The 115343-nt window shown below is 60.8% G+C and carries 103 protein-coding genes and 1 pseudogene (2 of these 104 running past the window's edge); 53 read left to right on the top strand and 51 right to left on the bottom strand.

From position 1 onward, the window contains the following. On the bottom strand, window positions 1-172 hold the 5' portion of the coding sequence (locus GNF76_RS07195; RefSeq protein ID WP_155582470.1) for a LysR substrate-binding domain-containing protein. 749 nt of this gene lie to the left of the window's left edge; 172 of the gene's 921 nt are visible here — the first part of the coding sequence; the start codon lies at window positions 170-172; its stop codon lies off the left edge, out of view. 152 nt (window positions 173-324) lie between these two features. On the opposite strand from GNF76_RS07195, the gene GNF76_RS07190 reads away from it, so the two are divergent. Continuing rightward, window positions 325-1737 (top strand): NorM family multidrug efflux MATE transporter, encoded by a 1413-nt coding sequence (locus tag GNF76_RS07190; protein ID WP_155582469.1) that lies wholly within the window; start codon window positions 325-327, stop codon window positions 1735-1737. 200 nt (window positions 1738-1937) lie between these two features. Here the strand turns inward: GNF76_RS07190 and GNF76_RS07185 are convergent, their stop codons facing one another. Further along, on the bottom strand, window positions 1938-3602 hold the full coding sequence (locus tag GNF76_RS07185; protein WP_155582468.1) for a putative bifunctional diguanylate cyclase/phosphodiesterase: 1665 nt from the start codon (window positions 3600-3602) through the stop codon (window positions 1938-1940). A gap of 267 nt (window positions 3603-3869) precedes the next feature. Between GNF76_RS07185 and rep the strand changes: the two genes are divergently transcribed. After that, window positions 3870-5879 (top strand): DNA helicase Rep, encoded by a 2010-nt coding sequence (gene rep, locus GNF76_RS07180; RefSeq protein WP_155582467.1) that lies wholly within the window; start codon window positions 3870-3872, stop codon window positions 5877-5879. Between the two features lie 57 nt (window positions 5880-5936). Continuing rightward, entirely contained in the window at window positions 5937-6509 is a 573-nt protein-coding gene (locus GNF76_RS07175) for a xanthine phosphoribosyltransferase (RefSeq protein ID WP_169356975.1), read from the top strand. 146 nt (window positions 6510-6655) lie between these two features. Here the strand turns inward: GNF76_RS07175 and GNF76_RS07170 are convergent, their stop codons facing one another. The 6 genes from GNF76_RS07170 to dadA all read right to left on the bottom strand — a co-directional run bounded on the left by GNF76_RS07170 (window position 6656) and on the right by dadA (window position 12755). Next, on the bottom strand, window positions 6656-8578 hold the full coding sequence (locus GNF76_RS07170; RefSeq protein WP_155582466.1) for an acetyl-CoA hydrolase/transferase C-terminal domain-containing protein: 1923 nt from the start codon (window positions 8576-8578) through the stop codon (window positions 6656-6658). Between the two features lie 134 nt (window positions 8579-8712). After that, on the bottom strand, window positions 8713-9129 hold the full coding sequence (locus GNF76_RS07165) for a c-type cytochrome (RefSeq protein WP_155582537.1): 417 nt from the start codon (window positions 9127-9129) through the stop codon (window positions 8713-8715). Between the two features lie 182 nt (window positions 9130-9311). Beyond that, window positions 9312-9860 carry a cupin domain-containing protein gene (locus tag GNF76_RS07160; protein ID WP_155582465.1) on the bottom strand — a complete coding sequence of 183 codons (549 nt, stop codon included), beginning with the start codon at window positions 9858-9860 and terminating at the stop codon, window positions 9312-9314. 116 nt (window positions 9861-9976) lie between these two features. Then, the gene (gene alr, locus GNF76_RS07155; protein ID WP_155582464.1) at window positions 9977-11050 is read right to left on the bottom strand and encodes an alanine racemase; all 1074 of its coding nucleotides are present in this window, start codon (window positions 11048-11050) and stop codon (window positions 9977-9979) included. A 78-nt stretch (window positions 11051-11128) separates the two neighbouring features. Beyond that, on the bottom strand, window positions 11129-11482 hold the full coding sequence (locus GNF76_RS07150; protein ID WP_155582463.1) for a RidA family protein: 354 nt from the start codon (window positions 11480-11482) through the stop codon (window positions 11129-11131). After that, window positions 11454-12755 carry a D-amino acid dehydrogenase gene (dadA, locus tag GNF76_RS07145; protein WP_155582462.1) on the bottom strand — a complete coding sequence of 434 codons (1302 nt, stop codon included), beginning with the start codon at window positions 12753-12755 and terminating at the stop codon, window positions 11454-11456. Before dadA ends, GNF76_RS07150 begins: the two co-directional genes overlap by 29 nt. A gap of 155 nt (window positions 12756-12910) precedes the next feature. Between dadA and GNF76_RS07140 the strand changes: the two genes are divergently transcribed. Continuing rightward, a complete protein-coding gene (locus tag GNF76_RS07140) occupies window positions 12911-13399 on the top strand; it encodes an Lrp/AsnC ligand binding domain-containing protein (RefSeq protein WP_003206849.1) in 489 nt (162 codons plus the stop codon). 101 nt (window positions 13400-13500) lie between these two features. Here GNF76_RS07140 and GNF76_RS07135 read toward each other — a convergent pair whose 3' ends face one another. Continuing rightward, window positions 13501-13854 (bottom strand): YkgJ family cysteine cluster protein, encoded by a 354-nt coding sequence (locus GNF76_RS07135; RefSeq protein WP_155582461.1) that lies wholly within the window; start codon window positions 13852-13854, stop codon window positions 13501-13503. A 115-nt stretch (window positions 13855-13969) separates the two neighbouring features. Here GNF76_RS07135 and GNF76_RS07130 point away from each other — a divergent pair, with 115 nt between their 5' ends. Continuing rightward, window positions 13970-15262, top strand: a complete 1293-nt coding sequence (locus GNF76_RS07130) for an NAD(P)/FAD-dependent oxidoreductase (protein WP_155582460.1) — start codon at window positions 13970-13972, stop codon at window positions 15260-15262. A gap of 1 nt (window position 15263) precedes the next feature. On the opposite strand, the gene GNF76_RS07125 is transcribed toward GNF76_RS07130, so the two are convergent. Then, a complete protein-coding gene (locus tag GNF76_RS07125; protein WP_155582459.1) occupies window positions 15264-15500 on the bottom strand; it encodes a DUF1127 domain-containing protein in 237 nt (78 codons plus the stop codon). A gap of 166 nt (window positions 15501-15666) precedes the next feature. Here GNF76_RS07125 and GNF76_RS07120 point away from each other — a divergent pair, with 166 nt between their 5' ends. Further along, window positions 15667-17100 (top strand): aminotransferase-like domain-containing protein, encoded by a 1434-nt coding sequence (locus GNF76_RS07120; protein WP_155582458.1) that lies wholly within the window; start codon window positions 15667-15669, stop codon window positions 17098-17100. A gap of 62 nt (window positions 17101-17162) precedes the next feature. Next, the gene (locus tag GNF76_RS07115) at window positions 17163-18728 is read left to right on the top strand and encodes a phospholipase D family protein (protein WP_155582457.1); all 1566 of its coding nucleotides are present in this window, start codon (window positions 17163-17165) and stop codon (window positions 18726-18728) included. On the opposite strand, the gene GNF76_RS07110 is transcribed toward GNF76_RS07115, so the two are convergent. Both GNF76_RS07110 and GNF76_RS07105 read right to left on the bottom strand, forming a co-directional pair. Next, complete coding sequence (locus GNF76_RS07110; RefSeq protein WP_155582456.1) at window positions 18725-19867, bottom strand: MFS transporter; 1143 nt, start codon at window positions 19865-19867, stop codon at window positions 18725-18727. The two genes, GNF76_RS07115 and GNF76_RS07110, sit on opposite strands and share 4 nt — an antisense overlap. A gap of 150 nt (window positions 19868-20017) precedes the next feature. Continuing rightward, window positions 20018-21511: an aldehyde dehydrogenase gene (locus GNF76_RS07105; RefSeq protein ID WP_155582455.1), complete on the bottom strand. Its 1494-nt coding sequence runs from the start codon at window positions 21509-21511 to the stop codon at window positions 20018-20020. Window positions 21512-21740: 229 nt separating this feature from the next. Here GNF76_RS07105 and GNF76_RS07100 point away from each other — a divergent pair, with 229 nt between their 5' ends. Then, window positions 21741-22103: a cupin domain-containing protein gene (locus GNF76_RS07100; RefSeq protein ID WP_155582454.1), complete on the top strand. Its 363-nt coding sequence runs from the start codon at window positions 21741-21743 to the stop codon at window positions 22101-22103. Window positions 22104-22197: 94 nt separating this feature from the next. Then, entirely contained in the window at window positions 22198-22404 is a 207-nt protein-coding gene (locus GNF76_RS07095) for a hypothetical protein (protein ID WP_155582453.1), read from the top strand. A 70-nt stretch (window positions 22405-22474) separates the two neighbouring features. Here the strand turns inward: GNF76_RS07095 and rpmG are convergent, their stop codons facing one another. Both rpmG and rpmB read right to left on the bottom strand, forming a co-directional pair. After that, a complete protein-coding gene (rpmG, locus tag GNF76_RS07090) occupies window positions 22475-22630 on the bottom strand; it encodes a 50S ribosomal protein L33 (protein WP_003176906.1) in 156 nt (51 codons plus the stop codon). 11 nt (window positions 22631-22641) lie between these two features. After that, window positions 22642-22875 carry a 50S ribosomal protein L28 gene (gene rpmB / locus GNF76_RS07085; protein ID WP_154741347.1) on the bottom strand — a complete coding sequence of 78 codons (234 nt, stop codon included), beginning with the start codon at window positions 22873-22875 and terminating at the stop codon, window positions 22642-22644. 458 nt (window positions 22876-23333) lie between these two features. Here rpmB and GNF76_RS07080 point away from each other — a divergent pair, with 458 nt between their 5' ends. Next, entirely contained in the window at window positions 23334-24926 is a 1593-nt protein-coding gene (locus GNF76_RS07080) for an ABC transporter substrate-binding protein (protein WP_155582452.1), read from the top strand. Window positions 24927-24954: 28 nt separating this feature from the next. Here GNF76_RS07080 and radC read toward each other — a convergent pair whose 3' ends face one another. Next, complete coding sequence (gene radC / locus GNF76_RS07075; protein ID WP_155582451.1) at window positions 24955-25629, bottom strand: RadC family protein; 675 nt, start codon at window positions 25627-25629, stop codon at window positions 24955-24957. A gap of 130 nt (window positions 25630-25759) precedes the next feature. On the opposite strand from radC, the gene coaBC reads away from it, so the two are divergent. The 4 genes and pseudogenes from coaBC to argB all read left to right on the top strand — a co-directional run bounded on the left by coaBC (window position 25760) and on the right by argB (window position 30013). Next, window positions 25760-26968 (top strand): bifunctional phosphopantothenoylcysteine decarboxylase/phosphopantothenate--cysteine ligase CoaBC, encoded by a 1209-nt coding sequence (coaBC, locus tag GNF76_RS07070; RefSeq protein ID WP_016970585.1) that lies wholly within the window; start codon window positions 25760-25762, stop codon window positions 26966-26968. Between the two features lie 5 nt (window positions 26969-26973). Then, the gene (gene dut / locus GNF76_RS07065; protein ID WP_155582450.1) at window positions 26974-27429 is read left to right on the top strand and encodes a dUTP diphosphatase; all 456 of its coding nucleotides are present in this window, start codon (window positions 26974-26976) and stop codon (window positions 27427-27429) included. Between the two features lie 250 nt (window positions 27430-27679). After that, window positions 27680-29086: pseudogene (locus GNF76_RS07060) on the top strand (phosphomannomutase/phosphoglucomutase); the annotation flags it as partial. A 21-nt stretch (window positions 29087-29107) separates the two neighbouring features. After that, window positions 29108-30013, top strand: coding sequence for an acetylglutamate kinase (gene argB / locus GNF76_RS07055; RefSeq protein ID WP_003213275.1), 906 nt, complete (start codon window positions 29108-29110; stop codon window positions 30011-30013). A 166-nt stretch (window positions 30014-30179) separates the two neighbouring features. Here argB and pyrE read toward each other — a convergent pair whose 3' ends face one another. Then, window positions 30180-30824: an orotate phosphoribosyltransferase gene (gene pyrE, locus GNF76_RS07050; protein ID WP_155582448.1), complete on the bottom strand. Its 645-nt coding sequence runs from the start codon at window positions 30822-30824 to the stop codon at window positions 30180-30182. 82 nt (window positions 30825-30906) lie between these two features. Here pyrE and GNF76_RS07045 point away from each other — a divergent pair, with 82 nt between their 5' ends. Then, on the top strand, window positions 30907-31686 hold the full coding sequence (locus GNF76_RS07045) for an exodeoxyribonuclease III (RefSeq protein ID WP_003176915.1): 780 nt from the start codon (window positions 30907-30909) through the stop codon (window positions 31684-31686). A gap of 64 nt (window positions 31687-31750) precedes the next feature. On the opposite strand, the gene GNF76_RS07040 is transcribed toward GNF76_RS07045, so the two are convergent. Next, window positions 31751-32119: a DUF4870 domain-containing protein gene (locus tag GNF76_RS07040; protein ID WP_155582447.1), complete on the bottom strand. Its 369-nt coding sequence runs from the start codon at window positions 32117-32119 to the stop codon at window positions 31751-31753. A gap of 22 nt (window positions 32120-32141) precedes the next feature. Beyond that, window positions 32142-32864 carry a ribonuclease PH gene (rph, locus tag GNF76_RS07035; RefSeq protein WP_155582446.1) on the bottom strand — a complete coding sequence of 241 codons (723 nt, stop codon included), beginning with the start codon at window positions 32862-32864 and terminating at the stop codon, window positions 32142-32144. Window positions 32865-33106: 242 nt separating this feature from the next. Between rph and GNF76_RS07030 the strand changes: the two genes are divergently transcribed. The 7 genes from GNF76_RS07030 to GNF76_RS07000 all read left to right on the top strand — a co-directional run bounded on the left by GNF76_RS07030 (window position 33107) and on the right by GNF76_RS07000 (window position 39219). Then, window positions 33107-33970, top strand: a complete 864-nt coding sequence (locus GNF76_RS07030; protein ID WP_155582445.1) for a YicC/YloC family endoribonuclease — start codon at window positions 33107-33109, stop codon at window positions 33968-33970. 10 nt (window positions 33971-33980) lie between these two features. After that, window positions 33981-34601, top strand: coding sequence for a guanylate kinase (gene gmk / locus GNF76_RS07025; protein WP_155582444.1), 621 nt, complete (start codon window positions 33981-33983; stop codon window positions 34599-34601). A 167-nt stretch (window positions 34602-34768) separates the two neighbouring features. Then, window positions 34769-35032 carry a DNA-directed RNA polymerase subunit omega gene (rpoZ, locus tag GNF76_RS07020; protein WP_003176920.1) on the top strand — a complete coding sequence of 88 codons (264 nt, stop codon included), beginning with the start codon at window positions 34769-34771 and terminating at the stop codon, window positions 35030-35032. A gap of 60 nt (window positions 35033-35092) precedes the next feature. Further along, window positions 35093-37198, top strand: coding sequence for a bifunctional GTP diphosphokinase/guanosine-3',5'-bis pyrophosphate 3'-pyrophosphohydrolase (gene spoT, locus GNF76_RS07015; protein ID WP_155582443.1), 2106 nt, complete (start codon window positions 35093-35095; stop codon window positions 37196-37198). Window positions 37199-37222: 24 nt separating this feature from the next. Beyond that, complete coding sequence (locus GNF76_RS07010) at window positions 37223-37603, top strand: RidA family protein (RefSeq protein WP_007921133.1); 381 nt, start codon at window positions 37223-37225, stop codon at window positions 37601-37603. A 61-nt stretch (window positions 37604-37664) separates the two neighbouring features. Next, a complete protein-coding gene (locus GNF76_RS07005) occupies window positions 37665-38408 on the top strand; it encodes a hypothetical protein (RefSeq protein WP_155582442.1) in 744 nt (247 codons plus the stop codon). A gap of 76 nt (window positions 38409-38484) precedes the next feature. Beyond that, complete coding sequence (locus GNF76_RS07000) at window positions 38485-39219, top strand: hypothetical protein (RefSeq protein ID WP_155582536.1); 735 nt, start codon at window positions 38485-38487, stop codon at window positions 39217-39219. Window positions 39220-39428: 209 nt separating this feature from the next. Here GNF76_RS07000 and GNF76_RS06995 read toward each other — a convergent pair whose 3' ends face one another. Next, on the bottom strand, window positions 39429-40280 hold the full coding sequence (locus GNF76_RS06995; protein WP_155582441.1) for an SDR family oxidoreductase: 852 nt from the start codon (window positions 40278-40280) through the stop codon (window positions 39429-39431). Window positions 40281-40468: 188 nt separating this feature from the next. Here GNF76_RS06995 and exbB point away from each other — a divergent pair, with 188 nt between their 5' ends. From exbB to GNF76_RS06950, 9 genes are all read left to right on the top strand, one after another. Then, window positions 40469-41455 carry a tonB-system energizer ExbB gene (exbB, locus tag GNF76_RS06990; protein WP_155582440.1) on the top strand — a complete coding sequence of 329 codons (987 nt, stop codon included), beginning with the start codon at window positions 40469-40471 and terminating at the stop codon, window positions 41453-41455. 6 nt (window positions 41456-41461) lie between these two features. Then, window positions 41462-41887, top strand: coding sequence for a TonB system transport protein ExbD (gene exbD / locus GNF76_RS06985; RefSeq protein WP_155582439.1), 426 nt, complete (start codon window positions 41462-41464; stop codon window positions 41885-41887). Next, entirely contained in the window at window positions 41884-42630 is a 747-nt protein-coding gene (locus GNF76_RS06980) for an energy transducer TonB family protein (protein ID WP_155582438.1), read from the top strand. Before exbD ends, GNF76_RS06980 begins: the two co-directional genes overlap by 4 nt. Window positions 42631-42797: 167 nt before the next feature. Beyond that, a complete protein-coding gene (locus tag GNF76_RS06975; protein ID WP_155582437.1) occupies window positions 42798-43133 on the top strand; it encodes a cupredoxin domain-containing protein in 336 nt (111 codons plus the stop codon). Between the two features lie 3 nt (window positions 43134-43136). Beyond that, window positions 43137-43955 (top strand): FTR1 family iron permease, encoded by an 819-nt coding sequence (locus GNF76_RS06970; protein ID WP_155582436.1) that lies wholly within the window; start codon window positions 43137-43139, stop codon window positions 43953-43955. Window positions 43956-43975: 20 nt separating this feature from the next. After that, a complete protein-coding gene (locus GNF76_RS06965) occupies window positions 43976-44494 on the top strand; it encodes an iron transporter (RefSeq protein ID WP_155582435.1) in 519 nt (172 codons plus the stop codon). A gap of 114 nt (window positions 44495-44608) precedes the next feature. After that, on the top strand, window positions 44609-45529 hold the full coding sequence (locus GNF76_RS06960; protein WP_155582434.1) for a hydrogen peroxide-inducible genes activator: 921 nt from the start codon (window positions 44609-44611) through the stop codon (window positions 45527-45529). 8 nt (window positions 45530-45537) lie between these two features. Then, window positions 45538-47613 carry an ATP-dependent DNA helicase RecG gene (gene recG / locus GNF76_RS06955; RefSeq protein WP_155582433.1) on the top strand — a complete coding sequence of 692 codons (2076 nt, stop codon included), beginning with the start codon at window positions 45538-45540 and terminating at the stop codon, window positions 47611-47613. A 200-nt stretch (window positions 47614-47813) separates the two neighbouring features. Then, window positions 47814-49214, top strand: a complete 1401-nt coding sequence (locus GNF76_RS06950; protein ID WP_155582432.1) for an aminoacyl-tRNA deacylase and HDOD domain-containing protein — start codon at window positions 47814-47816, stop codon at window positions 49212-49214. Between the two features lie 57 nt (window positions 49215-49271). Here GNF76_RS06950 and GNF76_RS06945 read toward each other — a convergent pair whose 3' ends face one another. From GNF76_RS06945 to tagH, 13 genes are all read right to left on the bottom strand, one after another. Continuing rightward, entirely contained in the window at window positions 49272-49652 is a 381-nt protein-coding gene (locus GNF76_RS06945) for a helicase (protein WP_155582431.1), read from the bottom strand. Between the two features lie 126 nt (window positions 49653-49778). Continuing rightward, complete coding sequence (tagQ, locus tag GNF76_RS06940) at window positions 49779-50711, bottom strand: type VI secretion system-associated lipoprotein TagQ (protein WP_155582430.1); 933 nt, start codon at window positions 50709-50711, stop codon at window positions 49779-49781. 84 nt (window positions 50712-50795) lie between these two features. Then, a complete protein-coding gene (locus GNF76_RS06935; protein ID WP_155582429.1) occupies window positions 50796-52508 on the bottom strand; it encodes a formylglycine-generating enzyme family protein in 1713 nt (570 codons plus the stop codon). Continuing rightward, window positions 52501-53700 (bottom strand): ABC transporter permease family protein, encoded by a 1200-nt coding sequence (locus GNF76_RS06930; RefSeq protein WP_155582428.1) that lies wholly within the window; start codon window positions 53698-53700, stop codon window positions 52501-52503. The genes GNF76_RS06935 and GNF76_RS06930 overlap by 8 nt, the downstream gene beginning before the upstream one ends. Beyond that, window positions 53700-54404, bottom strand: a complete 705-nt coding sequence (locus GNF76_RS06925) for an ABC transporter ATP-binding protein (protein WP_155582427.1) — start codon at window positions 54402-54404, stop codon at window positions 53700-53702. Before GNF76_RS06925 ends, GNF76_RS06930 begins: the two co-directional genes overlap by 1 nt. Next, entirely contained in the window at window positions 54404-57433 is a 3030-nt protein-coding gene (locus GNF76_RS06920) for a serine/threonine-protein kinase (RefSeq protein ID WP_155582426.1), read from the bottom strand. Before GNF76_RS06920 ends, GNF76_RS06925 begins: the two co-directional genes overlap by 1 nt. Then, a complete protein-coding gene (locus GNF76_RS06915; protein ID WP_155582425.1) occupies window positions 57430-58161 on the bottom strand; it encodes a PP2C family protein-serine/threonine phosphatase in 732 nt (243 codons plus the stop codon). Before GNF76_RS06915 ends, GNF76_RS06920 begins: the two co-directional genes overlap by 4 nt. Beyond that, a complete protein-coding gene (tagF, locus tag GNF76_RS06910) occupies window positions 58162-58815 on the bottom strand; it encodes a type VI secretion system-associated protein TagF (RefSeq protein ID WP_155582424.1) in 654 nt (217 codons plus the stop codon). Then, window positions 58812-62315 (bottom strand): type VI secretion system membrane subunit TssM, encoded by a 3504-nt coding sequence (gene tssM / locus GNF76_RS06905; protein WP_178123213.1) that lies wholly within the window; start codon window positions 62313-62315, stop codon window positions 58812-58814. The genes tagF and tssM overlap by 4 nt, the downstream gene beginning before the upstream one ends. Continuing rightward, window positions 62312-63610: a DotU family type VI secretion system protein gene (locus tag GNF76_RS06900; RefSeq protein ID WP_155582423.1), complete on the bottom strand. Its 1299-nt coding sequence runs from the start codon at window positions 63608-63610 to the stop codon at window positions 62312-62314. Before GNF76_RS06900 ends, tssM begins: the two co-directional genes overlap by 4 nt. A gap of 6 nt (window positions 63611-63616) precedes the next feature. After that, window positions 63617-64951: a type VI secretion system baseplate subunit TssK gene (gene tssK, locus GNF76_RS06895; RefSeq protein ID WP_155582422.1), complete on the bottom strand. Its 1335-nt coding sequence runs from the start codon at window positions 64949-64951 to the stop codon at window positions 63617-63619. Between the two features lie 15 nt (window positions 64952-64966). Beyond that, a complete protein-coding gene (tssJ, locus tag GNF76_RS06890) occupies window positions 64967-65473 on the bottom strand; it encodes a type VI secretion system lipoprotein TssJ (RefSeq protein WP_155582421.1) in 507 nt (168 codons plus the stop codon). 63 nt (window positions 65474-65536) lie between these two features. Beyond that, a complete protein-coding gene (gene tagH / locus GNF76_RS06885) occupies window positions 65537-66925 on the bottom strand; it encodes a type VI secretion system-associated FHA domain protein TagH (protein WP_155582420.1) in 1389 nt (462 codons plus the stop codon). 403 nt (window positions 66926-67328) lie between these two features. Here tagH and tssA point away from each other — a divergent pair, with 403 nt between their 5' ends. The 14 genes from tssA (at window position 67329) to GNF76_RS06815 (ending at window position 89384) form a co-directional block, all read left to right on the top strand. After that, the gene (gene tssA / locus GNF76_RS06880) at window positions 67329-68348 is read left to right on the top strand and encodes a type VI secretion system protein TssA (RefSeq protein ID WP_178123212.1); all 1020 of its coding nucleotides are present in this window, start codon (window positions 67329-67331) and stop codon (window positions 68346-68348) included. Between the two features lie 54 nt (window positions 68349-68402). After that, window positions 68403-68912 (top strand): type VI secretion system contractile sheath small subunit, encoded by a 510-nt coding sequence (gene tssB, locus GNF76_RS06875; RefSeq protein ID WP_169357017.1) that lies wholly within the window; start codon window positions 68403-68405, stop codon window positions 68910-68912. Between the two features lie 15 nt (window positions 68913-68927). Beyond that, entirely contained in the window at window positions 68928-70421 is a 1494-nt protein-coding gene (tssC, locus tag GNF76_RS06870) for a type VI secretion system contractile sheath large subunit (RefSeq protein ID WP_155582418.1), read from the top strand. Window positions 70422-70574: 153 nt separating this feature from the next. Further along, complete coding sequence (locus GNF76_RS06865; RefSeq protein WP_155582417.1) at window positions 70575-71063, top strand: Hcp family type VI secretion system effector; 489 nt, start codon at window positions 70575-70577, stop codon at window positions 71061-71063. A 147-nt stretch (window positions 71064-71210) separates the two neighbouring features. Continuing rightward, window positions 71211-71726 carry a type VI secretion system baseplate subunit TssE gene (tssE, locus tag GNF76_RS06860; RefSeq protein ID WP_178123211.1) on the top strand — a complete coding sequence of 172 codons (516 nt, stop codon included), beginning with the start codon at window positions 71211-71213 and terminating at the stop codon, window positions 71724-71726. Next, window positions 71723-73582 carry a type VI secretion system baseplate subunit TssF gene (gene tssF / locus GNF76_RS06855; RefSeq protein WP_155582415.1) on the top strand — a complete coding sequence of 620 codons (1860 nt, stop codon included), beginning with the start codon at window positions 71723-71725 and terminating at the stop codon, window positions 73580-73582. The genes tssE and tssF overlap by 4 nt, the downstream gene beginning before the upstream one ends. Continuing rightward, the gene (gene tssG, locus GNF76_RS06850) at window positions 73546-74589 is read left to right on the top strand and encodes a type VI secretion system baseplate subunit TssG (protein ID WP_155582414.1); all 1044 of its coding nucleotides are present in this window, start codon (window positions 73546-73548) and stop codon (window positions 74587-74589) included. Before tssF ends, tssG begins: the two co-directional genes overlap by 37 nt. Further along, window positions 74582-77260 carry a type VI secretion system ATPase TssH gene (tssH, locus tag GNF76_RS06845; protein WP_155582413.1) on the top strand — a complete coding sequence of 893 codons (2679 nt, stop codon included), beginning with the start codon at window positions 74582-74584 and terminating at the stop codon, window positions 77258-77260. Before tssG ends, tssH begins: the two co-directional genes overlap by 8 nt. Before the next feature lie 158 nt (window positions 77261-77418). Next, the gene (locus GNF76_RS06840; protein WP_155582412.1) at window positions 77419-79359 is read left to right on the top strand and encodes a type VI secretion system Vgr family protein; all 1941 of its coding nucleotides are present in this window, start codon (window positions 77419-77421) and stop codon (window positions 79357-79359) included. A 15-nt stretch (window positions 79360-79374) separates the two neighbouring features. Then, window positions 79375-79809: a DcrB-related protein gene (locus tag GNF76_RS06835; protein ID WP_155582411.1), complete on the top strand. Its 435-nt coding sequence runs from the start codon at window positions 79375-79377 to the stop codon at window positions 79807-79809. Between the two features lie 12 nt (window positions 79810-79821). After that, a complete protein-coding gene (locus GNF76_RS06830; protein ID WP_155582410.1) occupies window positions 79822-84246 on the top strand; it encodes an RHS repeat-associated core domain-containing protein in 4425 nt (1474 codons plus the stop codon). A 2-nt stretch (window positions 84247-84248) separates the two neighbouring features. Then, window positions 84249-84530: a hypothetical protein gene (locus GNF76_RS06825; RefSeq protein ID WP_155582409.1), complete on the top strand. Its 282-nt coding sequence runs from the start codon at window positions 84249-84251 to the stop codon at window positions 84528-84530. 56 nt (window positions 84531-84586) lie between these two features. Beyond that, the gene (locus GNF76_RS06820) at window positions 84587-88921 is read left to right on the top strand and encodes an RHS repeat-associated core domain-containing protein (RefSeq protein WP_155582408.1); all 4335 of its coding nucleotides are present in this window, start codon (window positions 84587-84589) and stop codon (window positions 88919-88921) included. Next, a complete protein-coding gene (locus GNF76_RS06815; RefSeq protein WP_155582407.1) occupies window positions 88908-89384 on the top strand; it encodes a hypothetical protein in 477 nt (158 codons plus the stop codon). Before GNF76_RS06820 ends, GNF76_RS06815 begins: the two co-directional genes overlap by 14 nt. Before the next feature lie 120 nt (window positions 89385-89504). Here GNF76_RS06815 and GNF76_RS06810 read toward each other — a convergent pair whose 3' ends face one another. The 3 genes from GNF76_RS06810 to GNF76_RS06800 all read right to left on the bottom strand — a co-directional run bounded on the left by GNF76_RS06810 (window position 89505) and on the right by GNF76_RS06800 (window position 91338). Continuing rightward, entirely contained in the window at window positions 89505-89780 is a 276-nt protein-coding gene (locus GNF76_RS06810; protein WP_003213368.1) for an HU family DNA-binding protein, read from the bottom strand. 190 nt (window positions 89781-89970) lie between these two features. Next, complete coding sequence (locus GNF76_RS06805) at window positions 89971-91119, bottom strand: NAD(P)/FAD-dependent oxidoreductase (RefSeq protein ID WP_155582406.1); 1149 nt, start codon at window positions 91117-91119, stop codon at window positions 89971-89973. Window positions 91120-91170: 51 nt separating this feature from the next. Then, entirely contained in the window at window positions 91171-91338 is a 168-nt protein-coding gene (locus GNF76_RS06800) for a rubredoxin (protein ID WP_003213373.1), read from the bottom strand. A gap of 197 nt (window positions 91339-91535) precedes the next feature. Here GNF76_RS06800 and GNF76_RS06795 point away from each other — a divergent pair, with 197 nt between their 5' ends. Continuing rightward, a complete protein-coding gene (locus GNF76_RS06795) occupies window positions 91536-92099 on the top strand; it encodes a chorismate lyase (RefSeq protein WP_178123210.1) in 564 nt (187 codons plus the stop codon). Beyond that, window positions 92099-92989, top strand: coding sequence for a 4-hydroxybenzoate octaprenyltransferase (gene ubiA, locus GNF76_RS06790; protein ID WP_155582405.1), 891 nt, complete (start codon window positions 92099-92101; stop codon window positions 92987-92989). The genes GNF76_RS06795 and ubiA overlap by 1 nt, the downstream gene beginning before the upstream one ends. A gap of 46 nt (window positions 92990-93035) precedes the next feature. Here the strand turns inward: ubiA and GNF76_RS06785 are convergent, their stop codons facing one another. Then, a complete protein-coding gene (locus GNF76_RS06785) occupies window positions 93036-93416 on the bottom strand; it encodes a COG4315 family predicted lipoprotein (RefSeq protein ID WP_155582404.1) in 381 nt (126 codons plus the stop codon). 152 nt (window positions 93417-93568) lie between these two features. Here GNF76_RS06785 and phoB point away from each other — a divergent pair, with 152 nt between their 5' ends. The 3 genes from phoB to GNF76_RS06770 all read left to right on the top strand — a co-directional run bounded on the left by phoB (window position 93569) and on the right by GNF76_RS06770 (window position 97166). Continuing rightward, on the top strand, window positions 93569-94258 hold the full coding sequence (gene phoB, locus GNF76_RS06780; protein ID WP_155582403.1) for a phosphate regulon transcriptional regulator PhoB: 690 nt from the start codon (window positions 93569-93571) through the stop codon (window positions 94256-94258). A gap of 45 nt (window positions 94259-94303) precedes the next feature. Beyond that, window positions 94304-95626 (top strand): phosphate regulon sensor histidine kinase PhoR, encoded by a 1323-nt coding sequence (gene phoR, locus GNF76_RS06775; protein ID WP_178123209.1) that lies wholly within the window; start codon window positions 94304-94306, stop codon window positions 95624-95626. A 199-nt stretch (window positions 95627-95825) separates the two neighbouring features. Further along, on the top strand, window positions 95826-97166 hold the full coding sequence (locus tag GNF76_RS06770) for a hemolysin family protein (protein WP_155582402.1): 1341 nt from the start codon (window positions 95826-95828) through the stop codon (window positions 97164-97166). A 4-nt stretch (window positions 97167-97170) separates the two neighbouring features. On the opposite strand, the gene GNF76_RS06765 is transcribed toward GNF76_RS06770, so the two are convergent. The 10 genes from GNF76_RS06765 to GNF76_RS06720 form a co-directional block, all read right to left on the bottom strand. Next, a complete protein-coding gene (locus tag GNF76_RS06765; RefSeq protein WP_155582401.1) occupies window positions 97171-97851 on the bottom strand; it encodes a M23 family metallopeptidase in 681 nt (226 codons plus the stop codon). Window positions 97852-97918: 67 nt separating this feature from the next. Continuing rightward, entirely contained in the window at window positions 97919-98218 is a 300-nt protein-coding gene (locus tag GNF76_RS06760) for a helix-turn-helix domain-containing protein (protein WP_155582400.1), read from the bottom strand. Between the two features lie 4 nt (window positions 98219-98222). Continuing rightward, entirely contained in the window at window positions 98223-98546 is a 324-nt protein-coding gene (locus GNF76_RS06755; protein WP_155582399.1) for a type II toxin-antitoxin system RelE/ParE family toxin, read from the bottom strand. Window positions 98547-98736: 190 nt separating this feature from the next. Continuing rightward, window positions 98737-99636 (bottom strand): response regulator, encoded by a 900-nt coding sequence (locus tag GNF76_RS06750; protein WP_155582398.1) that lies wholly within the window; start codon window positions 99634-99636, stop codon window positions 98737-98739. A gap of 167 nt (window positions 99637-99803) precedes the next feature. Then, window positions 99804-100565 (bottom strand): phosphate signaling complex protein PhoU, encoded by a 762-nt coding sequence (phoU, locus tag GNF76_RS06745; RefSeq protein WP_155582397.1) that lies wholly within the window; start codon window positions 100563-100565, stop codon window positions 99804-99806. A 68-nt stretch (window positions 100566-100633) separates the two neighbouring features. Beyond that, window positions 100634-101467 carry a phosphate ABC transporter ATP-binding protein PstB gene (gene pstB, locus GNF76_RS06740; protein ID WP_155582396.1) on the bottom strand — a complete coding sequence of 278 codons (834 nt, stop codon included), beginning with the start codon at window positions 101465-101467 and terminating at the stop codon, window positions 100634-100636. A 189-nt stretch (window positions 101468-101656) separates the two neighbouring features. Next, entirely contained in the window at window positions 101657-103327 is a 1671-nt protein-coding gene (gene pstA, locus GNF76_RS06735) for a phosphate ABC transporter permease PstA (RefSeq protein WP_178123208.1), read from the bottom strand. A 15-nt stretch (window positions 103328-103342) separates the two neighbouring features. Next, window positions 103343-105376: an ABC transporter permease subunit gene (locus GNF76_RS06730; RefSeq protein ID WP_178123220.1), complete on the bottom strand. Its 2034-nt coding sequence runs from the start codon at window positions 105374-105376 to the stop codon at window positions 103343-103345. A 430-nt stretch (window positions 105377-105806) separates the two neighbouring features. Continuing rightward, the gene (locus tag GNF76_RS06725; protein ID WP_155582394.1) at window positions 105807-106796 is read right to left on the bottom strand and encodes a phosphate ABC transporter substrate-binding protein PstS; all 990 of its coding nucleotides are present in this window, start codon (window positions 106794-106796) and stop codon (window positions 105807-105809) included. Between the two features lie 246 nt (window positions 106797-107042). Continuing rightward, complete coding sequence (locus GNF76_RS06720) at window positions 107043-108332, bottom strand: MFS transporter (RefSeq protein ID WP_155582393.1); 1290 nt, start codon at window positions 108330-108332, stop codon at window positions 107043-107045. Window positions 108333-108803: 471 nt separating this feature from the next. Here GNF76_RS06720 and GNF76_RS06715 point away from each other — a divergent pair, with 471 nt between their 5' ends. Both GNF76_RS06715 and GNF76_RS06710 read left to right on the top strand, forming a co-directional pair. After that, window positions 108804-109208: an acyl-CoA thioesterase gene (locus GNF76_RS06715; RefSeq protein ID WP_003176975.1), complete on the top strand. Its 405-nt coding sequence runs from the start codon at window positions 108804-108806 to the stop codon at window positions 109206-109208. Window positions 109209-109264: 56 nt separating this feature from the next. Beyond that, window positions 109265-110164, top strand: coding sequence for a D-hexose-6-phosphate mutarotase (locus tag GNF76_RS06710; protein ID WP_155582392.1), 900 nt, complete (start codon window positions 109265-109267; stop codon window positions 110162-110164). Window positions 110165-110281: 117 nt separating this feature from the next. On the opposite strand, the gene GNF76_RS06705 is transcribed toward GNF76_RS06710, so the two are convergent. From GNF76_RS06705 to GNF76_RS06685, 5 genes are all read right to left on the bottom strand, one after another. Next, on the bottom strand, window positions 110282-110818 hold the full coding sequence (locus GNF76_RS06705; protein ID WP_155582391.1) for a DUF3299 domain-containing protein: 537 nt from the start codon (window positions 110816-110818) through the stop codon (window positions 110282-110284). 77 nt (window positions 110819-110895) lie between these two features. Further along, complete coding sequence (locus GNF76_RS06700) at window positions 110896-111141, bottom strand: GlsB/YeaQ/YmgE family stress response membrane protein (RefSeq protein WP_003213408.1); 246 nt, start codon at window positions 111139-111141, stop codon at window positions 110896-110898. 99 nt (window positions 111142-111240) lie between these two features. Then, a complete protein-coding gene (locus tag GNF76_RS06695) occupies window positions 111241-112326 on the bottom strand; it encodes a 5-(carboxyamino)imidazole ribonucleotide synthase (RefSeq protein WP_155582390.1) in 1086 nt (361 codons plus the stop codon). Between the two features lie 12 nt (window positions 112327-112338). Further along, window positions 112339-112830, bottom strand: coding sequence for a 5-(carboxyamino)imidazole ribonucleotide mutase (gene purE, locus GNF76_RS06690; protein WP_003195648.1), 492 nt, complete (start codon window positions 112828-112830; stop codon window positions 112339-112341). Window positions 112831-113178: 348 nt separating this feature from the next. After that, complete coding sequence (locus GNF76_RS06685) at window positions 113179-114087, bottom strand: LysR substrate-binding domain-containing protein (RefSeq protein WP_155582389.1); 909 nt, start codon at window positions 114085-114087, stop codon at window positions 113179-113181. Window positions 114088-114268: 181 nt separating this feature from the next. Here GNF76_RS06685 and aspA point away from each other — a divergent pair, with 181 nt between their 5' ends. After that, window positions 114269-115343, top strand: partial view of an aspartate ammonia-lyase gene (gene aspA, locus GNF76_RS06680; protein WP_155582388.1) — the 5' portion only. 350 nt of this gene lie beyond the right edge of the window; the window shows 1075 of its 1425 coding nt (coding positions 1-1075); it begins with the start codon at window positions 114269-114271; its stop codon lies off the right edge, out of view.

Raw genomic sequence — 115343 nt, 5'->3', positions numbered from 1 at the left:
GACCGCTGCGCTGGAACAGGCGACACGCAAAATGCTCTTCGAGGGTGCGAATGTGCCGGCTGACCGCACTTTGGGTGATCGACAACTCCTCCGCCGCCCGCGTGAAAGAGTTATGCCTGGAAGCCGCTTCAAACGCCCGCAAGGCGTAAAGCGGAGGAAGACGACGAGACATAAGGAAAGCTCCAACGACGTAATATCGAAACCCTACCAGAATCATTAAGGCATGAGTTTTAATCATGCAAACGATCGCTTTTATCCCTTTGTGTAAAGCACCCAGAGCGCCGAGAATCAACCCTTTCCCCACTCCCTGACTTTTTGAGCGTGATGATCATGCAGCATCCGGTACGTAGCGAACTCTGGGCCATTCTGCGGCTGGCAGGGCCGTTGATTGCCTCACAGTTGGCCCACATGCTGATGGTGCTGACTGACACCCTGATGATGGCCCGCCTGAGCCCCGAAGCCCTGGCCGGCGGTGGCCTGGGAGCGGCGAGCTATTCGTTCGTGTCGATTTTCTGCATCGGCGTGATTGCTGCCGTGGGCACGCTGGTCGCCATCCGCCAGGGTGCCGGCGACATCGAAGGCGCCACCCGGCTGACCCAGGCCGGACTGTGGCTGGCCTGGCTCATGGCGCTGGTAGCCGGCTTGCTGCTGTGGAACCTCAAACCGATACTGCTGATGTTCGGCCAGACCGAAACCAACGTGCATTCGGCCGGCCAGTTCCTGACGATCCTGCCGTTCGCCCTGCCCGGTTACCTGACGTTCATGGCCCTGCGCGGTTTCACCAGCGCCATCGGCAAGGCAACGCCAGTGATGGTCATCAGCCTGGGCGGCACCGTGCTCAATTACCTGCTCAACCACGCCTTGATCGAAGGCATGTTCGGCCTGCCGAAACTGGGGCTGATGGGCATTGGCCTGGTGACCGCCATTGTCGCCAACGGCATGGCCCTGGCGCTGATGTGGTACATCCGCCACAACCGCGCGTATGACGCTTACCCACTGCGCAAAGGCCTGTCGCGCCCCAACCGCCAGTACCTGCGGGAGCTGTGGCGCCTGGGCCTGCCGATCGGCGGCACCTACGCGGTGGAGGTCGGGCTGTTTGCCTTTGCCGCGCTGTGCATGGGCACCATGGGCAGCACGCAGTTGGCTGCGCACCAGATCGCCCTGCAAATCGTCTCGGTAGCGTTCATGGTGCCTGCAGGATTGTCGTATGCGATCACCATGCGGATCGGCCAGCATTACGGTGCCGGGCAATTGCTCGATGCGCGCATGGCCGGGCGGGTCGGGATTGTCTTTGGCGCGGTGGTAATGCTGGGATTTGCCATGGTGTTCTGGCTGCTGTCCAACGAATTGATCGGGCTGTTCCTCGACCATAACGACCCGGCCTTTCGCGACGTCATCAGCTTGGCAGTCAGTCTGCTGGCGGTGGCGGCCTGGTTCGAACTGTTCGACGGCGTGCAAACCATCGCCATGGGCTGTATCCGTGGGCTCAAGGACGCCAAGACCACGTTCCTGGTGGGATTGGGTTGCTATTGGTTGATCGGTGCGCCGTCGGCCTGGTTGATGGCTTTCACCTTGGGCGGGGGGCCGACCGGCGTGTGGTGGGGCCTGGCCCTGGGCCTGGCGTGCGCGGCGGTGAGCCTGACCTGGGCATTTGAAGTGAAGATGAAGCGGATGATTCGGCGCGAAGGTGTTGAGACTGACGCACAAGGCTCATTCCAGGCGGCACAGCCGGACTAGAACCCGACTGCCGCTGCCGAGGCACGAGGCTGCGATGCGGGGCGCAGGACCGCCCTAGGGGCCGCTACGCAGCCCATCGCAGCCTCGTACCTCGGCAGCGGCTACAGGGTTTTTGCAGGATTCAAAAGATGCGTAGATACCTATGGCTATCGCAGGCAAGCCAGCTCCCACATTTGATTGGGTTCACAAGGCCAAATCATTTAACCCAACAAGGCTTCCTGGCTACTGCCAAACGTCAGGTACTCCACCAGCTCCGCCAACGGCAACGGCTTGCTGATCAAGTACCCCTGGGCCTGATCGCAGCCGAACAACCTCAGCAGCGCCAACTGCTCAGGCGTTTCCACCCCCTCAGCCACCACCTCCAGGTTGAGGTTGTGGGCCAGGTTGATCATGGCGTGCACCAGCTTGCGGTTCTCTTCGCGCTCTTCCATGCCACCGACAAAGCTCTTGTCGATCTTCAGCAAGGCAATCGGCAGGCTGTTGAGGTGCACGAACGACGAAAATCCGGTGCCGAAGTCATCCAGGGAGAAGCGCACACCGAGGCGGCCTAGAGCGTCCATGGTCTGCTTGACCAAGTCGCTGCGGCGCATCACGGCGGTTTCTGTCAGTTCAAACTCCAGCCATTGCGCTTCCACACCGCGCTCGGCAATCAGCCGGCTGAGGGTGGTGAGCAACTGGCTGTCCTGGAACTGGCGGAACGACAGGTTGACCGCCATGTGCAGCGGTGCAAGCCCGCGTTCGCGCAAGGCTTGCATGTCCCGGAGCGCCCGGGAAATCACCCAGTAGCCCAGCGGCACGATCAAGCCACTCTGCTCAGCCAACGGCACGAACTCACTGGGCGGCAGCAACCCGCGCTCACCGTGACGCCAGCGCACCAAGGCTTCCAGGCCGACGATATGGCCGTCGTCCAGGTCCAGCCGTGGTTGGTAATGCAGTTCCAGCTCGTCGCGGCGCAACGCCCGGCGCAGCTCGCTTTCCAGGTCGGCGAGGCTACGGGCGTTGCGGTTGATGCGTTCGTTGAAGATGTGAAAGGTGCAGCCCTGGGTGCTTTTGGCTTGCTGCATGGCGATATGGGCGTGCCACATCAACGGGTCGGGACCCGCCTTGGCCCGGGCATGAGCCACGCCGAGGCTGCAACCGATCAGCAGGCTTTCACCGTCGACCCAATAAGGCTCGGCCATGGCCTCGGTGATGCGCTCGGCCATCCATTCGGCGCGCTGGGGTGCTCGGCGGGTGTCGATCAACAAGGCGAACTCGTCACTGCCCAGGCGCGCCAGTTGATCCCCTGCCTCAAGCTGGCTTTTAAGCCGCGAGACCACTTGCAGGATCAGCCGGTCGCCGGCCTGGTGACCGAGGGCGTCGTTGGCATGGCGGAAATTGTCCAGGTCCAGATGCCCGAGAGCCAGGCCCCGGCCCTCATTTTCAGCCAGGCGCGCGGCCAGCAAGGTCTGGAAACCCTGGCGATTGGCGATCCCGGTCAACGGGTCTTGTTCAGCCAGGCGCTGCAAGGTGTTTTCCAGCAACCCACGCTCGCGGACATGGCGCAAGCAGCGGCGCAATGTATCGATATCCAATGCATTGAAGATCAGCCAGTCGCTGACCCCCAGCGGTGACACCAGCGGTTCCTGTTCCAGCAGCAAGACAGTCGGCAGGCTGCAACGGCCGGGGCCGGGTTGAAGGCTGGGAATGGTCAACAACACCGCGCTGTGGTCGTCATCGAACAGACTGCTCACAGACTCCCAGTTTGGCGCACTGATCAGGACAGCAGCATCCCCCATCGGCACCAGGCACTCGCGCAATAACGCTGCCCACGTAGGCGTATCGGCCAGTAGCAGCAAACGCAAGGGTTCGACAGGCGTAGACAAGCTAGCTCCCTAGACTCTGCAAAATTTCGTTGGCGGCGGGCATTATGACGTGCGGCCTGACAATGACCAATGATATTGATTATCAGGTACGTGCAGTGCGGCTCTAGATCGAACAATAGACCCAAATACTGCGCACATCCTGCGGCAAAGTAACAAAACCGGCAAATTTAGATCGAGTGGTACGTCACACTGTCGTTCAGAGGCAGCAGAATCTTTCCAGCCTGTTAAAATGCCCGCCCTTTTGATCAATGACTCCCGAAATTTCGTATGTCCCGACTCAATCCCCGGCAGCAAGAAGCCGTGAACTACGTCGGCGGCCCTCTATTGGTGCTCGCCGGTGCTGGTTCCGGCAAGACCAGCGTGATCACCCGCAAGATCGCGCACCTGATCCAGAGCTGCGGCATCCGCGCCCAGTACATCGTCGCCATGACCTTTACCAACAAGGCGGCGCGGGAAATGAAAGAGCGCGTCGGCACCCTGCTCAAGGGTGGCGAAGGCCGCGGCCTCACTGTGTGTACCTTCCACAACCTGGGCCTGAACATCATCCGCAAGGAGCATGTGCGGCTGGGCTACAAGCCGGGCTTCTCGATCTTCGACGAGACCGACGTCAAGGCCTTGATGACCGACATCATGCAGAAGGAATACGCGGGCGACGACGGCGTCGATGAGATCAAGAACATGATCGGCGCCTGGAAAAACGACCTGATCCTGCCGCCCGAAGCCCTGGAAAACGCGCGCAACCCCAAGGAACAGACCGCCGCCATCGTCTACACCCACTATCAGCGCACGCTGAAAGCGTTCAACGCCGTGGACTTCGACGACCTGATCCTACTGCCGGTAAAACTGTTCCAGGAACACGCCGACATCCTCGAAAAGTGGCAGAACAAAGTCCGCTACCTGCTGGTGGACGAATACCAGGACACCAACGCCAGCCAGTATTTGCTGGTGAAGCTGCTGATCGGCACCCGCAACCAGTTCACCGTGGTAGGCGACGATGACCAGTCGATCTACGCCTGGCGCGGCGCCCGCCCGGAAAACCTGATGCTGCTCAAGGACGATTACCCGTCCCTGAAAGTGGTAATGCTGGAGCAGAACTACCGCTCCACCAGCCGTATCCTGCGTTGCGCCAACGTGCTGATCTCCAACAACCCCCATGAGTTTGAAAAACAACTGTGGAGCGAGATGGGCCACGGTGACGAGATCCGCGTGATCCGCTGCCGCAACGAAGACGCGGAAGCCGAGCGTGTAGCCGTCGAATTGCTGACGTTGCACCTGCGCACCGACCGGCCCTACAGCGACTTTGCGATCCTGTATCGCGGTAACTATCAGGCCAAGCTGATCGAGCTGAAGCTGCAACACCACCAGATTCCCTATCGTCTGTCGGGCGGCAACAGCTTTTTCGGACGCCAGGAAGTGAAAGACCTGATGGCCTACTTCCGGCTGATCGTGAACCCCGATGACGACAACGCCTTCCTGCGGGTGATCAACGTCCCACGCCGTGAAATCGGCTCGACGACCCTGGAAAAACTCGGTAACTACGCCACCGAACGCAAAATCTCGATGTACGCCGCCACCGATGAAATTGGCCTGGGCGAGCACCTGGACACCCGCTTCACCGATCGCCTGGCGCGCTTCAAGCGCTTCATGGACAAGGTGCGCGAACAGTGTTCCGGCGAAGACCCGATCAGCGCCCTGCGCAGCATGGTCATGGACATCGACTACGAGAACTGGCTACGCACCAACAGCTCCAGTGATAAAGCCGCCGATTACCGCATGGGCAACGTGTGGTTTCTGATCGAGGCGTTGAAAAACACCCTGGAGAAGGACGAAGAAGGCGAGATGACCGTCGAGGACGCCATCGGCAAGCTGGTCCTGCGGGACATGCTCGAACGCCAGCAGGAAGAGGAAGACGGCGCCGAAGGTGTGCAGATGATGACCTTGCACGCCTCCAAGGGCCTGGAATTTCCCTACGTGTTCATCATGGGCATGGAAGAGGAAATCCTCCCGCACCGCTCCAGCATCGAAGCCGATACCATCGAAGAAGAACGGCGCCTGGCCTACGTGGGCATTACCCGCGCACGTCAGACCCTGGCCTTCACCTTTGCCGCCAAGCGCAAGCAGTACGGCGAGATCATCGATTGTGCGCCCAGCCGGTTCCTCGATGAACTGCCGCCGGACGACCTGGCCTGGGAAGGCAACGACGACACACCGACCGAAGTCAAAGCCGTTCGCGGCAACACCGCTTTAGCGGATATACGCGCGATGTTAAAGCGCTAGAATCGACTACTTTTTAATCTACTTTCGGCGCCCGGGGCGCCAACAGAGGAAGCTTTCGTGGAAGCACTGCACAAGAAAATTCGCGAAGAAGGCATCGTGCTTTCCGATCACGTACTCAAGGTCGACGCCTTTCTGAACCACCAGATCGACCCGGCCCTGATGAAGCTGATAGGCGACGAATTCGCCGCGCTGTTCAAGGATTCGGGCATCACCAAGATCGTCACCATCGAAGCCTCGGGCATTGCGCCGGCGATCATGACCGGCCTGAACCTGGGCGTGCCGGTGATCTTCGCCCGCAAGCACCAGTCGCTGACCCTGACCGAAAACCTGCTGTCGGCGACGGTGTACTCCTTCACCAAGCAAACGGAAAGCACCGTGGCGATTTCCCCGCGCCACCTGACCAGCAGCGACCGCGTACTGATCATCGATGACTTCCTGGCCAACGGTAAGGCGTCCCAGGCACTGATCTCGATCATCAAGCAGGCTGGTGCAACCGTGGCCGGGCTGGGGATCGTGATCGAGAAGTCGTTCCAGGGTGGGCGTGCGGAGTTGGATTCCCAGGGTTATCGGGTTGAATCCCTGGCTCGGGTGAAGTCGTTGGCGGGTGGTGTTGTGACCTTTATCGAGTAATCGATCACCCCAGCAATCTTGAGCGGCCACGGTTAAAAATGTGGGAGCGGGCTTGCTCGCGAAAGCGGTGTATCAGTCACACATATATTGGCTGGTACTCCGCTTTCGCGAGCAAGCCCGCTCCCACATTTGATCTCCGGTGTTTGTTAGTGCGCGGTGGCCTGTAGGCCGGCGAGCAACAGCCGCTGATACAAATCCTCTTTCAACCCCTCCGGCTTCGCCAACCCCATCCGCTGTAAATGCTCGGGAAACGCCGCAGGCTCCGGTGCATCCAGCGCCGCCTTGCCCAGCTCGAAAATCTCCGTCAGCTTGAATTTGCTTTTGAGCCAGTTCAACGCCCGCAACAAATCCCGCTCTTCATCGGTGAAATCACAGCCCAGTGGATACTCCGGGAACAACCGTGGATGCCGCGCCTGGATCGCTTGCAAACGCTCCGGGGTATTGTCGGCAAAACGCGGACTCAGCCGGAAATCCTTCGGCAACTTGCCGGCTTTTTGCGCCTGCTCGATCAGATCACCCTGGAACCGTGAGTCGGTGATGTTCAGCAGCGCCTCGATGACCTTGGCATCAGTCTGCCCACGCAAATCGGCAATGCCATATTCCGTGATGACAATGTCTCGCAGATGCCGGGGAATGGTGCAGTGGCCGTACTCCCAGACGATGTTGGAGCTGACCTCCCCGGCCGACTCACGCCAACTGCGCAGGATCAGAATCGAGCGTGCACCCTCCAGGGCATGACCCTGGGCGACAAAATTGTATTGCCCACCTACACCGCTCAGCACCCGACCGTCTTCCAACTGGTCTGCTACGCCCGCGCCCAGCAGCGTCACGGTAAAGGCACTGTTGATAAAGCGTGCATCCAGGCGCTGCAGACGCTTGAGCTCTTCTTGCCCATACAGCTCATTGATGTAGCTGATGCGGGTCATGTTGAACTCAAGGAGCTTGCTCTGCGGCAAGTCCCGTAACCGCTCATAAAAGCTGCGCGGCCCCAGGAAAAAGCCACCATGTATCGAGATCCCATCAGGTTGTGCAGCTTCATCCAGGGTGCCGGCGTTGGCCCGCTTCTGGGTCGCGGCATCCGGATAAACCTTGCGCCGGACAATCCCCGCATCCGCCAGCACCAGCAAGCCGTTGACGAACATTTCGCTGCAGCCGTAAAGACCACGAACGAAAGGATCGACCCCACCCTCCCGGCTGATCAACGGCGCCCACTGGTACACATCCAGATCGCTGAGCAACTGGCGATACGCCTCGTTGTCGGCCTGACGCGCCAGCAATGCCGCAGTCAGCGCATCGCCCATCGAGCCGATACCGATCTGCAAGGTGCCGCCATCGCGCACCAGGGTGCTGGCGTGCAGGCCGATAAAGTGATCCTGGCATCCCACCGGCATGTTCGGCGTGGAAAACAGCGTGGTGTTGTCTTTCTCATCAATCAGGAAGTCGAACTCATTCATCCCCAGTTCGGCGTCACCGGGCATGTAGGGCAAATCGCCGTGGACCTGGCCCACCACCAAGATGGTTTCCCCGGCTTCGCGACGCTTGGCGATCATCGGCAACATGTCGAGGGTGATGTCGGGGTTGCAGCTCAGGCTCAGGCGGTCCGGGTGTTCGCTGCTGCTGGCTACCAATTGCGCCACCAGGTTCAAACCGGCGGCGTTGATATCCCGCGCCGCATGGCTGTAGTTGCTGCTGACATAGTCCTGCTGCGCCGGGGCGCTATTGAGCAGGCTGCCAGGCTGCATGAAAAACTGCTCGATACGAATGTTGGCCGGCAGGCTGTCCTTGTGCAGGTCGGCAAGAAAATCCAGCTCCGGATAGTCGCCGAAAACCCGTTCGATAAAGGGGCCGAGGAAGCGTTTCTGCAAACCGTCGCCCATGGTCGGACGGCCCAGGCTCAAGGCGGTATAGATCGTCAGCGCCCGGTCCGGAAGTTTGGCGATGCGCCGGTACAACGCATTGGCGAACAGGTTGGGCTTGCCCAGGCCCAGCGGCATGCCCATGTGAATATGCGCAGGCAACCGCGCCAGTACCTCATCGACCGCTTGCTCGATTGAACACAACTGCACCATCCGACCCTCCCGAACATTCCATGAATTGGGGTTGGACCGAGCTTGCCGGGTCTTGGCTGCAAAGAACAGCCTCCAGCGATAAATCGCGGGCACAAAAAAGCCGCTGGTCAGCGGCTTTTTTAGCGAAGATCGGCTTATTTCAAACCCGACATCTTCTCGATAGCGCCCTTGAGCTCGTCATCCGAGCAATCGGCACAGGTGCCTTTTGGCGGCATGGCGTTCAGGCCGGTGATGGCCTTGGCCAGCAGGCCGTCGAGGCCGCCCTGGTGGTCGGCGCGGTCTTTCCAGGCGGCGCTGTCACCAATTTTCGGTGCGCCCAACAGGCCGGTACCGTGGCAAGCGTTGCAGTGTTTGGCAATCACATCATCCGGCGTTTTCGCGCCGCCACCGCCGCCTGCGGCTACAGCGACTTCCATCCCCTTGCACTCTTCGCCCTGGACACAGACTTGGCCAACAGGCTCCAGGCGCTTGGCAATTTCATCATTGGTCGCAGCTTGAGCGCTGACAGCCCATAGGGCCAGTACGGTTGCTGGTGCAGCCAGCATTTTCATAATTAGGTTCACGCGTTCACCCTCAATGGTGGCTATTCACGCCTGCGGCCACGGTTTCGCAGGCGGCGAAAGTATAACGGTTAGCCCGCCCCGCTGAAACAACCCTATTGTCCAAGGGGAGATTCATCGCGGCGGAGTACTGCGTCGGGCACCTCTGCCATGCAGGCAGGACGCCTCTGTTCTTAAAAGTTCGCGGGTGTGGCTGCGCTGATTAGTCGCGCCGGCACGTCGAACGGATTGCGAAAACGGTGCGGCTTGGTGCTTTCAAAGTAGTAGCTATCGCCAGCTTCGAGCACAAAAATTTCAAGACCAACCACCAGCTCCAGTCGGCCTTCCACCAGGATCCCGGTCTCCTCACCTTCGTGGGTGAGCATTTCTTCACCGGTATCGGCGCCTGGTGGGTAGATCTCGTTGAGAAACGCAATCGCCCGGCTCGGATGCGCCCGACCCACCAGTTTCATGGTGACGGCGCCGTCGGAGATGTCGATCAGCTCATTGGCTTTATAGACGATCTGGGTCGGTTTTTCCTGGAGGATCTCCTCGGAAAAGAATTCGACCATGGACATGGGAATGCCGCCCAGCACCTTGCGCAAGGAGCTGATAGAGGGGCTGACGCTGTTTTTCTCGATCATCGAGATGGTGCTGTTGGTGACACCCGCACGCTTGGCAAGCTCGCGCTGGGAAAGACCTTTCAGTTTACGGATGGATTGCAGTCGTTCGCCGACGTCCAATGCAGGAGCCTCCTAGGATTCAGGTCGTAAAGAAATTGAGCGTTATCATGGCGACAGCGTTCAGTATTTACAACACTTGGACCTAAATCCTGAGCTGCTCTGTTCGTAACCGGCGGTTAAGCGCCGGAATAGAGCCGTGGCACCCGCCGCAGGTTGCAGAAAATCTGATAGGGAATGGTCTCGGCAGCGGTGGCAACATCACTGGCGAGGATGTTTTTGCCCCACAACTCGACGGTGGAACCAAGCCCGGCCTGAGGCAGGTCCGTCAGGTCGACACACAGCATGTCCATCGACACGCGCCCGAGCAATTGGCTGCGCTGCCCCTCCACCCGCACTGGCGTGCCGGTCGGCGCATGGCGCGGGTAGCCGTCGGCGTAACCCATGGCCACCACCCCGATGCGCATCGGTTTCGGCGTGACAAACCTGGCGCCGTAACCCACAGGCTCGCCCGCCGGCAGCTCGCGTACGCAGATGACTTTCGACTCCAGGGTCATCACCGGCTGCAAACGTGCGGCGATCGCCTGGTCTTCACCAAAAGGCGTGGCGCCGTACAGCATGATGCCCGGGCGAACCCAGTCGCTGGAGACATTCGGCCAGCCCATCACCGACGGCGAGTTGCGCAGGCTGACCTCGGCCGACAGGCCCTGACGGGCCGCTTCAAATACCGCCACTTGTTCATTGCTGCGAACACAATCGAGCTCGTCAGCGCGCGCGAAGTGGCTCATCAAGACAATCTTGGCCACTTTGCCGCTGGCCAGCAGGCGCTGGTAAGCCTCCTGGAAATCCTTGGGGTGCAGGCCGACCCGGTGCATGCCCGAGTCCAGCTTGAGCCAGACGGTCAGCGGTTTGCTCAGGCGGGCCTGTTCAATCGCCTCCAATTGCCACAGCGAATGCACCACACACCAGAAGTCATGTTCGATGATCAGCGGCAGCTCGTCGGCTTCGAAAAAACCTTCCAGCAACAGCACCGGCGCACGAATCCCGGCGGCCCGCAGCTCCAGCGCTTCCTCGATACAGGCCACGGCAAACCCATTGGCCTCGGCTTCCAGCGCCTGGGCAACACGCACAGCGCCATGGCCGTAGGCATCAGCCTTGATCACCGCGAGGGCCTTGGCCCCCGTGATTTCACGGGCCAGTTGGTAGTTGTGGCGCAGGGCTTGAAGGTCAATCAGGGCACGGGCAGGACGCATGGCGGCAGGCTTCTAGGCGGCAAGAGGAAGAAAAACCGGTACCGACCGACAGCGCCGGCACCGGGAGAGGGATGTGACTTAAGGCAGAGCGGCCACGACTGACAGTTCAACCAGGATTTCCGGTTCGCAGAGCTTCGCTTCAACCGTGGCACGGGCCGGGGCGACGCCTTTCGGCAGCCACTTGTCCCACACCGCGTTCATGCCGGCGAAATCGGCGTCGATGTCTTTCAGGTAGATCGTCACCGACAGCAGCTTGCTCTTGTCGGTACCGGCCAGATCCAGCAAACGCTCGATATTGCCGAGGGTTTCACGGGTCTGCTGTTCAATCCCGGCGCTCATGTCGTCGCCGACCTGCCCTGCCAAATACACGGTACCGCTGTGGACAACGATCTGGCTCATGCGCTCATTGGTGAGCTGGCGCTGGATTGACATGTTTTGCAGACTCCTGGTGGTTGCCATAACGGGAAATATCGAGGCCTTCGGCACTGATTTGCGGCGTTTTTTTCGCCATCAAGTCCGCCAGCAAGCGACCAGAACCACAGGCCATGGTCCAGCCGAGGGTGCCGTGGCCAGTGTTCAAGAACAGGTTTTTGAACGGGGTGGCACCCACAATCGGCGTGCCATCGGGCGTGGTAGGACGCAGGCCGGTCCAGAAACTGGCTTGGCTCAGGTCACCGCCCTGAGGATAAAGGTCGTTGACGATCATCTCCAGGGTTTCACGCCGACGTGGGTTCAGCGACAGGTCAAAACCGGCTATTTCAGCCATGCCGCCAACACGAATACGGTTGTCGAAACGGGTGATCGCCACCTTGTAGGTTTCGTCGAGAATGGTCGAAGTCGGGGCCATCGCCGGATTGGTGATCGGCACCGTCATCGAGTAACCCTTGAGCGGGTACACCGGTGCCTTGATCCCCAGCGGCTTGAGCAACTGCGGCGAGTAACTGCCCAGTGCCAGCACGTAGCGGTCGGCGGTTTCCAGCTTGCCGTCGACCCACACGCCGTTGATGCGATCACCGACGTAGTCCAGGCGCTGGATGTCCTGCTCGAAGCGGAATTCAACACCCAGTTGCCTGCACATTTCGGCAAGACGGGTGGTGAACATCTGACAGTCGCCGGTCTGGTCGTTCGGCAGGCGCAAAGCACCGGCGAGGATATCGGTAACGCTGGCCAGGGCCGGTTCGACACGGGCAATGCCGGCACGGTCCAGCAGTTCGAACGGCACGCCGGACTCTTTCAGTACTGCAATGTCCTTGGCCGCGCCGTCGAGCTGGGCCTGGGTACGAAACAGTTGAGTAGTCCCCAGGCTACGGCCTTCGTAGGCAATGCCGGTTTCGGCGCGTAATTCGTCGAGGCAGTCACGGCTGTACTCGGACAGGCGGACCATGCGCTCCTTGTTCACCGCGTAACGGTTGGCGGTGCAGTTACGCAACATCTGCGCCATCCACAGGTATTGGTCGATATCGGCAGTTGCCTTGATCGCCAGGGGCGCATGGCGCTGCAGCAGCCATTTGATGGCTTTGAGCGGAACGCCCGGCGCAGCCCATGGCGAGGCGTAACCGGGCGAGATTTGCCCGGCGTTGGCGAAGCTGGTCTCCATGGCGGCTGCCGGCTGACGGTCGACCACGACCACCTCGAAACCAGCTCGTGCCAAATAGTAGGCACTGGCCACGCCAATGACACCGCTACCCAAGACCAGAACGCGCATTTTATATCCTCATCACGGCTTGGCCGCTGACGTTTGTTGTTCAGTACACAGATACGCGCAGTATAAAAAGCAATCACCAGTGCATTTCACTATATAACTGCCTATATTTGGCGAGAATTCTCGGCAAAAACCCTTTTCACGGAGGCGCATCCCCTATGCGTACCAACACCCAGACCAAGCGGGAGCTGGACAAGATCGACCGCAACATCCTGCGCATCCTGCAAGCAGACGGGCGAATTTCCTTCACCGAGCTGGGGGAAAAGGTCGGGCTGTCGACCACACCATGCACCGAGCGGGTCCGGCGCCTGGAACGCGAAGGGATCATCATGGGCTACAACGCCCGGCTCAATCCACAGCACTTGAAGGGCAGCCTGCTGGTGTTTGTCGAGATCAGCCTCGATTACAAGTCCGGCGACACCTTTGAAGAGTTCCGACGGGCCGTGCTGAAACTGCCCCATGTGCTGGAGTGTCACTTGGTATCGGGGGATTTCGACTACCTCGTGAAGGCGCGGATTTCCGAGATGGCCTCATACCGCAAACTGCTGGGCGATATCCTGCTCAAACTGCCCCATGTGCGGGAGTCCAAGAGCTATATCGTGATGGAGGAGGTGAAGGAGAGCTTGAACCTGCCCATCCCGGATTAAGCCGCTGCCGAGGTACGAGGCTGCGATACGTGTCCGCAGGACCGCCCTCCAGGGTCGCTTCGCAACCCATCGCAGCCTCGGCTACAACGCGGGGGTGAGCTTCAGACCAGCACTTGGCGCGTGCTCGCCATGTACTCATGAATCTGTTTCTCGACCCGTGGGTGGATCAACTCCACCGGGCGGCGGCCGTTGGGGCATGGCAAGGTTGCAGTGGTACCGAACAGCCGGCAAATCAGCGGCCGCTCGTCATAGACAGTGCAACCGTTGGGCCCCAGGTGTACGCAGTTGAGTTCGTCCATGGCCGCTTCCTGCTCGGCAGCGGTCTTACGGGGCAGACGCGACATCTCCTCGGTTGAGGTAGTTACCGGCCCACAGCAGTCATGGCAACCGGGGACGCACTCAAACGAAGGAATCTGGCGGCGCAGCGCGTTGACTTTCTGACTGTTGCAACTCATCGAAACATATACCAAACCGCGAATAGGCGTGGATTCTGCCCTAAAAGCCCCCGCCGAGACAGCTCCGCCCGACCGCTGTATCCTGCGTCAAATTTTCCAAACACGGATGCTCTCCATGACCGCCAGCGCCCGGCACACCACCTCCTACTACGCTGCCAGCAGCCTGCCCCAGCCCGATTATCCGGTGCTGACAGGCGAAGTGATGGCCGATGTGTGCGTGGTCGGTGGCGGTTTTTCCGGGCTCAACACTGCACTGGAACTGGCCGAGCGCGGTTTCAGCGTCGTGCTGCTGGAAGCACGCAAGATCGGTTGGGGCGCCAGCGGGCGCAACGGCGGTCAGTTAATTCGCGGTGTCGGCCATGGTCTTGATCAGTTTGCCAATGTCATCGGCACCGACGGCGTACGGCAGATGAAACTGATGGGGCTTGAAGCGGTGGAGATCGTGCGCCAGCGAGTCGACCGCTCGCAGATCGCCTGCGACCTGACTTGGGGCTACTGCGACCTGGCGAACAAACCCCGTGACCTCGAAGGCCTCACCGCCGACGCCGAAGAGCTGCGCAGCCTGGGCTATCGCCATGAGCTGCGTCTGCTGGAAGCCTCGGACATGCGCAGCGTGATCGGTTCCGACCGGTACGTGGGCGGCATGATCGACATGGGCTCGGGGCACCTGCACCCGCTGAACCTGGCCCTGGGTGAAGCCGCCGCCGCCCAACAGTTGGGCGTCAAGCTGTTCGAGCACTCCGAAGTGCTGCGCATTGACTACGGGCCGGAGGTCAAAGTCCACACCGCCCAAGGCAGCGTGCGCGCCAAAACCCTGGTACTGGGTTGCAACGCGTACTTGAACGACCTCAACCCGCACCTGAGCGGCAAAGTGCTGCCCGCTGGCAGTTACATCATCGCCACCGAACCCTTGAGCGAAGCACAGGCCGCGGACCTGTTGCCGCAGAACATGGCGGTGTGTGATCAGCGGGTCACGGTGGATTACTTCCGGCTTTCAGCCGACCGGCGCCTACTGTTCGGCGGCGCCTGTCATTATTCCGGACGGGATCCTAAGGACATCGGCGCATACATGCGCCCAAAGATGCTGCAGGTATTCCCGCAATTGGCTGATGCGAAAATCGACTATCAATGGGGCGGGATGATCGGTATCGGTGCCAACCGCTTGCCCCAGATCGGCAGGCTGGCGGATCAACCGAATGTGTATTTCGCCCAGGCCTATGCCGGGCACGGGCTCAATGCGACCCACTTGGCGGGCAAGCTGCTGGCCGAAGCCATCAGCGGCCAGCAGGCCGGTCGCTTCGACCTGTTTGCCAAGGTGCCGCACATCACCTTCCCCGGCGGTAAGCATTTGCGCTCGCCGCTGTTGGCGTTGGGGATGCTCTGGCACCGGTTGAAAGAACTGATCTGAATCAGCCGCGCCAAAAGGGTTTCAGTCCTTCCTGGCGCGCCTGCTCGACACTCAGACCGATATCGCGCAACTGCTCCGGCGTCAGTTCCAGCAAAGCTTCGCGCGTGTGCCGGCGGTGCCAGAACAGGGCCCATCGGCTGAGTCCGGAAGGCGTATTACGCGCCGACATCAACCGCTCCTGCCCTGCCTCCAGTTCCTGACTGTGTAACGCCAGCCGCACATCGCTCAAACCGCTCATTGTCCTGCCCCTCATTTGCTTTTTGCCATGAGTGAACAGGATGAGCCAGTCGCAAAAACCATGACAGATTCAGCAGTCCTGTATTAAATCCATACAGATACTGCCTATCTGCCACTGAATCCTGTATTTTCAGTCTATCTGTACTGGTTCCTCGGGAGCGACCACCATGACTCTTTATGTAAACCTCGCCGAACTGTTGGGCACCCGCATCGAACAAGGCTTCTATCGCCCCGGCGACCGACTGCCTTCGGTGCGGGCCTTGAGTGTTGAACATGGAGTCAGCTTGAGCACCGTGCAACAGGCGTATCGCCTGCTGGAAGACAACGGCCTGGCAATGCCCAAGTCCAAGTCCGGCTACTTTGTGCCGGTAGGCCGCGAGTTGCCGGCACTGCCTGCGGTAGGCCGCCCAGCCCAGCGGCCGGTGGAAATTTCCCAGTGGGACCAGGTGCTGGAACTGATCCGCGCGGTGCCACGCAAAGACGTCATACAGTTGGGCCGGGGCATGCCGGATGTATTGTCACCGACCATGAAACCCCTGCTCCGCAGCCTGGCCCGGATCAGCCGACGCCAGGACATGCCGGGCCTGTATTACGACACCATCCTCGGCAGCCTCGAGTTGCGCGAACAGATTGCCCGCTTGATGCTGGACTCAGGCTGCCAGTTGGGCCCTCAGGAGCTGGTGATCACTACCGGCTGCCATGAAGCGCTGTCTGCCAGCATCCGCGCCATTTGCGAACCCGGCGACATCGTCGCCGTGGACTCGCCGAGCTTTCACGGCGCCATGCAGACCCTCAAGGGCCTGGGCATGAAAGCCCTGGAAATCCCCACCGACCCGTTGACCGGTATCAGCCTCGAAGCCCTTGAGCTGGCCCTGGAGCAGTGGCCGATCAAGGTCATCCAGTTGACCCCCAACTGCAACAACCCCTTGGGCTACATCATGCCGGAGTCGCGCAAACGTGCGCTGCTGACCCTGGCCCAGCGCTTTGACGTAGCGATCATCGAAGACGATGTGTATGGCGAACTGGCCTACAGCTACCCGCGACCTCGCACCCTCAAGTCCTTCGATGAAGATGGCCGCGTCCTGCTCTGCAGTTCGTTTTCGAAAACCCTGGCACCCGGCCTGCGGATCGGCTGGGTGGCCCCCGGCCGTTATCTAGAGCGGGTGCTGCACATGAAATACATCAGCACCGGCGCCACCGCCACCCAACCGCAGATCGCCATTGCCGAGTTTCTCAAGAGCGGGCACTTTGAACCCCATTTGCGGCGAATGCGTACTCAATACCAGCGCAATCGCGACTTGATGCTCGACTGGGTCAGCCGCTATTTCCCGGCTGGCACCCGGGCCAGCCGCCCTCAAGGCAGTTTCATGCTGTGGGTAGAGCTGCCGGAAAGCTTCGACACCCTGAAGCTCAACCGAGTACTGATCGACCAAGGCGTACAGATTGCCGTGGGCAGTATTTTCTCCGCCTCCGGCAAGTACCGTAACTGCTTGCGGATGAACTACGCTGCCAAGCCGACGCCACAGGTTGAGGAGGCCGTGCGCAAGGTCGGCGCAGCAGCCATCAAGCTGCTGGCCGAAACCGAACAGGGCCTTAACTGACCTTACGCAAGAAATACCCGTCATATGCCGACAACCGCCCAGCTTGGGAACCGACATCCTTGATGACCCAACGGCTTTTACCGCTTTTTCTGCTGGGCGTCTTGGGTCTGGGCGGCTGCGCCACCGTGGATGCACCGCGCACCCCAAGCGATGCCATTCCCGCCACGCAATCCGCCTTCGGCCGCTCGATTCAGGCCCAGGCCGCGCCTTATCAAGGGCGCTCCGGCTTTCGCCTGCTCCCCAACAGCAGCGAAGCCTTCATGGCCCGCGCCGAACTGATCCGCAACGCCCAGAGCAGCCTCGACTTGCAGTACTACATCGTCCATGACGGCATCAGCACGCGGATGCTCGTGGATGAACTGCTCAAGGCCGCCGACCGGGGCGTGCGCGTGCGCATCCTGCTGGACGACACGGCCAGCGACGGCCTGGACCAAATCATTGCCACCCTCGCCGCCCATCCGCAGATCCAGATTCGCCTGTTCAACCCTCTGCACCTGGGCCGCAGCACCGGGGTGACGCGCGCCATGGGTCGGCTGTTCAACCTGTCGCTGCAACACCGGCGCATGCATAACAAATTGTGGCTGGCGGACAACAGCGTGGCCATCGTCGGTGGGCGTAACCTGGGGGATGAGTATTTCGATGCCGAACCCAACCTGAACTTCACCGACATCGACATGCTCAGCGTCGGTCCGGTGGCCGAGCAGTTGGGGCATAGCTTCGATCAGTACTGGAACAGCGCCCTGAGCAAACCCATTGGCGACTTCATCTCCAACGCACCGTCGACAGCAGACTTGGCCACCGCCCGCCTGCGCCTGGCGGACTCTCTCGCCGAGTCCCGCCAGCAAAACCATGCCCTGTACAACCGCTTGAGGACCTACAAGACCCAGCCGCGCATGGACATCTGGCGCCGCGAGTTGATCTGGGCCTGGAACCAGGCACTGTGGGACGCGCCGAGCAAAGTCCTGGCCAAGGCCGATCCTGATCCACAGTTGCTGCTGACCACGCAGTTGGCGCCGGAACTGCAGGGCGTCGATCATGAACTGATGATGATTTCGGCCTACTTTGTGCCTGGGCAACCCGGCCTGGTGTACCTGACCGGTCGTGCCGACGCCGGGGTGTCGGTGAGCCTGCTGACCAACTCGCTGGAAGCCACTGACGTGCCGGCGGTCCATGGTGGTTACGCGCCCTATCGCAAGGCCCTGCTGGAACACGGGGTGAAGCTTTATGAATTGCGCCGCCAACCGGGAAAGGGCGGCGGCAGTGGCCCCCATCTGTTTCGCAGCGGCTTGTTGCATGGCTCCGATTCCAGCCTGCACAGCAAGGCGATGATTTTTGATCGTGAAAAATCGTTTATCGGCTCGTTCAACTTCGACCCCCGCTCAGTACTCTGGAACACCGAGGTCGGGGTGCTGGTGGACAGTCCGGAACTGGCCAAGCACGTACGCAACCTGGCGCTGGAAGGTATGGCACCAGAGTTGAGCTATCAGGCGAAACTGCAGGATGGCCAAGTGGCGTGGGTGACTGAAGATAACGGCCAGTTGCACACCCTGACCCGGGAACCGGGAACGTGGTGGCGCCGGTTCAATGCCTGGTTCGCCACCACCGTAGGCCTGGAACGCATGCTTTAGGCCGGTTGGGTTGCGCCAAATGCACCCTGGCGCAGCAACAGCACCACCAACCCCAACGCGCCCGCCGCCATCAATAACGGCAAGGCATGCCCGCTGATCCACTGGCTGCCCGCGCCGGCCGCCAGTGGTCCGATCAAGCAGCCAATTCCCCACAGTTGCGCAATATGGGCGTTGGCGCGCACCAGCGCATCGTCACGATAGCGCTCGCCGATCAGAATCAACGACAAGGTGAACAAGCCACCGGCACTGGCGCCGAACAGCACCCACACTGGCCAGATCAGCAGCGTATCCATCAGTACCGGAATCGCCAGGCTCGACGCCAGCAACAGCAGCGCACAGCCGAGAAACAGGGTGCGCCGGGGCAGGTAATCCGCCAGTGCACCGATAGGCAATTGCAACAGCGCATCACCCACCACCACGGTACTGACCATGGCGAGGGCAATCTCGGCGGTAAAGCCTTGCTGCAAGCAGTACACCGGCAGCAGCGTAAGAATCATCGCTTCGAAGGCCGCGAACAAGGCGACAGCCCAGGCAATCGCCGGCAAGCCTCGACAAAAATTCAGCAAGTCGCCAAAGGTTACGCTGAAGGATTCTGCGGTCGGCGCCCCTGAACGGCCCAGCAGCAAGATCGGCGAAAGGGTCAACAATCCCACACCGACCCAGATGCCCGCATCGTTATCAGTCCCCAGGACGCCCAACAGCAACGGCCCCGACAGTTGGCTCAAGGCATAACTGCTGCCGTACAGTGCCACCAGCCGACCGCGCCACCGCTCGATGACTAGCTGGTTGATCCAGCTCTCACCGAGGATAAACACGATGGTGAGAACCACGCCGATCAGCAACCGCAGCAACAGCCACAGCGGATAGCTAGGTAGTACCGCGAGCAAACCGATAGAGATCGCTCCGGCCCACAGGCACAAGCGCATCAGGTTCGCCGTGCCCAAGCGTGAAGCCAACCGGCTGGAGACCTTGGCGCCCAGCAATACGCCGAAGGCTGGCATGGCCGCCATTACGCCAATGGCAAAGCTGCCATAGCCCCAACTTTCCAGGCGCAGGGACACCAGCGGCATGCTCACGCCCAAGGCGAGGCCGACGCTCAGTACCGAGGCCAGGACGGCGAAGTAAGTCGCCCAACGCATTTCCACGCTCCTGTGGAGGATTATTTTGTAGACACCAGAAAACACTGTGGGAGCCGGGCTTGCCCGCGATGCAGGCACCTCGGTGTGTCAGTCACACCAAGGTGATGCTATCGCGGGCAAGCCCGCTCCCACAGGGATCGTGAGTGCTACTTACAACTTGATCCAGGTCGCCTTCAGCTCGGTGTACTTGTCGAACGCGTGCAGCGACTTGTCGCGACCGTTACCCGACTGCTTGAAACCGCCGAACGGCGCGGTCATGTCGCCGCCATCGTATTGGTTGACCCACACGCTACCAGCGCGCAGCGCCTTGGCGGTCAGGTGAGCCTTGGAGATATTCGATGTCCACACCGCAGCGGCAAGGCCGTATTGGGTGTCGTTGGCAATCTCGATGGCTTCTTCCACGCTGTCGAAGGCAATCACCGACAGTACTGGACCGAAGATTTCTTCCTGGGCGATCCGCATGGCGTTCGTCACACCGTCGAAAATCGTTGGCTCGACGTAGGTACCGCCCGTTTCCTGCAATATGCGTTTGCCACCGGCCACCAGCTTGGCGCCATCGCCATGCCCGGCTTCGATGTACGAGAGCACGGTGTTCATCTGCTGGGTATCCACCAAGGCGCCGACCGTAGTGGCCGGGTCCAGCGGGTTGCCTGGCTTCCAGCCCTTGAGAGCCTCGATCACCAGGGGCAGGAATTTGTCCTTGATCGAACGCTCCACCAGCAGGCGCGAGCCGGCGGTACAGACTTCGCCCTGGTTGAAGGCGATGGCGCCGGCGGCGGACTCGGCAGCCGCTTGCAGGTCCGGCGCATCGGCAAACACGATGTTCGGGCTCTTGCCGCCAGCTTCCAGCCAGACACGCTTCATGTTCGATTCGCCGGAACGGATCAGCAGTTGCTTGGCGATCTTGGTGGAGCCGGTGAACACCAGCGTATCGACGTCCATATGCACCGCCAAGGCGTTACCCACGGTGTGGCCGTAGCCCGGCAGCACGTTGAGTACACCTTTTGGAATACCGGCTTCAACCGCCAGGGCGGCGATACGGATGGCGGTCAGCGGCGATTTTTCAGACGGCTTGAGGATCACCGAGTTACCAGTGGACAGCGCCGGCCCGAGTTTCCAGCAGGCCATCATCAGCGGGAAGTTCCACGGCACGATGGCGCCGACCACGCCAACCGGCTCACGGGTCACCAGACCCAATTGGTCATGGGGGGTGGCGGCGACTTCGTCGTAGATCTTGTCGATGGCCTCGCCGCTCCAGCTCAGGGCTTGCGCCGCGCCGGGGATGTCGATGTTCAGGGAGTCACTGATGGGCTTGCCCATGTCCAGGGTTTCCAGCAACGCCAGCTCTTCGGCATTGGCCTTGAGCAGTGCGGCGAAACGGATCATGGTGGATTTGCGTTTGCTCGGCGCCAGGCGCGACCAGACGCCGGAATTAAAGGTGGCGCGAGCATTTTCAACGGCGCGCTGGGCGTCGGCGACGTCACAGCTGGCAACGGTGGTCAGCAGCCGGCCATCGACCGGGCTGACACATTCGAATGTCTCGCCGGAAACGGCAGCGGTGTATTCGCCATTGATGTAGGCGCGACCTTCGATCTTCAGATCCTTGGCGCGTTGTTCCCAGTCGGCACGGGTCAGGGTGGTCATGCGAGTGTCCTCCTCTTATTGAATACAAAGGGCCTGGTGAGTATCAGGTACCTTCACAGAATGCTTGCCCGGCCAGCCATCTGTTCGGCTCAAGGCACCCGCCACCCTAAACCAGCGGCCGGGGATGTTTCAATATATTTGACATAACTGTCGTAAACACCCTTGCGATGTTCATTTTAATAAACATAGACTTTGGCCATTCCAACCGCAGGCCAGACGGGACACGCTCATGAACATTCAGAATATCGTCGACTTCAGCCAGGCCAAGACCGAGCCTGATCGCTACCGTCCGGCCGCGGAAAAAATCCTCAAGGGCGACCCCGAACAAACCATTTACAACCACTACAACAGTCCATGTGGCCAGATGAGCGCCGGGGTCTGGGAAGGTGAGGTCGGGCAGTGGAAGGTCAACTACAGCGAGCATGAGTACTGTGAGATCGTCCAGGGCGTTTCGGTACTGCGCGATGCCGACGGCAATGCCAAGACGTTGCGCGCGGGTGATCGCTTCGTGATTCCAGCGGGCTTTACCGGCACCTGGGAGGTATTGGAGACGTGCCGCAAGATCTACGTAGTGTTTGAAGAGAAGGCCTGATTTATCTACCTCCCCGGCCCATCGACCCTGCGCGACTCTGTTGCGCTGCCTTGAGCCCAAGGCAGCGCAACAGATCAACACAGCAGGAGGCAGCATGACCCGGCTTACCGATGAACAGGTAATCGACGATTTTCAGCACATCATCGGCCAAACATACTCACAGGCCATACTTCACGAGGTGCAGCAGGAAAGTGGTCGCCCAGTGCGGGCTGGCCACTACGGCACCACCGACTATTGCCCGGAGCGGATCAACCTGGAAATGGATGATCAGGACGCCATAACAGGCATCACCTTTGGCTGACAGCCTTTACACCAGACAAAAAAAAGCCCGCATCGTGAGATACGGGCTTTTTTACAAGAAAGAAAACCAATTACTTGATTTTGCCTTCTTTGTAGATCACGTGCTTGCGAACGCGCGGGTCGAACATTTTCTTTTCGAGCTTGTCCGGGGTAGTACGCTTGTTCTTGTCGGTAGTGTAGAAGTGACCAGTACCGGCGCTAGAGATCATTCGAATCAATTCACGCATGATATAGCTCCTTAGATTGTGCCGGCGCGGCGCATTTCTGCGAGCACGACAGTGATGCCACGCTTGTCGATGATGCGCATGCCTTTGGCAGATACGCGCAGACGGACAAAACGTTTCTCTTCTTCAACCCAAAAGCGATGATGCTGCAGGTTCGGCAGGAAACGACGACGGGTTTTGTTGTTTGCGTGGGAAATGTTATTCCCAGTCACCGGACCCTTACCGGTAACTTGACAGACTCTCGACATGCCTCAGCCCTCTAAAACCACATGCCCAACCCGGCATGGGTTGGCCGCTTAATCTCTCAGTCATTTGGCGCCAGGCGCCGCGTTTCTTTAGGGTCTTACCGGCTACACCTACAAGCGAAGGAACCGGGCCCCTAGAAAAGAGCGCTGCTTTATACCAGAAAGACCCCACTGCAACAACAGGCCGTGTGTTTTTACCCACCTAAATCTTACCCATGAACGCCTGAGCCGTTGCCAGGATGGGCTGCTGTAGAAGCTGACCGCTCGTCGCACAGAATGATTTACAGCGCCTGCGCGTACCGCAAGGCGTCGGGCAAAACGACCTGAAGCGCCATCAAAACAGCATTTGAGCCAAAAGCACAGGCAAAAATGGGGTAGTCATTTATCAATCAGCCTACTACGGTAGGCGTTTTCCAGACTGCACTCGCAGATGGGCCTTCGATCTGCAAAGGAAACCGAATATGCGCCTCGCTGCCCTACCGCTATTGCTAGCCCCTCTTTTTATTGCCTCCCAGGCCCTGGCGGCCACCACTCTGAGTGTCTGCACCGAGGCCAGCCCCGAAGGGTTCGATGTGGTGCAATACAACTCGCTGACCACCACCAACGCCTCAGCGGACGTGCTGATGAACCGCCTGGTGGACTTTGATGCCGCCAGCGGCAAAGTGGTCCCGAGCCTGGCGGACAGTTGGGAAGTATCGCCCGACGGCCTGGCGTACACCTTCAAGCTGCACCCGGACGTGAAATTCCATCGCACCGAGTATTTCAGCCCAAGCCGCTCGCTGACCGCCGAAGACGTGCGTTTCAGCTTCGAGCGCATGCTGGACCCGGCCAACCCATGGCACCAGGTCGCCCAGAGCGGCTTCCCCCACGCACAATCCCTGCAATTGCCTGCTCTGATCAAGAAGATCGACGCGCTGGACCCACTGACCGTGCGCTTCACCCTGGATCATGCCGACTCCACCTTCCTGGCCACGCTGAGCATGGGTTTTGCCTCGATCTATCCGGCGGAATACGCCGATAAACTGCTCAAGGCCGGCACCCCGGAAAAACTCAACAGCCAACCCATCGGCACCGGGCCGTTCATCTTCGGGCGCTTCCAGAAAGACGCATCCATTCGCTACAAGGCCAACCCGGACTATTTCGCCGGCAAACCTGCTGTGGATAACTTGATCTTTGCGATTACCCCGGACGCCAACGTGCGACTGCAGAAGTTGCGCCGTGACGAATGCCAGATCGCCCTGTCACCCAAGCCGCTGGACATCAGGGCGGCCCAGCAGGACTCCACGCTCAAAGTGGAAAAAACGCCCGCCTTCATGACTGCATTTGTCGCCATCAACAGCCAGCATCCGCCGCTGGACAAGCCACAGGTGCGCCAGGCGATCAACCTGGTCTTCGACAAGGCCAGCTATGTCAAAGCCGTATTTGAAGACACCGCCGAACCCGCCAATGGCCCTTACCCGCCTAACACGTGGAGTTACGCCAAGGACTTGCCGGGTTACCCCCACGACGTCGCCAAGGCCAAGGCATTACTGGCGCAGGCCGGGCTCAAGGACGGTTTCAAGACCACTATCTGGACTCGCCCGTCGGGCAGCCTGCTGAACCCCAACCCCAGCCTGGGTGCGCAGTTGTTGCAGGCAGACCTCGCGCAAGTCGGCATCCAGGCGGAAATTCGCGTGATCGAATGGGGCGAACTGATCCGTCGCGCCAAGGCGGGCGAGCACGACTTGTTGTTCATGGGCTGGGCCGGCGACAACGGCGACCCGGATAACTTCCTGACCCCGCAGTTCTCCTGTGCAGCAGTGAAATCGGGCACCAACTTCGCCCGCTATTGCGACCCGGGCCTGGACAAGTTGATCAGTGCCGGCAAGACCACCAGCGAACAGGGTGTGCGCAGCAAGCTCTACCAGCAGGCCCAGACGCAAATCCAGCAACAGGCGCTGTGGCTGCCACTGGCACACCCGACGGCCTTTGCCCTGACGCGCAAGAATGTCGAGGGGTATCAGGTCAGCCCGTTTGGACGCCAGGATTACGCGAAGGTCAGTGTCAAGCCGTGACACCCCTTTGGGGCCGGTCCGCCGGCCCCTATATCCATCCGTACTCTGCCATCGATAACGGATCACCGTCCCCCACGATAATGTGATCCAACACCCGCACATCCACCACTTCCAGGGCTTTTTGCAGCAGCTTGGTCAATTTTCGATCAGCCATGCTCGGCTCGGCGCTGCCGGAGGGATGGTTGTGGCACAGAATCAGCGCGGCGGCGTTGTAGGCCAGTGCACGCTTGACCACTTGCCTGGGGTAGACCGTGGCGTTGTCGATAGTCCCTTGAAACAACGCCTCGAAACCCAGCACCCGATGCCTTGAGTCGAGGAACAGGCAGCCGAAGATCTCGTGGGGCTCATGGCGTAATAGCGCCTTGAGGTAATCACGCACGGCGACCGGGTTCTCCAGTACCGAGTCACTGCGCAGGCGCTCGGCCAAATGGCGCCGGCCCATTTCCAGTACCGCCTGGAGCTGGGCGAATTTTGCCGGGCCTAAACCCAGATGCTGACTGAAAACCACCTGCTTGGCCTCCAGCAGCGAGCGCAAGCTGCCAAATTGCGCCAGCAGGTGCCGCGCCAGGTCCACCGCACTTTTCCCGGACACCCCGGTCCGCAAGAAAATCGCCAACAGTTCGGCATCGGAAAGACTTGCCGCACCCAGCTCCAAAAGCTTCTCCCGTGGACGCTCCGCCACAGGCCAATCACGAATACTCATAGCACCTCCGTGTGCACGCGCACCGCTGTTGCGGCGCGGACGCTGTGTTATCTTAGGCCATCTTTTTGCGTGCGATTTCACCTGGGGAGGGGGCATCGCAACGCCATCACTGAACTGGAAAGGCAAGCCAATGCAGCGTCTGTATCGGAAACGCATCGTTCTCGGCGTCGGCGGCGGTATTGCCGCCTACAAGAGCGCAGAGCTGGTTCGCCGGCTCCTGGACCAAGGCGCGGAAGTGCGCGTGGTCATGACCCGTGGCGGCAGCGAGTTCATTACCCCGCTGACCATGCAAGCGCTGTCCGGCCACCCGGTTCACCTGGACCTGCTGGACCCGGCGGCCGAAGCTGCCATGGGCCATATCGAACTGGCCAAATGGGCCGACCTCGTCCTCATCGCCCCGGCCACCGCCGACCTGATCGCCCGCCTGGCACAGGGCATTGCCGACGACCTGCTGACCACCCTCGTGCTGGCCACTGACGCCACCGTCGCCATTGCCCCGGCCATGAACCAGGCCATGTGGCGCGATCCGGCCACCCAAGCCAACACTCAACTGCTGCAAAGCCGTGGCCTCAAGGTCTTCGGCCCGGCCTCCGGCAGCCAAGCCTGTGGCGATGTGGGCATGGGCCGCATGCTCGAAGCTACCGACCTCGCACTGTGTGCCGCCGAGTGCTTCCAGCACCTGGCCCTGACCGGCAAGCACGTATTGATCACCGCCGGCCCGACCCAGGAAAATATCGACCCGGTGCGCTACATCACCAACCATAGCTCAGGAAAAATGGGCTTTGCCCTGGCCGAAGCAGCGGTGGAGGCAGGCGCCCGTGTAACCCTGATCACCGGCCCGGTGCACCTGCCGACACCGGATCGAGTCACCCGCATCGACGTAGTCAGCGCCCGCGACATGCTCGCGGCCTGCGAAGCGGCGATTCCCTGCGACCTGTTTATCGCCTCGGCAGCGGTAGCGGACTACCGCCCGGAAGTCGTTGCACCACAGAAGCTCAAGAAAGACCCTACAAGCGGCGACGGCCTGCTCCTGCAAATGGTCCGCAACCCGGACATTCTGGCGACGATTGCCACGCGACCGGATCGTCCGTTCAGCGTCGGCTTCGCCGCAGAAACCGAGCACCTGCTGGACTACGCCGCGCGCAAATTGAAAGACAAAAACCTCGACTTGATCGTTGCCAATGATGTCGCCAACCCGAGCATCGGCTTCAACAGCGAGGAAAACGCCTGCAGCGTGATCGACCGCGACCTGCACGCCACCCTTTTCGCCCAGACCAGCAAGGGCAAGATTGCCCGCCAACTGATCTCTTTTATCGCCCAACGGCTGAACCAGGTTTAATTTCCATGCACGCTTTGCAAGCCAAGATCCTCGACCCTCGCATCGGCAACGAATTCCCGCTGCCGGCCTACGCCACGACAGGCTCCGCCGGCCTCGACCTGCGCGCCATGCTCAAGCAGGACACCGTTCTGGAGCCCGGCCAGACCTTGCTGATCCCTACCGGCCTGTCGATCTACATCGGTGATCCAGGCCTCGCCGCGCTGATCCTGCCACGCTCCGGCCTGGGTCATAAACACGGCATCGTCCTGGGCAACCTCGTTGGCCTGATCGACTCCGACTACCAAGGCGAGCTGATGGTCTCCTGCTGGAACCGTGGCCAGACCGCGTTCAACATCGCCGTCGGCGAGCGCATTGCTCAGTTGGTGCTGGTACCCGTAGTGCAGGCGCACTTCGAACTGGTCGAAGAGTTCGACGAAACCCAGCGCGGTGCTGGCGGTTTCGGACATTCCGGCAGCCACTGACTAAGCTGAATCAGGCTGGGTGCCTTGTCCGGCCTGACGCCACCGCATGGCGTTTCAGGAGGAAGAATACGCGGAACCGATCAGGAAAATTTCTCCAGCGAAATCAAGGTATTAAGCGGAAGACAGCATAGAGTTCAGGCGCCGATGGCACTTTTGCACCACGAACTCTATGCCAGAAACGCCGTCTTACCCTTCAGTTTGAGCCTGCCGGTCACCACTAAGGCCAGCCCTGCCCCTTATCAATGGAGTTTCCCCCGCCATGAGCAACGCAGCCAAAGTCGCACCGACATTTCCCGACAGCATTTTCCGCGCCTATGACATCCGTGGTGTCGTCCCCAAGACCCTGACTGCCGAAACCGCCTACTGGATCGGCCGCGCCATTGGCTCCCAGAGCCTGGCCCAGGGCGAGCCCAATGTTTCCGTTGGCCGCGATGGCCGCTTGTCGGGCCCCGAGCTGGTTGAGCGACTGATCCAGGGCCTGGCAGACAGTGGCTGCCACGTCAGCGACGTCGGCCTGGTGCCAACGCCTGCCCTGTACTACGCCGCCAATGTACTGGCCGGCAAGTCGGGCGTGATGCTCACCGGCAGCCACAACCCGTCGGACTACAACGGTTTCAAGATCGTCATCGCTGGCGACACCCTGGCCAACGAACAGATCCAGGCCTTGCACACTCGCCTGAAGACCAACGACCTGACCAGCGGCGCAGGCACCGTTACCAAAGTCGACATTCTTCAGCGCTACTCAGACAAGATTACCAGCGACATCAAACTCGCCCGCCGCCTGAAAGTGGTGGTGGACTGCGGCAACGGCGCGGCCGGGGTGATCGCCCCGCAGCTGCTCGAAGCCTTGAACTGTGAAGTGATCCCACTGTTCTGCGACGTCGACGGCCACTTCCCGAACCACCACCCGGACCCGGGCAAGCCCGAGAACCTGGTAGACCTGATCGCCAAGGTCGAGGAAGTCGGCGCCGATCTCGGCCTGGCCTTCGACGGCGACGGCGACCGTGTCGGCGTGGTGACCAATACCGGCAATATCGTGTTTCCGGACCGCCTGCTGATGCTGTTCGCCCGTGACGTAGTCGCCCGCAACCCTGGCGCCGAGATCATCTTCGACGTCAAATGCACCCGTCGCCTGACACCGCTGATCAAGGAATACGGCGGTCGTCCGCTAATGTGGAAGACCGGTCATTCGTTGATCAAAAAGAAAATGAAGGAAACCGGTGCCCTGTTGGCCGGCGAAATGAGCGGTCACGTGTTCTTCAAGGAGCGCTGGTACGGTTTTGACGACGGCATTTACAGCGCCGCCCGCCTGCTGGAGATCCTCAGCAAGGAAAAATCCACCGCCGAAGACCTGTTTGCCACCTTCCCGGATGATATTTCTACGCCAGAGATCAATATCCATGTGACCGAGGAGAGCAAATTCAGCATCATTGACGCCCTGCACGATGCGCAATGGGGCGAAGGCGCCAACCTGACCACCATTGATGGTGTGCGAGTCGATTACGCCAAAGGCTGGGGCCTGGTTCGCGCGTCCAACACCACACCGGTGCTGGTACTGCGTTTCGAGGCGGATACCGAGGCTGAGTTGCAGCGCATCAAGGACGTGTTCCACGCCCAGTTGAAACGTGTTGCCCCTGATCTCCAATTACCGTTCTGATTTTTTGCACCGGAGCCCTGAATGACCCTCGAACGCGAAGCCGCTGCCAATACTGCCAAGGTCCTTTCCGAAGCGTTGCCTTACATTCGACGCTACGTCGGCAAGACGCTGGTGATCAAGTACGGCGGCAATGCCATGGAAAGCGACGAGCTGAAAACCGGCTTTGCTCGCGATATCGTGTTGATGAAAGCCGTCGGGATCAACCCGGTGGTGGTGCACGGTGGCGGCCCGCAAATCGGTGACCTGCTCAAACGCCTGTCCATCGAGAGTCACTTCATCGACGGCATGCGCGTCACCGACGCGCAGACCATGGACGTGGTGGAAATGGTCCTCGGCGGCCAGGTGAACAAAGACATCGTCAACCTGATCAACCGTCACGGCGGGAGCGCCATCGGCCTGACCGGCAAAGATGCCGAACTGATCCGGGCGAAGAAGCTCACCGTGACCCGCAAGACCCCGGAGATGACCCAACCGGAAATCATCGACATCGGCCAGGTGGGCGAAGTGATCGGCATTAACACCGACTTGCTGAACCTGCTGGTCAAGGGTGATTTCATTCCGGTGATCGCGCCTATCGGTGTGGGCGCCAATGGCGAGTCCTATAACATCAACGCCGACCTGGTGGCCGGTAAGGTAGCCGAGGCGCTGAAGGCCGAAAAACTGATGCTGCTGACCAACATCGCCGGCTTGATGGACAAGGAAGGCAAGGTCCTGACCGGCCTGACCACCCAACAGGTCGACGACCTGATCGCCGACGGCACCATCTACGGCGGCATGCTGCCGAAGATCCGTTGTGCACTGGAAGCGGTGCAAGGCGGCGTCGGCAGTTCGCTGATCCTGGATGGTCGCGTGCCGAATGCGATCCTGCTGGAAATCTTCACTGATACGGGCGTGGGTACGCTGATCAGCAATCGCAAGCGTCCTTAAAGCGCTGAAAAACAAAAGGCCCCGCTCAATCAGATTGAGCGGGGCCTTTTGTTTGCACACGATCCAAATGTGGGAGCTGGCTTGCCTGCGATGACGGCAGCACATCCAACAAATATGTCGCCTGACCCACCGCTATCGCGGGCAAGCCCGCTCCCACATGAGTTTTCTAGACGCCGAATTGCTCGCGATATGCACGAACAGCTGGCAAATGCTGCTTGAGCTGCGGATCATCTTCCAGGAACTGCAACACCTGGTTCAGCGACACGATGCTCACCACCGGAATCCCGAAGTCACGCTCCACTTCCTGGATTGCCGACAACTCACCGTTGCCGCGCTCCTGGCGGTTCAACGCGATGAGCACGCCGGCAGCCTTGGCGCCGTCCTGGGAGGCGATGATCTGCATCACCTCGCGAATCGCCGTACCGGCGGTGATCACGTCGTCGATGATCAGCACATTGCCCTTGAGCGGGGCACCCACCAGGCTACCGCCTTCGCCATGGGCCTTGGCTTCCTTACGGTTGAAGCACCATGGCAGATCCTGACCATGATGCTCAGCCAGCGCTACGGCAGTCGCGGCGGCCAAAGGAATACCTTTGTAGGCCGGGCCAAACAGCACGTCGAAGGAAATACCGCTTTCAACGATGGCCGCTGCGTAGAAACGACCCAGTTGCGCCAAGGCAGAACCCGAGTTGAACAGGCCGGCGTTGAAGAAGTACGGGCTGGTGCGCCCCGACTTGAGAGTGAACTCACCGAAGCGCAAAACCCCGCGATCGATGGCAAAACGAATGAAATCGCGTTGATACGCCTGCATGAAAAAAGCCTCAGATACCACGGATTTAGCTAATTAGGTAGACGGCGTGTATCATACACGCACGCGATTTTTGGGGCCATTTATGCGGATCATCAGTGTGAACGTCAATGGTATTCAGGCGGCAGTCGAGCGTGGTTTGCTCAGTTGGCTGCAAGCACAGAATGCCGACGTCATCTGCCTGCAGGACACCCGCGCCTCCGCCTTTGAACTGGACGACCCAGCCTTCCAACTGGATGGCTACTTCCTTTATGCCTGTGATGCCGAAGTCCCTGCCCAAGGTGGCGTGGCTTTGTATTCGCGGTTGCAACCCAAGGCGGTCATCAGCGGCCTCGGCTTCGAGACAGCCGACCGCTACGGGCGCTACCTGCAAGCCGATTTCGACAAGGTCAGCATCGCGACCTTGCTGCTTCCATCAGGGCAGAACGGCGATGAAGACTTGAACCAGAAGTTCAAGCTAATGGACGATTTCGCCCGTTATCTGGATAAACAGCGACGCAAACGTCGCGAGTACATTTACTGTGGCTCGCTGTACGTGGCGCAACAGAAGCTGGATATCAAGAACTGGCGCGACAGCCAGCAATCCCCGGGCTTCCTGGCGCCAGAACGCGCCTGGATGGACGAGATTGTCGGCAACATGGGCTATGTAGATGCCCTGCGCGAAGTCAGCCGCGAAGGCGACCAGTACAGCTGGTGGCCAGACAACGAACAGGCTGAGATGCTCAACCTGGGTTGGCGTTTCGACTACCAGTTGCTGACCCCAGGCCTACGCCGGTTCGTGCGCAGTGCACGCCTGCCGCGCCAGCCGCGCTTCTCGCAACACGCGCCACTGATCGTGGACTACGACTGGACCTTGACCATCTAAGGTCGATTCCAGGATGCAAAAAAGCCGACATCGCTGTCGGCTTTTTTGTGGGTGCCTGCTGGAGCTATTTGACCAGCCGCCAGGTAAACGGGTACCGATAAGGTATGCCCTGATTGGCCTTGAGCCCACCGATAATGGTCAGCACCAAGGCTGCGATCAACACAAACGCCAGCAGCGCAAAGCCAATCAATACAAACATCAGCAGGTAGCAAATCGCCGATGCGATGGCCACGGTGATCTGGAAGTTCAGCGCTTCCTTGCCCTGATCGTCGATGAACGGGTCCATCTCACGCTTGACCTGCCACAGGATCAACGGCCCCAGCAGGTTGCCGAACGGAAACCACATCCCCAGAAACGCCGCGAAGTGACAGAGCATCGCCCACTGGCGAACTTCCTGGCTCGGCGTTGGCAATGGAAGTTGACTGTCACTCATGACGCTTCTCCTTGAGGCCGGCTTAGTCAGCCAGTGCAGCGGTCTGCAGTTCGAACAGTTCGGTCATGCCTTTCTGGGCCAAGGCCAGCATGGCGTTCAGCTCGTGCGGCTGGAACGGCGCGCCTTCGGCAGTGCCCTGGACTTCGATGAAACCACCGGAACTGGTCATGACCACGTTCAGGTCGGTCTCGGCGGCCGAGTCTTCAAGATAGTCCAGATCCAGCACTGGCTCACCCTGATACATACCCACCGAAACAGCAGCGATCATCTGCTTGAGTGGATCACCGGCTTTCAGGCCACCACGCTTCTTGATGACTTTCAAGGCATCGGCCAGAGCAACCATGGCACCGGTGATGGACGCGGTACGGGTGCCGCCGTCGGCCTGGATCACGTCGCAGTCAACGTACAGGGTCACGTCACCCAGCTTGGACATGTCCAGCGCTGCGCGCAGGGAACGACCGATCAGGCGCTGGATTTCCAGGGTACGGCCGCCTTGCTTGCCGCGGCTGGCTTCGCGCTGGTTACGCTCGCCGGTGGCGCGGGGCAGCATGCCGTATTCGGCGGTCAACCAACCTTGGCCCTGACCCTTGAGGAAACGCGGCACGCCATTTTCGACGCTGACGGTGCAGATAACCTTGGTATCGCCAAACTCGACCAGTACAGACCCCTCGGCGTGTTTGGTGTAGTTGCGGGTGATGCGGATCGAGCGGAGCTGATCGGCAGCGCGACCACTTGGACGTTTCATAGGGAACACCTGTACTGAGGACGAAAAACTGCCGAGCATTATAGAGCTGCCAGCCGCGCGTGGGCACTTCTAAAAAATCCAGTTACGAAGCAGCGCTCTGAACCGAACCTGCCACCCTTTGTCACGCCCACTGTTTGGGGGCGTACGCCTCGTTGCGCTACAATCCTGCGCCTTCGCAGCCTGTCGGCTTCAATCTATCCATCAGCCCGCCTGTTTGCGGGACTGCATCGCGAGGTACCTCCATGGTGCACAGCATGACCGCCTTCGCCCGCGTCGAAAAAGCAGGCGTCCAAGGCACCCTGAGCTGGGAGTTGCGCTCGGTCAACAGCCGCTATCTGGAACCCCACTTGCGCCTGCCGGAGTCCTTTCGCGATCTCGAAGGCGCGGTCCGTGAAGCGTTGCGCCAGGGCCTGTCCCGCGGCAAGCTGGAATGCACCCTGCGTTTTACCGAGGAAACCACCGGCAAGCCGTTGCAGGTTGACCGCGACCGCGCCGCGCAACTGGTGGCTGCTGCCGAAACCATCGCCAGCCTGATCAAGCAGCCTGCTGCGTTGAACCCCCTCGAAGTCCTGGCCTGGCCTGGCGTGCTGGTGGCCGATGCCACTGACCCGCAAGCCCTGAATGCCGAAGCCCTGGCGCTGTTCAATCAAGGTTTGAAGGAACTCAAGGCTGGCCGCGAGCGTGAAGGCGCCGAGCTGGCCCGCCTGATCAACGAACGCCTGACGTCCATCGAAGAAGATGTTGTCACCCTGCGCGAGCTGGTGCCGCAGATGCTGGCCACCCAGCGCCAGAAGGTCCTCGACCGCTTCGCCGACATGCAGGCCGAGCTGGATCCGGTGCGCCTGGAGCAGGAAATGGTCCTGCTGGCGCAAAAGAGCGACGTCGCCGAAGAGCTTGACCGCCTGAGCACCCACATCCTGGAAGTACGCCGCGTGCTCAAGTCCGCCGGTGCCGCCGGTCGGCGCCTCGATTTCCTGATGCAGGAACTCAACCGCGAAGCCAATACACTGGGCTCCAAGGCTTTCGACCCGCGCAGTACCACGGCGGCGGTCAACCTCAAAGTGTTGATCGAGCAGATGCGCGAACAAGTACAGAATATTGAGTAAGGCAACCCCCATGACCCACAGCACTGGCACCCTGTACATCATTTCCGCCCCCTCGGGCGCGGGCAAGAGCAGCCTGGTCAAGGCCCTGACCGACGCCGATCAGGAGATCCGCGTCTCGGTCTCCCACACCACCCGCGCCATGCGCCCCGGTGAAGTGAACGGCGTGAACTACCACTTCGTCGAACGCAACGAGTTCGTGAAGATGATCGAACACGGGGACTTCCTCGAGCGCGCCGAGGTGTTCGGCAATCTCTACGGCACCTCCCAAAGCCACCTGCAGCAGACCCTGGACGAAGGCCACGACCTGATCCTGGAAATCGACTGGCAGGGTGCCGAGCAAGTGCGTCAACTGATGCCCAAGGCTCGCTCGATCTTTATTCTGCCGCCGTCCCTTGAGGCCCTGCGCCAGCGCTTGAACAACCGTGGCCAGGACAGCGACGAAGTCATCGAAGGCCGCATGCGTGAAGCCGTCAGCGAAATGAGCCATTACGTCGACTACGACTACCTGATCATTAATGACGATTTTGCCCAGGCCCTGGACGATCTGAAGGCAATTTTCCGCGCCAATCAGCTCCAGCAGAAACGCCAGCAACAGCGTTTTGGCAAATTACTGGCCGAATTGCTCGGCTGACAGGCTCTTCCCAAAACCGCTGCAAGGGCTTTACATTGGCACTTGTAGCGCGGTTGAGGCAGGCCCTTGAAAATCAGCGCTTCCCTAAACGCTGGTGATTTTTTAAACTGTTCAGTCCGCTCGCCCAACCGGGCAGCGCGCATATTGCATTCGCTCCGAGGAATACCATGGCCCGCGTAACCGTTGAAGACTGCCTAGAACACGTGGATAACCGCTTTGAGCTGGTCATGCTCTCTACCAAGCGTGCCCGTCAACTGGCTACCGGCGGCAAAGAGCCCCTGGTCCAGTGGGAAAACGACAAGCCTACCGTTGTAGCCCTGCGTGAAATCGCTGAAGGCCTGATGAGCTACGAGTTCATCGCCAACGCCGAAATCGTTGAAGACGAACCGCTGTTTGCAGCGTTCGAGGACGAGTCCAACGAGGCCGTCTAAGCCTATGCCTGGTCGACGTAGCACGGCGCGGGGTCACAGCCCACGGCAGGAGTTAATACTTTGCCGAGCATAGACGCCCTCGCCGATCGCTTATCGACCTACCTCGGCCCAGACCAGGTCAACCTGGTCCGCCGAGCGTACTTCTACGCCGAACAAGCCCACGACGGCCAACGCCGCCGCAGTGGCGAGGCGTATGTCACGCATCCTCTTGCCGTGGCCAATATTCTTGCCGACATGCACATGGACCATCAGAGCCTGATGGCCGCGATGCTGCATGACGTGATCGAAGACACCGGCATTGCCAAGGAAGCGCTCAGTGCGCAATTTGGCGAAACCGTGGCCGAACTGGTCGACGGGGTCAGCAAACTGACCCAGATGAATTTCGAGACCAAGGCCGAAGCCCAGGCGGAAAACTTCCAGAAAATGGCCATGGCCATGGCCCGGGATATCCGGGTGATTCTGGTCAAGCTGGCCGACCGGCTGCACAACATGCGCACGCTGGAAGTGCTGTCCGGCGAAAAACGCCGGCGCATCGCCAAGGAAACCCTGGAAATCTATGCCCCCATTGCCAATCGGCTGGGCATGCATGCCATTCGTATCGAATTCGAAGACCTCGGCTTCAAGGCCATGCACCCGATGCGTTCCGCGCGCATCTACCAGGCGGTCAAGCGCGCCCGGGGCAATCGCAAGGAAATCGTCAACAAGATCGAAGAATCCCTGAGCCATTGCCTGGCGATCGATGAGATCGAAGGCGAGGTCAGCGGCCGGCAGAAACACATCTACGGCATCTATAAAAAGATGCGCGGTAAGCGCCGCGCCTTCAACGAAATCATGGACGTCTACGCGTTCCGGATCATCGTCGACAAGGTTGATACCTGCTACCGCGTGCTGGGCGCTGTACATAATTTGTACAAACCCCTGCCAGGACGTTTCAAGGATTACATCGCCATTCCCAAGGCCAACGGCTATCAGTCGCTGCATACCACACTGTTCGGTATGCACGGGGTCCCGATCGAGATCCAGATCCGTACCCGGGAAATGGAAGAGATGGCCAACAACGGCATCGCCGCCCATTGGCTGTACAAGTCCAGCGGCGACGAGCAGCCAAAAGGCACTCATGCCCGTGCCCGCCAGTGGGTCAAGGGCGTGCTGGAAATGCAGCAGCGTGCCGGCAACTCCCTGGAATTTATTGAAAGCGTGAAGATCGACCTGTTCCCGGACGAGGTCTATGTGTTCACGCCCAAAGGTCGGATCATGGAGCTGCCCAAAGGCTCCACGGCGGTCGACTTTGCCTACGCCGTGCACACCGACGTGGGCAACAGTTGCATCGCCTGCCGGATCAACCGCCGCTTGGCCCCACTGTCGGAACCGCTGCAAAGTGGTTCCACCGTGGAGATCGTCAGCGCACCGGGCGCACGCCCGAATCCGGCCTGGCTCAACTTCGTCGTCACCGGCAAGGCCCGCACCCACATTCGTCATGCCCTGAAGCTGCAACGCCGCTCCGAGTCCATCAGCCTGGGCGAACGCCTGCTGAACAAAGTACTCAACGGCTTCGACAGCGCCCTGGACTTGATCCCGGCCGAGCGCGTGCAGGCGATGCTCCACGAGTACCGCCAGGAAACCATCGAAGACTTGCTGGAAGACATCGGCCTGGGCAACCGCATGGCCTATGTCGTCGCCCGCCGCCTGCTGGGCGAAGGCGAACAACTGCCAAGCCCGGAAGGTCCCCTGGCGATTCGCGGCACCGAAGGCCTGGTGCTCAGCTACGCCAAGTGCTGCACACCGATTCCTGGCGACCCGATTGTCGGCCACCTGTCTGCGGGCAAAGGCATGGTGGTGCACCTGGACAACTGCCGCAATATCAGCGAAATCCGCCACAACCCGGAAAAATGCATCCAGCTGTCCTGGGCCAAGGATGTCACCGGCGAATTCAACGTCGAGCTGCGGGTTGAGCTGGAGCACCAGCGCGGCCTGATCGCCCTGCTGGCCAGCAGCGTCAACGCGGCCGACGGCAATATCGAGAAAATCAGCATGGACGAACGCGATGGTCGCATCAGCGTGGTCCAGCTGGTGGTCAGCGTGCACGACCGCGTGCACCTGGCCCGCGTAATCAAGAAACTGCGCGCATTGACCGGGGTCATCCGTATCACCCGCATGCGCGCCTAGCCCATCCATTACAAGGAGTCATTCATGACCAAGACTGTTATCACCAGCGACAAGGCACCAGCAGCAATCGGTACTTACTCCCAGGCGATCAAGGCGGGCAATACCGTCTACATGTCCGGCCAGATTCCACTGGACCCAAAAACCATGGAGTTGGTTGAAGGCTTCGAAGCACAAACCGTGCAGGTCTTCGAAAACCTGAAGTCCGTCGCCGAAGCCGCTGGCGGTTCGTTCAAGGACATCGTCAAGCTGAACATCTTCCTCACCGACCTTAGCCACTTCGCCAAGGTCAACGAGATCATGGGCAAGTACTTCCAACAGCCGTACCCAGCCCGTGCCGCCATCGGCGTTGCTGCCCTGCCAAAGGGCGCCCAGGTTGAGATGGACGCGATTCTGGTCATCGAGTAAAACACCCGGCGCGCCCTCTCTTCAAAAGGGTGCGCCGACTTCGTTTTAAAAGGATTCCGTAATGCGCAAAGCGCTCGTTGCTTCTTCGCTGCTCGCCCTGTTGCTCAGCGGCTGTGCCAGCAACCCTGCCGACCGTGACGTCAGCGGTACCTGGATCAATCAGGTCGCCATCGATGCAGCATCCAAGGGCGGCCCTTTGCGTGAAGCCCTGCAGGCCAATGGTCCGAACCTCGAATGGGAGGTCAACACCAAGGCCAACCAGGCGCGCTATTACAATGGTTTTGAACGTCCCGAAGGTACCTTGGTGGGCGAGAAGTCCGGTACCTGGAGCGTTGATTTCTACGGTAGCTCGACCACCGAACTCAAGCGCAACGGCAAACAATTGCTGCAAGCTGCCAACGACAACGAGCCGGAACAGCTTTTTGGCCGCCCCAAAGAACCCGCCCCCGAAGGCGCGCCATTGGGCGCCAACTTTGAACGGGCCCTGTACTCAGCCTATATGGGCGGCAGCTGGAAAATCGTCAACGGCAACGGTGAAGGCGCTACCGTGCAGTTCCAGGCCAACGGCCAGGTCTCCGGCCTGCCGGGCGCCGACCAGTACTCGCTGTGCCTGGCTGGCGACTGCGCGTCCATGAGCGGCGGCTACGACAGTATCTGGCTGCAACAAGGTGGCCAGGGCAACCCATGGATCTTTGCCCGCAAAGGCAAGCAACTGGAAATTTTCCAGGCGATCAATACCTCCCAGGCTGACGAGGTACCCTCGTTTACTCCCGGGCCACGGCAGTGGTTGTTGGAAAAACAGTGATACAGAACAAAGGAGCCTACGGGCTCCTTTTTCTTTAGTCTGCTCCATCGTTTCCCCCCTCATGCAGATTGCCACCATGCGTCTATCACTTGCCCTTAGCCTGCTCCTGCTGGGCGGCTGTACTCATACGCCGCAAACAACCGATATCAACGGGCTCTGGATAAATCAGGCAGCCATCGATTCCGCAGCCCAAGGCCGGCCCTTGCTGCGAGCCATTGATACACACGGCTTGAATCTGGAGTGGAACATCGACACCCATAGTGGCAAGGCGCAATTTAGCAACGCGTTCGAGCTGGGTGAAGGTCAATTGCTGCCAAAGGCAGCTGGTATATGGACCGTCGACTATAACGGCCACGGCACCGACGAACTTCAATCGGATGGCAGGCAGCTGATCCAACACACCACGAAAAATACCGCCGGCCAAGTGTTCAGCCGCCCCACCCAGCCCGCCGCCGCAGACGCGAAGTGGGGCACGACCTTCAGACAGGCGCTGAATTCAGCCTATATGGGCGGCCACTGGAAAATCCTTGAGGGCCAAGGCGTCGGCAACTTCGTAGAGTTCAGAGCAGATGGCAGCGTGTCAGGGTTGGCGAAAAATGACCGGTACGAGTTATGCCTGGGAGGAGATTGCGCCACTCAAGGCGCAGGCAATGACACCCTCTATTTGGGCACGGGTGACGTGGGAGACGGATGGATTTTCGTCCGCTACGGCAAACAACTGGAGATTCTCCAGGCGATCAACCAGTCTCAACCTGACGAAATCCCCCAACTCACACCAGGCCCACGCCAGTGGCTGCTGGAAAAACAGTGACGCAAAAATAAGGAATGGATATCCAGTAACCGAAGCAGATTCAGTGTGGGAGCTGGCTTGCCTGCGATGCAAACACCTCGATACTTCAGGTATACCGAGTTGATCCAATCGCAGGCAAGCCAGCTCCCACATTTGTTCTTCTCTGGCTTGAGCATTGCGTTCACTTAACTGACCAGCATTAGCCCGCAGGCTCCCTTTTCAGCCTTCAATTAACCCTCAAGAATCGCCGCGTACCCTTCGCGATAACTCGGATACCTCGGCACCCAGCCCAGTGCCTTGGCCCTGGCATTGCTGCACCGCTTGCTACCAGCCCGTCGTACGCTGGCGTCTGCTGCCCATTCAGTCACACCAAGGTATTCACGCAGCCAGTCCACCACCTCGGCCAGTGGCGCAGGCGCGTCGTCGACGCCAATGTAGCAGTTGTCCAGCGCACCACCCTGCTGCACATGTCGCAGCAGAAAGGCCAACAAGCCCGCCGCATCATCCGCGTGAATCCGGTTGCCATATAAAGGCGGATCAATCGCAACGCGATAGCCTTCCCGCACCTGGGTCGACAAGCGCTCACGACCCGGGCCATAGATACCCGTGAGACGTACTACGCTCGCGGGGATCCCACTATTGAGCGCAACTTGCTCGGCTTCCAGCATGACGTTGCCGGAGTAGCCACTGGCCTGAGTCTCAGAGGTTTCATCAACCCACTCCCCGTTCTGCTGCCCATAGACGCTGCTGCTGGAAACAAACAGAAGGTGTTCAGGCTCCTGACCATAGTCGCTCAACCAGCCGATTACATGCTGCAACCCCTGAACATAGGCCGCGCGGTAGCCTGCTTCGTCGTGATCGGTGGCGGTCGCGCAGTACACCAGATAATCCACGCCGCCCACCGGCCAGGTGTCAGGGCAGTCTTCGTTGAACAGATCGCCGGCAATCCCGATAACACCCTCCGGAAGGCGCGAGACATCACGCCGCAGGCCATGAACCTCCCAGCCCAAGGCCAGCAACTGGGTCGCCAGACGGCTACCGATATCGCCGCAGCCGGCAATCACAACAGAAGGCGCAGACATCACAAAACTCCATTCTTAAAGGCCAAGGTTAGCCTTCACAGGTGACCGACGGCCAGGAAATAGACAAATAAAGTAACTGTATTACTTTTGTTAACAAGAATTACTTGCAATAATAACCGCCCATTTGTCCTCGACCCGATGCGGTTTGGAAGGACAATCCCGTATTTTTTCTCTCAGGTCCGGCCAGCATGACACGCAATAAACTCCCCGCTTCGCCAACCAAGCCTCACAGCCCATCCCGCGCCTGGCGTGCGATTGCTGCGATGCTGTTCAGCGTTCTGCTGGCTCCGACCGCCGCATTCGCCGATAACACCGCTCCGGTTGCGCAACCCGCCGCCACCGCGCCGGCACCTGAGCACAATGCCGCCGCGCCCGTCGTCGCACCGGCCGCCACTGACCCGACCCAGGCCGTAGACGCAGCACCCGCCGATGAAACCGGCGTGGTGCTGGAAGAAGACAACACCCTGGGCATGGCCCACGACCTGTCACCTTGGGGCATGTACCAGAACGCTGACATCATCGTGAAGATCGTGATGATCGGCCTGGCCATCGCTTCGGTCATCACCTGGACCATTTGGATCGCCAAAGGCTTCGAGCTGCTGGGCGCCAAACGCCGCCTGCGCACCGAAATCGTCAATCTGAAAAAAGCCACCACCCTGAAAGAAGCCAGCGAAAGCGCGGCGAAGAAAGGCACCCTGGCCCACCTGCTGGTCCACGACGCACTGGAAGAAATGCGCCTGTCGGCCAACAGCCGCGAAAAAGAAGGCATCAAGGAGCGCGTCAGCTTCCGTCTTGAGCGCCTGGTCGCGGCCTGCGGTCGCAACATGAGTAATGGCACCGGCGTGCTCGCCACCATCGGTTCCACCGCGCCCTTCGTCGGCCTGTTCGGTACCGTGTGGGGCATCATGAACAGCTTCATCGGCATCGCCAAAACCCAGACCACCAACCTCGCTGTCGTCGCACCCGGCATTGCCGAAGCCCTGCTGGCAACCGCCCTGGGCCTGGTGGCCGCCATCCCTGCGGTGGTGATCTACAACGTCTTCGCCCGTTCGATCGCCGGCTACAAAGCCCAGGTGTCGGATGCCTCGGCTGAAGTCCTGTTGTTGGTCAGCCGTGACCTCGATCACCTGCCTACCGAGCGCAGCTCGCAACCGCACATGGTGAAAGTGGGGTAATCGGCCATGGGCCTACATTTGAATCAAGGCGACGACGAGCTCGTCGAGAACCACGAAATCAACGTCACGCCGTTTATCGACGTGATGCTGGTGCTGCTGATCATCTTCATGGTGGCAGCACCGCTGGCCACCGTAGACATCAAGGTTGATCTGCCCGCCTCCAGCGCGAAACCTGCGCCACGGCCGGAGAAACCGGTGTTCCTCAGCGTCAAGATGGACCAGCGCCTGTTCCTGGGCGAAGAGGAAGTCAAAGCCGAAACCCTGGGCGCAGTGCTCGACGCCAAGACCCAAGGCAAGAAAGACACGACGATCTTCTTCCAGGCCGACAAAGGCGTGGACTACGGTGACCTGATGAGCGTGATGGATGCCCTGCGGGCAGCCGGCTACCTCAAGGTAGGCCTGGTCGGACTTGAGACGGCAGCCAAGAAATGATCACGACGCGCCACAAACTGACGCGTTATGGCACCAGCCTCGCCGTCGTGCTGGGCGTCCACGCCGTCGCGATCATCATCGCGCTCCACTGGTCGGCACCCCACACGGTCCAACTGCCACCTGCGGCCATGGTCATCGACCTGGCACCGATGCCAGCACCACCACCTCCGGCTCCGCCGAAGGTGGTAACGCCGCCGCAACCGCCCGCTCCGGTGGAAGAACTGCCGTTGCCAAAACTGGCCGAAGCACCGAAACCGACGATCCAGGTGCCCAAGCCGGTCAAGCCCAAGCCAAAACCCGCACCCCCCAAGCCTGTGGAGAAAAAGCCCGAGCCACCGAAGGAGAAACCTTCCGAGGAGCCGCCGAGTGAAACCCCACAGAACGCACCGGTAGAGAAATCGGCCCAACCAACACCCGGCCCATCACCGCAGCAAGTGGCGGCCAAGGCGTCTTGGGAAGGTACGCTGTTGGCGCACCTGCAGAAGTACAAGAAGTACCCGCCAGGCGCCCAGGCGCGTGGCAAAGAAGGCTTGAACCGTTTGCGCTTCGTGGTCGACGCTGAAGGCAACGTGCTGTCCTATGAGCTGGTGGGCCGCTCCGGCAACGCCGACCTGGACCGCGCGACCCTGGACATGATTCGTCGTGCCCAGCCACTGCCCAAGCCACCGGCCGAGATGTTGAAAGGCGGTAGCATCGAGATCGTTGCACCGTTCGTTTACAACATCGAGAAACGTCGCCGCTGATCACCTCCGTGGGCACTCTCGGGTGCCCACGGCAGTTGCCCGCCTCCTGTGTTACCGCCCAACCTGAACCTGGATTGAACAGAGCCAAAACTGTCGCGATCTTCACTTGTAACATCTCGCAACAAAGCTAAATATGCGCGAATAGTTCTCATTAACGGACGTTCGGCATGCCCAACCTCGCCCGCCTGACTCTCGCCCTACTGGCGCTTCCCACTGCGGCACACGCCGATCAGTTGGTCACCCTGGTCATTCAGAACCACACCTTTACGCCCTCCAGCTTTTCGGTTCCTGCCGGCGAACGCTTTCGCATTCAACTCACCAGCCATGACGAAAGCGTCGATGAGTTCGAAAGCTATGACCTGAAATTCGAAAAAATCATCGTCCCCGGCAACACCGTGACGGTTTTCGCGGGTCCGCTGCACCCCGGCACCTACAGCTTTTTCGACGACTACCACCCGGACCAGGCCAAAGGCACGGTCACCGCCGTCGCGGCCAAGGAGTAAGCCATGCTGGCCTGCCTGTTGATCGTGTTTCGTGAAGTACTGGAAGCCGGGATTGTGGTCGGGATTGTCATGGCCGCCACCCAAGGCCTGGCCCGGCGTGGCTGGTACATCGGCGGTGGGATCGCTGCGGGGGTCTTCGGCGCTGGTATCCTGGCGTTGTTCGCCGGGGCCATCACTCAGGCCCTGGAAGGGTTCGGCCAGGAAATCTTCAACGCCGCCATTCTGATCGTGGCCGTATTCATGCTGGGCTGGCACAACCTGTGGATGGCCAGCCATGGCCGGGAGCTCGCGACACAACTGCGCAGCGCCGGCAATGCCGTCCTGCGCGGCGAAAAATCCCTGTGGGCCCTGGCCGTGGTGATCACCGTCGCCGTACTGCGCGAAGGCTCGGAAATTGTACTGTTCCTCTATGGCATTGCCGCCTCGACCCAGACCGACCCGCTGACAATGCTGGCCGGCGGCGTACTGGGAATCGCCACAGGTGCCGTGCTGTCCTGGTTGTTGTATCGCGGCCTGGTCGCCATCAGCCTCAAGCGCCTGTTCTCGATCACGTCCTGGATGATCGCCTTGCTTGCCGCCGGGATGGCTGGCCGAGCCGCCGCGATCCTGGCCGGTATCGACCTGATTCCCGCCTGGGGCTACCAGCTCTGGGACACCTCCTGGCTGGTGTCTGACGGCAGCCTCACCGGCAGAGCGCTACAGGCCATGGTTGGCTACACCGACCGGCCGCTGGGCGTCCAACTGGCGGCATGGCTGGCCACACTCATGCTGCTGGTGATGGGTAACCGTTTGATTCACGCACGCCCGGCTTCATCACGTTAACCCTCCCAGGAGTCTTGCCCATGAAACACCTGCCCACCGCACTGGCGCTGTTCGGCGCACTGGCCTTTTCCAGCCTGACCCAAGCCCGCGAATATCCGATTGGCGGCCCGGTCCAGGCCAACGACATGGAAATTGCTTCCTCTTATCTGGTCGGTATCGAGATGGCCCCCATGCCACCAGGCATGGTCATGAGCAAGGATTCCGTCCACCTGGAAACCGACGTCCATGCCACCGCCGATAACAAATACGGGCTGGCCAACGGTGAGTGGGTGCCTTACCTGACCATCACCTACTCACTGGTCAAGCAGGGCTCACCCAACTACAAGGAGATCGGCACCCTGCTGCCCATGGTCGCCAAAGACGGCGCCCACTATGCCAACAACGTGAAAATGGACGGCCCTGGCACCTACACCGTGGTGCTGCGTTATGAGAGCCCGCAGATCAAAGGCTTCTTCCATCACGTCGACAAGGAAACCGGTGTACCCGAATGGTGGGGGCCCTTCACCGAGACCTTCACCTTCAAATACCCTCAGAGCTGAAATCCCGGGCTCCGACACTCGATTACCCGGTGTCGTAACCCCCACACTGTCTGATAACGTGCGTCTATCGATTGCAGCCGGTATGCTTGGCCCGCAACCTCATGGACGCCCGCTATGACTCTTACAGAATTACGCTACATCGTTACCCTCGCCCAAGAGCAGCACTTCGGCCACGCGGCCGAGCGTTGCCACGTCAGCCAGCCGACGTTGTCGGTGGGTGTGAAGAAGCTTGAAGACGAACTCGGTGTGCTGATTTTCGAGCGCAGCAAAAGCGCCGTGCGCCTGACGCCGGTCGGCGAAGGCATCGTCGCCCAGGCCCAGAAGGTGCTGGAGCAAGCCCAAAGCATTCGCGAACTGGCCCAGGCCGGCAAGAACCAGCTGACCGCACCGCTGAAAGTCGGCGCTATCTACACTGTCGGCCCGTACCTGTTCCCGCATTTGATTCCGCAACTGCACCGCGTCGCGCCGCAGATGCCACTGTATATCGAAGAAAACTTCACCCACGTGCTGCGCGACAAACTGCGCAACGGCGAGCTGGACGCGATCATCATCGCCCTGCCGTTCAACGAGGCGGATGTGCTCACCCTGCCGCTCTACGATGAGCCGTTCTACGTGCTGATGCCGGCGTCCCACCCCTGGACGCAAAAAGACACCATCGACGCCGCCCTGCTCAACGACAAGAGTTTGCTGCTGCTCGGTGAAGGCCACTGCTTCCGCGACCAGGTCCTGGAAGCCTGCCCGACCCTGACCAAGGGCAACGACGGCGCCAAGCACACCACCGTGGAATCCAGCTCCCTGGAAACCATCCGCCATATGGTCGCGTCGGGACTGGGTATTTCGATCCTGCCGTTGTCAGCCGTGGACAGCCATCACTACGCTCCCGGCGTGATTGCCGTGCGCCCACTGACGCCACCGGTGCCGTTCCGTACCGTGGCGATTGCCTGGCGTGCCAGCTTCCCGCGTCCGAAAGCCATTGAAATCCTCGCCGACTCGATCCGCCTGTGTTCGGTGGCCAAGCCGCCTGCCGCGAGCTGAGTAACCGTATGACCGAGTTGTCGCAGGTGTCGGTGACGGCACTCAAGGGTGTCGGGGAAGCCATGGCCGAGAAATTGGCCAAGGTCGGCCTGGAGAACCTCCAGGACGTGCTGTTCCACCTGCCCCTGCGCTACCAGGATCGTACCCGCGTCGTGCCCATCGGCCAGTTGCGCCCCGGGCAGGATGCGGTAATCGAAGGCACCGTCAGCGGTGCCGATGTGGTGATGGGCAAGCGCCGCAGTTTGCTGGTGCGCCTGCAAGACGGTACCGGTGGCTTGAGCCTGCGCTTCTACCATTTCAGCAACGCACAAAAGGAAGGCCTCAAACGCGGCACCCGCGTGCGCTGCTACGGCGAAGCCCGGCCCGGTGCGTCGGGGCTGGAAATCTACCACCCCGAATACCGCGCCATCACCGGCGACGAACCACCCCCGGTAGACACCACCCTCACGCCGATCTACCCGCTGACCGAAGGCCTGACCCAACAGCGCCTGCGCCAGTTGTGCATGCAGACCCTGACGATGCTCGGCCCGAAAAGCCTGCCCGACTGGCTGCCTCAGGAGCTGGCACGGGATTACCAATTGGCGCCGCTGGACGACGCAATCCGTTACCTGCACCACCCACCGGCCGACGCTGATGTGGATGAGTTGGCCCTCGGTCATCACTGGGCCCAACATCGCCTGGCCTTCGAAGAACTGCTGACCCACCAACTGTCGCAACAACGCCTGCGGGAAAGCATGCGCTCCCTGCGTGCACCGGCGATGCCCAAGGCCAAGCGTTTGCCTGCGCAATACCTGGCCAACCTGGGTTTTGCACCGACTGGCGCACAGCAGCGGGTTGGCAATGAAATCGCCTACGACCTCAGCCAGAAAGAACCCATGCTGCGCCTGATTCAGGGTGACGTAGGCGCGGGCAAAACCGTGGTCGCTGCCCTCGCCGCGTTGCAAGCCCTGGAAGCCGGGTACCAAGTGGCGCTGATGGCGCCCACCGAGATTCTCGCCGAGCAGCACTTCATCACCTTCAAGCGCTGGCTCGAACCGTTGGGCCTGGAAGTGGCGTGGCTGGCCGGCAAGCTCAAGGGCAAGAACCGCGCAGCAGCGCTGGAACAGATTGCGGGCGGCGCACCTATGGTGGTCGGCACTCATGCCCTGTTCCAGGACGAAGTGCAGTTCAAGAACCTGGCCCTGGTGATCATCGACGAACAACACCGCTTCGGCGTGCAACAACGCCTGGCTCTGCGCCAGAAAGGCGTGGGCGGGCGCATGTGTCCGCACCAGTTGATCATGACCGCCACGCCGATCCCGCGCACGCTGGCCATGAGTGCCTACGCCGACCTCGACACTTCGATCCTCGACGAACTGCCGCCCGGTCGGACCCCGGTCAATACCGTGCTGGTGACCGACACCCGCCGTGTCGAAGTGATCGAACGCGTACGCGGCGCCTGCGCTGAGGGTCGCCAGGCCTATTGGGTATGCACGCTGATCGAAGAGTCTGAAGAGCTGACCTGTCAGGCCGCCGAGACCACCTATGAAGACCTCACCAGCGCCCTGGGCGAGCTCAAGGTGGGGCTGATCCATGGCCGCATGAAGCCCGCTGAAAAAGCGGCGGTGATGGCCGAATTCAAGGCCGGCAACCTGCAACTGTTGGTCGCCACCACGGTGATCGAAGTCGGCGTGGACGTGCCCAATGCCAGCCTGATGATCATCGAAAACCCCGAACGCCTGGGCCTGGCGCAACTGCACCAGTTGCGTGGTCGTGTTGGCCGGGGCAGCGCCGCCAGTCATTGCGTGTTGCTGTACCACCCACCGCTGTCGCAGATCGGTCGCCAGCGCCTGGGGATCATGCGCGAAACCAACGATGGTTTCGTGATCGCCGAAAAGGACCTCGAACTGCGCGGCCCTGGCGAAATGCTCGGCACCCGCCAGACCGGCCTGCTGCAATTCAAGGTCGCCGACCTGATGCGCGACGCCGACTTGCTACCGGCGGTGCGCGATGCCGCTCAAGCGTTGCTGGAGCGCTGGCCACAACACGTCAGCCCATTATTGGACCGCTGGCTGCGCCACGGCCAGCAATACGGCCAAGTCTGACAAACCCTGTAGCCGCTGCCGAGGTACGAGGCTGCGATGCGTGTCCGCAGGACCGCCCTCGGGGGTCGCTTCGCAACCCATCGCAGCCTCGTACCTCGGCAGCGGCTACAACAAGACGGGTGTCACAAACCCTACTTAGTCGACCCCCATATGTATCAAGCTGGTTATACTCCAAGGACTGTAGGAAATTGGATCCGGCCATGACAGAAGTTGCCCTCGCCACAGCGCCCCCGACCGTGCCCTCGGTCATTCGGACGCTGCTCGCAAAGCTCACCATCAGCTATACGGAAGTCGCCGAACGGCCTGGCTTGAACCCTGCACAAAAGGTGCAAGCGGTGCTGCTGGATGACGCGGTGGGCGCCCTCATGGTGCTGTTTCCCCAGAGCCAGTTGCTGGACCTCAATCGCCTCACCGAACTCACGGGTCGGCGTCTCACCGCCGTATCACCGGAACGCCTTGAACGCATGCTCGGCAAGCACAGTCTGAGCCTGTTGCCCGGCCTGCCACCGCTGACCAGTTCGCCCTGCCTGTACGAAGAAAGCCTGCTGCGCTCGCCCACCGTGTTGGTCCATTCGGGTGAAGCCGGCGTACTGCTGGAGATTGCCAGCGAAGACTTCAAGCGCATGCTGAGCAAGGCCAGCGCCGCCAACTTCGGCGAAGCGCTGAGCAGTATCCGGCCCAACTTCGACCGCCCGAATGACGACCGCGAGGAAATCACCCAGGCGATGCAGGCGTTTACCGCCCGCCGCATCCAGCAACGCCTGGAAGCGACCATCGAAATTCCGCCCCTGGCCGACACCGCGCAGAAGATTATCAAGCTGCGGGTCGACCCCAACGCCACCATCGACGACATCACCGGCGTAGTGGAGACCGACCCGGCCCTGGCCGCGCAAGTAGTGAGCTGGGCGGCTTCGCCCTACTACGCCTCCCCCGGCAAGATCCGCTCGGTGGAAGATGCCATTGTTCGCGTGCTGGGCTTTGATCTGGTGATCAACCTGGCGCTGGGCCTGGCGCTGGGCAAGACCCTGAGCCTGCCCAAGGACCACCCACAACAAGCCACGCCGTACTGGCAACAATCGATCTACACCGCGGCGGTAATCGAAGGCCTGACCCGCGCCATGCCGCGCGCCCAGCGCCCGGAAGCGGGCCTGACCTACCTGGCGGGCTTGCTGCACAACTTCGGCTACCTGTTGCTGGCCCACGTCTTCCCGCCGCATTTCTCACTGATCTGCCGGCACCTGGAGGTCAACCCGCACCTGTGCCACAGCTACGTTGAGCAACACCTGCTGGGCATCAGCCGCGAGCAGATTGGCGCCTGGTTGATGCGCTACTGGGACATGCCGGAAGAGCTGTCCACCGCGTTGCGCTTCCAGCACGACCCAAGCTATGACGGCGACTATGCCGAATACCCGAACCTGGTGTGCCTGGCCGTGCGCCTGTTACGCAACCGTGGCATCGGCTCCGGACCTGACGCCGAGATCCCCGACGAACTGCTGGAACGCCTGGGCCTGACCCGGGACAAGGCCGAAGATGCGGTGGGCAAGGTGTTGGATGCGGAAGTGTTGTTACGCGAATTGGCATCGCAGTTCAGCCAAGGCTAAACAACAAGCGTCTGTGGCGAGGGGGCTTGTCCCCTCGCCACAGAAAGCTCACTTGAGTTAGACCTTCGGCTTTTTCTTCGGCTTCAAATACTTGGTCAACCCCTGGAACCAGATCACCAGTGCCGGGTTGCCCTTGATCTGGATCGACTTGTCCTGAATCCCTGTCATGAACGCCAGTTGCTTGTTCTTCGCCTGCATCGTGGCGAAGCCGTAGGCGGCGTCTTTAAAGGCGATGGCGAACGCAGGCTCCGGGTGAACACCCGAGCGGCTGGTAATGCGCTGGTCTTTGACAATGAAGTGACGGGCAACCTTGCCGTCGAGGGTCTGCAGCTGGAACGCCAGGTCCTTGTCACCCAACTGTTGCTGGAAGGCAGGATTGCTGCGGCTGGCTTTGCCCATCATCAGGCCCAGCACCCAGAGGAGAAGACGAAATTTCATGCACACGGCCTCGGTGTAATTATTGAGTGGCCGCAGCAGTTTAACGATTTGCAAACAGAACGCCACCGATCTTGCGCATTAGCAGAAGATCGGCTGGCGTTTACCGCTTATAGCAACAACTTACCCTTAAACGTTAGGGCAAGGAACCGGTGCCCAGTCGCCCAGGTCAGGGTTTTTGCACATGCTGTTGACCTGCGTGGTACCGGCGCTGGCCACCTGCTTGCTTTCATCCTGCTTGATCTTGGCGGTCCGGATGGTTTTCTCGGTAGTCACCGCTTCGCTAGGAACGACTGGCAACACAGGCTTCTTCGCCGGCTTGACCGCTTTTTTGCCTTTGGTCGCAGTGACTGCTGGCGTGGTGTCGGCAGTCGCTACGGTCACCACGTCGGCACGCTGCACGCCCACCTGTTGCAGGTCTTTCTCGTAAGCCTGGGTGTAGTTGTTCAGGTCTTCGCTGGCCTTGCCGTTGACCGCAACAATCAGGTCATTGGACTCTTTCAGGCCGGAGACGATTTCCGCCAGGCGCTTACGGCCTTCGGTGTCGTTGACGGTCTTGGCCTTGCGGTCAGCCACCAGCTTGGTGAAAGCGCTCTGGTAGCACTGCTGCGATGCCTTGGCGTACGCGGTGCTGCGGTCGATGTCCGAAGCGCTTTTGTTGACGTCAGTGGCGTAGGAAGCAATACGCTGGTTGTCATCGGTGATCTGCTTCTGGCGCTCGGTGTAGTAACCGGCGGCACCACCGGCCAGGGCGCCGCCCGCGGCACCGATGGCGGCGTTACGGCCACGATTGTCGGAGTTGCCGGTCAAGGCACCCAGTAGTGCGCCACCCGCAGCACCAATGGCTGCACCGGTCACGACCGACTTGGTCATGTCCGAATCAGTGGCACGCAAGTGCTGCACCGGCTCGTAGCAGTTAGGGTAGTACTCGACCTTGGTGGTCGAGGCCACCTTGGAGGCGGGGGACGTGACGCAACCGGTCAATACAGTACTGAAGCCGGCGGCAATCAGCAGCAGATGACGCTTGGAAACCGAAGCAGAAGCTTTACGGGAGAAAAGCATAGTTGTGTACTCTTTTAAGTTTGACCAGCCCAGCACGGCCCACCGCCGCCTGAGTCCCTTCCAAGCTCGCTGTACAACCAACGGTCAAGACCGCTGACCGCTCGCTGCGAGCAATTCCTTCAATATCGTCGCCGGGTCGGCTCGCTGTTGTTTGCGATAGTTGCCGACATGACGAACGAATAACGTTGCGCGCGTTACCAGGCTTTTACCCAGCACTGGCTTGCGATCCAACTCTTCCTTGATCCTTTGAAACTGCGCCTGAATCACTGCATCGGTGTAGCGCGTGCCAGTCGCCAGGTTATCAATATAGATCGCTACCGCGCCGTCCAGCGCGCTGCGTCCATTGTCGATGGCCATGGTGAACAGTTTCGCGCTGGCCTCGTCCTTGGCGTCCACGGCCTGCTGACGACTTTTCTGCAGATTGGTCAGGCGGATGTTGTAGTTGTTGATGGTCTCGGCCACCAGGGCGGAGGACTGAATCAGGTTACCGGCGGCTTCCTCGCGCTGCTGGGCGATCAGCGAGACGTTGCGCTTGAGCTCTTCGTTGACCAGCCCCAACTCGGCTTGCAGGCGCGGATCGACGCTGGCGGCGATGATGCTGTCCAGACGCTTGGTCGGGTCCTGGGCGTCGTCGATGGCGTCGGTCAGTGAAGCCAGCCGGCCTTCTTTCTGCCACTGGGCGAACAGCTCCTTGTAGCGTGAACGGGGCGCCGACAACGCACCCATCGCCACGCGAAAACCGGTGGTCTCGTTACTTTGCTCGGTGCCATCGGCCGCGAACAACGGATACTCGCGGCGCATGCCGGTGAACAGCGTGCCCTCGCCTTCCAGGTAATTGCCGCCCTTGACCACAAAACCGCCATAGGTGCCTTGACGGCGTCCGGCGTGAACCAGTTGGAACGACTCCTGGACCATCTCGGCGGCGTTGCCGATCACATCAAACATCCCAATCGGATTCGGCAGCTTGGTGCCGATGGGCATCAGCCGGGCCGCCTGGCCGGTGCCACCGGCGACCTGGTTAAACACGGCCCAATCCGCCAGCGGGCCGTCGCTTTCGCTACCTTCGATACGTCGCGGGAAGAGTCGACCTTCCAAATCCTGACGGCTCACGGCCTGGCCACCACGCGCGGCAAACTCCCACTCCACTTCGGTTGGCAGCCGTACAAAGCCCAGCCCGCCATCTTCCACCGACGCACCACGACCGCTGACCGGCAGCAGCTCACGGTGATATTTCATCAGCCAGGCGCTGTACACCGCCGAGAAGCGCTCGGCCTCAAACCGCGACAGCTTGACCTTGGGCAAGCGCCCGGCCAGGCCGGTGGGCGCATCACAGGCCGGAGCCGGCTCGCCGCTGGCCAGCGACTGCGCCTGGGACATAACCTGGGCATATTGGCGGGCGGTGACTTCGTACTTGCCGATGAAGTACAGCATCGGCTTGAGCGGGGTCTTGGCGTCAGTCTTGGGCATCAGCGGCGCAATGACCTTGTTCCACTCGGTGGGTAAGTCCTTGATAGTGAACTGGCCGTTGATGAAGTCGCGGCGATAACCCGAGATAAACGACTGCTGATAGCCCGCCTCGCCCTCGCTGAACGGGTAGCCGAGGCTGATTTCGCGGTCATCCAGAGTGCCCTGGGCCAGGACGTAGACGTAGCGGAACACCATGTTGCCTTCGCACGGCAGCGGCAGGCTGACGTCATCCGCCAACGGCTTGGGGTTGTCCAGTTTATCGCTCGCTTCATCGGCCCAGGCCATCGAAGCCAGGCTCAGCGCCACAATGGCGCCCAGTAACTTATACATCTCTGATCCCTTCAGACGCCTGGATACGCGCCACTCGCCAACCGCCACACGCCGCCGCCACGGCGCTGATGCCAAGGATAGCCATCAGGGCCACGCCGTAATGCTGCGCCAGCAGGTGACTGGCGTACTCGCCCGGCACCTGCACGAATAATTGATTCAAGCCTGATTCGGCCAAGCCGTACAGCCCGGCGCTGATCACGGCCGCAAAACTCGCGCTGTACAGCGCCTGCAACACCACAAACAGCAACAGCCCGGCAGTGGAAAACCCCAACAGCCGCAGCACCGACAACTCCCGACGCTTGCGCGCCACCGACGCCAACGCGCCGGCGAAGATCGCCGCAAACGCTCCCGCCAGAGCCAGCCCGGCAATGATCCAGAACACGATCGACAGGTTGCGGCTCAGTGACTGCACCTGGGCGATGGTTTGGGCCTGGGTCGACACCAACAGGTTCTGCCCGGCAAAAAACACCCGCAACGGTTCGACATCCGTGAGACTTCTGGCATACAGACGGAACGCCGGGTACACCCGTTGCTCGCTCACGCCGACCACATCGCCTTCCCAGCCCAACGCCGGTACTGCGCGGCCATCCCGGTAATCTTCCGCCGCTTCCAACAACCCCAGGGGCGCAAACAAACCGTCCCGGGCGAACGCTTCCAGCGGCAATACATTCAGCACCTGAACCCGGGTGCGTTGCGCCTCGACACGACCTGCCACCTGACGGCCAAAACTGGCTTGCAGCCAATCACCGGCCTTGGCCCCGAGCTTCTCGGCAGCGGTGCGGCTGAGCACCACCTGGTCCAGGCCTTGAGGTATTGGCAAACCGACCAGCAGGGGATCCTTGGCGGCGGTCGGCAACATCTCCACCGTCACCAGTACCGAGCTGCCGACGGACAGATCCGCGGTCGCCGCAATCTGCCGGGTACGCGGCAAGGCAAACGCCACATCACTACGCTGACTGAGCTGCTCGACAAATGCGCCACTGAATCGACCACCGCCCAGGGGAATAATTTCCCGGGTGGCCGGGTCATTTTCCAAACGCTCGGTCAAACTGCTAACCAGTCCAAACTTCAGGCCAAATAACACCAGCAACGGTGCGATCACCGCCACCAATGCCAGCACCGAGCACGCCGACAGCCAGGTATCGTTGCGGTAATCCTGCCAGGCCAGGGAAGCCACCAGCGCGCCGCGCATCAGCAGGCCTCCCCAAGCGTGGCGGTGACACCGCCGTCGGCGTCACGCCGGCAACTGATGCGCCGCACCTGCAAACCACTGGCCCGGGCCAACGGCTCATCATGGGTAGCAACCACGCAACACGTGCGATGCCCTCGAGCCTGGGCCAACAGCGCCTGCATCACCCGTTCGGCGTTCAATGGATCGAGGGCAGCAGTGGGTTCATCCGCCAACAACAATTGCGGGCCGTGGGCCAGGGCGCGCGCGCAACTCACCCGCTGGCGTTGGCCCACGGACAAGGCCGCCGGCTTCTTGGTCAACTGATCGGTGATCTCCAATTGCTCGGCCAAACGCGTCACGCTGCCGTCATCTTTCAGGCCCAGCAGCTTGCGGGACAGCGCAATGTTGCTGCGCACATCCAGAAAGCCCAGCAGCCCGCCGGTTTGCAGCACATAGCCCAGGTGCCGGCTGCGCAAATCCGCCAGGACACTTTGCTGGTCGGCACGCCAAAGCCCGGCGATGTCGACGTTGTTGAAGGCAAACTGGCCCACCTGATCCGGCGCCAACACCAGCGCCAGCAAATCGAGCAACGTGCTTTTACCGCAGCCACTGGGGCCGACGATCGCCAATTGCTCTCCGGCACCCAGGCGCAGCGCCGGAATCACCAGGCTATAGCGCTGGCTGCCGACGCCCCGGCTCCTGTGCACCGCGTTCAGGTTCAGCATTACGGCAGCGTCGACAAGGGCACGCGGTACAACGCATCACCCGGTTCGGCATCGCCGAAACGGACCCAGTTGGCCACATCGTTGTGGAAGGTTTCGTAAAGGCGGATTTTCGAATCCAGCTCGTCGATAAAGTCTTCCTGCTCGGCCACGCTCAACGACAACCACAAGTCTTGGGTCATGTTCAGCGATTTGCTGCGGTACGGCAGGCCTTCCAGGTACTCGCCGAGAATACCGCCGTCCGCCAGGTTGCCGCCCTTGCGCAAGGCCGACGGGTCGCGGCTCATGTAAGCACTGGCGCTGGCGATTTCCTGGAAGAAGTCTTTCGGCGATGTTTGGGTTTTACGCGCCGCATCGACGATCAATTTCAGCGATTGCTGCAAGTCGTTCAGTTGCAGTTTGGTTAACATCACGCACACCTGGAACGCCGGCAGCGCCGGGTTGGTCAGGTCGCGGTCGGCGGTCCAGGCGCTGACCAGCTGAGGCGCCTGGCTCGCGGTCTTGCGGCCAAGGAAGTCCATGTGCATGGCATAGCCGACGGCAGCCGATTTGTCCGCCAGACTAGGCGCAGGTCCCAGCAACGGTACCGGCTGAGGTGTGTTGCTGCGCACCTGGTGCACGAGGTTGGCGAACACGCTGCCGATTTCGTCGACACGCTCACCCAGCTTATGGACATCGCCACCCGGCACCGGCGTGTACAAGTCGCCAATCTGCGGGTTGGCGTCGGCGGTCAGGGTACGGTATTGGGTTTCGGCACCAGCGTGGGTTTTCTTGCCGACGTCGGTGCGCAGGTGCAGGGCATAGATCTTGATTTGCTTGCCCAGGGCTGCCTGGCGCACTTCGGCTTCGTTCATTTGGGTGGTGGCGTATGGGTCGTTCTTGCGCAGCGCACCGGCGTCGGTGACCAGCAGGATCAGGCGTCCGCCATACCCGGACCAGTCCATGCCCTCTACCGCTTGCATCACCCCGGCAAATGCATCTTCGTTGAACGAGTGGCTGGACACCGTCGACGCCTTGACCTGCCGCGCCATGTCGAGGAAGCGTTGCGGGTCACGGCCCTGGTCGAGGGTGATCAAGGTCTTGGCCACGTATTCCAGGCCCGGGGTTTTCTTGATGCTGTTGCGAAAGCCGACCATGCCGAAGCTCACGCTATCCAGCTCGCCACGCTCGGCAATGCGTGTTTGCAACTCATGCACCACGTCACGAATCTGGTCGATGTAGGGCTGCATCGACACCGTCGTGTCCACCACCAACACCACGGCGGTGCGGAAGGAATCCGCGTTGGCGCTGATCACCGGCGTAGCGGCCTTGGCCACGGTTTGCGGTGTGCTGCCAGGGTCGATGGAGGCGACGTTGAGCAACTGCACTGGCTGGCCGTTCTCGTCGAGGCTCTCCTTGGAGTCGAAGATCGGCAGCAGGTAGAACTGGTTTTGCGGCACAGCGCTGGCAGCAGGCTCCAGGGCCAGCACCTGCTGATTGTCCTCACTGTTTTTCTGCACCTTGAGCAGCAGGTTTTTCGCGGCGCCAGGATCCGCCAAGAGCTTTTCCACTTCGCTGGATTGGCGCAGGAACATCACTGGCGCCCGGCCCGAACGTTCGGTGAATTTGAGCACCAGGCTCTGCTTCCAGTCACTGACTTGCGAGGCTGGCAACCAACCGTCACTGCGCCCGTCGGTGGCGGCGCCAATGCGCAACCACGCAATACCGCCGACGTCCTTGCGCTGGTAAACGTAAAGCACAGAAAACGCCGGCAAGGCCTTGCCCGCTGTACCGCCCGCGTCATTGGAAAGTTTGGCGCCTGGCTTACTGAGCACTCGCTGGAACAAGGTTTTCTTGCCCGCCATCAGCAACGGACGCTGACCGCCATCCACGTCGGCCAGCACCGGCTGAGTCACAGCAGGCGGCGTCTTGACCACAGGTGTATTGACCGCAGGCGTCTTGGGTACCGACACCGTTGGTGGCGCGGCAGGCTTATCGCCGCTCAGCCACCAATAACTCACGCCACCAATGGCAAGCGCCACCGCCACCGCAACAGCCGCCAGCGCCAGCACGGGGCCGCGATTTTGCCCGGAGGCCGCAGAGTGCTGCGTTGGCGTGACCACCGGTTTACGCACCGGTTGAGGCTGGGCCTGGGGCTTCTCGGTGGGAATCTCGATGGACACCGGGGTCAGGCCCGCCAGGTCGCTACTCACCGGAATGGGCATGACGGCCGGCCGAATCAGCGTCGCCTCTACCGCGTCCTTGGGCAAATGATCCAATGCCAACAGCAACGCTGCCGCATCCGGAAAGCGTTCCGCCGGATCCTTGGCCAACAGCTTGCGCAATACACCCTGATAGCGGCCATGGTGCACCGGCAGTTCCGGCAACGGCTCGGTGAGGTGCGCCAACGCGGTGGAAAGTGCGTCAGTCCCGGTATAGGGCAACTTGCCCACCAGGATTTCGTACAACACCACGCCCAACGCGTACAGGTCGGCACGGCCATCGATGTCCTGGCCTCGCGCCTGTTCCGGGCTCATGTAGCTCGGGGTGCCAACGGCAAAACCGGCCTGAGTGAACTGGGTGCGATCATCCAGGGACTTGGCAATACCAAAGTCCGACAACACGGCAGTGCCATCCGCGCGAAAGAGGATGTTGGCCGGTTTGACGTCACGGTGTACCAGGCCCTGAGCGTGGGCATAGCCCAGTGCCGAGGCGATCTGGCGGATATAAACCAACCCCTGCTCCGGTGTCAGGCCAGAAGCGATGCGCTCCTTGAGCGTGCCGTTGGGCAAGTACTCCATGGCCATGTAATACAGTTCACCGACGTTGCCGATGTCATGGATGGTCACAGTGTGCGGATGGGACAGCCGCGCCAGGGTCTTGCCCTCGCGCAGGAAGCGTTCGCAGAAACTCGGGTCGGCGGCCAGCGCGGCCGCCATGATTTTCAACGCTACCTTGCGCTCCAGGGAACGTTGAGTGGCCAGGTAGACGCTGGCCATGGCGCCCTCACCGATCTCGCCTTCGATATCGAAGCCGGGAATGACGATGTTCATGACGACACCTTCACGACGATGGCCGTGATGTTGTCCGGCGCCCCACGGTTAAGCCCCAGATGCACCAGGCTGCGCACGATCTCGTCCGGCTCGTCATGACTCAGTACTTCGCGGATCTCATGGTCCTCGACGGTCTTGTTCAAACCATCGCTGCACAGCAGGTAACTGTCGCCGGGGTCGATCAGCAGGTCGACCGACGACAACTCCAACTGTGCCTCCACGCCAACCGCGCGGGTGACAATATTGGCCCGAGGATGCACGCGGGCATCGGCTTCGCTGAGCAGGCCACTGTCTTGCAGGTCCTGCACGTAGCTGTGGTCACGGGAGATGCTTTCCAGCACGCCGTCGCGCAGGCGATACAGGCGGCTGTCGCCCGCCCACAGGCACACACCACGCAAGCCACGGGTGGCGAGAAGCACCACGGTGCTGCCCATCATGGTCACACCGCGGTTGGCGGTTTCTTCGCGCACCGCACCATTGACCCGGATCAGCTCCGTGCGCAGCGTCGCTGCGTATTCATCCAGGGACCGACCCGCCGCAATACCCCGCAGACTGTCGACAATCAGGCTGCTGACGTAATCGCCCGCCGCATGCCCGCCCATGCCATCAGCGACTACCCACAGGCCGTTTTCCGGCAGGTCCAGACAAGCATCTTCATTGACCTGGCGGACCATGCCGACATGGCTCTTGCTTGCGGATCTAAAGGTGACGCCGTGAGTGGACCGCATCTACACAACACCTTCTTGTCCGAGCAAAAATTGCGCAAAATCGCCGGCAGCAGGCAGGCCCTGACACCGCATTAAACCAGCAGAAATTCGTTCCGAACCACGGCCCCACCACAGGCTGGCACCTTCGCAGGCCTGTTCCGCCAACACCGTCATGCGCGCTTGCGGATCGGTGGCGGGAAAACGTTGCAAACCGGCGAAGCGACTACCCAAAGTGCGCGGCTGGCACGCCGGAGTACCCAGGGCTTCGAGCCCGTCACTGAATCCTTCGAAACTGGCCTCGACATCCAGGGTACTCAGCAGCAACTCTTCCACCTGTTCAAACCAGGCATCCGGGCCGCCGATGACTGACGCAGGGTCCGTGTCGTGATCCAACAGCGCAGCGACCGTCAGCGGGAAATAGCGCCCAACCCGGTCGATACTCGGCATCACCACGCCTACGGCTGCGTCCGGCCCGCACACACCCGGCGCCAGCACAAAACGCCACAATGGGCTGACCAGGTACACGTTCAACCATTCGGCGCCAAGGCTGGTCTGGCTGGCGAGCAAACCCGAGGCCAGCCAACTGTCCCAGGGGCCGATAAAGCTTTGCGGCAAAGCACGACTGACAAAATCCCCGCGACTGGCCAACTTGCCGTAGAACCCCGCCGTCGTCATAGCCGCTCCGGCAGGCTGAACCCACTGAGCACGCGGCTCTTGAACGGGTTGAAGGCACTGTTGGCCCGCAACTCGTAGGAGATGCTCGCGCCATCAACCCGCAGCCGCAGGTTGAAGCGGTCCGGCGAGTTGCCAGCGGTCAGGTCCGACTGCTCCAGCAGGCGGAACCAGGCCCATGGGCCGTCCAGGGTGATACCGGAGCGGCCGGTGGCCGACGGCGGCATGATGGAAATTCGCACCACACCGATGCTGCCGGGGTTGGGCCACTGCATCGCAACCGGCCGGGCCGGGCCGTGGTCGTAGCTCAGTTGCTGGCCGTCGAGGTCCAGCAGGAACTGGGTGATGGTCGCGTCCATCGCCACCGGCTTGAGCTCGAAACGCACAATCGGCTGGGTGCCGCCGGAGCGGAAAAACGCATCACGAATGGTCGCTGCACGTTGAAAGGTTTGCAGTATCCCTGGCGAGATCCCCAGTTTCTGCGCGGCACCCGGCTGCCAGCGCCAGGTCTGTGCCGAGGTGTCGACATAAGGCTGCAGGTATTTGCGGAAGTAGTTATCCATCACCCCGCCCACGCCGAAGAACTGACCGAAGTCATCCAGCGTCGCGTCCCGGGCGCTGCCGGGGGACATCGGGTAACGCCCGGCCAGAGACTGGCGGTAGACGTTCACCACTTCACTGACCCAGGCCGCGTTCAGTTGATTGCGCACCCCGCCCATCATGCTGTTGGTGGTGGAGTTGACCACCGACTTGACCATGCCCTGTACCAGCGGCGGCTGGCGTTCAGCATTCAAGCTGACGCGGGTGGCCGCCGCAGCGGCCTGGTTCTTGGCTTCGCCGAGCAAGGCATCACCACTGGCACCGACCATGGCACTGACCTGCACATACAGCGCATTCATGTCGGCCAGCAGCCCATCGATGGCCGCCGGCTCACCTTCGTTCTTGGCAACGATGCTGTTGAGCTCGGCAAAGTGTGCAGTCACCGGATCATCGCTGGCAGCCGGTGCGTTGGTCACAGGCGACTCATCCTGACCCAGCAGGTTGCCCAGGCGCGTCTTGAGCTTGTCGACGCCACCTTCCACCGGCGCGCCCTTGGCGGCCAACAAGCGTTCTTCCTGTTGCAGGTCGGTTTCCTTGGCCACCGCCACCAGCAGCTTTTTCAGCGGTGAGGTGGGACCGGAAATCACCCGCAGCACGTCAGCTGCCTGGGCCACGCTGGTGATCGGCACAAAGTCGATGTCCGCCAGCAAGGCATCCCACTGGCGCTGATAGTCCTGGAAGTACAGGCGGCGCACGTCGGCGGCAAGGCTGACGACGTTCTGCTGATCGGCCTGCTCCTGGCCCAGCACCCATTGCTCTTCGGCCAGGGTACCGGTCTGGTTCAGGCTGCTGAGCAGGAACGCTTGGCGATAACCTTTGGCAGTGAAGAAACCGCTCAAAGGCTCACCCAGTGGCTTGCCACTCTTGCGACTGAACACCAGCGCGGCATCGCGGCCAGCCGCTTCGTTGATACGAAAGTCCGGGATACCGTCCGGCAGCTTCTGACGTTTGACCCGGTCGTACACGCGCTGGGCCACCGGCAGTTGTTGCAGTTGCCGACGCAAGTCGTCGATCAGGCGCGGGTCCAGGCGGGCGCTTGGCGGATGGCGTTCGAACAGCGACTGCAAGTGCCCGGTCAGTGCCTGGCGCTGATCGGCCGGCAGGTCACGCGGCAGGTTGCGATCCCAGTCCAGGGCGATCCAGGCCTTGATGAAGTCCGGATCGTAATGCTCGTTATCGGCGAGCATCAGGTAAGCCTTCAAGCCCTCGTAGAGGAAGTCGGAATTACCACCGCCATGCAGTTGCTCTTCGATACGCGTCACCAACCGTGGCGCGAACACCGCGATCAACAGCTTGCGGTAAACGCTACCGGACTCGGCTTCAAGCATGTCGCCCTGATACAGGCCCAAGCCTTCGGACCAGCTCGGTGAATCACCGGCGAGGTTCTTCACGGCATTGAGCAGCGGCAACACGGCAAGGACTTCCCGTTGCGCCGGGCTCAGGTTCTGCACGGTCTGGCCCAGGGGCGCGACCTTCTGATCCACCTGGGCGATGTACGCCTGATTGGCGCGGTAACTCACCCACCACAACGTACCCACCACCAACACCACGGCGACGGTGGCGGCCAGAACACCGCGGGCAATCCACTTGCGTCGACGCTCGACCTTGGGGTTGACCCCCACCAGGCCACGCTCGGCAAAGGCCACGGCGTTGAACAGTTTCTCGATGAAGTAACTGCGCCCGGTACCGCTCTGGCGCGCCAGGTGCTGGCGGTCCAGGTTCATGCTCTGGGCCATGGCGCCGATCAAACGGTCAATCGGGCTGCCTTCCTGAGTGCCGCTGGTGAAGTACACACCGCGCAGCAATACGCGCTCTTCAAAGGCATTGGGCTTGAACACACCTTCGAGGAAGCTTTGCAGGCAATCCTTCAACGCGCCGAACTGTTGCGGGAAGCCGTAGATCAGGTCACGTCGCGCCGGGTCACGCTCCTGTTGCAGGCGCTCCACTAACCGCTCGTTCAAGCGCTGCTCCAGGCCGGCGAATTCGCTTTGCAGATTCGCCAGGGGGCTGTCGCTGTTTTTGCCGTCGTCCAGGGCGAAGGTCATGCCCCAGACCTGAGCGCGCTCTTCCTTGCTCAGGTTATCGAAGAACTCCATGAAGCCCGGCACCAGGTCGAGCTTGGTCAGCATCAGGTAGATCGGGAAACGCACGCCCAATTGGGTGTACAGCTCCTGGATACGCAAACGGATCGCCGCCGCATGGGCAGCGCGCTCGGCGTCGCTGCCCAGCAGCAAATCAGAGAGGCTGATGGCGATGAACGCACCGTCAATCGGGCGCCGTGAGCGCTGCTTCTTCAGCAGGTCGAGAAAGCCCAGCCAGGCAGCTTTATCTACCGTGGAATTGCTGTCCTGGGTGGTGTAGCGGCCAGCGGTATCGAGCAACACGGCTTGATCGGTGAACCACCAATCGCAGTTGCGAGTACCACCGACGCCACGCACGGCACCGGCGCCCAGTTGTGCGGCCAGCGGGAAATGCAGGCCGGAGTTGACCAGCGCGGTGGTCTTGCCCGAACCCGGCGGGCCAATGATCACGTACCACGGCAGCTCGTAGAGATTGCGGCGTTCGTCACCGCCCAGCTTGGCCTTTTTCAACAGGACCAGTGCTTCGTCCATGCGCTGGCGCAAGGTGGCCAACTCTTCGGCGGTGGCAACGCTGGCCGGATCCGGAGGAGTTTCCGCTGCCAGGCTGCGCATCACTTCGGCGGCCTGACGGCGCGCCTGGATAATGCGGAACACCCGGTAGGCAATCCACACCGCGAACACCAGAATGATCAGCGCCCAGCGCCGCCCTTCCGGCACCAGGAATTCGAGCAACGGCCCGACAAACCAGATGATCAGGCTCAGGGCGATCAGGCCCAGCAACGGGATCACCCAGCGAATCACAAAACTGAAAAACGCCTTCACTCGACGCCCTCCGCCAATACGGTGATTTCAACCCGACGATTGCGGGCACGGCCTTCGGCTGTGGCGTTGGTCGCCACCGGCTCGGTGTCGCTGCGGCCCTCGGCACTGAAGCGGTCCGGCTGGCCAGTCTTGGCTGCCAGAATCTGCAGTACCGACTTGGCCCGAGCCTCCGACAGCGCCCAGTTGGATGGGAAACGCAGAGTGGCAATCGGACGGTTATCACTGTGGCCAGTGACCCGCACCTGGCCCTTGACCTTGCGGATGGCGTCAGCGATACGCAGCATCAGCGGCTGGAAATCGTCGACGATGCTGGAGCTGGCCGAAGCGAACAGTTCATCGCCACGAATGGTCACCACCGAACGGTCAACGGCATCTTCCACCGCCACACGACCGGCCTTGATGTCCTCAACGAGGAAGCCCGCCAGACGTGGTCGCTCGACGATTTTAGGCTGCACCACCGGCCGGTCGATGGCCTGCACCGGAATCTCACCCAGCGCATGAATATTCTTGAACACCGGCTCGGCATCCGACGCCAGCTTCATCCGCAAACCGAACAGCAACGCCAACAACAGCGCCACGCCGATGGCCACGGCGATCCAGGGCGGCATGAATTGCGCCAGGCGGTCACGCGCCACAGTGACGCCGCGCCAATGGGGCGACAACTCACGCTCATGTTCGCCACGGGCACTGCGGATCGCCGCAGCGGTGCGCTCGCGCAGGGCTTCCAGCTGGCTGCGACCGTCGTTCATCACCCGGTAGCGACCTTCGAACCCCAGGCACATGCACAGGTACAACAGCTCCAGCAGGTACAGGCGCTCCCGTGGACTTTGCAGGCAGTGATCCAGCAACTGGAAAACCTTCTCGCCGCCCCAGGCTTCGTTATGCACGGTGATCAACAGGCTTTGCTTGCCCCAGTCACTGGTACTGCCCCACGGCGTGCTCAGTACCGCTTCATCGAGGGCGGTACACAGCGCGTAACGGGCCAGCAGCACTTCGTTGCGGGCCACGCCAGCGGCTTCGGCGCGCTCTTCAAACTGGCGCAGGTAGGCCAGCAATTGCGCCCGCAGGCTCGACGGCGCCGGATGGGAAAGCGTGTTACGCAGCCGCGTCAGCAGGGCCAACAGCGGGCCGGCGGCGCTTTCCAGTGGGTTCAAGCCTTCTGCTTTACCCGTCAGGACGGGTGCGGCAGGCATCGAAAGCGGCGCAGCGGCCGCCGGTTCGGGGCGATTGGGCTCTGGCGCACGACCACCCGGACGCGGCATGAACTGGGTGCGGTCATCATCATTGGGATGCATCGCGGATTATCCTCGGATGGCCCAGAACGCCAGGTTCAACCCCGGGAACTGACCAGCAATGTGGAAGGCAAAACCACCGGAATTGCTCAACTGCTGCCAGTGCTCGCTGCCCCGGTCCAATTCGTAATAGGTGGAGCCGGCGTGGTACGGAATCTGCCGTGGCGCCACCGGCAACGGCAACAGGCTGATACCTGGCAACTGCAGGTTGACCAAGTCGCGGATGTGCTCCACCGAGCCGACTTTGCTCTGCTGAGCGAAGCGCCCGCGCAGGGTTTCGCCGGGGACGTCGGCACGTACCACCAGGATGAAGCTCGCGGTCTCGATCAGGGTCTTGTCGGCCAGCATCGCCACATGGACACCGTAGGCTTTCTCGACAATCGGAATCGGCGTGGCTTTGCTGTCGATCAACATCGACAGTGCTTCACGCAGGGCCTGCATCACGGGGGTGAAGCTCAGGGCCAGGTCGTCGTGCTGGTATTGCGGGTATTCCTGGGGACGGCGACCGGAGGTGGAGAATGTTGAGAACTCACCGGCCAGGCTTACCAGCTCGCTGAAGAAACGCTCCGGGTGCAGTGGGCTCAACTGGTTCAGGTGCTGGATCAGCGGCTGGGCACGGTTGACCAGTTGCAGCAGCATGAAATCGGCAATCTCCGAAGCACCACCGGCGCCCGACGCCACCACACGCCCGGCGAGGGCTTCGCCGCGCTGGTGCAGCAGGCCCAGCAGTTCGCTGCGAAACGCCGTCAGCGGTTTGCTGGCGACCACGTCCAACACCGGCGGGATGTAGCTGTCGTCAAGTACGAGGGCACGATCGGCACGTTTTTCCTTGACCCGCACCAGACCGATGGCGGCGTAGTCACTGACGCCATCCTGAGCGGTCAACAAACGCAAGGCACGGGAACCGACGGCCACCGGCGCACGGTTTTCGAATGGAGCGTTGTCGTCCCGCACCTCCCGCACCTGGCTGACGTAACGCGCGGCGCCAAGGACCTCACCTTCGTCGACCGTGTCGCGGGCCCCTGCGCGCTTGAGGGGCAACGCCAGGTAGATGAGGCCATCGCGCAAGTTGTCGTCAATATTCAGCGGGCTCGGCGCCAGGTCATCCTGGGGGATATTGAACGGCGTGCCGTCGGGCAACAGGCCGCGTGCCGAAACAATGGCCAGCTTGCCCTGGGCCAACAGGCCCTGGTCGAGCAGCAATTCGGAGAAGCCCCAGGCACCGGCCGACAATGGGCGGCTGCGAGCGTCAATCAGGTTTTCCAGGTAACGGTCATGCTGCTGGAAGTGCTGCGTTCCGATGAACATGCCTTCCGACCAGACCACGCGATTGTTCCAGGACATGGGGGCTCCGATTGCTTATTGGGCAGGGCTGGATGGGGAAACCACAACGTCGGCGCGCACGGCACGAACATCAAGGCTGATCTGGTATTCGGTGTACTCGCGCGGCGGGACAGTGAGCACGGTGCGCCACTGCGCGCGATCCAGCTCGCGATAACCCACCAGCAGGCCGATCTGACGGGTAGCCGGGTCCAGGTCACGCTTGATGCTCAGTTGCTGGCCGGGCTGGATCATTACTTCGTCCTGGTCCAGCAGGTCCAGCCCGAGGGTCGACTGGGCACGGTCAGCCAGGGCGAAGTAGTCGGAGCGGCTGAACGTCGCGGCGTTTTTCAGCTCGAAAATCCGTACCCGCACCGGTGCCGGCTGGCCGTTGGCACCGGGGTTGAGGCCAGCAATGGCATGGAAGTGCAGCTCAATGGCAGCGGTATCCGCTTCAGCCTCGACTGCTTCGGGTTTGACGGCATCCTTGGCACACGCCGTCAGCAGCAGCGCGGTGGCGGCTACGAGTAAAAACCTGGGAATCATCCTGCGTCCTCAATGACTACTTAGCTGTCCGTTGTTTCATTTTTTGTTATTCGATAACGCCACTCAAGGGCGACGCTGTCGTGCGCTGTGCTCTTCGTAGGCACGGCTGAATTCACGCCCGAACAAGTCCTGGAAATCCTCCTGGGCCTCTCGGGAAATATTGCTGTAGAGCTCAGTGAACTGCTGCCAATACTGGGCCTGGCGCGAACCATTGAAAATACCCGAGAGGCCACCGGGCTTACCCATACGCTCTTCCAGTTGTGTCGGTTCAAAGCGCGTAAGCAGGTGCTTGATGGCCGCCTCGACACCGGCCATCACCGCCAACTGGTGAGCACGCAGGTCGTTGAAACTGTCACGCACTGCCAGATCCGGCGCCATAAACGCCTGGTTGCCGTGACGCAGCAACAGCAGTAATGCTTCGTCGACATTGGGCGCGAATTTCAACGGGTTGTTTTCCACCGGTTGAATCATCGTCTGCTGTATGCGGAACTCGCCCTTGAGGCTGCTGCGGGCACGCAACACGTCGATCAGGCCCTCGACCATCAGCCGGTAGCTGCGACCGATACTTTCCATCTGCGCTTCGGCCTGGGCTTTGTCCAGGCGCAGTTGATCAATCCCAGCGCCGCGCAAGAAGGCTTGCAGCAGGTCGGGCTGGTTGCTGTCGACCACAGGTTGCGGGCGCTCGACGACGGGCGGTTCGATGACCGGCGGCGTTGATGGCGGTGGCGCTGGCGGTGTGGGTGGCGGCTCAGGCGTCGGAATCGATACCGGCGTGGGCGCACTGACCACAGGCGCTGGCCCATCACCCAATAGATCCCAGTCGTCGGGAATCACCGAACCCGAGGCGACAGGTGGTGCAGGCAATTCCACCACTGGCACCGGTGTAGGTGGGCGGAAGTCATGCTGCTGCGCCGGCACATGATCGGGCTGGGTGGCAGGCGGTACGGCGGTGGGTGTCAGGAAGTCGAACAGGTCCGGCAGCGTGTCCATCGACGACGCACCCTGGAATTGCGGCGCGATCACCGGGGTGGGCATCGGCGTGTTCACGACGGCGCCCTCGCGCCCCATCAGGGCCTCGAAGCTGTTCGACGAATCGCCAGCAAAGGGTTGGCTTTCAGTGACTTGCAGATTGAAATCGATACGCGCCTGGATTTCGTAATCACCGATGCGGATCAGCTCGCCATCTTCCAGCAGCTCGCTGCTACCTCGGCGCAAACGAATACCGGACTTGACCAACTCAACACCATTGGTGCTGTTGTCGGTTAAATAATAACGGCCATCTTTGTATTGAATAACGCAATGTTGCGCGGAAACCAGACGCTCAGGGTCGGGCAATACCCAGTCATTTTCAGAGCTGCGGCCAATTGCCATCACTCCCTGATCCATGGACTTTTCAGGGCATTGGCCAGGGGTAATCTTGTGATAACTAGTGATAGTCAAACACAGCGACATCATGCCTCCTTGCTGATACTTCGCGCACAGTCGACCCAAAGGGAGGTAACCCCTCGAGCTTCCCGACAGATGGTGCTAACCACCATCAAAAGCCTGTTTTATCAGCATGATCGCTGATCTTACTCGGCTCTTGTGACAAAAACCCTGTGTCAGTGCCTGCTTCGACCCAACGGTCGAGTAGGTTGTTAAGCACTGCACATCTGTCACACAGGGTGAATAGCTTACCTTGACAAGGCATAAGTACTACACCAAAAATGCACAACTTCTTGAATACCAATGATGGCACTTTAGAATCGAAGTGCTTATATACCAAGAAAGCATGCCGATTACGCGTGAGTATTACTTACGTAACTAAGGCATGAACTGCCCGCACGCACGCAGGCTGATAGGGAGATCGAACTCAGTGGATGTGCCTTTGCTGCTCGCCGCCGTTTCCGCGACTTCGCCATGTGGTGAAGACTTGGAATATGACGCGGCTTATTTGCAACTTGAGCGTGACGCTCAAGGCCAGCCTGAGCGCAGCATGGGCGACTCGATCCTGCCCGCTGAACCGCCGGAATGGCGCAGTATCCAGCAGCAAAGCCTGGACCTGCTGCAACGCAGCAAAGACCTGCGCATCACTCACTTCCTCCTGCAAAGCTCCCTGGCCCTGCAAGGCGTTACGGGACTGGCCACCGCCCTCACGCTGATCAACGAACTGCTACGCCAGTACTGGGCCGAACTGCATCCGCGCCTGGATGCCGATGACGACAACGACCCCACCGTTCGCATCAATGCCCTCGCTGGCTTGACGTCCGATGACACCATTCGTCTGTTGCGCGAAAGCATGCTTACCCGCTCACGGGCTTTCGGCCCCGTCAGCCTGCGCGCCGCCCTCAATGCCAGCGGCCTGCAAAGTTTCCCCGGTGAAAACCTCGGTGCCGAACAGTTGGCCGGCGCGTTCCTCGACAGCGATGCCGAGCAGTTGAACGCCACCCGTGCCGCCTTGAACGAAGCCCGCGCCGCCTGCGAAGCCATCGAGCAGCAGGTCAGCGACCAGGTCGGTTCGGCCCAGGGCGTAGACCTCGGCCCATTGAAGCACCCCCTCAAACAAGCCTTGCAGGTCCTGGCGCAATACGCGCCCCACGGCGAAGGCAGCAGCGATCCCGAAGCCGTCAGTGACGACAGCGCCGCCCCGGTCGAACACGCCGCTGCCCCCACTGCACCGCGCAACAACGGCGACATCGCCAACCGCGATGAAGTCTTGCGCAGCCTGGACCGCATCCTCGCGTACTACACCCGCCACGAGCCTTCCAGCCCGCTGCCGGTGCTGTTGAACCGGGCCAAGAATCTGGTGCACGCCGACTTCGCGGCCATCGTGCGCAACCTGATACCTGATGGGATGTCCCAATTTGAAAACCTGCGCGGACCAGACGGCGAATAAACGTCTGTACCGCGCAGTAACAACACCGTCGCTCAAGCGACCAGGAGCAGCAACGTGGCGAAGCAAAGTTCTCAGAAATTCATCGCGCGCAACCGTGCGCCTCGGGTGCAGATCGAGTACGACGTCGAGCTCTACGGCGCCGAGAAAAAGGTCCAGCTGCCCTTCGTCATGGGTGTCATGGCCGATCTCGCCGGCAAGCCGGCCGAGCCGCTGGCAGCCGTCGCCGACCGCAAGTTCCTTGAAGTGGACGTCGACAATTTCGACTCCCGCCTCAAGGCCATGCAGCCACGCGTCGCGTTCCACGTGCCCAACGAGCTGACAGGCGAAGGCAACCTGAGCCTGGACATCACCTTTGAAAGCATGGACGACTTCAGCCCGGCCGCTGTGGCCCGCAAGGTCGACTCGCTGAACAAGCTGCTCGAAGCCCGCACCCAACTGGCCAACCTGCTGACCTACATGGACGGCAAGACCGGCGCCGAAGAAATCATCATGAAGGCGATCAAGGACCCGGCATTGCTCCAGGCACTTGCCAGTGCACCGAAGCCCGCCGAGCCCAAGGCTTAATCAGGACGAATGATCATGACCGATACAGCCCGCGAAGGCGCCCAGAACCTCGGCGCTACCGAAGAGACCAGCGAGTTCGCTTCGCTGCTGCTGCAAGAATTCAAACCCAAGACCGAGCGCGCCCGTGAAGCGGTAGAAACCGCCGTGCGTACCCTGGCCGAGCAGGCCCTGGCGCAGACTGACCTGGTGTCCAACGACGCCATCAAGTCGATCGAATCGATCATCGCCGCCATCGACGCCAAGCTCACCGCCCAGGTCAACCAGGTCATTCACCACCCGGACTTCCAGCAACTGGAAAGCGCCTGGCGTGGCCTGCACTACCTGGTCAACAACACCGAAAGCGATGAGCAACTGAAGATTCGCGTGCTCAACATCTCCAAGCCGGAACTGCACAAGACCCTGAAGAAATTCAAGGGCACCGCGTGGGACCAGAGCCCGATCTTCAAGAAGATGTACGAAGAAGAATACGGTCAGTTCGGCGGCGAACCTTACGGTTGCCTGGTGGGCGACTACTACTTCGACCAGTCGCCTCCCGACGTAGAGCTGTTGGGCGAGCTGTCGAAAGTCTGCGCCGCCATGCACTCACCGTTCATTGCCGCCGCTTCGCCGACCGTGATGGGCATGGGCTCGTGGCAGGAACTGTCGAACCCGCGCGACCTGACCAAAATCTTCACCACCCCGGAATACGCCGGCTGGCGCTCGCTGCGTGAATCGGAAGACTCGCGCTACATCGGCCTGACCATGCCGCGTTTCCTGGCGCGCCTGCCATACGGCGCCAAGACCGACCCGGTGGAAGCCTTCGCCTTCGAAGAAAACACCGACGGCGCCGACAGCTCCAAGTACACCTGGGCCAACGCCGCGTACGCGATGGCAGTGAACATCAACCGTTCGTTCAAACACTACGGCTGGTGCTCGCGCATCCGCGGGGTGGAGTCCGGCGGTGAAGTGGAAAACCTGCCAGCCCACACGTTCCCGACCGATGACGGTGGCGTGGACATGAAGTGCCCGACCGAAATCGCCATCAGCGACCGCCGTGAAGCGGAACTGGCGAAGAACGGTTTCATGCCACTGCTGCACAAGAAAAACACCGACTTCGCCGCGTTCATCGGCGCCCAGTCGTTGCAGAAACCGGCCGAATACGACGACCCGGACGCCACCGCCAACGCCAACCTGGCCGCGCGCCTGCCGTACCTGTTCGCCACCTGCCGTTTCGCTCACTACTTGAAGTGCATCGTGCGCGACAAGATCGGTTCCTTCAAAGAGAAGGACGAAATGCAGCGTTGGTTGCAGGACTGGATCCTCAACTACGTCGACGGTGACCCGGCGCACTCCACCGAAACCACCAAGGCCCAGCACCCGTTGGCTGCCGCCGAAGTGATCGTGGAAGACGTCGAAGGCAACCCGGGGTATTACAACTCCAAGTTCTACCTGCGTCCTCACTATCAGCTCGAAGGGCTGACCGTGTCGCTGCGGCTGGTATCGAAGCTGCCTTCGGCCAAAGGCGCGTAAATAGCTGTTGATCTTGCTCTTTTGTGGGAGCCGGGCTTGCCCGCGATGGCATCACTGCAGTCTGGCTGACAGACCGCGCCGTCTGCATCGTGGGCAAGCCCGACTCCCACATAAAAACCAAATACCGTGGTAGAGACCACACAGGGAGATAACATGGCTGTTGATATTTTCATCAAGATCGGTGACATCAAGGGCGAGTCCATGGACAAGGCCCACAAGGACGAAATCGACGTCCTGAACTGGAGCTGGGGCATGTCCCAATCCGGCAACATGCACATGGGCGGTGGCGGTGGCGCGGGCAAGGTGAATATCCAGGACCTGTCGCTGACCAAGTACGTCGACAAGGCCTCGCCTAACCTGATGATGCACTGCGCCAGCGGCAAGCACATCGACAAGGTCACCCTGACCGTGCGCAAGGCCGGTGGTGAAAACCAGGTCGAGTACATGATCATCAACCTGGAAGAAGTGCTGGTCACCTCCCTGAGCACCGGCGGCTCGGGCAGCGATGATCGCCTGACCGAAAACGTCACCCTGAACTTCGCCCAGGTGCTCGTGGACTACCAGCCACAGAAAGCCGACGGCACCAAGGACGGCGGCGCGATCAAGTTTGGCTGGAACATCCGTTCCAACACCAAACGCTGATAGACCTTGTAGCCGCTGGCGTAGCCTGCGATCGAGGACGAAGTCCGCGCAAACATGTGCGGCCGCTTCACAACCGATCGCAGCCTCGTTCCTCGGCAGCGGCTACAGCCCATGTTCCTCTCGCAACCCGTCCGTGGAGCTGCTTTGGTGGTAACTGAAATCGCTTCCCGCGACCGTCTGCAACCGTCCCTGCTGGACCGGTTGACCGACGACGACCCGACCAATCCCAAGGAAAGCGCCGATAAACGCGTGCTGTCCCTGACCCAATTAAAAGCCTCGGTGCTGCGTGACTTGGCGTGGCTGCTCAACACCACTTCATTGCTCGATGCCGATGCGACGCTGCACACCCCCGCCGGGACCTCCGTGGTCAATTACGGCCTGCCGGCGCTGGCAGGTAACAGTGCGTCCAGCGTCGATGTCAGCGCCCTGGAAACCTTGATTTACCAGGCCATCGCCACCTTTGAACCGCGCATTCTGCGCAACACGTTGCGGGTACGCGCGCGGGTGGCTCACGGCGAGATGAACCACAACGCCTTGAGTTTCGAGATCGAAGGCGACCTGTGGGCGCAGCCGGTGCCGTTGCGCCTGTTGCTGCAAACCGACCTGGACCTGGAATCCGGCCATGTACGCGTGGTCAATGCCGACCAGCGGAGGCGCTCATGAATCCGCGCCTGCTGGAGCTGTATAACCAGGAATTGCACCATGTGCGCGAAAGCGCTGCGGAGTTCGCCAAGGAATACCCGAAGATCGCCAGTCGGCTGACCCTGTCCGGTATGGACTGCGCCGACCCGTACGTCGAACGCTTGCTGGAAGGCTTCGCCTACCTCACCGCACGGGTGCAGCTCAAACTCGACGCCGAGTACCCGACCTTCACCCATAACCTGTTGGAAATCGCTTACCCGCACTACCTGGCACCGACACCGTCGATGACCGTGGTGCAGTTGCAGGCCGATCCCGACGAAGGCTCCCTGGCCAGCGGCTTTGCGCTGCCCCGGGACACCGTATTGCGCGCCGCCCTGGGCCGCGAAACCCAGACGTGCTGCGAGTACCGCACCGCGCACCCGGTGACGTTGTGGCCGTTGCAGGTCAGCCAGGCCGAGTACTTCGGCAACCCTTCGGCCGTACTTGGGCGCCTGGCCGCGAGCGAGCCCAAGGCCAAAGCCGGCTTGCGCCTGACGTTGCGCACAGGCGCCGAGCTGCCGTTCAACAGCCTGGCCCTGGATAACCTGCCGCTGTACCTCAGCGGTGCCGACGAGCAACCGTTCCGCCTCTACGAACAATTGCTGGGTAACGCCTGCGCGGTATTTGCCCGCAAACCGGGTGGTGATTGGGTCGAGCGCCTGCCGCAGGATGCCCTGCGCTCCCGGGGTTTCGACGACGTCGATGCGGCGATGCCGGTGGTTCCGCGGGCCTTCCAGGGTTATCGGCTGCTGCAGGAATACTTCGCCCTGCCCCATCGTTTCCTGTTCGTTGAGTTCGCTGAACTGAGCCGCGCCATCAAGCGCTGTGACGGCCAGGAGCTGGAACTGATCGTGCTGTTCGACCGGCATGATCCGAGCCTGGAAGGCAGTGTCGGCGCCGCGCAGTTCGTGCCGTTCTGCACCCCGGCGATCAACCTGTTTCCCAAGCGGGTGGACCGGATTCACCTGTCCGAGCGCGTCAACGAACACCATGTGATCGCCGACCGCACCCGGCCGATGGATTTCGAGATTCATTCCCTGAGTGCCATCGCCGGCCACGGCACCGGGCCGGAGCAACCGTTCCTGCCGTTCTACGCGGTGCGCGATCCATCACGTTATGGTCGAGACCAGGCTTACTACACCGTACGCCGTGAGCCGCGTGTGCTGTCCAGCGACCAGCGTCGCAACGGGCCGCGCTCCACGTATGTGGGCAGCGAAACCTTCGTCAGTCTGGTCGACAGCCGGCAGGCGCCTTATGGTCATGACCTGCGCCAACTGGGCGTCACCGCACTGTGCACCAACCGCGATCTGCCGCTGTTCATGAGCGTGGGCAATGGCAAGACCGACTTCACCCTGGCCGACAGCGCTCCGGTGCTGGCGGTACGCTGCGTCGCAGGCCCCAGCCGCCCACGCGCCAGCCACGCCCACGATGCCAAGGCCTGGCGCCTGATCAGCCAGTTGTCGCTCAACTACCTGTCCCTCAGCGAACAAGGCCAGGGCGCCGCTGCGCTGCGCGAATTGCTGCGCCTGTACGGCGACAGCAACGACGCCGCGCTGCAATTGCAGATCGAAGGCTTGCGCGAGGTCAGCAGCAAGGCCGTGACCCGCCGCCTGCCGATGCCCGGGCCGATCGTGTTTGGGCGCGGGCTGGAAATCACCCTGGAATTTGATGAAAACGCGTTCCGCGGTACCGGCGTGTTTCTGCTCGGTGCGGTGTTTGAACGGTTCCTGGCACGCTACGTGTCGATCAACAGTTTTACCGAGACGGTGATCCGTACCACCGAACGCGGCGAGATCATGCGATGGAAAGCCAAGCCCGGACGCCGTCCGACCCTGTGAACACGCTGTCGGCGATGCATCAGGAGCCCTGGGAATATGACTTCTTCCAGGCGCTGCGTCGTATCGAGTGCGAATCGCCGGACCTGCCGCGCCTGGGCCACTCCCTGCGCCTGGCGGATGATCCCCTGCGCCTCGGGCAGCAAGCCGACTGCACGTTCGCCCCCGCCACGCTGGCATCGGTCGAGCCTGGTTTCGACGGCAAGCCGGCGCGGCTGGAACAGTTCTTCTTCGGCCTCGGCGGCCCCAACGGCCCGTTGCCGCTGCACATCACCGAATACGTACGCGAACGCCAGCGCAACAACGCCGACAGCACCAGCAAGCGCTTCCTGGATGTGTTCCACCACCGCCTGCTGAGCCTGTTTTACCGGGCGTGGGCCGAGGCGCGGCCGACGGTCAGCCACGATCGTCCAGACGATGATTACTGGTCGGCACGCCTGGCAGCGTTGAGCGGCCGGGGCATGCCAAGCCTGCGGGAACAGGGGCTGATTCCCGACACCGCGAAGCTGCATTACAGCGGCCACCTGTCGGCGCAGACCCGCTACCCGGACGGTTTGAAAGCGATCCTCAGCGAGTATTTCGGCCTGCCGGTGGAGATCGAAGAGTACGTCGGCCAATGGCTGGAGTTGCCCGAACGCAGCCGTGTCAGTGTCAACGCCAACCAGTTGGGCGTGGACTTTTGCCTGGGCAGCCACGTGTGGGATCGCCAGCATAAATTCCGCATCCGCCTGGGGCCGCTCAGGCTCGATGACTACATGGGCATGCTGCCCGGCAGCCAGCCGTTCAACGAGCTGGTGGCCTGGGTGGCCGAGTACCTGGGCCATGAACTGGACTGGGATTTAAACCTGATTCTTCAACAACCGGAAGTTCCGGCATTGCAGCTCAATGGCCAGTTCCGCCTGGGTTTCAACACCTGGCTTGGCCAACCCGAGCACGACGCCAACGACCTAATCCTGGCCCGGCATTACGCCGAGCTGGCCAACACCTCAAGGAATCCAGAGCATGGGTGAAATCAGTCGCGCCGCCTTGTTCGGCAAACTCAACAGCGTGGCCTACAAGGCCATCGAAGCCGCCACCGTCTTCTGCAAACTGCGGGGCAACCCGTATGTGGAACTGGCTCACTGGTTTCACCAGTTGCTGCAACTGCAGGACTCGGACCTGCACCGCATCATCCGCCAGTTCAATATCGAGCCGGCACGCCTGGCCCGTGACCTGACCGAAGCCCTGGACCGCCTGCCTCGCGGCTCGACGTCGATCACCGACTTGTCGTCCCATGTGGAAGAAGCCGTGGAGCGCGGCTGGGTCTACGGCAGCCTGATGTTTGGCGAAAGCCAGGTGCGCACCGGTTACCTGGTGCTGGGCATTCTCAAGACCCCGAGCCTGCGCCATGCGCTGCTGGGCTTGTCGTCGGAGTTCGACAAGATCAAGCCCGAAGCCTTGAGTGAGCGCTTTGACGAGTACGTCGGCGATTCGCCGGAGAACGCCCTCACCGCCAGCGACGGTTTCAATGCCGGCGCCGTACCGGGTGAAGCCAGCGGCGCGATGGCGCCAAGCGCGATGGGCAAGCAGGAAGCCCTCAAGCGCTTTACCGTCGACCTGACGGAGCAAGCCCGCAGCGGCAAGCTCGACCCTATCGTCGGCCGTGACGAAGAGATCCGCCAACTGGTGGACATCCTGATGCGTCGTCGCCAGAACAACCCGATCCTCACCGGTGAAGCCGGTGTCGGTAAAACCGCCGTGGTGGAAGGGTTCGCCCTGCGCATCGTCGCCGGCGACGTACCGCCGGCGTTGAAAGACGTAGAACTGCGCAGCCTCGATGTCGGCCTGCTGCAAGCCGGCGCGAGCATGAAAGGCGAGTTTGAACAGCGCCTGCGCCAGGTCATCGAAGACGTCCAGGCCTCGCCGAAACCGATCATCCTGTTTATCGACGAAGCCCATACCTTGGTGGGTGCCGGTGGTGCTGCCGGGACCGGCGATGCGGCCAACCTGCTCAAGCCGGCCTTGGCCCGTGGCACCTTGCGTACCGTGGCCGCCACCACCTGGGCCGAGTACAAGAAACACATCGAAAAGGACCCGGCCCTGACTCGCCGCTTCCAGGTGGTACAAGTCGCCGAGCCATCGGAAGACAAAGCACTGCTGATGATGCGCGGCGTGGCCTCGACCATGGAAAAACACCACCAGGTGCAGATCCTCGACGAAGCCCTTGAAGCCTCGGTGAAGCTGTCCCACCGCTACATTCCCGCCCGCCAGTTGCCGGACAAATCCGTAAGCCTGCTGGACACCGCGTGCGCCCGTGTCGCCATCAGCCTGCATGCGGTGCCAGCAGAAGTCGACGACAGCCGCCGCCGTATCGAGGCGCTGGAAACCGAGCTGCAAATCATCGCCCGCGAACATGCTATCGGCATCGCCATCGGCACGCGCCAAACCAACAGTGAGGCCTTGCTGACGGCCGAGCGTGAGCGCCTGGCAACTCTGGAAAGCCGCTGGAGCGAAGAAAAAACCCTGGTGGACGAACTGCTCGCCACCCGCGCTACCCTGCGGGATAAAGTCGGCGTGGTAGACAGCGATGCCGGTACCGACGACAGCCACGCCTTGCGTGAAAAACTCGTGGACCTGCAACAGCGCCTGACGACCCTGCAAGGTGAAACTCCGTTGATCCTGCCGACCGTGGATTACCAGGCCGTGGCCTCGGTGGTCGCCGACTGGACCGGCATCCCGGTAGGCCGCATGGCCCGCAATGAACTGGAGACGGTGCTCAACCTCGACCAGCACCTGAAGAAGCGCATCATCGGCCAGGACCACGCGCTGCAGATGATCGCCAAGCGCATCCAGACTTCCCGCGCCGGCCTCGACAACCCGAGCAAGCCTATCGGCGTGTTCATGCTGGCCGGCACCTCCGGCGTGGGCAAGACCGAAACCGCCCTGGCCCTGGCCGAAGCCATGTACGGCGGCGAGCAGAACGTCATCACCATCAACATGAGCGAGTTCCAGGAAGCCCACACCGTGTCGACCCTCAAGGGCGCACCACCGGGCTACATCGGTTACGGCGAAGGCGGCGTGCTGACCGAAGCCGTGCGGCGCAAACCGTATAGCGTGGTGCTGTTGGACGAGGTGGAAAAAGCCCACCCGGACGTGCACGAGATCTTCTTCCAGGTGTTCGACAAAGGCGTGATGGAAGACGGCGAAGGCCGGGTGATCGACTTCAAGAATACCTTGATCCTGCTCACCACCAACGCCGGTACCGAGCTGATTTCCCGGGTCTGCAAAGACCCGGCGAACATCCCGGAACCCGAGGAAATCGCCAAGGCCCTGCGCCAGCCGCTGCTGGAGATTTTCCCGCCAGCGTTACTGGGCCGCCTGGTGACCATTCCGTACTACCCGCTGAGCGACGAGATGCTCAAGGCGATCACTCGCCTGCAACTCAACCGCATCAAAAAGCGCGTGGAGAACACTCACAAAGTGGCCTTCGACTACGACGACTACGTGGTCGACCTGATCGTGTCCCGCTGCACCGAAACCGAAAGCGGTGGGCGGATGATCGACACCATCCTCACCAACAGCCTGTTGCCGGACATGAGCCGCGAGTTCCTCACCCGCATGCTGGAAGGCAAGGCGTTGGCGGGGGTGCGGATCAGCAGCCGGGATAACGAATTGCACTACGACTTCAGCGACGCGGCCTGACCTGACGGAACACGGTCACTGTGGGAGCTGGCTTGCCTGCGATAGCGGTCTGACATTCAGCATTGATGTTGACTGACACACCGCTATCGCAGGCAAGCCAGCTCCCACATTTGATCCGGTTCCGCCAGCCAGTGATGACGACACTTACGGGTTTACCGATGCTATTCAACCAAGCTTCACGCCTGGCCAAGATCACCAGCCCCTTGGGGCCGGATGTGTTGATGCTCAATGAAATGGGCGGTGGCGAAGAGCTAGGAAGGCTTTTCAACTTCGAGTTGCAGTTGACTTCGCTCGACGCCGCCATCGACCTCAACCAGTTGCTCGGCAAGCCCATGTGCCTGAGCCTGCAACTGGCGGACGGTGGCGAGCGCTTTTTCCATGGCCTCGTTGCCCGCTGCAGCCAGAACATCGACCAGGGTCAGTTCGCCAGTTACCAGGTCACCTTACGCCCGTGGTTGTGGCTGCTCAGTCGCACCTCCGATTGCCGCATTTTCCAGAACCTGACCATCCCGCAGATCATCAAGCAGGTGTTCCGTGACCTCGGCTTTTCCGACTTCGAAGACGCCCTGAGCCGACCGTATCGCGAGTGGGAATACTGCGTGCAGTACCGCGAGACCAGCTTCGAGTTCGTCAGCCGGTTGATGGAACAGGAAGGTATCTACTACTTCTTCCGCCATGAGCAGGACCGCCATGTGCTGGTGCTGGCCGATGCCTATGGCGCCCATACCGGCGTGGTCGGCTACGGCTCCGTGCCCTACTACCCCAAGGACGAGCAGCAGCGCGAACGCGACCATATGCACAACTGGCACCTGGCGCACGAAGTGCAGCCCGGCTCGCTGGAACTCAACGACTATGACTTCCAGCGCCCCAGCGCCAGCATCGACGTGCGCTCGGCCATGCCACGCCCGCATACCGCCGGCGACTACCCGCTGTACGATTACCCCGGCACGTATGTAAAGAGCGAAGACGGCGAACACTACGCCCGTACCCGTATCGAAGCCCTGCAAACCCTGCACGAACAAGTGGAGTTCAGCGGCAACGCCCGAGGCTTGGGTTCCGGCAACCTGTTCAGCCTCACCGGCTTCAGTCGCAAGGACCAGAACCGCGAATACCTGATCGTCGGCGCCCGTTATTACATCGCCCAGGAAAGCATGGAAAGCGGTGGTGGTGCGCCCTCGGCGCAGTTCGAAAGCAGCTTGACCTGTATCGGTGCGCAGCAAAGCTTCCGTCCCCTGGCCAACACCCACCGCCCAATTGTCAAAGGCCCGCAAACCGCGTTGGTGGTAGGCCCCAAGGGCGAGGAAATCTGGACCGACCAGTACGGCCGGGTGAAAGTGCATTTCTATTGGGACCGCCACGACCAGTCCAACGAAAACAGCTCATGCTGGATTCGAGTGTCGCAATCCTGGGCCGGAAAAAACTGGGGTTCGATGCAAATTCCACGGATCGGCCAGGAGGTGATTGTCAGCTTCCTTGAAGGTGACCCTGACCGGCCAATCATCACAGGACGGGTCTACAACGCCGAGCAGACGGTACCTTACGACCTGCCGCAAAACGCGACCCAGAGCGGGATGAAAAGCCGCTCCAGCAAAGGCGGCACGCCGGCGAACTTCAATGAAATCCGCATGGAGGACAAGAAGGGACTGGAGCAGTTGTATATCCACGCCGAGCGCAATCAGGACATCGTGGTTGAGGTGGATGAGAGCCATTCGGTAGGGCATGACCGCAACAAAAGCATCGGCCATAACGAGACCGTCACCATCGGCAATAACCGCGTGCGCATCGTCAAGCAGGAAGACATCCTCGCGGTGGGCCAGAGAAAGACCGACAGCATCAGCCAGAGCTACGTCATTGAAGTGGGTGAAAACCTGCGACTGGTGTGCGGTAAAAGTATCCTGGAGCTGAACGCCAGCGGGCAAATCAACCTCAGCGGCGTGCAAATCAGCTTCTATGCCAGCGGCGACGCCGAGTTCAATACCGGTGGCGTCCTGCACCTGAACAACGGCGGCGGCCCGGGCGCCACACCCGATGGCCAGGGTTCCAAAGCCAGCATTGATGCCAACGTGAAAGCCGCGTTCCCAGCGCCTAAAAGTTCCTGACGAGACCCGTTTGCCATGACGTACCGAATCAACGAATTCCAGTTTCAACTGCCGGCCGGCGAGCTGCAGGATGCGACGATCAATATCCTCAAGTTCCCCGAGCTGGGTACCTCCTTGATCGTCAGCCGCAGCTTGCTGGCCGAGGGGGAAACCTTGCAGAGCAACTTCGATGACCAGCTCAAGCGCCTGGAGAAACAGGTGCAGGACTTGCGCTTCCAGCCCGGCGTTCCGGTGCACCTGGGGGCCTCTCAAGAGGTGGAAGGCATCGAGTTGCGCAGCCAGTTCAACAAGGGCAACGACAAGGTGTTCCAGTACCAGCTGGCCCTGGTGTTACCGGGCACTCGCAAGATGCTCGCCTTGAGTTATGTGAAGGCGGACACGTTGGGGGATGCCGAAGCGGCGCACTGGGCGACGATCAAAAGCTCGCTGTTGTTCGACGTTCCTCAGTGATGAGCGCCCTGCATGTCTGACGCGCTTTGGGCGGCACGCCTGGGCGATGGGTTGTCCCACACCTCGGTCATGGCTGACATTCTCGGCGGTGTGCTGGAGGTAGCCGCCAACGTAGCAATTACCGCACTGGCGACAGCCGCGGTCGTGGCGGCTACCGGTATCACGGTCGCCACCGGTGGGCTCGGTGCGTGTGTGCTGGGGGCTGTCATCGGCGTGATCGTCGGCATTGCCATGAGCAAGACCGGCGCCGACAAAGGCTTGAGCGATATGTGCGAGGGTATCGGCAATGCGCTGTTCCCTCCCGTCGTCATGGCCACGATCCTCAGCGGGTCCACTGACACACTGATCAACTCAATACCCGCCGCTCGTGCGGCCGGCGCCGTGCCGTCCCATGTCGCCCCCTCGGGCACCGAAGCCGAAGCCGAGCCGCCAGAACAAAGCGAAGAGCCCGGCTACCTGGACATGGCCAAGGGGTTCTTCTCGCAGATGTGGCGCCCCACCGTCGCCACCCCGGCTCCCGGTGCAGTGCCCAAGCCGCTGGACCTGGTGACCTGCATGAAGCACCCGCCAATGCCGCCGCAGTTTCTCGCCGAAGGCTCGGAGAAGGTCACGGTCAATGGCCAGCCCGCAGTGCGTAGCGGCGACCGTAGCACCTGCGACGCAACGGTGGTGTCGTCGGGGCTGATTTCGCCGAACGTGACCATCGGCGGCGGTTCAGTGGTGGTGCGCGAGATTCGCAGCGGCAAGACTCCGGGCGTGGGCCTGGCCATCACCGCCTTGATGATGCTCAAGGGCGGCAAGGGCAAGTTCCTCAGTAATCTGCCCTGCATGTTGCTGGCAGGCGTCAATTCGTTTGTGGTCAGCCAGGCCATGGGCGCCTTGGCCAATGCCGCCATGGGCTCGTCCAACCCGGTGCATGCCAGCACCGGGGCCAAGGTCCTCGGCGGCCCCGAAGAGCTGGATTTTGCCCTGCCCGGCATCATGCCTATCGATTGGCAACGCTTCTACAACAGCCGGGACGAACGCCGTAATGGCCTGTTCGGTGCTGGCTGGAGCCTGTCGTATGAGGTCAGCGTGCAACTGTTGCCTCACCCGGAGGGTGGTGAGCATTTGTTGTACATCGACGAACAAGGTCGGCGTATCGACATGGGCTCGATCCCCTTGGGCGGCGCAGTATTCAGCGCAGGTGAGGGGCTCAGCGTACGACGCCACCTGAGCGGTCAGTTGTTGATCGAGAGTGCGGACGGCCTGTACCGGCTGTTCGACCCGGCGCCACAGGACACCTCGTTACTGCGCCTAAGCCAATTGGGTGATCGCAACGACAACCGCATCTACCTCGACTATGACGACGACGGCCGGCTGTTGCACCTGCGGGACACCTTTGATCGGGTCAAGGTTGAACTGACGTACGACGCCACCTGGCCGCGCCGTGTCAGCCAGATCGAGCGGCTGTACCCCGACCAGCAGCGCGAAGTGCTGATGCATTACGCCTACGACAGCCGCGGCGACCTGGCGTCTGTGCGCCAGTCCGACGGGCAGGTGAAGCGCCGGTTTGTGTATGACGCCGGGCAGCGCATGGTCGAGCATCAATTGCCCACGGGCTTGCGCTGTTTCTATCAGTGGGCCTTGGTGGACGATCGTGAATGGCGCGTCGTCCGGCACTGGACAGACGCCGGAGACGCCTACCAGTTCGACTATGAGCTGGACGCCGGCATCACCCGCATCACCGACGGCCTGGAACGCGTCAGCGTCCGCCGCTGGGACCACCAACGGCAGATCATCGAGTCGACCGATGTACTGGGACGTACCTGGGCCTTCGAATGGAATGATGAAAGCCAACTGCTGGGCGCGACCGACCCCAAAGGCGGGCAATATCAGTTCAACTACGACGAAGCCGGTAATCTGAGCGAGACACTCGACCCGTTGGGGCGCAGCGAATCGACCTTGTGGCTGGAACACTGGGCGCTGCCGCTGGCGGAAACCGATGCCGCCGGCCACGCCTGGCAATACCGTTATGACCCGCGTGGCAATTGCATCAGCGAAACTGACCCGCTGGGTAACGTCACCGCCTATCGCCATGATGCCCACGGCCAAGTCCTGGAAATCATCGATGCCAGTGGCAAGAGCAAGACCCTGCGCTGGACGCCGCTCGGCCAGTTGAGCGAGCACACCGACTGTTCAGGCCTGACTACCCGTTTGAGTTACTGCAAGCGTGGCCTGCTGCTCACCAGCACCGACGCCCTCGGCGAGCGTACTGCGTTCAGTTATGACGATCAGGGTCGACTCACCAGCAAGCAGTTGCCCGATGGGCGCAGCGAACACTATCAGCGCGATGCCAGCGGCCAGGTGATCGGCTATAGCGACCCCGCCGGCCATAGCACTCACTTCCAGCACTCGCTGAGCGGCCAGTTGCGCCAACGCACCGACGCCCACGGCCGTCGCGTGGAATTGAACCACGACGCCTATGGCCGCCTGCAAAGCCTGACCAACGAGAACGGTGAACGCTACCGATTCGACTGGGACGCCGGCGACCGGCTGACCCTGGAACATCGCCTGGACGGCAGCCTCAAGCGCTACGCCTATGACCCGCTGGACAACGTCACCCGGGTAGAGACGATTGCGCCACCCGGCAGCACCGAGACCACCATTGCCCATGACCTGGAGCGGGACGCGGCGGGTCGACTGGTTGCGAAGAACACCCTGGATGGACGCACCGAGTATCACTACGACGAATTGGATCAGGTCACGGCCATCACCTTTACCGGGCATGACGGCGAGCAGCAAAGCCTGGGCTTTGGTTATGACGTCCTGGGCCAACTGATCCTCGAACAGAGCGCCGCCGGCAGCCTGGAGCACTACTACGATGAGTTGGGCAATCTGGCCCAGACCCGGCTTCCCGACGGCCGCTGGATCAATCGCCTGCGTTACGGCAGTGGGCACTTGCACCAGATCAACCTGGATGGCCAGGTCGTCAGTGACTTCGAGCGTGATCGCTTGCATCGCGAGGTCCTGCGCACCCAAGGGCATATCAGCACGCGCAGCGAATACGATCGCAGCGGTCGGCTGCGTGCCCGTCAGCGTCGGCAACAGGACCAGTCGGTGCTGCTGCCGGCGACGCAAACCCGCTTCGGTTATGACGCCAGCGATCAGTTGGTCGAGCGCTTTGACAGCCAGCCTGGCGCGGCGCACCGCCAACTGCTGCATTACGACGCCACGGGCCGCATTCTCGCCAGCCAGGACAGCCTTCAGGGCCAGCGGGAAGCCTTCGCTTACGACCCCGCCGCCAATTTGCTGGATGCCCTCGGGCAAGTGCCCCACAACCAGTTATTGACCTATCAGGACAAACGCTACCGCTACGACGGTTTTGGCCGAATGGTCGAAAAGCGCAGCACCCGACGCGGCACCCAACGCTTCAGCTACGACGCCGAACAGCGGCTGGCGCACGTGCACAATGACGACGGCTCCGTGGTCAAAATGGCCTATGACCCGCTGGGCCGACGCATCGCCAAAACCACCTTCGACCGCAACGGCGTTCAGCAGAGCCAGACCCGCTTCACTTGGGATGCATTGCAGCTGTTGCAGGAACACCACAACCAGCAAACCAGCCTCTACATCTATGCCGATGAGGGCTATGAGCCGCTGGCCCGGGTTGATGGCCTGGGTGAGCAGCAAAAGGTCCGCTACTACCACAACGACCTCAACGGCCTGCCCGAGCAACTCACGGAGAGCGACGGCCATACAGTGTGGAAGGCTCGCTACCAAGTCTGGGGCAACACCGTCGAGGAAGTGCGCGAGCCCTATTACATCGAAGAGCAGAACCTGCGCTTTCAGGGCCAATACCTGGACCGGGAAACGGGCCTGCACTACAACACCCTGCGTTTTTATGACCCGGATATCGGGCGCTTCACCACGCCCGATCCCATCGGCCTGGCCGGCGGCCTGAACCTCTATCAATACGCACCGAACCCACTGAGCTGGATTGACCCACTGGGCCTGATGAAGTGTTCAAGCCCGCCCAAGGGCCGCAAAGTCAGCCGCACAGTTTATCGTTTCGAGGAACCCGGGCGTATCGGTACGACCTGGCAGGCACACAAATGGAACGTGGACTCCACCCACCGCTACACCACCCAGGGTGTGGGCGGCGTCTATGGTGCAAACTCGCGCAAGACCGCACTGGGCGAGGTCACTCACTGGAAGGTCGACCTGTCCAAGCGAGTACTGGTCAGCAAGAAAGTGCAGCTCAACAATGTCCTGGACCTGACCCGGCCCGATGTCCGTAAGCAAATGGGCGTCAGCCTTAAAAGCATCACCGGCTCGAAGTACACCGAGACCCATCAGATCGGCAACTGGGCCAAGGCCAACGGCTATGATGGGATCCTGGCGCCGTCGGCGCGCAACCCGACCGGCAGCAACTTGATCTCCTTTGCAGGTTTTTGAACATGGAACGACTGGAAGACGAATACCCCGGCGATGCCGCCTGGCAAAGCTCGGTTAACTTGTACGAGGAAGACTACCTCGACGACGACGCCCGCACGCTGGCGCAGGCTTTGGGCGGCCACCTCGATCTGGCGGTGATACTTCGGGGCAAAAGAGGGCTTGAAGAGGGCCTGTGGTGGATTGAACAAAAGGTCCCGGCGCTGAACAACATAACGCCGCTGGACTGCCTGGCAGATCCGACACTGGTCAAGCGCCTGAGGACGGCACTGATGCGTATGCCTTAGCAATCACGGAATGGGCAAGACTATGGAAAGTAAAATGCACTTGATGGACCTGGCACATGTCTGACGCTCTCTGGGCCGCCCGCATGGGCGATGCGCTGGCCCACACGTCGATGATGGCCGACATCCTCGGCGGCGTGCTGGAGGTGGCGGCCAATATCGCGATCACTGCCGTGGCGACCTTCGCCGTGGTCGCCGCTACCGGCATTACCGTTGCCACCGGTGGGCTCGGGTGTTTCCTGCTAGGCGCGGTGGTGGGCACGATTGTCGGCCTCCTCATGAGCAAGAGTGGGGCCGACAAGGGCTTGACCCATTTATGCGAGAGTTTCAGCAACGCCCTGTTTCCGCCCACGGTGCAGGCGAACATTCTCACTGGCTCCACCAACACACTCACCAACAACATTCCTGCTGCTCGAGCTGCCGGGGCGATTACGTCGCATGTTGCGCCGGCCGGCACCGAGCTGGAACAAACCAAGCCTGAAGCAGAAGCCAGTTACCTGGACATGGCCGAGAGTTTCTTCTCCCAGATGTGGCGCCCCACCGTCGCGACTCCCGCACCCGGCGCCGTGCCCAAGCCGCTGGACTTGGTCGTCTGCATGAAGCATCCGCCGATGCCGCCGCAGTTTCTTGCTGAGGGTTCGGAAAAGGTCACGATCAACGGCCAACCCGCCGTGCGCAGCGGCGACCGCAGTACCTGCGATGCGACGGTGGTGTCGTCCGGGCTGATTTCATCGAACGTGACCATTGGTGGCGGTTCGGTGGTGGTGCGTGAGATTCGCAGCGGCAAGACACCGGGCGTCGGGCTGGCGGTCACGGCGCTGTTGATGCTCAAGGGTGGCAAGGGCAAGTTCTTCAGCAAACTGCCTTGCATGCTGATCGGCGGGGCGACCTCGATGGCCGTCAGCAGCGCGATGGGGGCGCTGGCCAACGCCGCCATGGGTTCGTCGAACCCAGTACATGCCGCGACCGGGGCCAAGGTGCTGGGTGGCGACGATGAGTTGGATTTCGTGCTGCCTGGCATCTTGCCGATTGACTGGCAACGCTTCTACAACAGCCGCGACGAGCGCCGCAACGGGTTGTTCGGCGCGGGTTGGAGCGTCGCCTACGAAGTGTGCGTCGAAATCCTGCCTCATCCCGAGGGCGGTGAGACACTGATCTATACCGATGAACAGGGCCGGCGTATCGACATGGGATCGATTCCCCTGGGCGGCGCGGTGTTCAGCGCCGGTGAAGGGCTCTCCGTGCGGCGGCACCTCAACGGGCAGTTGCTGATTGAAAGTGATGATGGACTTTACCGCCTGTTCGAACCCATTGCGGCCAATGCAACCCTGCTGCGACTGATCCAGCTCGGTGACCGCAACGACAACCGCATCCATATCGATTACGACGAGACCGGACGCCTGGCGCGCCTGCGCGATACGTTCGATCTGGTGCAAATCGAACTGATCCGCGACCCTGAGCATGTCACTCGCATTGAACGTCTGTATCCCGACCAACGCCGTGAAGTGCTCGTCAGCTATGGCTACGACGCCATCGGTAATCTGGCTGAGGTGCGCGATACCACTGGCCAAGTGCAGCGGCGTTTCGCTTACGATGCCGGGCGCCGAATGGTGGAACATCAGTTGCCCTCCGGGTTGCGGTGTTTCTATGAATGGGCCCTGATTGAAGACTTGGAATGGCGCGTGGTTCGGCACTGGACCGATGAAGGCGACACCTACCGATTCGACTATGACCTGCAAGCCGGTACCACAGGCATCAGTGACGGTTTGCAGCGCGTCAGCACGCGGCACTGGAACACTCAGCACCAGATCACTCAATACCGCGACAACCTCGGACAGACCTGGCTGTTTGACTGGAACGACGAACGCCAATTGCTCAGCGCCACTGACCCACAAGGCGGGCGCTATGAATACAGCTACGATGAGGCCGGCAACCAGATCGGTGAAACCGACCCGCTGAGTCGCAGCAATTCGACGTTGTGGCTGGAACACTGGGCATTGCCGCTGGTGGAAACCGACGCGGCCGACAACAGTTGGCAGTATCGCTACGATCAGCGCGGCAATTGCATCGCCGAAACCGATCCTCTGGGTTACGCCACCCGCTACCGCTACGACGCGCACGGCCAGGTCGTGGAAATCATCGACGCCACCGGCAAAAGCAAAAAGCTGCGCTGGAACCCGTTCGGGCAACTGGTCGAGCACATTGATTGTTCCGGTTACCCGACACGCTTCAGCTACGACGAGCGGGGCTATTTGCAGGTCATCATCGATGCCCTCGGCGAACGCACTCAATTTCGCTACGACGCCCAGGGACGCCTGCTCAGCAGCCAGCTGCCGGACGGGCGCACCGAGCAGTATCAGCGCGATGTCAGCGGCCAATTGGTGGGTTACACCGACCCGGCCGGGCATACCACGCTCTACCAGCACAACCGTCGCGGCCAGGTACGCCAGCGCACCGACGCCCATGGTCGGCAGGTGCAGTTCGCGTATGACAGCTACGGACGGCTACAAGCGCTGGTCAATGAAAACGGTGAACGCTATCGATTTGCGTGGGATGCCGCGGATCGGCTAGCAGAACAGCAAGACCTCGACGGGAGCGCCAAGCACTATACCTACGACCTGCTGGATAACGTCACGGCGGTGACTGCCGCACCAGCGCCTCACGGCAACGGCCTGGCCCTGGTCCCCGAGACGCCACCCGTCCCTATCGTGCATCGACTGGAACGCGACGCGGTCGGCCGATTGGTTGCCAAAACTACCGACGATGGCCGCACCGACTACACCTACGACCCGCTGGACCAGCTCACGGCCGTCACCTTCACCGATCTACTGGGCAATGCCCAAACCTTGGGCTTCGCCTACGACGCCCTCGGCCAGTTGCTTGTCGAACAGAGTGCTGCTGGCAACCTGCAACACCACTACGATGAACTCGGTAATCTGATTCAAACCCGATTACCCGACGGCCGCTGGCTCAATCGCCTGTACTACGGCAGTGGCCACCTGCACCAGATCAACCTCGACGGCCACGTCATCAGCGACTTCGAGCGCGATCGCCTGCACCGCGAAGTGCTGCGCACCCAGGGGCAAATCAGCACCCGCAGCGAATACGACCGCAGCGGCCGCCTGCGCTCACGCCAACGCCGTCATGCCGGCCAGCCATCGCTGATGCCGGCGACAGTGCAAAAACAGTTCGAGTACGACCCCGCCGACAACCTGATCGGCAAACTCGACCAGCAACCCGCCGCACAGCACCGCCAACTGCTGCACTACGACGCCACCGGCCGCATCATCGCCAGCCAGGACAGCCTGCACGGGCAGCGCGAAACCTTTGCCTACGACGCCGCCGCCAACCTGCTGGACGGTCCACAGCCCAGCGCTGGGCGGGTGGTGCACAACAAATTGCTGACCTATCAGGACAAGCGTTACCGCTACGACGCGTTTGGCCGAATGATCGAAAAACGTAGCGCCGTGCGGGGCGTGCAACGCTTCGCCTACGATGCCGAAAGCCGACTGGTTGAAGTGCACAGTGAAAACGGCAGCGTCGTCAGGATGACCTATGACCCGCTCGGCCGACGGATCGAAAAAAACGAACACGGCAGCGATGGCTATCCACTGGGCGAAACCCGGTTCACCTGGGACGGCCTGCGCCTGTTGCAGGAACACAAACACCGTCAGACCAGCCTGTATGTTTACGAAGACGAAGGCTACGACCCCCTCGCCCGCGTCGATGGCTGCGGGCCGCTGCAAAAAATCCGCTACTACCACAACGACCTCAACGGCCTGCCGGAACAACTGACCGAAGCTGACGGGCACAACCTCTGGAGGGCGACTTATCGGGTGTGGGGCAACACGTTGGAGGAGGTGCGCGAGCCTTATTACATTGAAGAACAGAACCTGCGGTTTCAGGGGCAATACTTGGACCGTGAAACAGGACTGCATTACAACACTTTCCGCTTTTATGATCCCGATGTGGGTCGGTTCACCACACCGGACCCTATTGGTCTTGAGGGCGGATTCAACCTGTACCAATATTCGCCGAACCCGTTCACGTGGATTGATCCATGGGGCTTGAAAACCTGCTACCACAAAAGAACAAAGAGCCAGATCAAGAAGATTCGCGCCAACTTTGATAAGAAGGGCGGCGCCAAACAGAAGTTTTTAAAAAAGATGGCCAAAGATCCCAAGGCAGTCCAAGAGTATGGTCAGACCGGGGTCGACCGAATGAAAAAAGGTCAGGTTCCGGAAGGCTTCGATGTGCATCATAAAAAGCCGATTTTCAGGGGTGGCAACAACAGGCAAAGTAACCTTGTACTCATGGACAAGGCTTACCATAAGTCCGAGAGCAAGGCCCTACACTGGTATCCTGAAGGGGAAAATCCGTATGGACTCAATTAAAAATGCGCAGTGCAAAGTCTGCAGTCAGACGTTCGAGCTAGATGCGCAACAGCAAGCCTTCATCGCTCCATTAGTTGCGAAGGGCCAAAAATTCATAATGATCAAATGTCCTTGCTGTGGGTCATCGACTCAATACGTCAAGGTTGCCGAGAATGCCAGTGCCGAGGATCAGAGCAAAAATTATCGATGCCCGATCACTCAATGCTCAGGATGGGTCGACCTGATAGATAACCAACCACCACCATTCTGGGGTTGCGGCGAATGCGGCAGCGTTTGGTATGAGGAAAAAAACCTGCAAAAAGAAATTACCAACATTATTGCCCTCCACCCTTACAGGGGGGGCAGCTACAAAAAGGTTAACGGTAGATGGCTACCGGCCGATCTGAGTTCAGAGCCCGCGAATTACGAAGAACTCGTCAGGAAAGAGCCGGCTGATGACCATGATGAGTTGGTACGAGGCTGATCGTTTCAGGCCGTAAGAACGGACGTCCGATTGGATTTCCTCATAAAAAATGGGCACCCGACCCAGTCGGCGTGCCCATTTTTTATTCTAAGACGCCTCCCTTCGAGACGGTGCTGCCTGTTACGGGTTGACGCTGTCTTTGAGCGACTTGCCCGGCTTGAACGCAACGGTGTTGCTCGCCTTGATTTTTACCGGCTCGCCGGTTTGTGGGTTCTTGCCGGTGCGGGCGCCGCGGTGGCGTTGCAGGAAGGTGCCAAAGCCAACCAGGGTGACGCTGTCCTTGCGATGCAGGGCGCCAGTGATTTCTTCGAGAACGGCGTTGAGTACGCGGTTGGCCTGTTCTTTGGTCAGGTCTGCTTTTTCAGCAATAGCGGCTGCGAGTTCTGGTTTACGCATAAATGAAGCCTCTTTGACGGTTTTTTGTTGTTATGTCCGTGCTGCTCATCTTGGAGCAGCGCCCAAGGCGCCGCAGGCTCTACTCTGCGGCAGACGGGAGTGAGGATGGCATGCCATCGGAACCTGCGCCAGTCTCGCGGCGACCTTTCTATGCTCAAAACAAGGGTTATTCCGACAGAACGACCGGTATTTACGCCAGCAACGGCGGAAGTTCTTTGTTCAGGGCCAGTTTTTCCATGACGGCCGCACCGGTCAGCGCATAACCCAACAGGCGCCCACTGGCATCGCGGCACAAAGCCTTGATGTCGGCGCCCTGCCCTTCGACGCTCCAGACCCCTTCGGTGCCCCGTGGCGGTGGCGAGACCACCAGCGGGCAGACCGGGGTTTTCACAGTGACCGGCATAGGCCCGTAGTTGACCGCCGTGGTATTGCCCGCGAGGGTCTGGGCCAGCGCGCGCGCGCAGCTCATCAGCGGCATGACGTACAACAAATTCAAGCCATCGACCTCGGCGCAGTCGCCCAGGGCGTAGATATTAGCGTGGGAGGTCTTGAGGTGGCGGTCGACCATGATCCCGCGGTTGATCTGCAAGCCGGCGGCGGCGGCCAGGTCCACGCGCGGACGCAAACCAATGGCCGAGACCACCAAGTCACACTGAATCACTTCGCCATCAGACAGGTGCGCTTCCAGACCGTCAGCGGTACGTTGCAGGCGGTTGAGCACAGGCCCCAGGTGGAAACGCGCGCCGAGGCTTTCCAGCCCAGCCTGGACCGCAGCGGCCGCCGCCGGGTGCAGCAGGGTCGGCATGACTTGCTCGCAAGGTGCCACCAGGTCGATTTCGTAGCCGCCGAGGATCAGATCGTTGGCAAACTCACAGCCAATCAGCCCGGCACCCAGCAGCAGGACTCGGCGTTTACCGGCCGCTGCCGCACGAAAGCGGGCGTAGTCTTCCAGGTCGTTGATCGGGAAAATCAGCTCAGAAGCGTCGCCCTGCACCGGCACGCGCACGGTTTCCGCGCCCCAGGCGAGGACCAGGTCACGGTAGACCACCGCTTCTTCACCGATCCACAGGCGCTTGTGGCCCGGGTCGATGCCGCTGATACGAGTATGAGTACGCACCTCGGCCTTGAGTTGCTCGGCCATGGCACCGGGCTCAGCCATGCTCAGGCCATCGGCTTCCTTGTTCTTGCCAAAGCCGGTGGAGAGCATGGGCTTGGAGTAGGAGCGGCCGTCATCTGCGGTGATCAGCAACAGCGGGGTTTCGCTATCAAGCTTGCGAAACTCCCGGGCCAGGTTGTAACCGGCCAACCCGGTGCCGACAATCACGACAGGTGCGCTCATTCCTTTCTCCTTGTAGTACGTTTCTTAAAATCGTTTCTTTAATTCAAAGAATTAACCGATCTCGATCATTTCGAAATCCATTTTGCCGACGCCGCAGTCCGGGCACAGCCAGTCTTCGGGGACATCCTGCCACAGGGTACCCGGAGCGATGCCGTCATCCGGCCAGCCGTCCTTCTCGTCATAGATCAGGCCACAGACTACACATTGCCACTTCTTCATTACTTGCTTCCTCAAGGTCCAGGCTTTACTGGCCGACAGTCGATAGATCCAGCGTTGCCGTACGGCTCAGGGCGTTTTGTACTGATCGGGGCGCGCAGATGCAAGCATGATCGACGCCTGGAGCAGGTATGCCCCGGCAAAAGTCCGGGTCACCATGGTAAGCTCGCCGCCTCTTTTGCTGCCAATAATGACTCACTGTGCCGCACTCAAACGCCGCTTCCGTTGCTTGCCGATGGCTGACCCAGAGCCTCCTGAGCCCCCTGCCTGCGCCGCTGACCCTCGACTGGCTGTTCGATGACGGCTCGCTGACACGGCGCCTGACGCGCCTGTCCAATGACGGCTTCAGCGTGACGCCGCTGGTGGAAGGCTGGCAGCCGCTGCGTAACGATGAATGTGCCGCCCTGGGCTTGCCGCCGGCCAGTATTGGCTGGGTTCGCGAGGTGTATTTGCGCGGTCACGGCCAGGCCTGGGTGTTTGCCCGCAGCGTGGCGGCCCGTAGCGCGTTGCAGGGCGACGGCTTGCATATGGATGAGCTAGGCAGCCGCTCGCTGGGAGAACTACTGTTCTGCGACCAGGCGTTTACACGCCGGGCCATCGAGGTTTGCCGCTACCCACAGGAATGGCTGCCAACCGCCGCGCAAGCCGATGAACTGTGGGCGCGCCGCTCGCGGTTTGATCGCGGGTCGCTGAGCGTGCTGGTGGCTGAAGTTTTCCTGCCGAGCCTGTGGCAGGCCGTGCACGAACATCCGGAGAATGGTTGATGTATCAGCGTCTGCTCAAATCCCTGAATCACCTGAATCCGCGGGCCTGGGACTTTATCCAGTTGACCCGCATGGACAAACCCATCGGCATCTATCTGCTGCTGTGGCCGACGCTCTGGGCACTGTGGATTGCCGGCAAGGGTTCGCCGTCCCTGGCTAACATCGTGATTTTTGTCCTGGGCGTAACGCTGACCCGCGCTGCCGGTTGCGTCATTAATGACTGGGCTGACCGCAAGGTCGACGGCCATGTGAAGCGCACCGCGCAGCGCCCGTTGGCCAGCGGCAAGATCAGTTCGAAAGAGGCCCTGGTGTTCTTTGCGGTATTGATGTTGATCAGCTTCCTGCTGGTACTGCTGACCAACTCCATGACCATCTGGCTGTCGCTGGGCGGTCTGGCATTGGCGGTCAGCTACCCGTTCATGAAGCGCTACACCTACTACCCGCAGGTGGTATTGGGAGCAGCATTCTCCTGGGGCATGCCGATGGCGTTCACCGCCGAAACCAACAGCCTGCCGGCCACCGCCTGGCTGCTGTACATCGCCAACCTGCTGTGGACGGTGGCCTACGACACCTACTACGCGATGACCGATCGTGACGACGACTTGAAAATCGGCGTGAAATCCACCGCGATTCTATTTGGTGACGCCGATCGGGTGATCATTCTGACCTTGCAGGGCCTGACACTGGTTTGCCTGCTGCTGGCAGGCACGCGCTTTGAGCTGGGAGGCTGGTTCCACCTTGGGCTGCTCGCGGCGGCCGGGTGTTTCGCCTGGGAGTTCTGGTACACCCGGGACAGGGATCGGCTTAAATGCTTCAAGGCGTTTTTGCACAACCACTGGGCGGGGTTGGCGATTTTTGTCGGGATTGTGGCGGACTACGGGTTTCGCTGACTCCATTCTGTAGCCGCTGCCGCCAGGCTGCGGCTACAGGGCTGGTTTACGGTTTGGCCATCTTCCACGCCCCATCCATTTTGCCTTCGCCGGTCATGTCACCGGCCTTTTTGTCCATGACGAAGGTGTAGAGCGGTTTGCCGTCATAGGCCCATTGGCTCTTCTCATCATCGCGAGTAATCACGGTCCACTTGCCCATAGGCTTGTCGGTCGAAGCGGCCATCAACGGTGGCCAGTTGGTAGCACACTTGTCGTTGCACATGGATTTGCCGCCTGCATCCTTGGCAAAGGTGTAGAGGGTCATGCCGGCGTGATCCACCAGCATCCCGTCCTTGGTCATCGCAGGATCTGCCGCGAATGCCAGGGTCGGCAGCGCCAAGGCGGCCGTTACCAGCAGGGCTTTCCAGGAAAACGTACTGTGAGTCATCGGAACCTTCCTTTTGTGGTTGTCAGGATTCGGACCCAAAGCGTAGTCCAGGAAGGCGCCGATTGCCCAAGGCACTAAAATACTGTCACACGACTGCAATAATTCCGTTATCTAATGCGGCGCAAGACAGTTAAATGACAAGGGGACTTAGCATGGTTGGCAGGAGCATTCTGATCGTTGACGACGAAGCGCCTATTCGCGAAATGATCGCCGTTGCGTTGGAAATGGCCGGCTATGACTGCCTGGAGGCGGAGAACTCCCAGCAGGCCCACGCCATTATCGTCGACCGCAAGCCGGACCTGATCCTGCTGGACTGGATGCTGCCCGGCACCTCCGGCATCGAACTCGCCCGCCGTCTCAAGCGCGACGAGCTGACCGGGGACATCCCGATCATCATGCTCACCGCCAAGGGCGAAGAAGACAACAAGATTCAGGGCCTGGAAGTCGGCGCCGATGACTACATCACCAAGCCATTTTCCCCACGGGAGCTGGTAGCCCGTCTGAAAGCCGTACTGCGCCGTGCCGGACCGACTGATGGCGAAGCGCCTATCGAAGTCGGTGGCCTGCTGCTGGACCCGATCAGCCACCGCGTGACCATCGACGGCAAGCCGGCCGAGATGGGCCCTACCGAATATCGCTTGCTGCAGTTCTTCATGACCCACCAGGAACGTGCCTACACCCGCGGCCAGTTGCTCGATCAGGTCTGGGGCGGCAACGTGTATGTCGAAGAGCGTACCGTTGACGTACATATCCGCCGCCTGCGCAAAGCCTTGGGCGATGCCTACGAAAGTCTGGTACAAACCGTGCGCGGCACCGGTTATCGGTTCTCCACCAAAGGCTGAGCCTGCCCCACCCTGCCCGAACAGCTGACAAGGACGCGTGTTTAAGTGAATCAAAACTGGCATGGCACCCTGATCCGCCACATGCTCCTGTTGATTACCGGCTGTCTGTTGGTGGGCCTGATCAGCGGTTACTACGGCTGGAGCCTGGCCATCGGCCTGGGCGTCTACCTGGGCTGGACCCTCAAGCAACTGCTGCGTCTGCACGAATGGCTACGCCAGCACCAACCCGACGAAGCACCACCCGACGGCTACGGCCTGTGGGGCGAGGTGTTCGACAGCATCTATCACCTGCAACGCCGCGACCAACGGGTACGCGGCCGCCTGCAAGCGGTGATCGACCGTGTCCAGGAGTCGACTGCCGCGCTGAAAGACGCGGTGATCATGCTCGACAGCGACGGTAACCTGGAGTGGTGGAACCGCGCAGCCGAAACCTTGCTGGGCCTCAAGACACCTCAGGACAGCGGCCAGCCCGTGACCAACCTGGTGCGCCATCCGCGCTTCAAGGAATATTTCGAGCAGGACAACTTCGAAGAAGCCCTGGAAATTCCGTCACCGACCAATGACCGGGTGCGCATCCAGCTGTACCTGACGCGCTATGGCAACAACGAGCATTTGATGCTGGTACGCGACGTCACCCGCATCCATCAGTTGGAACAGATGCGCAAAGACTTTGTGGCCAACGTCTCCCATGAATTACGCACGCCGCTGACGGTGATTTGCGGCTACCTGGAGACACTGCTGGATAACGTCGAAGAGGTGAACCCGCGTTGGACCCGTGCCCTGCAGCAAATGCAGCAGCAAGGTGGACGCATGCAGACCCTGCTCAACGACCTGCTGTTGCTGGCCAAGCTGGAAGCCACCGATTACCCCTCTGACAACCAGCCCGTGCCGGTTCAAAGCCTGTTGCAGACCATCAAGAACGACGCCCAGGCCCTGTCCGGGCAACGCGAGCAAAGCATTTCCCTGGAGGCCGACCCATCGATCCTGCTCAAAGGCAGCGAGGGCGAATTACGCAGCGCTTTTTCCAACCTGGTGTTCAACGCAGTGAAGTACACCCAGGACAAAGGCACCATCCGCATCCGTTGGTGGGCCGACGACCAAGGCGCGCACCTGAGCGTTCAGGACTCCGGCATCGGTATCGACAGCAAGCACCTGCCACGCCTGACCGAACGCTTCTACCGAGTCGACTCCAGCCGCAACTCCAACACCGGCGGTACTGGCCTGGGGCTGGCGATCGTCAAGCATGTGCTGCTGCGTCATCGTGCACGCCTTGAGATCAGCAGTGTGCTGGGGCATGGCAGTACCTTCACCTGCCATTTTCCGCCGGCACAGATGACACGCTCAAGGGCACTTGGCAGCGATAAGTAACCGAAAATAGCAACGATCCAATGTGGGAGCTGGCTTGCCACACTGGATTTGCATGGCTCCAGGCAGCAGTTTCCAGGCTCCGCCCGGCAGCCGCTACTAGGCAAGCGCCCCATCAGCCGCTACATTGGCTGACTTGCGCCTGCCCTTCAGGCCCGCCTGCTAATCCTTTTTGAATACACGGAACCCGCAAAACCCCATCATGGACCCTTCCCCTGGTATCACCCTCGCGACACTCTTCGCCGACTTCGGCATGATTCTTTTTGCACTGATCCTGGTACTGCTCAACGGATTCTTCGTTGCGGCGGAATTTGCCATGGTCAAACTGCGCGCCACGCGGGTCGAGAGCATCGCCCACAAGAACGGTTGGCGCGGACAGATCCTGCGCACCGTGCACAGTCAGCTCGACGCCTACCTGTCGGCCTGCCAGCTGGGTATCACCCTCGCCTCCCTGGGCCTGGGTTGGGTGGGTGAGCCGGCCTTTGCGCATATCCTGGAGCCGCTGCTGGGCGCCATTGGCGTCGAATCGGTGGAAGTGATCAGGGGCGTGTCGTTCTTTGCCGCCTTCTTCGTGATTTCCTACCTGCACATCGTGGTCGGTGAACTGGCGCCCAAATCCTGGGCGATTCGCAAACCCGAGTTGCTGTCGCTGTGGACCGCCGTGCCGCTGTACCTGTTCTACTGGGCAATGTACCCGGCGATCTACCTGCTCAACGCCAGCGCCAACGCCATTTTGCGTATCGCCGGCCAAGGCGAGCCTGGCCCACACCATGAACACCATTACAGCCGCGAAGAACTGAAACTGATCCTGCACTCCAGCCGTGGCCAGGACCCGAGCGACCAAGGCATGCGCGTGCTTGCCTCCGCCGTGGAAATGGGCGAGCTGGAAGTGGTGGACTGGGCCAACTCCCGGGAAGACCTGGTGACCCTGGACTTCAACGCCCCGCTCAAGGAAATCCTCGCGCTGTTCCGCCGCCATAAATTCAGCCGTTACCCGGTGTATGACGCCGTGCGCAACGAGTTTGTCGGCCTGCTGCACATCAAGGACCTGCTGCTGGAACTGGCGGCCCTGGACCACATTCCCGAGTCGTTCAACCTGGCCGAGTTGACCCGCCCACTGGAGCGCGTGTCCCGGCACATGCCGTTGTCGCAACTGCTGGAACAGTTCCGCAAAGGTGGTGCACATTTCGCCCTGGTGGAGGAAGCAGACGGCAAGGTCATCGGCTACCTGACCATGGAGGATGTGCTGGAAGTACTGGTGGGAGACATCCAGGACGAACACCGCAAGGCCGAGCGCGGCATCCTCGCCTACCAACCTGGCAAGTTGCTGGTGCGCGGCGATACGCCTCTGTTCAAAGTCGAACGCCTGCTGGGCATCGACCTGGACCACATCGAAGCCGAAACCCTCGCCGGCCTGATCTACGAAACCCTGAAACGGGTGCCTGAAGAGGAAGAAGTGCTGGAAGTTGAAGGCCTGCGCATCATCATCAAGAAGATGAAGGGCCCGAAGATCGTGCTGGCCAAGGTGATGATGCTCGACTGACCCGTCAGTTGCCCAACGCAAAGTTGGGCAACGCCCCTACCGGTTGATTGAATTCGTAGGGAATCGACGCCAGCCCCAATTCCGTAGCGCGCTGCACCACAAAATGCAGATGCGGCCCGCTGCTGTTGCCGGTATTGCCCGACAGCGCCAGCGGGCTGCCCACCACCACGCGCTGCCCTTGCCTGACGCTGACCGAGCCTTGCTTGAGGTGCAGGTACACGCCCTGGGTGCCGTCATCATGCTGCACCCGCACGAAATTGCCCGACGGGTCGCTTCCGCGTCCGGCCTGGTTATTCTCGGTTTTCACCACCACCCCACCGCGCGCGGCAATGATTGGCGTACCTTCAGGCATGGCGATGTCCATGGCGTAGCGGCTTTTGAGGTCAGTGTGGCTGAAGGTGCCGTTTGGTCCCTGGGTCAGACGGAACGGTCCACCGCGCCAGGGAAAGGGATAGCGATAGATTTTGACCACACCGACAGGGTTTTTTGGCTGCTGAATATCGCGCACCTGACGCTTCACCTGTTCGACGACCCGATCCTGAAACACAAACGCCTGCGCCCCCGGCGTGTGCCGGTCGCTGAAGACAACGACGCCGTCAGCGTCGACGGATTTGTAGAGGGTCATGGCCGTTGCCGAGGTAGCGACCGTAAATACTCCACAGAAAAGTAGCGCGCGCACGAACATGAGCTAAGCCTGCCAGGAACGACTGAATGGCAGGCTAGCAAGGGATCATGACAATGCAGTGTGGGCTTTAGGCCGGCAGCGGCGCGAAACAAATATCCACGTCCATGTGGGCCGCAGCAGAAAGGTTGACCAAGGCATCCAGTGAGAACTTGTCGATCTTGCCGTTCAGCACGTCATTGAGGCGAGGCTGACTGATATGAAGCCGCTGGGCCGCGTCTTTCTGGGAGAGCTCCCAACTGCGAATGGTTTTGCAGAGTTCCAAGAGCAGCTTGGAGCGCAAACGCATGTTCGCCGCTTGCTGGGGAGTGTCTTCCAGGGCGTCCCAGACGCTACTGAAACGCTCGGTTTGAAACTTTTGGTCTGTCATGGGCTTAACCTAACTCCTGCAGTCTGGCGCGAGCCAGTTCGATATCCCGCGTTTCGGTTTTTTGTGTGGCTTTGCGCAACGCATGCAGCACGTAAATGGCTTCAGGCCGGTTGACCACATAAAACACCCGAAACGCTCCTGACTCGTCGAAAACCCTGATCTCATGGACACCCCGCCCGATGGTTTTCATCGGCTTACAGTCAAAAGGCTGCTCGCCCTGTTGTAAGAGATCCAATTGAAAACCGGCAGCTCTTCGCGCATCGAGCGGGAACGACTTGAGATCCTTGAGCGAGCTTCCCACAAACACCACGTCCTTGTGCCTTGGCATCCACTTCTCCTTTTCTGGAAAGGAAAAGCGTAATAGACGATTCAGCCAAAGGCAGTGGCGGTGTGTTTCAAGGCGTAGCGAACACTCAGTAGCGCCAACGCACTATCGAAAGACTATATCCAAACCAATATAAATCAAGCCAGAGACCGAGAATCAGACAACTGGTCGATTTACGGCATTGGCAGGGAGATCAGGCGCCCGGCACAAAATGCTTCTGGGCCGTCCCACGCGCAATCAGCCGCGAGATGTAATCCAGCTTCTGCGCATCCTGATCGATAAAACGGAAGGTCAGTTGCAGCCAGTCGCTATCAGGCTTGGGTTCGTAGGCGACGATGGCGTGCAGGTAGCCGTTGAGACGCGCGGTTTCGGCATTCTCGCCTTGTTCAAGATCGAGTACAGCGCTTTCCAGCACCTGAGGCAGGACTTCACCTCGGCGCACCACCAGCAGCGCTTCCTTGATGCTCAGGGCCTTGATCACACACTGCTGGGTGCCACTGGACAGGCGCAACTGACCCTGGCCACGACCGCTGGCAGGCGATGCTGCAGCGGGTGCCTGCACAGGTGGGCTATTGAGCAGGCCTTTGCTGGGAACCGCGACGGGAGCAGGCTTGACCGCTTCGGGTTTGCCGCCGGTCAAGGCGCTCAGCGAGTCGTTGCCGAAAGCCGAGTTCATTTTGGTCGGAGCGCTGGCGATCAGCGCGTCCAGGCGGCCGATCTTGTGCAGGGCCTGCTTGACCTTGTTCAGCAACTGCTCGTTGGTGAAGGGTTTGCTGACGTAGCCGGAGACCCCGGCCTGGATCGCCTGAACCACGTTTTCCTTGTCGCCACGGCTGGTGACCATGACAAACGGCATGGCCTTGAGATGAGGCTGCTCACGGCACCAGGTCAACAGTTCCAGGCCGGACATTTCCGGCATTTCCCAGTCACACAGCACCATGTCAAAGGTTTCGCGCATCAGGATGGCCTGGGCCTTTTTGCCGTTCACCGCATCTTCGATCTTGATGCCAGGGAAGTAATTGCGCAGGCACTTCTTCACCAGATCGCGAATAAACGAGGCGTCATCCACCACCAACACACTGACTTTACTCATCGACCCTTCATCCTTTAAAAACCCCGGCAAGCATAACGCTTCGCTGATGGCATTTCGCCAAAACTCTTCAGTCACGCCGGGACTCTACTGGTGTCCGCGGCGCAAAACTCATACGCCACAAACGAAAACGCCCGGCCTGAGGCCGGGCGTTTATTTCTCGGGCAATCTTACTTATCGTCAGATTCACCCGGAACATTAGAGATTTGATCAACGGTGCCTTCCACTTCGGCCTTCATGCGCTTGAGGCCCATGTGGCGTACATCGGTACCGCGCACCAGGTAGATCACCAACTCGGAGATGTTGCGGGCGTGGTCGCCAATACGCTCCAGGGAACGCAGGACCCAGATGATGTTCAACACCCGCGAGATCGAGCGCGGGTCTTCCATCATGTAAGTCGCCAGTTCCCGCAGGGCGGTCTTGTATTCGCGGTCGATGACCTTGTCGTACTGGGCTACCGACAACGCCAGCTCGGCGTCGAAGCGAGCAAACGCGTCCAGAGCATCGCGGACCATGTTGCGCACCTGGTCACCGATGTGGCGCACTTCAACGTAACCGCGCGGCGCTTCGCCCTCTTCGCACAGCAGGATGGCGCGGCGGGCAATTTTGGTGGCTTCGTCGCCAATGCGCTCCAGGTCGATCACCGACTTGGAGATGCTAATGATCAAACGCAGGTCAGACGCGGCCGGTTGCCGACGAGCGAGGATGCGCAGGCATTCCTCGTCGATATTGCGTTCCATCTGATTGATCTGGTCATCGATCTCGCGCACCTGCTGGGCCAGGCCGGAGTCGGCCTCAATCAGCGCCGTGACGGCGTCGTTGACTTGCTTCTCCACCAGCCCGCCCATGGCCAGGAGGTGGCTGCGCACTTCCTCAAGCTCGGCGTTGAACTGCGCGGAGATGTGATGGGTAAGACCTTCTTTGCTAATCATGTTGGCGTCCTTGGAGCGTCCGGTAAGGTGCGGTCGACCGCAGCATCAGTTCAGTGAAACCACAGCCCCTAGCCGTAACGACCAGTGATGTAGTCTTCAGTCTGCTTCTTCGCCGGATTAGTGAACAGGGTATCGGTATCGCCGAACTCCACCAGCTTGCCCATGTACATGAACGCGGTGTAGTCGGAGACCCGCGCGGCCTGTTGCATGTTGTGGGTCACGATGACGATGGTGAACTTGGATTTCAGCTCGTAGATCAGCTCTTCGACTTTCAGGGTAGAGATCGGGTCGAGTGCCGAGCAGGGTTCATCGAGCAAGAGCACTTCCGGCTCCACAGCGATGGTGCGAGCAATCACCAGACGTTGCTGCTGGCCGCCGGACAGACCCAGTGCCGACTCGTGCAGGCGGTCCTTGACCTCATCCCACAACGCCGCGCCCTTGAGTGCCCACTCCACGGCCTCGTCGAGGATGCGCTTCTTGTTGATGCCCTGTATGCGCAAGCCATAAACCACGTTTTCGTAGATGGTCTTGGGAAACGGGTTGGGCTTCTGGAACACCATGCCGACCCGGCGACGCAGCTCGGCCACGTCTTCGCCCTTGCGGTAGATGTTGGTGCCGTAGAGGTTGATCGCGCCTTCCACACGGCAGCCGTCCACCAGATCGTTCATCCGGTTGAAGGTGCGCAGCAGCGTGGACTTACCACAGCCGGACGGGCCAATGAAGGCGGTCACACGCTGCTTGGGAATGTTCATGCTGACGTCGTACAGCGCCTGCTTGTCACCGTAGAACAGGCTCAGGCCCGGGACTTCGATGGCCACGGTTTCCTGGGCCAGGCTCAGGCTCTGCTTGTCGCGACCCAGGGCAGACATGTTGATGCCGTGGGTGTGGGTTTCGTGTTGCATGGGATGCTCCCTGTGCTACCAATTCGTTTCGTTGAACCGCCGGGGCGGCTTACTCAAAATCCGTGTCTAACGCCGATCCCTGTGGGAGCTGGCTTGCCTGCGATGCGGGCGGCGCGGTGTTTCAGTAACAACGCGGTGATGCCATCGCAGGCAAGCCAGCTCCCACATTTGTCCGCGTCCACATAAAAATCAGCTATCCAGCGCCTTGTACTTCTCGCGCAGGTGGTTACGAATCCACACCGCCGACAGGTTGAGCGTGGCGATCACCAGCACCAGCAACAGCGCGGTGGCGTACACCAGCGGCCGTGCGGCTTCGACGTTAGGGCTCTGGAAGCCGACGTCATAAATATGGAAGCCCAGGTGCATGATCTTCTGGTCCAGGTGCAGGTACGGGTAGTTGCCGTCCACTGGCAGCGACGGCGCCAGTTTCACCACACCCACCAGCATCAGCGGCGCCACTTCACCAGCGGCGCGGGCCACGGCGAGGATCATGCCGGTCATCATCGCCGGGCTGGCCATCGGCAGGACGATCTTCCACAGCGTTTCCGCCTTGGTCGCGCCCAGTGCCAGGGAGCCTTCACGCACGGTACGAGGAATCCGTGCCAGGCCTTCTTCAGTAGCCACGATCACCACCGGTACGGCCAGCAACGCCAGGGTCAGGGACGCCCAGAGCAGACCCGGAGTGCCGAAGGTCGGTGCCGGCAAGGCTTCGGAGAAGAACAAGCGGTCCACCGAACCACCCAGCACGTAGACGAAGAAACCCAGGCCAAACACGCCGTAAACGATGGCCGGGACGCCCGCCAGGTTATTCACCGCGATACGGATGATCCGGGTCAGGGTGTTCTGCTTGGCGTACTCACGCAGGTACACCGCCGCCAGCACGCCGAACGGGGTCACGATCATCGCCATGATCAGGGTCATCATCACGGTGCCGAAGATCGCCGGGAAGATCCCGCCCTCGGTGTTGGCTTCCCGTGGGTCGTCGCTGAGGAATTCCCAGACCTTGCTGAAGTAGAAGCCGACCTTGGTCATGTAACCCATGGCGTTCGGTTGGTAGGCGTGCACCACCTTGCCGATGCTGATCTCCAGCTCTTTACCGTTGGCATCACGAGCGGTCAGGCTGTCGCGGTTGAACTGGGTGTGCAGGTCAGACAAACGTGCTTCGATGTCCTTGTAGCGGTTGTTCAGCTCGGCGCGGCCACTGTCCATGTCGGCTTGTGCGGTGGCGTCCAGCTTGCCTTCCAGCTCCAGCTTGCGGCCGTGCAGGCGGATGCGTTCCAAACCGGCGTTGATCGCACCGATATCGGATTTTTCAAGGGTCTTGAGCTGAGCCGCGAGCTTGTTGACGCGGTCCACACGGGCTTGCAGTTCTGGCCAGGCGGCAGCGCCTTCGGCGATCACCTTGCCGTCCTGTTTGACGTTGACCAGGGTGCCGTAGAAGTTACCCCACTCACGACGCTCGATCGTCATCAGCTCTGCAGGCTTGGTCTGGTTGGTCAACCACTCACCGACGATCCAGGTGAAGTCATTGCCGTTCAAGTCGCGGTTACCGACCTTGATCAGCTCGCGGGTCATGAATTCCGGACCTTGATCCGGCACCGGCAAGCCAGCACTTTTCAGGCGCTCACGGGGCACTTCTTCTTTCTGTACCACTTCGCCGATGACGATATGGTTGGCTTGGCCCGGTACGTCGTAGCTGGCCTGGATCAGGTCCGCCGGCCAGAAGTGGCCCAGGCCACGCACCGCAATCACGGCCAGCAAACCAATGGTCATGATGACCGCGATGGACACCGCGCCACCGCTGATCCAGACGCCGGGGGCGCCGCTCTTGAACCATCCATTCAGGGAGTTCTGTTTCACAGACTTCTACCTTTCTTAAAGCGACGAGTATTTCTTGCGCAGACGCTGACGAATCAGCTCGGCGAGGGTGTTCATGATGAAGGTGAACAACAGCAGCACCAGCGCCGAGAGGAACAGCACGCGGTAGTGGCTGCCGCCGACTTCCGACTCGGGCATTTCCACCGCAACGTTGGCCGCAAGCGTGCGCAGGCCTTCGAACAGGTTCATTTCCATCACCGGGGTGTTGCCGGTAGCCATCAGCACGATCATGGTTTCGCCGACCGCACGACCCATGCCGATCATCAGTGCCGAGAAAATCCCCGGGCTGGCGGTCAGGATCACCACGCGAGTCATGGTCTGCCATGGTGTGGCACCGAGGGCCAGGGAACCCAGGGTCAGGCCGCGTGGCACGCTGAACACGGCGTCTTCGGCGATGGAGTAGATGTTCGGGATTACCGCAAAACCCATGGCCAGACCTACGACCAGAGCGTTGCGCTGGTCGTAGGTAATCCCTAAGTCGTGGGAGATCCACATCCGCATGTCGCCGCCGAAGAACCAGGTTTCCAGGTACGGGCTCATGTACAGCGAGAGCCAGCCCACAAACAGGATGACCGGGATCAGGATCGCGCTTTCCCAACCGTCAGGAACCCGCAGGCGGATGGATTCAGGCAGGCGGCTGAAGACGAAGCCGGCCACCAGGATGCCAATCGGCAACAGCATCAGCAGACTGAATATCCCCGGTAGATGCCCTTCGACATACGGCGCCAGGAACAGGCCGGCGAAGAAGCCGAGAATCACCGTCGGCATCGCTTCCATCAGTTCGATCACCGGCTTGACCTTACGGCGCAGGCTCGGCGCCATGAAGTAGGCGGTGTAGATGGCAGCAGCAACGGCCAGCGGTGCGGCCAGCAGCATGGCGTAGAACGCAGCCTTGAGCGTACCGAAGGTCAGGGGCGCGAGGCTCATCTTGGGTTCGAAGTCGGTGTTGGCGGCGGTCGATTGCCAGACGTATTTAGGCTCGTCGTAGTTTTCGTACCAGACCTTGCTCCACAACGCGCTCCAGGACACTTCCGGGTGCGGGTTGTCGAGCAGCAGCGGTTGCAGCTTGCCGCCCGCTTCGACGATCACACGGTTGGCCCGTGGCGACAGACCGAACACACCCTGGCCGTCGACTACCGGGTCCACCAGCAGCGTGCGGTGGGCGGTGCTGTGGAACACGCCGAGCTTGCCGGAAGCGTCGAGGGCAACGAAGCCTTTGCGACGTTCTTCGGCGGTGATTTCGATGACAGGCGTGGTGCCCATCTGGAAGGTGCGGATCTGCTTCAGGCGTTGCTCGCCGTCCGGGTCACGGGCCATGAACCACTGGGCCAGGCCACCTTTGGAGTCACCAACGATCAGCGAGATACCGCCCACCAGTTGGGTACTGGCAGTCACTTCGGCACCAGCGTCTTCCAGCAGTTTGTAGCGACCGTTGAGGCTGTTGTCCCGCAGGCTGAACACATCGGCCAAAGCGCGACCGTTGATCACGTACAGCCATTGCTGGCGCGGGTCGACGAAGATGGCTTTGACCGGCTCAGTCATTTGCGGCAGCTCAATGCGCTTCTGCTCGCTGGTGACTTCACCGGTCATCATGTTTTCTTCGCGACTCACCGACAGCACGTTCAAGTGCGAACCGGCGGAGCCCGCCACCACCAGCGACGAATCCGTGGCGTTGAGGGCTACGTGCTCCAGCGGACGACCTTGCTCGTCGAGGACGATAGGCGTTTCGCCGTAAGGATATTCGACCGCAGGTGTGATGGTCTTCTTGCCGTCCGGGTAGGACACTTTGTAGGTGTGGCGGAACACCAGGGACTGGCCGTTGGACAGGCCGAGGATCACCAGCGGGCTGCCAGGCTGGTCTTCACCGATGGAAACGACGCTGGTACCGGCCGGGAGTGGCAGGTTGACGCGCTTAAGCTCAGCTCCCGTATCAACATCAAAGAACAGCGCCTGGCCCTTGTCGGAAACCCGCATGGCCACCTGGTTCTGCTCTTCCAGGGAGATCATCAGCGGCTTGCCGGCGTCCTGTATCCAGGCAGGGCTCAGGGCCTCTTCCTTGGTCAGGCTGGCACCCTGGAACAGCGGCGCAACCACGTAGGCGAGGAAGAAGAAGATCAAGGTGATCGCGCCCAGGACGGCGAGGCCGCCAATCAGGACATACCAACGGGTCAGGCGATCCTTGAGCGCGCGGATGCGGCGCTTGCGTTGCAGCTCAGGCGTATTGAAATCAATGCGCTTGGGGGGAGAAGTCGTCGTCATGGTGGAATTGGCCAGATCATTCATGCGCACACCCTAGCGATCCTGTATGACAGAAAGATGACAAAGCAGTGACGCAAAAAATCCGCCGCGTAGCAGAGCTGGCAGCGGACTGAAAAATTGAGGGTGAGGTCCAGGTCTTGCAGACCTCACCTGGGCCGTGAACCTGGACAACGCCCAGGCTCACGGCAGCTTTACTGGAGGCTTATTTGCCACCTTCTTTCAGACCCAGGTCAGCCAGTGCCTTGGCGGCAACTTTGGCTGGCAGTGGGATATAGCCGTCTTTCACTACAACTTCCTGGCCCTGTTTGGACAGGACCAGCTTCACGAACTCAGCTTCCAGCGGAGCCAGAGGCTTGTTCGGGGCTTTGTTGACGTAAACGTAGAGGAAGCGCGACAGCGGGTATTTGCCGTTCAGGGCGTTTTCTTCGCTGTCTTCGATGAAGTCAGTGCTGCCTTTCTTGGCCAGGGCCACGGTCTTCACGCTAGCGGTCTTGTAGCCGATGCCCGAGTAACCGATGCCGTTCAGCGAAGAGCTGATGGACTGCACGACCGAAGCCGAGCCTGGTTGTTCGTTCACGTTTGGCTTGTAGTCGCCTTTGCACAGGGCTTCTTCTTTGAAGTAGCCGTAGGTGCCGGATACCGAGTTACGACCGAACAGTTGCACTGGCTTGTTGGCCAGGTCGCCGGTCACGCCCAGGTCACCCCAGGTTTTCACTTCAGCTTTGGCGCCGCACAGACGAGTCGAGGAGAAGATCGCGTCGACTTGTTCCATGGTCAGGTGCTGGATCGGGTTGTCCTTGTGCACGAACACGGCCAGGGCATCCACGGCAACCGGGATAGCGGTTGGCTTGTAGCCGTACTTCTGCTCGAAGGCAGCCAGTTCGGTGTCCTTCATCTTGCGGCTCATCGGGCCCAGGTTGGAGGTGCCTTCAGTCAGCGCAGGTGGCGCAGTGGCGGAGCCCGCAGCCTGAATCTGGATATTGACGTTCGGGTATTCCTTTTTGTAACCCTCTGCCCACAAGGTCATCAGGTTTGCCAGGGTATCGGAACCAACGCTGGACAAGTTGCCCGACACACCCGTGGTCTTCACGTAAGCCGGAATTGCCGGGTCAACACCAGCGGCCACCGCGTGGGCAGTCGCAACGCCAGCAGCGACAAAAGTCATTGCCGCCATCAAACGCTTCAGTTTCATGCCTTACTCCTAGCAGATAGGGATAGTTGGATCGGGGCCAAGTATCGGTAGGCCGTGTGAACACTCTATGTCCGGAATGTGACAATTAGATGAAAGGCCAGTATTCGAGAAGAACACTGGCCCTTGGGGGAAATACCCGGAAATGCGGGGCGAGGCGGGAGGTGAAGAGGTAGGTACAGGGGCTAGGAAATACTCTGTAATGGTTAACGGGCTGCGCCTGGCGACGCAGCCTTCAGGCGAAGGCCGTTAGCGTCCGCGCTTCCACAAATAGCCACCCACCAGCATCCCCATCGTGCAGATCACTGCAACGTAGTACGCGGGCCCCATCGGGCTTTCCTTCATCAGCAGCGACACCGCCAAGGGCGTCAGGCCGCCAAACACGGCGTAGGCGACGTTGTAGGAAAACGACAACCCGCTAAACCGCACCACCGGCGGGAAGGCCTTGACCATGACATAGGGCACCACGCCAACCACACCGACAAACAGGCCCGTCAGGGTGTACAGCGGGAACAGCCAGTCCGGGTGATCGAGCAGGCTGTGGTAGAGCGTCCAGGACGTTGCCAGCAGCAGCGCACAACCGGCGATCAGCACGCGGCCTGCGCCGAAGCGGTCCGCCAGGGCGCCGGAAGCGATGCAACCGAGGCTCAAGGTCACGATCGCCAGGCTGTTGGCCTGCAGCGACACGGTGGGGCTGAAGTGGTAGACGGTCTGCAGCACGGTCGGAGTCATCAGGATGACCACCACGATGCCAGCGGAGAGCAGCCAGGTCAGCAGCATCGACAGCACGATGGCGCCACGGTGGTCACGCAGCACCGCGCGCAACGGCAGCTCCGCAGCCAGTGTCTTGCGTTGCTGCATCTCGGCGAAGATCGGCGTTTCATGCAACCAGCGGCGCAGGTACACCGAGAACAGGCCGAATACGCCACCCAGCAGGAACGGAATACGCCAGGCGTAATCCGAAACCTGCTCCGGGCTATAGATCGTGTTGATGGCGGTAGCCACCAGCGACCCCAGCAAAATCCCGGCGGTCAGGCCGCTGGTCAGGGTGCCGCAGGCATAGCCGATGTGCCGAGGCGGCACATGTTCGGAGACAAACACCCACGCACCCGGTACCTCACCCCCAATTGCCGCGCCCTGGATGACCCGCATCAGCAGCAACAGGATCGGCGCCCACAGGCCGATCTGCGCATAGGTCGGCAGCAGGCCCATGATCAGGGTCGGTACGGCCATCATGAAGATGCTCAGGGTGAACATCTTCTTGCGGCCCAGCAGGTCGCCGAAGTGCGCCATGACGATGCCGCCCAGCGGACGCGCGAGATAACCGGCGGCGAAAATGCCGAAGGTCTGCATCAAGCGCAGCCATTCGGGCATGTCGGCGGGGAAAAACAGCTTTCCGACTACCGTGGCGAAAAATACGAAGATGATGAAGTCGTAGAACTCCAGCGCCCCGCCCAAGGCAGACAGCGACAGGGTTTTGTAGTCGTTGCGGGTCAGCGGGCGCGAAGGTTGCGCGCTGCTTGCGGGCACGGAGGACATGGCAAGGCTTCTCTTATTAGTAGTCAGAACGGCAAGCCCGCAGACGCTGGCAACGCGTGCGGCGGGTTCGGCAAGATAACAAATCGCCTGGAAAAGCACAGCGCTGAGCTGTTAACAGTTCCCAGGGGTGAAATATTTTCGAGATCTGCGCCCTATCGGCAGCGCAGAAGAACAGTTGCGGGAAAAAGCCGCAATACAGCCGCTATTTACCGACCAAATGAGTGTCTGGAGGTCGTCGTGGCGCCGACGGCTCGATATACTCGGCCACTGCAAGCGCCAGACCCGCATCCTTGAGGGGCTGCTGTGCCAAAACGCCGTTGGGTGGTTCCAGCCGGTTTGGCAGAGTTTCCCTTTAGTACGCCTTACGAGAAACGTGTAAAACGGAGTATGTTTGTGCTGAAACGTTTTTCCAACAGTCGGCTATCCACTTGAAACACCCATGAAGCGTCACGGGTCAGAGGCACCCCCGGCATGATCGAACTCGAACAAGAAGATCCTATCCCGCAAGGCGATCTCGCCCTGCAAATTACCGCACTGCCGCGTGAAACCAATGGTTTCGGCGATATCTTCGGCGGCTGGCTGGTGGCCCAGATGGACCTCGCGGGCACGGCCATGGCCAGCAAAGTGGCAGGTGGCCGCGTCGCGACCGTCGCCATTGACCGCATGGCGTTCCTGGTGCCGGTAGCCGTAGGCGCACAGCTGTCCTTCTACACCCAGGCCCTGGAAATCGGCCGCAGCTCGATCCAGATGATGGTCGAAGTGTGGAGCGACGACCCGCTGTCCAGTGAATGGCGCAAGGTCACCGAGGCGGTATTTGTGTTCGTCGCGATTGATGGCAGTGGCCGCACCCGATCGGTTCCGTCGCGAGCGCGTTAAACCTCGCGGCGGTTTGACGGTCCATAGCCCCATTGTCTGTGATTGAGAGAGCCCCTATGTCTGCGCCTGACGTCGAAATCGTGAAACTGGATGAGCTGACCTGTTGGCGCATCCGCCACGAAGGAGCCGAATTGGTGATCGCCCAACAAGGCGCCCACCTTGTCAGCTACCAGCGTGCCGGCGAAAAGCCGCTGATCTGGCCCAACGACAACGCGGTATTCAAGACAGGCAAAGGCATCCGCACCGGCGTGCCAATATGCTGGCCGTGGTTTGGGGTTTTTGACCGTAACCCGCAAAGCGTGAAAGCCATGCGTCACAGTGACAAGCCGGCCGGGGCCCACGGTTTCGTGCGCACCGCTGACTGGACACTGGAGAAAACCGCCCCGCTTGCCAATGCCTTGCAGTTGGACTTTGCACTCACGGTCCCGCAGGGCGGTTTTCCGGAATGGCCCCATCAGGTCGACCTGAAGATGACCCTCCTGCTGGACGATCAGTTGCATATCCAGTTGACCAGCCATAACCGTGGCACCGACACCGTGACCCTCAGCCAGGCGTTGCACAGTTACTTCGCGGTCAGCGACGTGCGCAATGTGCAGGTCGAAGGCCTCGATGGGTTGGAGTACATCGACACGGCGGATGACTGGAAGACCAACAAACAATCCGGTCTCCTGCACTTCAGCGGTGAGACCGACCGCATCTATCTCGACACGCCGGCGCAGTTGAACGTTGTCGATAAAGACTGGCAGCGCCGCATCCAGCTCACCAGCACCGGCTCACACTCGACGGTGATCTGGAACCCCTGGACCGAGCGTGCCAAGGCCTTCAGCGATATGGCTGACGATGGCTGGCAGGGCATGCTGTGCATCGAGACGGCGAATGTACTGGGCGATGTGGTGAGCTTGGCGCCAGGTGAAAGCCATACCTTGGGCGTGAGCATCAGCGGTATCGCCCTGTAAAAACCCGATCACCTGTGGGAGCTGGCTTGCCTGCGATAGCGTCACCTCGGCATCACTGAAACACCGAGTCGCCCGCATCGCAGGCAAGCCAGCTCCCACCTGAGTCATGTACCGTTCTTATAGGTCAGACTCCTTCACCGCCCGCACTTTCCCTGCATCCAGCGCATACGCCGCATCAGCCAGGTCATTGTTGACCGTCTCCACCTTCAACGTCCCTGTCACCCACAGCGGCGTGTAGATGTCATCCAGCTTCAAGCCTTTGGGATACCGCACCAGCACCAATTGGTTAGGCGGCGGTGGCGGCACGTGGATGCAGGCACCTGGGTAAGGCACCAGGAAGAACAGCGTGCTGCGGCCCTTGGCGTCGGTCTCCAATGGTACCGGGTAGCCACCAATGCGGATGTTCTTGCCGTTCATGGCCGCCACAGTCTTGGTGGAATACATCACCGCCGGCAACCCCTTGCTCTGCTTCAAACCACCCTTTGCAGTAAAGGTGCCCTGGGCTTCCGGGGAGTTGTGGTCGATTTCCGGCATTTGTTCGAGGGCTTTCTGGTCCGACTTGGGCATCAGTTCGAGCCAGTCGGTTTCCGGCAGTTCGCCGGCATGGGCCAGGCCAGTGCCCAGCAAGAGGAGAGTCAACAAGAGACGGCGCATGGAGGAGCTCGGCAAGGAAACAATGACGAGCATTCTAGCCCTCTGCGCCTGCGCAGCGCAGAGGACTCAACGCTAAATTACTTCTTTTTCAGCAGCCCGTAGATCACCAACAGGACCACGGCACCTACCAGCGCGCCGATAAAACCTGCACCTTGACCCGCCTGGTAGATACCCAGCGCCTGGCCACCATATGTGGCCACCAGGGAGCCGGCGATGCCCAGCAGGATGGTCATGATCCAACCCATGCTGTCGTCACCTGGCTTCAGGAAACGCGCCAGCAGGCCGACGATCAAGCCGATAAAGATGGTTCCAATAATACCCATGGCATTTCCCTCTGAATGAATTTAGCTAGAGCCTAGTCAGACTTTGGCATCCTGCAATCAGAGGATGGCGGTTACCAATGGTTCCCGCCAGCGTTTGAGTTATTGCTCGGCGATCAGCGCTTCGACTTTGAGGATCTGTTGTTCCAGGGTCGCGCGATCTGCGCAGCGCAGGTTCGCATGGCCGACCTTGCGCCCGACCTTGAAGGCCTTGCCGTAGTGGTGCAGATGGCAGTCATCGATAGCAACGACCTTTTCCACTGGCGGGACGACACCGATGAAGTTGAGCATGGCGCTCTCGCCAACCTTCGCCGTCGACCCCAACGGCAAGCCCGCTACCGCCCGCAGGTGGTTTTCGAACTGGCTGCACTCGGCTCCTTCGGTGGTCCAGTGCCCGGAGTTGTGCACACGCGGAGCGATTTCGTTGGCCTTGAGGCCGCCGTCGACTTCAAAGAACTCGAACGCCATTACGCCGACGTAATCCAACTGCTTCAACACCCGGCTGGAATAGTCTTCGGCCAGGGCTTGCAGCGGGTGATCGGTACTGGCCACGGACAACTTGAGGATGCCGCTGTCATGGGTGTTGTGCACCAACGGGTAGAAACGGGTTTCGCCATCACGCGCGCGTACGGCGATCAGCGAAACTTCACCGGTGAATGGCACGAAGCCTTCCAGCAGGCAAGCGACGCTGCCCAGCTCGGCGAAAGTGCCGACCACATCGGCGGCGGTACGCAGGACTTTCTGGCCCTTGCCGTCATAACCCAACGTGCGGGTCTTCAACACAGCTGGCAGGCCGATGGCCGCGACTGCAGCGTCCAGGTCCGCCTGGGACTGGATGTCGGCGAACGCGGGCGTTGGAATACCCAGGTCCTTGAACATGCTTTTTTCGAACCAGCGATCACGAGCGATGCGCAGGGCTTCGGCGCTCGGGTACACCGGGACGAACTGCGACAGGAAGGCCACGGTTTCAGCCGGGACGCTTTCGAACTCGAACGTCACCAGGTCGACTTCATCGGCCAGTTGGCGCAGGTGATCCGGGTCGCTGTAGTCAGCCCGCAGGTGTTCACCCAGCGCCGCAGCGCAGGCATCCGGCGCCGGATCCAGGAAAGCGAAGTTCATCCCCAGCGGGGTACCCGCCAGAGCCAGCATGCGGCCCAACTGGCCGCCACCGATTACACCGATTTTCATCAATCAACAACCTCAGGCGATGCGTGGGTCTGGATTGTCCAGGACGCTGTCTGTCTGCTCAGCACGAAATTTTTTCAGCACCGCATGGAACTGCGGATGCTTGGCGCCCAGGATGCTGGCGGACAACAACGCTGCGTTGATCGCGCCGGCCTTGCCAATCGCCAGGGTGGCCACCGGAATACCGGCGGGCATCTGCACGATGGACAACAGCGAATCCACGCCCGAGAGCATTGACGACTGCACCGGCACGCCGAGTACCGGCAGGTGGGTCTTGGCCGCACACATGCCCGGCAAGTGCGCCGCACCACCGGCACCGGCGATGATGACTTCGATGCCACGGGACTCAGCTTCATCGGCATACTGGAACAGCAAATCCGGCGTGCGGTGGGCGGAAACCACCTTCACTTCGTAGGGAATGCCGAGCTTTTCCAGCATATCGGCGGTGTGGCTAAGGGTGGACCAATCGGACTTGGAGCCCATGATCACGCCAACCAATGCACTCATCGTCGTGCCTCTTCTCTCTGGGCGCCCGCAGGCGCGTCAAAAAACAACAAGCCACGCGGGAAATCCGGCGTGGCTTGGTGTACGAATTAAGGCCGGTTGGACCGGCCGAAGGCCGCGCAGTATACCGTAATACAGCGGAGAAACAGCCCCTTGGGCGACCATCTGTCTTACGGGGCAAACCGGCGGTTTTATTGACCCTGAGGTCAGCGAACACACCACTGATAAATCATGGGAACTGGATCAAGGTGGGAGCTGGCTTGCCTGCGATAGCATCACCTCAATCAGGCTGATGTACCGAGGTGTCTGCATCGCAGGCAAGCCAGCTCCCACACTTGATTGTTGTCGCCCTCAGGTGTTTTGCGCTGCACCGCCTTCCAACTTGCGCCACAACAACCGCACATTCGCCTTGCGCACCAATGCACAGCGATACAAGCGAATCTCCAACGGCACATGCCATTGCGGCCCGCCACACACCACCAGCTCGCCCCGCGCCAACTCGGCACGCACGCTCAACTGCGGCACCCAGGCGATTCCCAAGCCTTCCAGGGCCATGCTTTTCAGGCTGTCAGCCATCGCCGTTTCGTAAACCGTGGTGAAACGCAGAGCCCGTTGACGCAACAGCAGGTTCACCGAACGCCCAAGAAACGCCCCGGCGCTATAGGCCAATAGCGGCACGCTGCCCTCGCCCTCTAGATCGAACAACGGTTTGCCATGCGCATCCGCGGCGCACACCGGGAGCATTTCGGTATTGCCCAGGTGCAGCGACGGGAAGATCTCCGGGTCCATCTGCATCGCGGCATCCGGGTCGTAGAATGCCAACATCAGGTCACAACCGCCTTCACGCAGTGCATGCACAGCGTCACCGACGTTGGTGGCGACCAGCCGCGTGGCAATGTTCAGGCCTTCGTTACGCAGTTGGGCGATCCAGCGCGGGAAAAAGCCCAATGCCAAGGAGTGTGCGGCCGCCACCTGCATGACTTCGCCTTGCCCGCCTTCCAGATGATGCAAGTGGCGCAGCACTTCACCGAGCTGTTCGACCACGGTGCGCGCCGTCACCAGGAACAACTGCCCCGCTGCCGTCAGTTCGACGGGCGTACGCGAACGGTTGACCAGCGTCAGCCCCAGCGCGGCTTCAAGGCTGCGGATCCTGCGGCTGAACGCCGGCTGGGTGACGAAGCGCCGCTCCGCCGCCTGGGAGAAGCTGCGGGTGGCAGCCAAGGCGCTAAAGTCTTCCAGCCATTTGCTTTCAAGGTTCATCAGGTCCTCCCAGGGTATGCACCATTTTGGCACACACGCCCGCCATGGTAATCGGGTCACACCAACATTATGCCGTTTGTGCATAGGCCAGTGCTTAACAGCATTGGCCCTAAAACTTCTGCAAGCCTAGCATTCGCAGCGTTCCGGCCAGTTCCGGGTCCATATCGAGATGATTTCCGTCATGTCCTCCGCTGCATCATTCCGCACAGAAAAAGACCTGCTTGGCGTACTCGAAGTACCCGCCCAAGCGTATTACGGCATCCAGACCCTGCGAGCGGTGAATAACTTCCGTCTCTCCGGCGTTCCGATTTCGCATTACCCGAAATTGGTGGTCGGCCTGGCAATGGTCAAACAAGCCGCCGCTGACGCCAACCGCGAGTTGGGCCAGCTCAGCGAAGCCAAGCACGCTGCCATCAGCGAAGCCTGTGCCCGTCTGATCCGCGGCGATTTCCACGAAGAGTTCGTGGTGGACATGATTCAAGGCGGCGCTGGCACTTCAACCAACATGAATGCCAACGAAGTCATCGCCAACATCGCGTTGGAGGCCATGGGCCACAACAAGGGCGAATACCAGTACCTGCACCCGAACAACGACGTGAACATGGCGCAGTCGACCAACGACGCCTACCCGACCGCGATCCGCCTGGGTCTGCTGCTGGGCCACGACGCATTGCTGGCCAGCCTCGACAGCCTGATCCAGTCGTTCGCCGCCAAGGGTGAAGAATTCAACCACGTCCTGAAAATGGGCCGTACCCAGTTGCAAGACGCCGTGCCGATGACCCTCGGCCAGGAATTCCGCGCCTTCGCCACCACCCTGGGTGAAGACTTGGCCCGCCTGAAGACTCTGGCGCCGGAACTGCTGACCGAAGTCAACCTGGGTGGCACCGCCATCGGTACCGGCATCAACGCCGACCCGCGTTATCAGGCCCTGGCCGTTTCGCGCCTGGCCACCATCAGCGGCCAGCCGCTGGTACCGGCTGCCGACCTGATTGAAGCGACCTCCGACATGGGCGCCTTCGTGCTGTTCTCCGGCATGCTCAAGCGCACCGCAGTGAAGTTGTCGAAGATCTGCAACGACCTGCGCCTGTTGTCCAGCGGACCACGTACCGGCATCAACGAAATCAACCTGCCAGCGCGTCAGCCAGGCAGCTCGATCATGCCCGGCAAGGTCAACCCAGTGATCCCGGAAGCGGTTAACCAGGTCGCGTTCCAGATCATCGGTAACGATTTGGCACTGACCATTGCTGCCGAAGGCG

This window comes from Pseudomonas spelaei (assembly GCF_009724245.1).
In the GTDB taxonomy this organism is placed as follows: domain Bacteria; phylum Pseudomonadota; class Gammaproteobacteria; order Pseudomonadales; family Pseudomonadaceae; genus Aquipseudomonas; species Aquipseudomonas spelaei.
The sequence above is the reverse complement of the archived record's forward strand: the minus strand, read 5'-3'. Positions and strand labels throughout refer to the sequence as shown.

Coding starts and splice junctions, on each gene's coding strand:
- GNF76_RS07190 (WP_155582469.1), top strand. CDS start 325: ATGATCATGCAGCATCCGGTACGTAGCGAACTCTGGGCCATTCTGCGG.
- rep (WP_155582467.1), top strand. CDS start 3,870: ATGTCCCGACTCAATCCCCGGCAGCAAGAAGCCGTGAACTACGTCGGC.
- GNF76_RS07170 (WP_155582466.1), bottom strand. CDS start 8,578: ATGGTGCAGTTGTGTTCAATCGAGCAAGCGGTCGATGAGGTACTGGCG.
- GNF76_RS07165 (WP_155582537.1), bottom strand. CDS start 9,129: ATGAAAATGCTGGCTGCACCAGCAACCGTACTGGCCCTATGGGCTGTC.
- alr (WP_155582464.1), bottom strand. CDS start 11,050: ATGCGTCCTGCCCGTGCCCTGATTGACCTTCAAGCCCTGCGCCACAAC.
- GNF76_RS07150 (WP_155582463.1), bottom strand. CDS start 11,482: ATGTCAATCCAGCGCCAGCTCACCAATGAGCGCATGAGCCAGATCGTT.
- dadA (WP_155582462.1), bottom strand. CDS start 12,755: ATGCGCGTTCTGGTCTTGGGTAGCGGTGTCATTGGCGTGGCCAGTGCC.
- GNF76_RS07140 (WP_003206849.1), top strand. CDS start 12,911: ATGCGTACCAACACCCAGACCAAGCGGGAGCTGGACAAGATCGACCGC.
- GNF76_RS07135 (WP_155582461.1), bottom strand. CDS start 13,854: ATGAGTTGCAACAGTCAGAAAGTCAACGCGCTGCGCCGCCAGATTCCT.
- GNF76_RS07130 (WP_155582460.1), top strand. CDS start 13,970: ATGACCGCCAGCGCCCGGCACACCACCTCCTACTACGCTGCCAGCAGC.
- GNF76_RS07125 (WP_155582459.1), bottom strand. CDS start 15,500: ATGAGCGGTTTGAGCGATGTGCGGCTGGCGTTACACAGTCAGGAACTG.
- GNF76_RS07120 (WP_155582458.1), top strand. CDS start 15,667: ATGACTCTTTATGTAAACCTCGCCGAACTGTTGGGCACCCGCATCGAA.
- GNF76_RS07115 (WP_155582457.1), top strand. CDS start 17,163: ATGACCCAACGGCTTTTACCGCTTTTTCTGCTGGGCGTCTTGGGTCTG.
- GNF76_RS07110 (WP_155582456.1), bottom strand. CDS start 19,867: ATGCGTTGGGCGACTTACTTCGCCGTCCTGGCCTCGGTACTGAGCGTC.
- GNF76_RS07105 (WP_155582455.1), bottom strand. CDS start 21,511: ATGACCACCCTGACCCGTGCCGACTGGGAACAACGCGCCAAGGATCTG.
- GNF76_RS07100 (WP_155582454.1), top strand. CDS start 21,741: ATGAACATTCAGAATATCGTCGACTTCAGCCAGGCCAAGACCGAGCCT.
- GNF76_RS07095 (WP_155582453.1), top strand. CDS start 22,198: ATGACCCGGCTTACCGATGAACAGGTAATCGACGATTTTCAGCACATC.
- rpmG (WP_003176906.1), bottom strand. CDS start 22,630: ATGCGTGAATTGATTCGAATGATCTCTAGCGCCGGTACTGGTCACTTC.
- rpmB (WP_154741347.1), bottom strand. CDS start 22,875: ATGTCGAGAGTCTGTCAAGTTACCGGTAAGGGTCCGGTGACTGGGAAT.
- GNF76_RS07080 (WP_155582452.1), top strand. CDS start 23,334: ATGCGCCTCGCTGCCCTACCGCTATTGCTAGCCCCTCTTTTTATTGCC.
- radC (WP_155582451.1), bottom strand. CDS start 25,629: ATGAGTATTCGTGATTGGCCTGTGGCGGAGCGTCCACGGGAGAAGCTT.
- coaBC (WP_016970585.1), top strand. CDS start 25,760: ATGCAGCGTCTGTATCGGAAACGCATCGTTCTCGGCGTCGGCGGCGGT.
- dut (WP_155582450.1), top strand. CDS start 26,974: ATGCACGCTTTGCAAGCCAAGATCCTCGACCCTCGCATCGGCAACGAA.
- argB (WP_003213275.1), top strand. CDS start 29,108: ATGACCCTCGAACGCGAAGCCGCTGCCAATACTGCCAAGGTCCTTTCC.
- pyrE (WP_155582448.1), bottom strand. CDS start 30,824: ATGCAGGCGTATCAACGCGATTTCATTCGTTTTGCCATCGATCGCGGG.
- GNF76_RS07045 (WP_003176915.1), top strand. CDS start 30,907: ATGCGGATCATCAGTGTGAACGTCAATGGTATTCAGGCGGCAGTCGAG.
- GNF76_RS07040 (WP_155582447.1), bottom strand. CDS start 32,119: ATGAGTGACAGTCAACTTCCATTGCCAACGCCGAGCCAGGAAGTTCGC.
- rph (WP_155582446.1), bottom strand. CDS start 32,864: ATGAAACGTCCAAGTGGTCGCGCTGCCGATCAGCTCCGCTCGATCCGC.
- GNF76_RS07030 (WP_155582445.1), top strand. CDS start 33,107: ATGGTGCACAGCATGACCGCCTTCGCCCGCGTCGAAAAAGCAGGCGTC.
- gmk (WP_155582444.1), top strand. CDS start 33,981: ATGACCCACAGCACTGGCACCCTGTACATCATTTCCGCCCCCTCGGGC.
- rpoZ (WP_003176920.1), top strand. CDS start 34,769: ATGGCCCGCGTAACCGTTGAAGACTGCCTAGAACACGTGGATAACCGC.
- GNF76_RS07010 (WP_007921133.1), top strand. CDS start 37,223: ATGACCAAGACTGTTATCACCAGCGACAAGGCACCAGCAGCAATCGGT.
- GNF76_RS07005 (WP_155582442.1), top strand. CDS start 37,665: ATGCGCAAAGCGCTCGTTGCTTCTTCGCTGCTCGCCCTGTTGCTCAGC.
- GNF76_RS07000 (WP_155582536.1), top strand. CDS start 38,485: ATGCGTCTATCACTTGCCCTTAGCCTGCTCCTGCTGGGCGGCTGTACT.
- GNF76_RS06995 (WP_155582441.1), bottom strand. CDS start 40,280: ATGTCTGCGCCTTCTGTTGTGATTGCCGGCTGCGGCGATATCGGTAGC.
- exbB (WP_155582440.1), top strand. CDS start 40,469: ATGACACGCAATAAACTCCCCGCTTCGCCAACCAAGCCTCACAGCCCA.
- exbD (WP_155582439.1), top strand. CDS start 41,462: ATGGGCCTACATTTGAATCAAGGCGACGACGAGCTCGTCGAGAACCAC.
- GNF76_RS06980 (WP_155582438.1), top strand. CDS start 41,884: ATGATCACGACGCGCCACAAACTGACGCGTTATGGCACCAGCCTCGCC.
- GNF76_RS06975 (WP_155582437.1), top strand. CDS start 42,798: ATGCCCAACCTCGCCCGCCTGACTCTCGCCCTACTGGCGCTTCCCACT.
- GNF76_RS06970 (WP_155582436.1), top strand. CDS start 43,137: ATGCTGGCCTGCCTGTTGATCGTGTTTCGTGAAGTACTGGAAGCCGGG.
- GNF76_RS06965 (WP_155582435.1), top strand. CDS start 43,976: ATGAAACACCTGCCCACCGCACTGGCGCTGTTCGGCGCACTGGCCTTT.
- GNF76_RS06960 (WP_155582434.1), top strand. CDS start 44,609: ATGACTCTTACAGAATTACGCTACATCGTTACCCTCGCCCAAGAGCAG.
- recG (WP_155582433.1), top strand. CDS start 45,538: ATGACCGAGTTGTCGCAGGTGTCGGTGACGGCACTCAAGGGTGTCGGG.
- GNF76_RS06950 (WP_155582432.1), top strand. CDS start 47,814: ATGACAGAAGTTGCCCTCGCCACAGCGCCCCCGACCGTGCCCTCGGTC.
- GNF76_RS06945 (WP_155582431.1), bottom strand. CDS start 49,652: ATGAAATTTCGTCTTCTCCTCTGGGTGCTGGGCCTGATGATGGGCAAA.
- tagQ (WP_155582430.1), bottom strand. CDS start 50,711: ATGCTTTTCTCCCGTAAAGCTTCTGCTTCGGTTTCCAAGCGTCATCTG.
- GNF76_RS06935 (WP_155582429.1), bottom strand. CDS start 52,508: ATGTATAAGTTACTGGGCGCCATTGTGGCGCTGAGCCTGGCTTCGATG.
- GNF76_RS06930 (WP_155582428.1), bottom strand. CDS start 53,700: ATGCGCGGCGCGCTGGTGGCTTCCCTGGCCTGGCAGGATTACCGCAAC.
- GNF76_RS06925 (WP_155582427.1), bottom strand. CDS start 54,404: ATGCTGAACCTGAACGCGGTGCACAGGAGCCGGGGCGTCGGCAGCCAG.
- GNF76_RS06920 (WP_155582426.1), bottom strand. CDS start 57,433: ATGAACATCGTCATTCCCGGCTTCGATATCGAAGGCGAGATCGGTGAG.
- GNF76_RS06915 (WP_155582425.1), bottom strand. CDS start 58,161: ATGCGGTCCACTCACGGCGTCACCTTTAGATCCGCAAGCAAGAGCCAT.
- tagF (WP_155582424.1), bottom strand. CDS start 58,815: ATGACGACGGCGGGGTTCTACGGCAAGTTGGCCAGTCGCGGGGATTTT.
- GNF76_RS06900 (WP_155582423.1), bottom strand. CDS start 63,610: ATGCATCCCAATGATGATGACCGCACCCAGTTCATGCCGCGTCCGGGT.
- tssK (WP_155582422.1), bottom strand. CDS start 64,951: ATGTCCTGGAACAATCGCGTGGTCTGGTCGGAAGGCATGTTCATCGGA.
- tssJ (WP_155582421.1), bottom strand. CDS start 65,473: ATGATTCCCAGGTTTTTACTCGTAGCCGCCACCGCGCTGCTGCTGACG.
- tagH (WP_155582420.1), bottom strand. CDS start 66,925: ATGTCGCTGTGTTTGACTATCACTAGTTATCACAAGATTACCCCTGGC.
- tssC (WP_155582418.1), top strand. CDS start 68,928: ATGACCGATACAGCCCGCGAAGGCGCCCAGAACCTCGGCGCTACCGAA.
- GNF76_RS06865 (WP_155582417.1), top strand. CDS start 70,575: ATGGCTGTTGATATTTTCATCAAGATCGGTGACATCAAGGGCGAGTCC.
- tssF (WP_155582415.1), top strand. CDS start 71,723: ATGAATCCGCGCCTGCTGGAGCTGTATAACCAGGAATTGCACCATGTG.
- tssG (WP_155582414.1), top strand. CDS start 73,546: ATGGAAAGCCAAGCCCGGACGCCGTCCGACCCTGTGAACACGCTGTCG.
- tssH (WP_155582413.1), top strand. CDS start 74,582: ATGGGTGAAATCAGTCGCGCCGCCTTGTTCGGCAAACTCAACAGCGTG.
- GNF76_RS06840 (WP_155582412.1), top strand. CDS start 77,419: ATGCTATTCAACCAAGCTTCACGCCTGGCCAAGATCACCAGCCCCTTG.
- GNF76_RS06835 (WP_155582411.1), top strand. CDS start 79,375: ATGACGTACCGAATCAACGAATTCCAGTTTCAACTGCCGGCCGGCGAG.
- GNF76_RS06830 (WP_155582410.1), top strand. CDS start 79,822: ATGTCTGACGCGCTTTGGGCGGCACGCCTGGGCGATGGGTTGTCCCAC.
- GNF76_RS06825 (WP_155582409.1), top strand. CDS start 84,249: ATGGAACGACTGGAAGACGAATACCCCGGCGATGCCGCCTGGCAAAGC.
- GNF76_RS06820 (WP_155582408.1), top strand. CDS start 84,587: ATGTCTGACGCTCTCTGGGCCGCCCGCATGGGCGATGCGCTGGCCCAC.
- GNF76_RS06815 (WP_155582407.1), top strand. CDS start 88,908: ATGGACTCAATTAAAAATGCGCAGTGCAAAGTCTGCAGTCAGACGTTC.
- GNF76_RS06810 (WP_003213368.1), bottom strand. CDS start 89,780: ATGCGTAAACCAGAACTCGCAGCCGCTATTGCTGAAAAAGCAGACCTG.
- GNF76_RS06805 (WP_155582406.1), bottom strand. CDS start 91,119: ATGAGCGCACCTGTCGTGATTGTCGGCACCGGGTTGGCCGGTTACAAC.
- GNF76_RS06800 (WP_003213373.1), bottom strand. CDS start 91,338: ATGAAGAAGTGGCAATGTGTAGTCTGTGGCCTGATCTATGACGAGAAG.
- ubiA (WP_155582405.1), top strand. CDS start 92,099: ATGTATCAGCGTCTGCTCAAATCCCTGAATCACCTGAATCCGCGGGCC.
- GNF76_RS06785 (WP_155582404.1), bottom strand. CDS start 93,416: ATGACTCACAGTACGTTTTCCTGGAAAGCCCTGCTGGTAACGGCCGCC.
- phoB (WP_155582403.1), top strand. CDS start 93,569: ATGGTTGGCAGGAGCATTCTGATCGTTGACGACGAAGCGCCTATTCGC.
- GNF76_RS06770 (WP_155582402.1), top strand. CDS start 95,826: ATGGACCCTTCCCCTGGTATCACCCTCGCGACACTCTTCGCCGACTTC.
- GNF76_RS06765 (WP_155582401.1), bottom strand. CDS start 97,851: ATGTTCGTGCGCGCGCTACTTTTCTGTGGAGTATTTACGGTCGCTACC.
- GNF76_RS06760 (WP_155582400.1), bottom strand. CDS start 98,218: ATGACAGACCAAAAGTTTCAAACCGAGCGTTTCAGTAGCGTCTGGGAC.
- GNF76_RS06755 (WP_155582399.1), bottom strand. CDS start 98,546: ATGCCAAGGCACAAGGACGTGGTGTTTGTGGGAAGCTCGCTCAAGGAT.
- GNF76_RS06750 (WP_155582398.1), bottom strand. CDS start 99,636: ATGAGTAAAGTCAGTGTGTTGGTGGTGGATGACGCCTCGTTTATTCGC.
- phoU (WP_155582397.1), bottom strand. CDS start 100,565: ATGATTAGCAAAGAAGGTCTTACCCATCACATCTCCGCGCAGTTCAAC.
- pstB (WP_155582396.1), bottom strand. CDS start 101,467: ATGCAACACGAAACCCACACCCACGGCATCAACATGTCTGCCCTGGGT.
- GNF76_RS06725 (WP_155582394.1), bottom strand. CDS start 106,796: ATGAAACTGAAGCGTTTGATGGCGGCAATGACTTTTGTCGCTGCTGGC.
- GNF76_RS06720 (WP_155582393.1), bottom strand. CDS start 108,332: ATGTCCTCCGTGCCCGCAAGCAGCGCGCAACCTTCGCGCCCGCTGACC.
- GNF76_RS06715 (WP_003176975.1), top strand. CDS start 108,804: ATGATCGAACTCGAACAAGAAGATCCTATCCCGCAAGGCGATCTCGCC.
- GNF76_RS06710 (WP_155582392.1), top strand. CDS start 109,265: ATGTCTGCGCCTGACGTCGAAATCGTGAAACTGGATGAGCTGACCTGT.
- GNF76_RS06705 (WP_155582391.1), bottom strand. CDS start 110,818: ATGCGCCGTCTCTTGTTGACTCTCCTCTTGCTGGGCACTGGCCTGGCC.
- GNF76_RS06700 (WP_003213408.1), bottom strand. CDS start 111,141: ATGGGTATTATTGGAACCATCTTTATCGGCTTGATCGTCGGCCTGCTG.
- GNF76_RS06695 (WP_155582390.1), bottom strand. CDS start 112,326: ATGAAAATCGGTGTAATCGGTGGCGGCCAGTTGGGCCGCATGCTGGCT.
- purE (WP_003195648.1), bottom strand. CDS start 112,830: ATGAGTGCATTGGTTGGCGTGATCATGGGCTCCAAGTCCGATTGGTCC.
- GNF76_RS06685 (WP_155582389.1), bottom strand. CDS start 114,087: ATGAACCTTGAAAGCAAATGGCTGGAAGACTTTAGCGCCTTGGCTGCC.